Origin of the sequence: Schwartzia succinivorans DSM 10502 (assembly GCF_900129225.1) — a bacterium.
GTDB classification, from domain to species: domain Bacteria; phylum Bacillota; class Negativicutes; order Selenomonadales; family Selenomonadaceae; genus Schwartzia; species Schwartzia succinivorans.
Genome location: NZ_FQUG01000007.1, coordinates 115,344 through 198,026, shown reverse-complemented (window position 1 = coordinate 198,026; position 82,683 = coordinate 115,344). Strand labels below are relative to the sequence as shown.

The 82,683-nt window shown below is 44.0% G+C and carries 74 protein-coding genes and 1 riboswitch (1 of these 75 cut by a window edge); of the genes, 43 read left to right on the top strand and 31 right to left on the bottom strand.

Annotated elements, in window-relative coordinates:
* The coding region (locus tag BUA83_RS12845; RefSeq protein ID WP_234988314.1) for a hypothetical protein at positions 1 to 342 on the bottom strand (342 nt) is incomplete at its 3' end.
* A gap of 391 nt (positions 343 to 733) precedes the next feature.
* On the opposite strand from BUA83_RS12845, the gene cas1 reads away from it, so the two are divergent.
* From cas1 to BUA83_RS09680, 21 genes are all read left to right on the top strand, one after another.
* Positions 734 to 1,708, top strand: coding sequence for a CRISPR-associated endonuclease Cas1 (gene cas1 / locus BUA83_RS09770; RefSeq protein WP_072936065.1), 975 nt, complete (start codon positions 734 to 736; stop codon positions 1,706 to 1,708).
* The gene (cas2, locus tag BUA83_RS09765; RefSeq protein WP_072936064.1) at positions 1,705 to 1,980 is read left to right on the top strand and encodes a CRISPR-associated endonuclease Cas2; all 276 of its coding nucleotides are present in this window, start codon (positions 1,705 to 1,707) and stop codon (positions 1,978 to 1,980) included. Before cas1 ends, cas2 begins: the two co-directional genes overlap by 4 nt.
* A gap of 196 nt (positions 1,981 to 2,176) precedes the next feature.
* On the top strand, positions 2,177 to 4,042 hold the full coding sequence (locus BUA83_RS09760; protein ID WP_072936063.1) for a TM1812 family CRISPR-associated protein: 1,866 nt from the start codon (positions 2,177 to 2,179) through the stop codon (positions 4,040 to 4,042).
* Between the two features lie 24 nt (positions 4,043 to 4,066).
* Positions 4,067 to 6,409, top strand: a complete 2,343-nt coding sequence (locus tag BUA83_RS09755; protein WP_072936062.1) for a TM1812 family CRISPR-associated protein — start codon at positions 4,067 to 4,069, stop codon at positions 6,407 to 6,409.
* Between the two features lie 18 nt (positions 6,410 to 6,427).
* Complete coding sequence (locus BUA83_RS09750; protein ID WP_072936061.1) at positions 6,428 to 8,026, top strand: Cas10/Cmr2 second palm domain-containing protein; 1,599 nt, start codon at positions 6,428 to 6,430, stop codon at positions 8,024 to 8,026.
* A gap of 4 nt (positions 8,027 to 8,030) precedes the next feature.
* A complete protein-coding gene (locus BUA83_RS09745; protein ID WP_072936060.1) occupies positions 8,031 to 8,699 on the top strand; it encodes an RAMP superfamily CRISPR-associated protein in 669 nt (222 codons plus the stop codon).
* Entirely contained in the window at positions 8,696 to 10,270 is a 1,575-nt protein-coding gene (locus BUA83_RS09740; protein ID WP_072936059.1) for a hypothetical protein, read from the top strand. Before BUA83_RS09745 ends, BUA83_RS09740 begins: the two co-directional genes overlap by 4 nt.
* Positions 10,270 to 11,685 carry an RAMP superfamily CRISPR-associated protein gene (locus tag BUA83_RS09735; protein WP_159430512.1) on the top strand — a complete coding sequence of 472 codons (1,416 nt, stop codon included), beginning with the start codon at positions 10,270 to 10,272 and terminating at the stop codon, positions 11,683 to 11,685. The genes BUA83_RS09740 and BUA83_RS09735 overlap by 1 nt, the downstream gene beginning before the upstream one ends.
* 1 nt (position 11,686) lies before the next feature.
* Positions 11,687 to 12,247, top strand: a complete 561-nt coding sequence (gene csx19 / locus BUA83_RS09730) for a type III-D CRISPR-associated protein Csx19 (RefSeq protein ID WP_072936057.1) — start codon at positions 11,687 to 11,689, stop codon at positions 12,245 to 12,247.
* A 1-nt stretch (position 12,248) separates the two neighbouring features.
* On the top strand, positions 12,249 to 14,225 hold the full coding sequence (locus BUA83_RS09725; protein ID WP_072936056.1) for a TIGR03986 family type III CRISPR-associated RAMP protein: 1,977 nt from the start codon (positions 12,249 to 12,251) through the stop codon (positions 14,223 to 14,225).
* Positions 14,222 to 15,031 carry a CRISPR-associated endoribonuclease Cas6 gene (gene cas6 / locus BUA83_RS09720; protein ID WP_072936055.1) on the top strand — a complete coding sequence of 270 codons (810 nt, stop codon included), beginning with the start codon at positions 14,222 to 14,224 and terminating at the stop codon, positions 15,029 to 15,031. The genes BUA83_RS09725 and cas6 overlap by 4 nt, the downstream gene beginning before the upstream one ends.
* 302 nt (positions 15,032 to 15,333) lie before the next feature.
* On the top strand, positions 15,334 to 17,325 hold the full coding sequence (locus tag BUA83_RS09715) for an AAA family ATPase (protein WP_072936054.1): 1,992 nt from the start codon (positions 15,334 to 15,336) through the stop codon (positions 17,323 to 17,325).
* A gap of 1 nt (position 17,326) precedes the next feature.
* Positions 17,327 to 20,308, top strand: coding sequence for a nuclease domain-containing protein (locus BUA83_RS09710; RefSeq protein ID WP_072936053.1), 2,982 nt, complete (start codon positions 17,327 to 17,329; stop codon positions 20,306 to 20,308).
* A gap of 534 nt (positions 20,309 to 20,842) precedes the next feature.
* The gene (locus BUA83_RS09705; RefSeq protein WP_072936052.1) at positions 20,843 to 21,025 is read left to right on the top strand and encodes a hypothetical protein; all 183 of its coding nucleotides are present in this window, start codon (positions 20,843 to 20,845) and stop codon (positions 21,023 to 21,025) included.
* A 275-nt stretch (positions 21,026 to 21,300) separates the two neighbouring features.
* Positions 21,301 to 21,858 carry a hypothetical protein gene (locus tag BUA83_RS09700; protein ID WP_072936051.1) on the top strand — a complete coding sequence of 186 codons (558 nt, stop codon included), beginning with the start codon at positions 21,301 to 21,303 and terminating at the stop codon, positions 21,856 to 21,858.
* 14 nt (positions 21,859 to 21,872) lie between these two features.
* The gene (locus BUA83_RS09695; protein ID WP_072936050.1) at positions 21,873 to 22,448 is read left to right on the top strand and encodes a hypothetical protein; all 576 of its coding nucleotides are present in this window, start codon (positions 21,873 to 21,875) and stop codon (positions 22,446 to 22,448) included.
* A 14-nt stretch (positions 22,449 to 22,462) separates the two neighbouring features.
* The gene (locus BUA83_RS09690; protein ID WP_072936049.1) at positions 22,463 to 22,912 is read left to right on the top strand and encodes a hypothetical protein; all 450 of its coding nucleotides are present in this window, start codon (positions 22,463 to 22,465) and stop codon (positions 22,910 to 22,912) included.
* Positions 22,913 to 23,212: 300 nt separating this feature from the next.
* Complete coding sequence (locus BUA83_RS09685; RefSeq protein WP_072936048.1) at positions 23,213 to 23,656, top strand: hypothetical protein; 444 nt, start codon at positions 23,213 to 23,215, stop codon at positions 23,654 to 23,656.
* Positions 23,657 to 23,878: 222 nt separating this feature from the next.
* Positions 23,879 to 24,037, top strand: coding sequence for a hypothetical protein (locus tag BUA83_RS12695; protein ID WP_159430511.1), 159 nt, complete (start codon positions 23,879 to 23,881; stop codon positions 24,035 to 24,037).
* 2 nt (positions 24,038 to 24,039) lie between these two features.
* Complete coding sequence (locus BUA83_RS12690; RefSeq protein WP_159430510.1) at positions 24,040 to 24,180, top strand: hypothetical protein; 141 nt, start codon at positions 24,040 to 24,042, stop codon at positions 24,178 to 24,180.
* Between the two features lie 50 nt (positions 24,181 to 24,230).
* The gene (locus tag BUA83_RS09680; RefSeq protein ID WP_072936047.1) at positions 24,231 to 24,473 is read left to right on the top strand and encodes a hypothetical protein; all 243 of its coding nucleotides are present in this window, start codon (positions 24,231 to 24,233) and stop codon (positions 24,471 to 24,473) included.
* A gap of 50 nt (positions 24,474 to 24,523) precedes the next feature.
* Here the strand turns inward: BUA83_RS09680 and BUA83_RS09675 are convergent, their stop codons facing one another.
* Together BUA83_RS09675 and BUA83_RS09670 are read right to left on the bottom strand one after the other, a co-directional pair.
* The gene (locus BUA83_RS09675) at positions 24,524 to 25,513 is read right to left on the bottom strand and encodes a tyrosine-type recombinase/integrase (RefSeq protein ID WP_072936046.1); all 990 of its coding nucleotides are present in this window, start codon (positions 25,511 to 25,513) and stop codon (positions 24,524 to 24,526) included.
* Between the two features lie 1,125 nt (positions 25,514 to 26,638).
* The gene (locus BUA83_RS09670; protein ID WP_072936045.1) at positions 26,639 to 27,541 is read right to left on the bottom strand and encodes a LysR family transcriptional regulator; all 903 of its coding nucleotides are present in this window, start codon (positions 27,539 to 27,541) and stop codon (positions 26,639 to 26,641) included.
* A 176-nt stretch (positions 27,542 to 27,717) separates the two neighbouring features.
* On the opposite strand from BUA83_RS09670, the gene BUA83_RS09665 reads away from it, so the two are divergent.
* The 4 genes from BUA83_RS09665 to BUA83_RS09650 are packed head-to-tail and all read left to right on the top strand — an operon-like array spanning position 27,718 to position 32,504.
* Entirely contained in the window at positions 27,718 to 28,863 is a 1,146-nt protein-coding gene (locus BUA83_RS09665; protein ID WP_072936044.1) for a M20 family metallopeptidase, read from the top strand.
* Between the two features lie 39 nt (positions 28,864 to 28,902).
* Complete coding sequence (gene dcuC, locus BUA83_RS09660; RefSeq protein ID WP_072936042.1) at positions 28,903 to 30,261, top strand: C4-dicarboxylate transporter DcuC; 1,359 nt, start codon at positions 28,903 to 28,905, stop codon at positions 30,259 to 30,261.
* A 47-nt stretch (positions 30,262 to 30,308) separates the two neighbouring features.
* Positions 30,309 to 31,568, top strand: coding sequence for a hypothetical protein (locus tag BUA83_RS09655; RefSeq protein WP_234988313.1), 1,260 nt, complete (start codon positions 30,309 to 30,311; stop codon positions 31,566 to 31,568).
* A gap of 21 nt (positions 31,569 to 31,589) precedes the next feature.
* Positions 31,590 to 32,504 (top strand): dienelactone hydrolase family protein, encoded by a 915-nt coding sequence (locus tag BUA83_RS09650; protein ID WP_072936040.1) that lies wholly within the window; start codon positions 31,590 to 31,592, stop codon positions 32,502 to 32,504.
* Between the two features lie 409 nt (positions 32,505 to 32,913).
* Here BUA83_RS09650 and BUA83_RS09645 read toward each other — a convergent pair whose 3' ends face one another.
* The 4 genes from BUA83_RS09645 to BUA83_RS09630 form a co-directional block, all read right to left on the bottom strand.
* Positions 32,914 to 33,237 carry a 7(1) septoil knot domain-containing protein gene (locus tag BUA83_RS09645; RefSeq protein ID WP_072936039.1) on the bottom strand — a complete coding sequence of 108 codons (324 nt, stop codon included), beginning with the start codon at positions 33,235 to 33,237 and terminating at the stop codon, positions 32,914 to 32,916.
* Between the two features lie 193 nt (positions 33,238 to 33,430).
* A complete protein-coding gene (locus BUA83_RS09640; protein ID WP_234988312.1) occupies positions 33,431 to 34,633 on the bottom strand; it encodes a coenzyme F420-0:L-glutamate ligase in 1,203 nt (400 codons plus the stop codon).
* A 189-nt stretch (positions 34,634 to 34,822) separates the two neighbouring features.
* On the bottom strand, positions 34,823 to 35,695 hold the full coding sequence (fliB, locus tag BUA83_RS09635; protein ID WP_072936037.1) for a flagellin lysine-N-methylase: 873 nt from the start codon (positions 35,693 to 35,695) through the stop codon (positions 34,823 to 34,825).
* Between the two features lie 263 nt (positions 35,696 to 35,958).
* Positions 35,959 to 36,921 carry an ADP-ribosylglycohydrolase family protein gene (locus BUA83_RS09630; protein ID WP_072936036.1) on the bottom strand — a complete coding sequence of 321 codons (963 nt, stop codon included), beginning with the start codon at positions 36,919 to 36,921 and terminating at the stop codon, positions 35,959 to 35,961.
* A gap of 834 nt (positions 36,922 to 37,755) precedes the next feature.
* On the opposite strand from BUA83_RS09630, the gene BUA83_RS09625 reads away from it, so the two are divergent.
* The 4 genes from BUA83_RS09625 (at position 37,756) to BUA83_RS09610 (ending at position 40,313) form a co-directional block, all read left to right on the top strand.
* Entirely contained in the window at positions 37,756 to 38,766 is a 1,011-nt protein-coding gene (locus tag BUA83_RS09625) for a replication initiation protein (RefSeq protein WP_072936035.1), read from the top strand.
* Positions 38,763 to 39,467 carry an AzlC family ABC transporter permease gene (locus BUA83_RS09620; RefSeq protein WP_072936034.1) on the top strand — a complete coding sequence of 235 codons (705 nt, stop codon included), beginning with the start codon at positions 38,763 to 38,765 and terminating at the stop codon, positions 39,465 to 39,467. The genes BUA83_RS09625 and BUA83_RS09620 overlap by 4 nt, the downstream gene beginning before the upstream one ends.
* On the top strand, positions 39,464 to 39,793 hold the full coding sequence (locus BUA83_RS09615; protein ID WP_072936033.1) for a branched-chain amino acid transporter permease: 330 nt from the start codon (positions 39,464 to 39,466) through the stop codon (positions 39,791 to 39,793). The genes BUA83_RS09620 and BUA83_RS09615 overlap by 4 nt, the downstream gene beginning before the upstream one ends.
* 76 nt (positions 39,794 to 39,869) lie before the next feature.
* Complete coding sequence (locus BUA83_RS09610; RefSeq protein WP_072936032.1) at positions 39,870 to 40,313, top strand: hypothetical protein; 444 nt, start codon at positions 39,870 to 39,872, stop codon at positions 40,311 to 40,313.
* 63 nt (positions 40,314 to 40,376) lie between these two features.
* Here BUA83_RS09610 and BUA83_RS09605 read toward each other — a convergent pair whose 3' ends face one another.
* From BUA83_RS09605 to BUA83_RS09550, 12 genes are all read right to left on the bottom strand, one after another.
* Positions 40,377 to 40,790, bottom strand: coding sequence for a peptide deformylase (locus tag BUA83_RS09605; protein WP_072936031.1), 414 nt, complete (start codon positions 40,788 to 40,790; stop codon positions 40,377 to 40,379).
* Positions 40,787 to 42,154 carry an MATE family efflux transporter gene (locus BUA83_RS09600; protein ID WP_072936030.1) on the bottom strand — a complete coding sequence of 456 codons (1,368 nt, stop codon included), beginning with the start codon at positions 42,152 to 42,154 and terminating at the stop codon, positions 40,787 to 40,789. The genes BUA83_RS09605 and BUA83_RS09600 overlap by 4 nt, the downstream gene beginning before the upstream one ends.
* 83 nt (positions 42,155 to 42,237) lie before the next feature.
* Positions 42,238 to 42,843 (bottom strand): DUF1847 domain-containing protein, encoded by a 606-nt coding sequence (locus tag BUA83_RS09595; RefSeq protein ID WP_072936029.1) that lies wholly within the window; start codon positions 42,841 to 42,843, stop codon positions 42,238 to 42,240.
* 119 nt (positions 42,844 to 42,962) lie between these two features.
* A complete protein-coding gene (gene msrA / locus BUA83_RS09590; RefSeq protein ID WP_072936028.1) occupies positions 42,963 to 43,532 on the bottom strand; it encodes a peptide-methionine (S)-S-oxide reductase MsrA in 570 nt (189 codons plus the stop codon).
* A 15-nt stretch (positions 43,533 to 43,547) separates the two neighbouring features.
* Positions 43,548 to 44,738 (bottom strand): methylmalonyl Co-A mutase-associated GTPase MeaB, encoded by a 1,191-nt coding sequence (gene meaB / locus BUA83_RS09585; protein WP_072936027.1) that lies wholly within the window; start codon positions 44,736 to 44,738, stop codon positions 43,548 to 43,550.
* A gap of 10 nt (positions 44,739 to 44,748) precedes the next feature.
* Positions 44,749 to 46,947 carry a methylmalonyl-CoA mutase gene (gene scpA / locus BUA83_RS09580; protein WP_072936026.1) on the bottom strand — a complete coding sequence of 733 codons (2,199 nt, stop codon included), beginning with the start codon at positions 46,945 to 46,947 and terminating at the stop codon, positions 44,749 to 44,751.
* On the bottom strand, positions 46,947 to 49,130 hold the full coding sequence (locus tag BUA83_RS09575) for a methylmalonyl-CoA mutase family protein (protein ID WP_072936025.1): 2,184 nt from the start codon (positions 49,128 to 49,130) through the stop codon (positions 46,947 to 46,949). Before BUA83_RS09575 ends, scpA begins: the two co-directional genes overlap by 1 nt.
* 298 nt (positions 49,131 to 49,428) lie before the next feature.
* Positions 49,429 to 49,602, bottom strand: a riboswitch (cobalamin riboswitch).
* A gap of 135 nt (positions 49,603 to 49,737) precedes the next feature.
* Complete coding sequence (locus BUA83_RS09570) at positions 49,738 to 50,214, bottom strand: GNAT family N-acetyltransferase (protein ID WP_072936024.1); 477 nt, start codon at positions 50,212 to 50,214, stop codon at positions 49,738 to 49,740.
* A gap of 126 nt (positions 50,215 to 50,340) precedes the next feature.
* Positions 50,341 to 50,679 (bottom strand): HU family DNA-binding protein, encoded by a 339-nt coding sequence (locus BUA83_RS09565; RefSeq protein WP_094756580.1) that lies wholly within the window; start codon positions 50,677 to 50,679, stop codon positions 50,341 to 50,343.
* A 134-nt stretch (positions 50,680 to 50,813) separates the two neighbouring features.
* A complete protein-coding gene (locus BUA83_RS09560; protein ID WP_072936023.1) occupies positions 50,814 to 52,136 on the bottom strand; it encodes an AMP-binding protein in 1,323 nt (440 codons plus the stop codon).
* Positions 52,133 to 53,278, bottom strand: coding sequence for an acetyl-CoA C-acyltransferase (locus tag BUA83_RS09555; RefSeq protein WP_072936076.1), 1,146 nt, complete (start codon positions 53,276 to 53,278; stop codon positions 52,133 to 52,135). Before BUA83_RS09555 ends, BUA83_RS09560 begins: the two co-directional genes overlap by 4 nt.
* Before the next feature lie 8 nt (positions 53,279 to 53,286).
* Positions 53,287 to 53,868: a biotin transporter BioY gene (locus BUA83_RS09550; RefSeq protein ID WP_094756579.1), complete on the bottom strand. Its 582-nt coding sequence runs from the start codon at positions 53,866 to 53,868 to the stop codon at positions 53,287 to 53,289.
* A gap of 218 nt (positions 53,869 to 54,086) precedes the next feature.
* Here BUA83_RS09550 and BUA83_RS09545 point away from each other — a divergent pair, with 218 nt between their 5' ends.
* Positions 54,087 to 55,028 (top strand): ketopantoate reductase family protein, encoded by a 942-nt coding sequence (locus tag BUA83_RS09545; protein ID WP_072936022.1) that lies wholly within the window; start codon positions 54,087 to 54,089, stop codon positions 55,026 to 55,028.
* A 95-nt stretch (positions 55,029 to 55,123) separates the two neighbouring features.
* Here BUA83_RS09545 and BUA83_RS09540 read toward each other — a convergent pair whose 3' ends face one another.
* From BUA83_RS09540 to BUA83_RS09525, 5 genes are all read right to left on the bottom strand, one after another.
* Positions 55,124 to 56,827, bottom strand: coding sequence for a PocR ligand-binding domain-containing protein (locus BUA83_RS09540; RefSeq protein WP_072936021.1), 1,704 nt, complete (start codon positions 56,825 to 56,827; stop codon positions 55,124 to 55,126).
* A gap of 67 nt (positions 56,828 to 56,894) precedes the next feature.
* A complete protein-coding gene (locus BUA83_RS12560; RefSeq protein ID WP_159430509.1) occupies positions 56,895 to 57,200 on the bottom strand; it encodes a hypothetical protein in 306 nt (101 codons plus the stop codon).
* Positions 57,145 to 58,263, bottom strand: coding sequence for a ParB/RepB/Spo0J family partition protein (locus BUA83_RS09535; protein ID WP_072936020.1), 1,119 nt, complete (start codon positions 58,261 to 58,263; stop codon positions 57,145 to 57,147). The genes BUA83_RS12560 and BUA83_RS09535 overlap by 56 nt, the downstream gene beginning before the upstream one ends.
* A complete protein-coding gene (locus tag BUA83_RS09530) occupies positions 58,250 to 59,074 on the bottom strand; it encodes a ParA family protein (RefSeq protein WP_072936019.1) in 825 nt (274 codons plus the stop codon). Before BUA83_RS09530 ends, BUA83_RS09535 begins: the two co-directional genes overlap by 14 nt.
* Before the next feature lie 241 nt (positions 59,075 to 59,315).
* Positions 59,316 to 60,362: an AbrB family transcriptional regulator gene (locus tag BUA83_RS09525; RefSeq protein WP_072936018.1), complete on the bottom strand. Its 1,047-nt coding sequence runs from the start codon at positions 60,360 to 60,362 to the stop codon at positions 59,316 to 59,318.
* A 234-nt stretch (positions 60,363 to 60,596) separates the two neighbouring features.
* Between BUA83_RS09525 and BUA83_RS09520 the strand changes: the two genes are divergently transcribed.
* Together BUA83_RS09520 and BUA83_RS09515 are read left to right on the top strand one after the other, a co-directional pair.
* Entirely contained in the window at positions 60,597 to 61,964 is a 1,368-nt protein-coding gene (locus BUA83_RS09520) for a sensor domain-containing diguanylate cyclase (protein ID WP_144340530.1), read from the top strand.
* A gap of 82 nt (positions 61,965 to 62,046) precedes the next feature.
* Complete coding sequence (locus tag BUA83_RS09515; protein ID WP_072936016.1) at positions 62,047 to 62,379, top strand: hypothetical protein; 333 nt, start codon at positions 62,047 to 62,049, stop codon at positions 62,377 to 62,379.
* A gap of 51 nt (positions 62,380 to 62,430) precedes the next feature.
* Here the strand turns inward: BUA83_RS09515 and rbr are convergent, their stop codons facing one another.
* The gene (gene rbr / locus BUA83_RS09510) at positions 62,431 to 62,970 is read right to left on the bottom strand and encodes a rubrerythrin (RefSeq protein WP_072936015.1); all 540 of its coding nucleotides are present in this window, start codon (positions 62,968 to 62,970) and stop codon (positions 62,431 to 62,433) included.
* Between the two features lie 223 nt (positions 62,971 to 63,193).
* On the opposite strand from rbr, the gene BUA83_RS09505 reads away from it, so the two are divergent.
* Both BUA83_RS09505 and BUA83_RS09500 read left to right on the top strand, forming a co-directional pair.
* Positions 63,194 to 63,397: an ATP-binding protein gene (locus tag BUA83_RS09505; RefSeq protein ID WP_072936014.1), complete on the top strand. Its 204-nt coding sequence runs from the start codon at positions 63,194 to 63,196 to the stop codon at positions 63,395 to 63,397.
* The gene (locus tag BUA83_RS09500; RefSeq protein ID WP_072936013.1) at positions 63,394 to 63,987 is read left to right on the top strand and encodes a 4Fe-4S binding protein; all 594 of its coding nucleotides are present in this window, start codon (positions 63,394 to 63,396) and stop codon (positions 63,985 to 63,987) included. Before BUA83_RS09505 ends, BUA83_RS09500 begins: the two co-directional genes overlap by 4 nt.
* A 61-nt stretch (positions 63,988 to 64,048) precedes the next feature.
* Here BUA83_RS09500 and dsdA read toward each other — a convergent pair whose 3' ends face one another.
* The 3 genes from dsdA to BUA83_RS09485 all read right to left on the bottom strand — a co-directional run bounded on the left by dsdA (position 64,049) and on the right by BUA83_RS09485 (position 67,123).
* The gene (gene dsdA, locus BUA83_RS09495) at positions 64,049 to 65,362 is read right to left on the bottom strand and encodes a D-serine ammonia-lyase (RefSeq protein WP_072936074.1); all 1,314 of its coding nucleotides are present in this window, start codon (positions 65,360 to 65,362) and stop codon (positions 64,049 to 64,051) included.
* 207 nt (positions 65,363 to 65,569) lie between these two features.
* Positions 65,570 to 66,247, bottom strand: a complete 678-nt coding sequence (locus BUA83_RS09490; protein WP_072936012.1) for a hypothetical protein — start codon at positions 66,245 to 66,247, stop codon at positions 65,570 to 65,572.
* 24 nt (positions 66,248 to 66,271) lie between these two features.
* Positions 66,272 to 67,123, bottom strand: a complete 852-nt coding sequence (locus BUA83_RS09485; RefSeq protein WP_072936011.1) for a hypothetical protein — start codon at positions 67,121 to 67,123, stop codon at positions 66,272 to 66,274.
* Positions 67,124 to 67,317: 194 nt separating this feature from the next.
* Here BUA83_RS09485 and BUA83_RS09480 point away from each other — a divergent pair, with 194 nt between their 5' ends.
* Positions 67,318 to 67,506 (top strand): hypothetical protein, encoded by a 189-nt coding sequence (locus tag BUA83_RS09480; protein ID WP_072936010.1) that lies wholly within the window; start codon positions 67,318 to 67,320, stop codon positions 67,504 to 67,506.
* A gap of 168 nt (positions 67,507 to 67,674) precedes the next feature.
* Entirely contained in the window at positions 67,675 to 68,271 is a 597-nt protein-coding gene (locus BUA83_RS09475) for a hydrolase (protein WP_072936009.1), read from the top strand.
* Between the two features lie 56 nt (positions 68,272 to 68,327).
* On the opposite strand, the gene BUA83_RS12840 is transcribed toward BUA83_RS09475, so the two are convergent.
* On the bottom strand, positions 68,328 to 68,624 hold the full coding sequence (locus tag BUA83_RS12840) for a hypothetical protein (RefSeq protein ID WP_072936008.1): 297 nt from the start codon (positions 68,622 to 68,624) through the stop codon (positions 68,328 to 68,330).
* 156 nt (positions 68,625 to 68,780) lie between these two features.
* Here BUA83_RS12840 and BUA83_RS09465 point away from each other — a divergent pair, with 156 nt between their 5' ends.
* Together BUA83_RS09465 and thiW are read left to right on the top strand one after the other, a co-directional pair.
* Positions 68,781 to 68,966 (top strand): toxin-antitoxin system HicB family antitoxin, encoded by a 186-nt coding sequence (locus tag BUA83_RS09465; protein WP_072936007.1) that lies wholly within the window; start codon positions 68,781 to 68,783, stop codon positions 68,964 to 68,966.
* A gap of 173 nt (positions 68,967 to 69,139) precedes the next feature.
* Positions 69,140 to 69,655, top strand: a complete 516-nt coding sequence (thiW, locus tag BUA83_RS09460) for an energy coupling factor transporter S component ThiW (RefSeq protein ID WP_072936006.1) — start codon at positions 69,140 to 69,142, stop codon at positions 69,653 to 69,655.
* A gap of 63 nt (positions 69,656 to 69,718) precedes the next feature.
* Here the strand turns inward: thiW and BUA83_RS09455 are convergent, their stop codons facing one another.
* Positions 69,719 to 70,765, bottom strand: coding sequence for a threonine aldolase family protein (locus BUA83_RS09455; protein WP_072936005.1), 1,047 nt, complete (start codon positions 70,763 to 70,765; stop codon positions 69,719 to 69,721).
* Between the two features lie 199 nt (positions 70,766 to 70,964).
* Here BUA83_RS09455 and BUA83_RS09450 point away from each other — a divergent pair, with 199 nt between their 5' ends.
* The 3 genes from BUA83_RS09450 to BUA83_RS09440 all read left to right on the top strand — a co-directional run bounded on the left by BUA83_RS09450 (position 70,965) and on the right by BUA83_RS09440 (position 77,600).
* Positions 70,965 to 71,834 (top strand): MetQ/NlpA family ABC transporter substrate-binding protein, encoded by an 870-nt coding sequence (locus BUA83_RS09450; RefSeq protein ID WP_072936004.1) that lies wholly within the window; start codon positions 70,965 to 70,967, stop codon positions 71,832 to 71,834.
* Between the two features lie 329 nt (positions 71,835 to 72,163).
* On the top strand, positions 72,164 to 76,669 hold the full coding sequence (locus tag BUA83_RS09445; RefSeq protein ID WP_072936003.1) for a hypothetical protein: 4,506 nt from the start codon (positions 72,164 to 72,166) through the stop codon (positions 76,667 to 76,669).
* Positions 76,670 to 76,784: 115 nt separating this feature from the next.
* A complete protein-coding gene (locus BUA83_RS09440) occupies positions 76,785 to 77,600 on the top strand; it encodes a hypothetical protein (RefSeq protein ID WP_072936002.1) in 816 nt (271 codons plus the stop codon).
* Between the two features lie 129 nt (positions 77,601 to 77,729).
* Here the strand turns inward: BUA83_RS09440 and BUA83_RS09435 are convergent, their stop codons facing one another.
* The gene (locus tag BUA83_RS09435; protein WP_072936001.1) at positions 77,730 to 79,820 is read right to left on the bottom strand and encodes a hypothetical protein; all 2,091 of its coding nucleotides are present in this window, start codon (positions 79,818 to 79,820) and stop codon (positions 77,730 to 77,732) included.
* Positions 79,821 to 80,078: 258 nt separating this feature from the next.
* On the opposite strand from BUA83_RS09435, the gene BUA83_RS09430 reads away from it, so the two are divergent.
* Positions 80,079 to 81,488 carry a serine hydrolase gene (locus BUA83_RS09430; protein ID WP_072936000.1) on the top strand — a complete coding sequence of 470 codons (1,410 nt, stop codon included), beginning with the start codon at positions 80,079 to 80,081 and terminating at the stop codon, positions 81,486 to 81,488.
* Between the two features lie 18 nt (positions 81,489 to 81,506).
* Positions 81,507 to 82,683: the beginning of a 3'-5' exonuclease gene (locus BUA83_RS09425; protein ID WP_072935999.1), read on the top strand. The gene runs 1,415 nt beyond the window's last position; 1,177 of the gene's 2,592 nt are visible here — the first part of the coding sequence; it begins with the start codon at positions 81,507 to 81,509; the stop codon falls past the right edge of the window.

Genomic DNA, 82,683 nt, shown 5'->3' with positions numbered 1-82,683 from the left:
CACTTGTTCTGGAGTTTCAATACCGCAAGCGGTATTGACATACATGTAACATTCAGTTCTTTCATCGTTAGAACTTTCATAGTAACTCGTTTCAATACCGCAAGCGGTATTGACATACATGTAACATTCAGTTCTTTCATCGTTAGAACTTTCATAGTAACTCGTTTCAATACCGCAAGCGGTAATGACATACATGTAACTTGTGGACGCCATAGATGGAGTATTAACCGATGGCACCGTTTCAATACCGCAAGCGGTAATGACATACATGTAACGAGTGCAAGATCGACTTCGAGATGTGTAAGAAGCTTGCCGTTTCAATACCGCAAGCGGTAATGACATACATGTAACCCTGTGCCCGAAGTCCCACGTCACCAGTGGCTCCGAAAAGCAGTTTTGGAAAACCTATGGTTAAAACCACAAAAATCACCAAAACCGAACATGGACATCAATCTCAAAATACAATCAAAATCCATGTTTTTCCGTGGCACACAGGGATTTTTCATGTCCACGGAATGGCTTTAAAACCTCTCGTTATATTGACAGTAAAACAGGTTTTCACCAAGAGAGAGTATATCATTCACTTTTTTGTGTGTCAATTGGAACTAAACAAATTACGTATTTTTCTGATTAAGTATTTAACTTCCCATAAAAATTGGATCTGTCCGCGTTGCGGAGAAACTTATACTGAATGCAGAAAGATTTTTGATTTATTTGAAAAGGGGCTGATTTTATGTGTGTGTTGTATCTGGTGTCTGAGGGAACAAAGCTGCGTAAGAACGGCGGACGATTCTTAATCGAGAATGATGGAAAGAGGATTCAAAGTGTTCCAATAAATGAGGTTGAGAGTGTGGTCGTGCGGCGCTGCGCGGAGATTTCTACTCCGGCACTGTATGAGCTCTTTGAAAAAAATGCAGGTGTTTTTTATGTGGACGGAAGAGGACGTTTGATGGGCCAGATGGAAGTGCCGTCAGGTTCTCTTTTGAGGTTTGAAAAGCAGCGGGAGAATTTTTTTGATGATGAAAAGTCCGTCTGCATGATTCGAAGCACCATCGGTGAAAAGCTGTCGGGACAGATAGAGCTGCTCAGGTACTATGCAAGGCAGAAAAAAGAGGTGGCTATCGCTCAGTGCGTGAAAGAGATTCGACGTATTGCGGAGAAGCTTCGCATTGTGAGAGATAAAGAGGAGCTTCGCGGTCTTGAGGGGCTGGCGTCACGCACTTATTTTGCAGCATTTCCTTATTTACTGGATACATCGGTATGGGTTTGGAACGGCCGCAACCGCAGGCCTCCACAGGACCCGGTGAATGCGCTTTTGAGTTATGGATATGCTTTTCTTGAGCGTGAGGTTCGTATGGCTGTTATCGGAGCCGGGCTTGACGGACGAATGGGATTTTTTCACAGCAACAACGGAAGAAAAGACAGCCTTGTTTTTGATTTGATGGAGCCCTTTAGGCAGAGAATTACTGACCGATTTGTTTTGAAGCTGCTTAACAGGAAGCAGTTCAAGCCGGAGGATTTTTCCTATATACAGGATGGAGGCTGCTGTCTCCGCGATGAGGCACGTCATCGCTGGATTGAGTGCTACGAGTCATACATGATACGCCCGACGAATGAATACGGTGGGGCAGCACCGCGCCAATGGATCAGGGATTGGGTGAATAATTTCGCACGCGGAATTTTCCGTGAGCAGGAGGAAGCGGTATGAAGTATATAATTTGCTACGATATAGCCGAGCAAAAGCTTCGTACCAAGGTTGCAAAGCTGCTTGAGGCAAAGGCACATCGTCAGCAGTACAGTGTTTTTGTGGGGGATTTCAGCGAAAAAGAAATCCGCCGTCTGCGTGCGGAGATGCTTTTGATAACGGAGGATTCGGAGCACAGTCTATTGTTTGTTGCTCCTGTTTGTTCGTTCTGTGCGTCAAAAATATGGTCGGTAGGAGAGCCTTTGGAAGAAGAATGCTGCTGCATAATAGCATAAATTAAAATATATTTAAGATTTAATGGAATTTAGCTGTATATTGGGTATCAAATGAATATATTTTTGTGGTAAACTTAAAAACAGTACTTTTGATTCATTGTATTAAAATTTTGAAAACAATGTTATATGAGAAAATTGTATCTGTTTGCCCAATGCTTTTTGATTTTCAAATACGTATCGAAAGAGGGTATTGAGTTTGAGCCGCATAAATATCGCTATGTTGTTTTTCAGCATGATGAAAGTGGAAAAGGATGGCTGTATTTACGTAAAAGATGAAGCCTATGAGCTGGAGGATACGAAGGAAAGCGAGAAAGGTTTTCAGACAAATGAGGCTCCTCTGGCAGATATTCTTTTGTTTTTGGATAAAAAGGGGCATGGAAAACTAGACAGGCTTTACTGCCTCGTGACCAAGGAAACTGTATCGGAAAAAATCGGAGGAACGGATAAAGGGATTAAAGTCGTGGAGGACGGTGCAGAAAAGTCTTACACAAGTCAGTTCGATTTTTGGAGTGAGAGAATAAGGCGTCGTTTTCCTGCTCTTGGCGATACGGATATCGTGTCGTGGCCTCTGAAGTATGATGAAAATGTCAATCTTGTTTCGACTATACAGGGACAGGTAGCAGCGCTTGCGGACCAGATAAAAAGCGATTATAAGGAAAGACTTGATAAAGATGAATTTCATCTTTATGCGGATATAACAGGCGGCCCACGTCATGCGAATATGCTGCTGACTTCGGTTATCCGTTTTTTGCAGTACGATAATATGCAGCTTGAAAAGATGGTTTACTCGGATAAAAACATTTTTTCAAATGTCAATAAGGTCTTTGATGTATTGGCGGTAGAAAAGCTTTATACGTTGATTGCGGGAGCTGATGCTTTTATTAAGTACGGAAGCTCTGCCGCTATTGAGGAATATTTCGGCTATGATGCCGAACGTGAAATGATTCCTGATACGTCGGAGAGTCAGAAGCTTGCGGCAGTACTGAGAGATATGAGACAGTTTTCTGATGCGATTCAGATATGCCAGACTGCAAAAATCCCACAGGCATTGGGAGCCCTTAAAGAGTCATTGGAGCAGTTCCGGAATATTCCTGCGGGAGAGCGCACACCGGAGGATAAGATGTTTGCACAGCTCATGGACACGATTTGGGACGGGTATAAGGAAATTTTCCCGCATGATGGGAAGGATAAATGCGACCAGTACCTTTCAATCATTAAATGGTGCAAGAGCAAAGGCCTTTTGCAACAGGCTATGACACTCTGCACGGAATGGATTCCTGTGTACATGGTGGACAAGGGGATTTGCGCGCCTGGTGATCAGGAGATTGCCGAGAAGAGTATTGATAATCTCCATCCCGGTTGGAAGCAAAATTTTATCATCAATCCCGAAATGTATTTCCGTTCTGTGAAAAGTTCGCTTAAAGAGTATAGAAAAGCATGTTGTGATGCTATAGATAATGCACTTGATGGGAAAGTTGTTGTATCTATTTTGCCCAATTTGTTAAATAGTAATGAGAATAGAAAGCTTTTGGAGGCCGTAGCCAAAATAAAGCCATGTCTTTCTGCTTTTGCTAAAGCACACGGTAATGAAGATGAAAGGCTGAAAAAAGCATTTGGAAAAAACAAAGAGACTCGTAAAATCGTCAACAGTGTATTAAAACGACTGAAAAAGGGAGATGACTCAATTAGTGACTTAGAGTCTCTGCTAAAAAATTCCAATAGAGATAATCTCATAAGAATGCAGCTTAAAAAGACTAAAGGTGATTCAATTCTTATCCAGCTCATTGGGCTAAAAGGATTCAACATAGATGAGAGGGATGAAGGTATAAATAAAGGCTGGGAGAGTCAAGAAGGTATTTGGCGTCAGATGATGGGACCTCTAAGACTTGCAGATTATTCCGGGGACGGGATACACACGCTGAAGTGCTTGAAAGCGTATTATCTGCTCAGAAGCGAGCGTAATCAAATCAATCATGCAACAGAGCACAATATTTTGAATCGCAGTGATGTGGAAAAATTGATTTCGGGCTGCCTGGATGTACTGAGTGAAAGAATAAAGTAAAACCATATTCATGGGGGAATAAAAATGCGGCATCATATTATGCTGTTGTTTTTGAGTACTGTTCATTGGAATAAGGATAATACTCCGTCTATAGCAAAATATAGAGGTATTGACGGTACGGAGCCTGAGCCCGTTGATACGCATACGACAAATGAGTCTGCGGTTAGATGGCTTCTGACACGATTGGGAGAGCAAGGGGAAACAGCCCCACAATTTTTCGTGTATGCTTCTGAAAGTGTACAAAAGGAAGCAGCGACCGGCAGACCGTCTGATTTGGCTTATTTTAAGGAGCGTATAGCTCCGCTCGTTGATGATATCAACGCTCTTGTAACAGTTGAAAATTTTTATGAAGAGAAAAATGTAGATGCCGCGCTGAACCAGATTGTAGCTATGGCAGAGAAGATTAGGGAATATTGCGATGGAATCCGAAAAAATGATCCGAATGCTGAGATAGTCCTTCATGCGGATTTTACAGGAGGACTGCGCCATGCAAATCTTATGATGCTGATTCTGACACGGCTGCTGCAGTATCAGGAGCTGGAGATAGGTCACATTCTTTATTCGAATTACAGCCGTGACCGTACTGTAAACTGGGTGGATGATGTGACGGATGTATACCGCCTTTTTGATTTGATTGCGGGGACTGCAGAGTTTGCACGCTTTGGAAGTGCGGATATTCTCACCAGGTATTACGAGGATATGGCAGAGAAAACAGGGGCAGATAATTATTCCGATGAACTTCGTCAATTGATACAGGCCATGAAAGGGTTTGCGGACCAGACTAAGCTTTGTCATTACGGCGATATGAAAAATGCAATCGAAGGTCTTAACAGTGGATTGTCAGAATTCGAAAAGCATATTGCTTCAGTTGACAAGAAAGCCGGGGAAGATAGGAGTAAAGCTGAAACGAACGATGCGCTGATGGGTGTAATGAAGGACGAGATAAAGCGCATGTACAGTCCCTTGTTTGAAAAAACAGGCAACAGGGAAATAGATGATATCAAAATGATCCGCTGGTGTGTTGAGCGCGGTTATCTGCAGCAGGCGCTGACCTTCTATACGGAGCGGATTCCCGAGCTTCTTTGCTGCTGCGATATTGGCGCAGACGGAGCTGAGGAAAATGCTTTTGTTGTTCCGACGGCCAGGGGGGCTGCTGAATTGAAGAAGCAGTTCGATTCGAATGGCCCTGTTTCGAAGGAGTATTATTTGTTTACAACAATGAAAAATGAGGCGTTTGAGGCAGAAATTGCTCCGCAGAGGTCGGTGGCAAAAGCTGAATTTATCAAGGTATTGAAAAAAGATTTTTTTTCTAAAATGCAAAAGCCATATAGCAAAACTCCGGAAAAAGACCGTCCTTTGCCTGCGAAAGAGTTTATCACTGCTTTTTTTGATAGGCCTGAATGCAGATGGAGTGCGCTGACAGATAAAGAAAATACTGTGAGCATACTTGAAAAGATATGTACTCTTTGGGAGCAGCCTCAGGCTTTAAAAGAAGGGAAAGATCCTTTTGCCCGGGAGCTGATCAGCGTATGCTACGAGATTACGAAGGACAGCGCGGATTACAAAAATTCGCGTGATGAATGGGATAAAGAATATAATGCATTGCAGTTCGGTATGAAGAAGTTTACGTATCTTATGAAGTGTCTTGGAAATGTAAATGCAAACAACGCAAGACAGGTAGGCGTGCTGCTTGATTTCATAGGAGATTTTACATATAGATATTCCGCGCAAATTTACGGACTGTTTGAGGGGAATTTCATAAAGACGCGGATTCCGGAGGATGAGCTTTGCAGGATTGTCGATACCTATGGAAAGCTTAAAGCCGAACGGAACAACAGCAATCATGCGCATGACAGACGGAGCAAAACTACTGAGGACAGTTTGGAGAAAATGCTTCTAAATGGAATCAATGAGATAGAGCGTGTGAGGAAGGAGTACAAGACCTGCGCTTACATAGAGACAGAGGCAAAAACAGAGGAAGAGGAGCCCCGGAAGAAGGTATTTGTTAACTACACGAATCATCCGTCTGAAAAATGGAGCAGGGAGCAAATTACAGCCGCACGGGAGTACGGCGAGATAATAGATGAGGCGTTCCCTGATATTTCTCCGGAGGCTTCAGAGAAAGATATAGCGGCCATGGCAGAAAAGGCATGCAAAAAGCTTTTGAAGCTTTCGCCGTCAGCAGTTCTTTGCCAGGGTGAATTTTCTTATGTGTATCAAATTGTAAAACGCCTGACAAGAAAGGGAATTCCTGTGCTCGCTGCATGCAGTGAGCGGGTTGTAGCAGAGACTACAGATGAAAAAGGGGTAACACACCGTGCTTCGGAATTTAAGTTCGTGCAGTTCCGGCGGTATGAAAATATATAAAAACGGGAGGATACGTTAATGGAGTACAGAGCAATACTTTTTGATACGAGGTCGATACAAAGATATATCTACTCGGGTAATCGTTTGAAGACTAATATCGGAGCCTCATACCTTGTAAAGCATGTATTTACGGACATCGTGATTCCAAAGCTGGAGGAAAAGCTGGGAGAGGGAAGTGTAGATGTCGACAGCTGGGGGAAAGAGCCGGATATGGATTTCCTTGCAGTTCCGGGGCATTGTGCTGTGGTTTACTGCGGCGGAGGCAAGCTGCTTTTAGTTGTTTCTTTTGAGGAGAATGGGGTTGAGGAATGCAGGATGCTTATCCGCGATATCAGCACAGAGCTTTTGGTTGCCTGCCCGGGGCTTCATATCGGAGCAGCTTTTACTGCTGTTCATCCGAATCAGCCTGATGAATTTCAGAAGGAAATTGATTCTGTTTACAGTTTGTCGAAACAGATGCAGAACCGCGTATTACCTGCAGTCAATGTGCCCTACCCGGGGCTTACGATGAACTGCGCGGTCAGCGGAGAGACGGCCAGCTATTATGATGCTGGGCGTGAGGTACAGACGGACGGAGAGGCGCGGTTCTATTCTCAGGAAATCTACGTCAAGGCAAAATATGCGGAAAAAGCGAATGCCGAGCTTAAAAAACAGTTCGCTGACATCATAGGGGATTATAGGTTCCCGTTTCAGTTTGATGAGCTGGGACAGCGTGCTACTGAGAATTATATTGCCGTGGTACATATTGACGGCAACAATATGGGCACGAAATTCCGTAATTGCAAGTCGCAAACTGAGTATCGCAGAATGTCTGAGGACATCAATACAAAAACAGTGGGCTGCTTTGGAAAGCTGCTTGAGAAAATCGTAAATGAATATGAGTCTTATCAGGATTTTCTTACGTTGAAGGACAACATTCTTCCGATTCGTCCGCTGATTCTGGGCGGTGATGATGTTACCTTTATCTGCCCGGCGAAGCTTGCTGTGCGGTTTGCTAAGTACTTCATGGAGCTGATGGCTGACTCTGCGTCTGTTCCAGGGATTAAAAGTGAAGCAGCAAAGGTTATAGACAGCTGCGGAGGTATAGGCATATTCAAGACAAGCTATCCTTTTTTCCGTGGGTATCAGCTCAGCGAGCAGCTTTGTGATGCGGCCAAGGTGCGTATGCGCAGCGAGGAAGCGGCAGAGGGGTCGAGCTGGCTTGATTTCGCTATTCTTCATGGAGAACAGGCTCCGACGCTTGAGCAGATTCGCGCACAGGAGTACGCAGGTGCGCGCGGCAGCATGCATTTCGGGCCGTACCAGGTAGGACATTCAGATGGAAAGCTGCCTAAGAGTCACCGTTTTGATATCGAAAATCTTTTGGACTGTGTTGCGCAGTTCCACAGCGGCAAGTGCATGGCTAAAAATAAAATCAAGGAAATGCGCTCAGTACTCCAGCACGGTGAGTTTGAGGCTGTGAGCTTTGCAGATCAGCTGCGCCATCAGAATCAGCATGTGCCCAAGGTAAAAAACTGGGAGGTCTATGAGCAGGAGGAAAACTCTTATTGGAGCGGTGGACGTACTCCGTATGTAGATGCGATTGAAATGATGGATTTTATTCCGAAGGGAGAGTAAGGGAATGACAGTGATTGATGTTGAAATCAAAGTAATGTCTCCGATACATCTGGCCTCCGGACAGGCAGATGTCAACGTGGATGCGGAGGTAATTCATGAAGCATGCGGGCTTCCGTATTTCCCAGCAAAACGGTTTAAGGGGCTTTTGTATGAGAGTGCTCTTGAGGTTGCTGAGATGGGAGAACGCTGCGGAGAGAGTCTCATTGATCGGGATACGCTGGAGAAGCTTTTTCATCATGTGTCAGACAGCGATATGCAGCTTGTCGTTTCGGATTTTTATATCGCAAAAGCAGATGAGCATGAAAAGATGGTACGTGCTCTTGAGGTGCTGGAGAAGAAATATGCGGGGCTTTTGACCGCGGAGGATGTTCTGGAGGAATACACCTCCGTCCGCTATCAGACAAAGCTTGAGGACGGGGTTGCCGCTGATACGAGTCTGCATAATATGCGGGTGGTTGATGCAGAGAATCTGGTGTTTTACGGAACTATGGAGCTGTGGGGTGAGGCCTCAGAGGAAGTCCTTTCCGTTATAGCGCTTGCTGCAAAAAATATGTCGCGTGCCGGTGCAAAACGTAACCGTGGATTCGGACGCATTTCCTGTTCTGTGCGTGTGGCTGGAGGAGAAAACGGAGATGCAATAGTGAAGTCGGCTTTGAAGGGGGCGGGAAAATGAATATGAAGAAAATAAACGTATCCGTTAAGCTTCTGTCTCCGGTTGTCCTGTCCAGGCTCAACAATACAACGGTTATGACGGAGACTCATGACAATATCAGCGGATCAATCCTGCGGGGAGTTCTTGTTTCACAGTATATTGATGCAAAGAAGCTCGGAAAAGAAGCTCATAACGATGCTGATTTTTGCAGCTTGTTCTTTGACAAGCTCCGTTTTACTGATGCAAATCCTGTGGAGAGAAACACGGGAGAACGTTCCTTTGTGCTGCCGCTGTCTTTGATGGCTTTAAAGGCGGGCATGAAGCCTGAGAACGCAGATGACCCTGTAGTACAGGATATGCTCATTGATACAACCCCTCGTAAAAATTACAAGGCGAAAAGAGGGTATGCTTCTGTTAAGGAGGGAGCTATTTACAAAGCTTCCGTGAAGAAGGATATTCGTCTTCATATGAGTCGCGGAGAATCAGAGGAGCGCCTTTTGGGAAGCAGCCTCAATGGCGGTGTTTATAATTACGAAGCTCTTTCGGCCGGGCAGAGATTTGAGGCGGCTATATATGGAGATAGTGATTCCCTGCAGAAGCTGATGAATACGGTGCAGCTTACAGGGAAAACGGTTACGGCGCATATAGGGCGTTCAAAATACACGCAGTATGGTAAATGCAGTCTGACGTTTTCCGATATAGAGGAGGTGCAGCTTCCGGCTGTTTCGGGAGAGGAAATTTGTCTGCGCCTTGACAGTCCGCTTATTCCATTTGATGCTGAATGGACGGATGCAGCGAAGGTGTTTGAGGATATATTCGGTGAATATGGACTTCATGTGGAAGCGGTATTTGCGTCTTCGGCAGAAATCGAAAATTTTGTCGGAATATGGCATATGAACCGTCCGAAGGAGACTGCTCTGGCCACAGGAAGCGTAGTCAGACTGTCGGGAATCCGTGATGAGCAGACAATAGAGAAGCTGACGGAGCTTTGCTTTAACGGGGCCGGACGCCGTACAGAAGAGGGCTTTGGGCAGCTTCGCGTATGGGAACCGTCAGATGCCTATACTATAGGAGATGCGGAAACAGGCGAGGATATGGATGCCTTGAAGAGTATTCCTCAGGCAGTCAAGGATATTGCCGGGGCTGTTGCAGAGAGAAAGATTGAGGAGCGCCTTAAGCATATTGCAGGGCGTGATGCCGGTAGTATTCGCGGCCGTATCAATGGGAAGACACATTTCTTTGCAGAGCTTCTGCAGATGCTCGATGCGGCGAAGACAGAGTCGGCAAAGGAAACTGCTCTGATAAAGCGGTTTGAAGAACTGCTGAAAAATCAGCCGCAGTATGCAAATGGTCGTCCTTTCAAGAGTCATCTCGATTCGGTTGATGTAAACGGAAAGCGTCTTGAGGATGCCATGTTTGACGAACAGTTTTATGTGCAGCATGTCCGGCTACAAAGTGACGAGCTGCGTTCCTTTATGGACTGCATCGGAGAAAAGCTTGAGCTTGCAAAAGACGCGTATTACTATGCGTATTGGCATCAGTTCTTCCGCAGCGCACGAAAAGCTGCTGCAACGAAAAAGGGGGATGAATGATGGGACAGGAAGCTGTAGTAGGTAAAATCATACTTGAAGGAAATCTTTGCCTGGCATCCTCTCTTTTGATCGGTGCAGGACAGGGAAGTGATGCCGGGAATGATAAGGACATACATGTATTAAAAAATAAAAAAGGAACTCCTATAATACCGGGAACATCTGCAGCCGGTGTTCTCAGGAGCATGATAAGAGATAGTATTCCTCAGTATGAAGCTGATCTGTTCGGAGAGATAAAGGAAGGCAATCAGAAAAGCGGCGCTTCGAATGGGATTCAAAGTTCTGTAAATATTGATGACATCGTGTTGAAGAACGGAAAGATTGCGTTTCGTGACGGTGTCAGCATTGATTCGTACACGGGATCGGCAATTCAGGGCGCTAAATTCGATTATGAAGTTGTAGACAGCGGTGCAACAGGTAAATTTTATCTGGAAATGACACTGCGCGGCTGGCACCTTGAGGACAAAAATGATATCAAGAGCCCTATACGTCATGACATCATTCAGGTGGTGCAGTACCTTCGCGACCGTATGAAAAAAGGCATTCAACTGGGAGCGTTGACGAGCAAAGGTTTTGGATGCGCTGTTTTGACGGAGGATGCTCTCGGGCTGTTTGATTTCGGGAAAAAGCAAGATGTCCTTGCATGGCTTGGCAATGAAGAGCACCACGCGAAGCAGGCTTCGGTACAGCTGACGGCGCCTTCGGATATTACGGCAGAAGAAAAGAATCTTTTGACAGTAGAGGCGGATTTTGCGATTTGCGGTTCCCTGATTATTCGGGATTATGATACCGATGAGAAGACAAAAGACGGAAAACCGATTGCTGCTGTCATGTTGAAGCGTCATGGAAGGTACGTTATTCCGGGAACGACTTTGAAGGGTGTTTTGAGGCATAGAACAGAGGATATTCTTCGTCAGTTTTCCTGTGAAACGGTCGGGCTTGAAAATCTGATGGGAAGTGCCAAGTCAGATAATGAAGATGAGAAAAAGGTAAAAAGCCGGTTCTTTGTTCGAGAAGCAGAGTTTTCAGGTGAGGACGGCTCTGTTGCAGGCGCTGTACAACAGAGAAACCGTATAGACCGTTTTACGGGCGGGACAATTGATGCTGCGCTTTTTGCGACGAAACCTGTATGGCAGATGAAAAATGGACAGAAGGCTTTGCACCTGAGTTTCGGGATAAGGAAGGCTTCGGAGGCTGAGGCAGGTCTGGCACTTTTCCTGCTCCGTGACCTGTGGCGTGGAAACATTGCCATAGGCGGCGAAAAGGGAATCGGACGAGGAAGACTCTTAGGACTTCATGCGACCATCCGTTACAGAGATGATGTTTGGGAGTTGGGTGAAAAAGGTAAAGTAATGTCCGGGGATATGAAGAAATTAAATTCATTTGCAGAACAATTTATGGATAAGGAGGCGCACTGAAATGGGAATGGAACTGACTATGTCGGAGCTTAGTCTTGTGCATGGCACATCAGAGACGAAACCTTTGAATGTTTCATCGGATCTCGCGTCGGTGCAGAAGCTTCTTCAGGATACGATGCAGGCAGACGGGATTGCTGTTATGTGGAAACGTTCGGCAATCGTGTGGGGAAGATATGTAAATGGAAGGCTTGAACTCTCCGCCGCAGATGGGGATAAGTCCTGCGAAGAGCTTCGTGTTTTTAACGGGCAGGAGGAAGTACATCTTCGTAAAAAAGGCAGCGGTCTTTCGGGGCGTTACCGTAAAGACGGGAGTGGAGACGAAGCTGTATATGTAGACAGCTTTTCACGTTTTTGGGGAGAAAAAGCAGGTGAAGGTGATGGATATATCCTTCTGAGGGATAAGCAGAGAAAGCTCTCCATGAATATTCCCGCACCCGGAGATGGTAAAAGCGAAAAATACGGTCTTACGACACGTAATTATATAACGGCAGACAATCCGGTAGGGCTTGCCGGCTATACGGATTATAGATTTGTAGAGATTTCTGCTGCGGAGGTGAAATGATATGGCTGGACTTGAAGATTTAGGAGCACTGTGGGAGGATAAATATGGAAAGGAGATAGAAGAAGCAAAGCCTGAGGCAACTGCTACAGCCCCGTATAACTTTATCCCTCTTCCAAACAGTATTCTTCCTGCGGAACTTGATGATTATCGTAAGAAAATTTTCTCGGGAAATAAAGAGGAGCGGGCAGCCTTTAAGGAGTTTATTCTCAATAAGGGAAAGAACAGCGGGTATCTTAAGCTGGATTTTGAAACGAAGACCCCTCTCTTTATAGGCGGAAATGAAACGAATGGTGAGGAAAGTTTTGCTGTGGGAGATGATACGATTCTCCCTGGAAGCTCCATTCGCGGAATGGTAAAAAATGTGTTCAAGATTTTGACATGTGGAGCTATGCGGCCAAAGGAAGATATCACACCGCGCCATCTATATTACCGTTGTTTAATGGCTAATGATGCACCTTGTAATGTTGGACTGTGCAACCATTATAAGGAGAAAATGACATCAACGGATTCTGAGGGTTCCGTAAGGAAAAACGCAAAGCCTGGATTTCTGGTGAAGCTGCGTGGCGATTATTTTATTTATCCGATGCGGGAGGGGAAAATTCATTCCATCCTGATAAAGGATTATCAGGATGAATATTCATCGACTATCCGCAAATCTCACGTTGAGTGGGACAATGATAAGGCAATCTGTGTAACGGCAGTTCTTGATGAGGAGGGCTTGAAAACAAAAGAAGAAATTGATGCTTTTATTGAGGAAACTCCCGCGGATGAGCGTTCTGCTCTGGGAAAACAGTATTTTAAATATTTTATTTTCAGTGAAATCGACAAGTCAGAAGCACACCGTATACAGGTACCTGATGAAGTTATTGAAGAATATAAAGGTGATAAAAATAGACGCGGTGTCAATTTGTTGAGTGACAAAAAGGCTGACACTAATATAAAGCGCAAACGGGATGCAAGAAAAGTGCTTGATGTTGAAGGGATTGAATCAATCGTTCCGTGTTTTTATATCGAGAATAACGGACGGGTATCGGCATTTGGACATGGGCAGTCATTCCGTATTGCATATGACTCTTCTGTCACTGATGCTGTTCCCCGGCAGCTGCAGGAAAGCACAATTGATTTTGCCGACGCAGTGTTTGGACTCAGCGACGAAAAAGCAAGCTGGGCATCTCGTGTTCATTTTGATGATGCGGTTCCTGAAGGAGATGTGAAGAAGTCGGATGAGGCGGATTATTCGCATGTTTTAGTGCAGCCGAATCCGACATCTTTTCAGCTATATCTGAAACAGGATGATGACAAACAGCTCATGCATTGGGATTCGGAGGGCGCGACTATTCGTGGGTATAAGTTCTACTGGCATACAAAGAATGGTGACGGTACGAGTTGGAAGGCAAATGAGTATGAGCAAAAGTTGGGTGGTAAGGTCCTTCATAAAATACGTCCTATTCTTGCAGGCAATCGTTTTACTGGGAAGATCCATTTCCACAATCTCAGTGATGTAGAGCTCGGTGCTCTTTTAAGGGTATTTTCCTTGGCATCGGATAAAAATAAGGAGGACATAGCCTTCAAGCTTGGACAGGGGAAATCCATTGGACTTGGAAGCATCCATGTTGATGCAACAAAACTCTACCTTGAAGATAAAAAGGTGGCCAAGGTGCTGTTTGATGAACATGGCTGGGTTAATTCAAGCGCGGAAAAGGATATGGGTCCTTTTATCAAGAGCTTTGAATCGTATGTGAGGGAGAAAAAACTCACGGCTTCCTACGAAGCGGTACTTAACGGACTTCGCATGGCGATGGATTATGCTGCTACAGAGCTGCCAGACATGAAAGCGGCAACAGAGCTTCTTAAGAGTACTTATAAGCTTAGAAGGAATGGTAGGATTTCAGTTTCTCCAAATGGTAAGTTCAAAAATAGAAATATTCTGCCTGATATGAAGACCGTACTCAGCAGAGCAGGGAAGAGAAATCGATGATAGGCGCGGTAGTATATCTCCTGCGGGCAGAAAACGCGGCCGGTCTGATTGCCTTTCACGGAAGGTTGATGCATGGCGCAGCGTTTTCTCTCCTGGAGCAATGCTCGGAGGAGCTGTCGGCTGCCGTACATGATACCATGACCAGCAAACCTTTTACCGTGTCACTTTTAAAGCGTGTTACGGAACGGAAGGAAAAGGGGCGTAATTTTACGGTCAAAAAGGGAGAGCTTTTTTGGTGGCGGGTAACGGCTACTCATGAAGCTCTTCTGCGGGCCTTTCTTGAGGTTCCTAAAGGAACGAAGATTGCGGTAGGACACGCGCGAATGATTGTGGAGGATGTTATTGCCGATGGCTCGAAGGAATCAGGAGTAGCTTCTGAGGCCGATATGATTGCATGGGCATTGTCTCAGAATCGTGTTGACTCAGTAACCTTTAGGTTTATTTCTCCTGTGTCCTTTAGAAATTTCGACAGAGATTATCCTTTTCCTTTGGCGGAATTTGTTTTTGCTTCGCTGGCGGATAAATGGAATCAGGCAGGAATGCCTGCGGCGATTGACCGTGCGTCCGTCAAGGATGCGGCAAAAGCAGTTCGGCTTTTGGATTGGAAGGGAGAAAGCAGAAAGGTGTACTTTTCTCCTGATAGGGGAATGCTTGCTTTTCAAGGGATATTTACTTACGAATTGAATGTACTTCCGGTAGAAATGCAGCAGATATTTCTCCTCCTTGCGCAGTTCGCGGAATTTTCAGGAGTAGGCCGCCTGACAGGGCAGGGATTCGGCGCGACGAGGGTAGAATTTAAGCATTAAAACGGTTCTTTGCCTAAAGGTATAACTCGGCAAAAGATGTCCCCCACTTCTGTAAGTGGGGGCTGGGGCAAATAACAGGCGGCGAGCATATCTCCCGCCTCGCGCGACGCGCAGCTAGTCCCATCCGGGAAAACGCTGATAGAGGAAGTTTTGCCTACGGCAAAACTGGAACGAAGGCGTTATAAACTATGTGTAGGAGAGACGGAATTTATACAGGAAGTTCTTGATAGGTGAGAAGGTAAAGAAGATAATCTCTTATAGAATTTTTACACGCATATTTGAAATAACAGGAGCGATTACAAATGGCAATTGATTGGAGTATTTCAAAAGAGAAATATCATAATAGTTCATCTCCTGAAGAATGGATTAAAATATTTATGGATGATGTTAAATTATGCAATGAGGAAATATGGAAAGCAGATATCGATGGTGAAGATCGGAAATGGAATATTTTTAGGGGTAAAATTGAATTAAATGATGAAGAAACGCTTCCTGTTATAAAAGAAATAAAAACAATTTTTTCTCGTGAAGTAATGAATCCATATTTAGATATTCCTCTAAAGGTTAGTATTCTAAAGGAGTTTATAGCACACAATAACTTTATTGATGGACAGGAGGTTATTTTTACAGTAAAAGCACGAAAAATGGATAATCCCACCGAATTATTATTTTGTGAGAAAATCAAGCCTTTAAAGGGATTACAACTTCGATCATATAGTCCTTATGGAATTTTACAAAGAATTAAAAATTTTGACTACTTTTTGCCAATAAAAAATTTTGATTCTAGATCTGTAAGTGATGATGAAAATGACGAAATAGGTGAATATATCTGCAAGTGTATCGCTAAAAAAAAATGGTCAAAGTATCTCGAAAAATGTCCTAACTTGGAAATGTTGGAAAAAGAGATTGAAGAAAAAAATACCGAAATCATAAAGTTGAAAAAAAGAAAAAATGATTTTGAAGATGAAGCAAGAATAATAGATGAAAATATTCTTAAAGCGAAGGGACAATTGGTTGAAGTGCAACTGGAAATAGAAAAACAGCAAGATAAGCTGGCCTTTCTTAAAGCATTTGATGTTCAGATTGATACATTATTTCAATCAATATCGGAAGATGCTGAATACCATGAAAATGGATATAAAATGAATAATTTTCAAGAAGCCATAAGCTATCTTCAAAGTAGGTTACATAATGAATACCAATTGGATTATTCCGTGGATATCCTGCGTGATATTTACCTTGGGCTTGAAACTGGGAAATTGTTGCTTTTGGTGGGAAGACCTGGAACGGGAAAAACAAGTTTGGTACGTTATCTTGCAAAATCCTTTGGATTCGCCGATGCTGCCATTATTCCTGTTCAGTCAAATTGGGCAGATAAAGGAGATCTGATTGGATATTATAATCCTATGGATAAAACCTATTATGCTACGCAGTTTTTAGATAAGCTGTTGGAATTTTGTCAGGCGGCGCAGCATCATCCTGACAAATTATATTTCATTTGTTTGGATGAAATGAATTTAGCGCATGTGGAGCATTATTTTGCTGAATTCCTAAGTATTCTTCAGGAACGGAATCCGGAAAAAAGAATGCTTAGACTCTATAGTAGCACATTGCGTTCTGATATCGTAAGGGAATTAAAGATGAACGTATTTTGGGACGAGAATGATCAACGTACAGTCATATGCGATAAGGATAGATTCAAGGAAAGCACCGTCAGTGAACGAAAATATTATCTGGAGCTATGCCGCCAAGCCATGATGTTTAGTCGTTACCCGGAAACATTAACAATTCCTGGCAATATAAAGTTTTTTGGTACGTTGAATCAAGATGAAACGACACTTGATCTTAGCCCTAAAGTACTTGATAGAGCTTATGTGATACGATTAGAAAATCAGCCAAGGATTGATGATAGTGACGTTGACACTGGCTTGCCACTGATATACCAAACATTGATGAATTACGAGTCCGATATTAGTGACGATTTTTCCATGTCGACAGAAGATATATTGGAAAAAATAAAAAAGGTATTAGATGGTGGGTTGAGTCGTCGTGGAACGGCTTTTATGGAATCTGGCAGTATTCGTGAATGGGAAAAGGCTTTGGGTAGAAGGGCGGTTTGGGACTGCTTGGTGGCATCACTTGTCCTGCCCAAAATGAGATACGACAGTAGGACAGATACAAATTGGAATGGACGTATTGGAGCCATTAGGATGTTGTGTAGTAATTTCCCGATGAGTGAGAAACTTCTAGAGTCCATTTTATCTGAAGACGAAATAGATTTTTGGAGGGCATGATATGCGCCTCAGGATGTGTATGGTTTATTTCCCACCTGAACAAGTTAGAGCCGGAAATATAACAAGTGTCAAAATGATAGACAAGTCATTCTATGATGAAAAGTTGCCACTAAGATATAAAGAGTTTTATAAACCAGGCGAACTGTTAGAAACAAAAACCCACTATCGCTGGGGGGAAAATATTTCTCCTGGGTTGTTTGCGGTGCCGGCATTTCAGTTTTATCCGAATGGTGATGAGTTGCTTGAGGGTTGCCATTTCGGCTATTCCACCAGTGAGGATAGTGAAAAATTTCATGAATTTAATGGCCCCGATGAAAATGGGCTGTACTACGATATGCCGAAACTGGAAAAAAAGAATGGCGTATTTCGCTTGAAAAACACTCTGGAAGGTTCTTCCCTTGGTTCGGTTCAACCCGGGAATACAAAACTGTTGCTCAAGGACAGTAATTTCAGAGTTATTTTTTCATGGAATTTGACGATATGGCCTTCTTCGTTGAGCAAAGAGGAATTTCGCTTTATGATAAACGAAATTCTTTGTATTGATCGTCGATTACTGCAATTTCAGTCTAGCGAAGGTAAGAGTAATTCAAACAATGTGGGACTGAATTTTAAGAGAATGACCATAACTGAACTTTGGGAGCAGACATTACAGGATATGGAGCATGATGTGGCAACATTAGGCAGATTGTTTCAGCGTATGGAAAAATCCCCACATTTTTCTTTGATGGCGAAGCCATGCAAATGCAACCTTCAGAATGTAAAACGGATTGATCAAGATATCTTGCGTCAATACGCACAGATGCCATCCAGGAAATATTTTCGTACTCGTAAAGCTTACAAGAGTCGAGATATATATGAGCACAGATTCCTAAAGCAGACACTCAAGCAATTGTACGCTTTTTTGGAGCATCATCAGAAAAGTTTACCTTTTGTATCTTATAACATCAAAGAAAAAGAAATGACACTTATGGACAAGATGTGTCAAATATTAGGAAATGTAACTTATAATCAGATTGAGGCAAAGTGGAAGCAGTATGTTACAGAAACGATTAAACTTAAGGATGAATTGGATGCTCTGAAGGAGAAATATTTTGATGAATTTGTAAAATCCTACAAAAAAAGTCAGTGTTATTCTATAAACCGCGCTCGTAGGAAAATTTCGTTTCGAGTGGCGAAATTATCAACCAAGGATATCCTATGCAAAGCAGAAGAACTTCAGTGGGAATACGAGCTTCAGTGGCAAAAAAAAAGTTACGATTCTGAACACAGTTGGAAGGGGGTTATTATATCTGATGAAAAAAAGTTCCTCGAAAAAATAACTGTTCAAACGTGGGATATTGGCAGTCAATATGCATTTTATCGTGCGTTAATTGAGGAACGTGATGATGAGGGAACTTCTGACGGAATCAAAATAGATGTAGTAGGTGATTTTAGACAAACCGAGAGTAAACGCAATGGATGTATATATGTTGAAATAACATTTTTTAAATTATATGAACTGTGTGTAGATGGCAGATCTGTTCCAATCAGTCGCATCAAAACTGATGAATGGGAAAAGCAAGTTGTTGATATAGGAAATGCATATGCTAAACACTTAGAGAATAAGGATAAGAAGGCTGAAAAGGTTTTACTGGATTACGGTATAATGAATAGCATTGAATCGCAAAGGAAAGCTTTGGAGAATATGAGAAACGAATTTCACTTGCATGAGACGGATGGTTATTCTCGTATTGATTTAATAAAGCAGAAATTAGCAGTTTTGCAGAAATCAGTTCTATTTGTTGATTTGCCGGCAGAATTGAATATGTCCATACCATGGAAGATGACACAAATTTTTTCCAACGATAAGAATTACAGTGCGGCCTATAAGCTTTTGCCTGACATGAATAAAAGGTATGATTTCACATTTGAAATAACGGATGAACATATCATACATGAAAAATTAGACAGGATTTACGAATATTGGATTTTTGCAAAAATTTTGGAATATTTGGTTTTAACTCAGGGATGGTATGCTAAAAATTTATCTCCAGCAAAGGTTTTAAGTGATTTTCTTCAGCAAGGTGCTGTAACAAAGCCGAACTGTATTCACCTAAATCATAAGGAAAATCAAAATTTTCAGCTTGATATTTTTTTTGATACACCAATGAGAGATTCTATTGGAATCAAGACGAGTGAAAAATATTCATATGAATTAAGACCGGATTTCCTTTTCAGGCTTTCGCAGACAAACCACAAAAATGAGCCACCGCTGTATTTTATACTTGATGTTAAATACAGAGATTATGCTATGATGGATGGCCTTTTGGCAAATGAAAAAAAGGATGGAAAGGGTTATAACCACTGGATAAAAAAGGATCTGGCCGAAGTTTGCTTTGACAAATATTACAAATGCTTACAAAATTTCGGAATAAATATTTCTGCTGCTTTCATTGTACATAGTGACAGAACATTAACGGGCGGTGTGGGTAAATATGTCACTTACGATGCGTATAATGATAAACGGTGTGAGAATATATTCTATATGAAACCTTCCAAAAGTAAAAAAGATAAATGTCGAATTGGATCGTTTTATATGGTCCCTCACGATAATAATGTCGAACTTAATCAATCGCTAGAAAATTTACAATCATTTTTTCAATTGCTTTGCGAGGATTACGCAAGAGAATGGAAACAGTGTTGGTGTTGTGGATCTCGGGATATCTCGTACGAAGTTTTATATACAGAAAAGGGTTACAAGAAATATCATCTCTGGTGCAATTCATGTCATGCTTTTTGGGTTAAAACCCATTGTTACGATTGTGGAAATAATTTAGTCAAACATGTTTTCAACCATTATGTAGAGAAAAATCCCGGGTATCATTGGATGGTAATTTGTCCTGTTTGTATGCCTAAAGAAAAGGATTCTAATTGTAACGAATATGATGGTATAAATGAATTCTATCAAAAGCTTGAAACTGACTTGGCTTCCGGGCGTCTATAAATAAACTTCTTAATGGTTAAAGTTATAAGGCCTTCTATGATAAAACCTAATTATAGGAGGTCTTTTATTGTGTCAATTTAGGATTATTAATTGTACGATGATAAGGAAGGGATTTAAACTAATGAATAATCAACAGGGGCAGATTGGCGGATTGCGCGGACTGTTTTGTGGATAAAGAAATTGTTAGTCTACGTGGACGCAAAAACTGTCCTGAGCGTCATCGAATAACACCAAGACTTAAAATTTAGGCATTACACTCATATAACTCGGCAAAAGATGTCCCCCACTTCTGGGAAAACGCCGACAGAGGAAGTTTTGCCTGCGGCAAATCTGGAACAAAGGCGTTATAAAACTGCCTATCGGAGACTTGTGGCATAAGAAAAGCTGTAAGATGTTTATTATTGGATAATTTCCATGATATAGGATGCGAAAAAGTGCTGGTTAACGTGTTCTCTCGAGCACGGAGATTATATTCTGGAGCTAAAGATAGCATAGTTTTAAAAAATAAAACTCAAAACGAGGAGGCGATATATTATGGCGAAAGTGACTATGACGCTTAAGGAAATTATGGCAATTCCTGAAGAGGAATTGCGAGCAGAGGAAGAATCCATAAAAAGAACTTCTTGCGACTACGATCCAGACTGCCCACCAAGAACAATGGAGCAGCTCAAAGCAATGGGGTGGCGCCGCGCCAGCAGAGCTAAGAAGGAAACTTAGTAAGGAAGACAGCAGTGCAAAACTTCCGCGATTTATAACTGCATACTCTCGTGCAGGAACGTCTGCTGAAGCTACTAATTTCAGATACTTAAAAATGGAGATAAATTTCTAAACAACAGCTAGGCATAGCTGTGTAAAAGTGGTATAATCATTGAGACAACTGAATATATTTTATACGGCTAGTATATATGGTTATTTATTTGATGAAGCATATGTACTGGTCTTTTTGTCTTTTTTGCCGGTGCATATGAAAATTCTCAAAAGGAGGAGTTATTATGTATCGGCGTTTTTATTTGCTTGAAATGCCACTGCATCTGGCACTTCGTATTTCGAAGATGACTTGTAAGGAGCTGGTAGAAGTCGATGAAAAGGGGCATTACTGGGTATCCCATTCGCGGTGTGGCGCTTTCTATTTTCCGCGTTGGGGGGAGTTGGTTTATACCTTTTCTGCGATTTCCTATGCAGATGCAGAAACACAGGAGGCTTTCCTGTCCGCTGTAGAGTGCGTCAGCCATCCGTTTTTTTCAAAGGAAGAGACGCAGCTACGCTTTAGTACAGCAGCTCCGCGTATGATAGGACCTGCTGCGATTCAGGCTGCGATGGATTTTTATCTGCAGGAGGTGGAGCGAATGTACAGCGCATTTTCTTTCGACGAGTACGTGGCGCATTTGAAAAAGCGCTATGCGCAATGGAAAGGGGAACGTATCCTTAATCTGAATATGTCGGTGGATTCTCTTGTGCGGAGTTCCGGACCGGAGTATGAATATGTCGATTTAGTGCGTCTTATGCAAACGGATTGGAATAAAAAAGCCCTTGTCTTTTGCAGAGAATGAAGGAGTGAAAAACAATGTATTTTGGTGAACCGAAGTATTATCTTTTCAAGATGAAAAAAGGAATAGCGGATCAATGTACGCGTCTGCCGTGGCCTGCTCTGTGTAGTCATGTTAAAAAATTTTTGCCGCAGGCGTGGATACCGGAGCTTGAGGAAATATCGTTTTTCCGGCTTGGAGAGGTTGAGGAGATTTTCGCTTTCCGGGGCGGTCGTTTGGAAGGGATGGAGGAGTGGGAGTCATCCCTGAGCCCATTATTCTCTCAGCCCGGGACACAGTGTCATTTTGAGTCTCTGTATTTGAGACGGGTTACGGAAGATGATTTGCTCCACCTGATGTCAGCGCTGCAGGGGCAGGTTGCTGACAGGTATAAGGCAGCGATAGATGAGGCGTACCTGAAGCGAAGATTCAGAAAGGCGCCCTATCATCTGCCGAAGGAGTTTGATTTGAGGGAGAATTTCGCTGCTGATCCTGATTTTCCGCGCTTAACACTTTATTTTTTACAGTTGTCACAGTTTCAGGTGTTTGATCTTCTGCGGATTTGCAAGCGGATGGATTGGACGAGGGATATTTTGGTTCATGTTTATGGTTGAGGGAGGTATGAATAATGGGTCATTGGTATAGATTGACGCCGATATCGGTTGAGTTTGCACGAGAAGTGGAAAATTTGACGCCGAAGGAACTGGACGCGTATGTATTGGGGAATTTGATTAAGGTGGACGAGGAAAATTCGTTTGGGTGGTATCTTTGCCGTGTGCCGCATATATTTTTTGGCAGGGAGATACCAACAGAGGCGTTCCAGTATGGAAAGCCTCTGTTCAATCGTCCGGAGACGCAAAATAAATTCTATAGACTTTCCCCGTATGTTGTCAATCGCATGAGCATAGGGGTACTAATTGCTTGGGGGGATGCGTACCTGCAGGAGGAAAAGGCTGTCCTGCAATATAAGAAAAAGAGCCGGGAATGTGAGGAAAATATCAAATGGATACGTGAACGCCTGCGTCTTCTTCGTATTTTGGAGAGGCGATATTCGCTCTTTATTTTGTATGGCTGGTAAAAGAAACGGTCTGTATTTGCATCATAATATGAGGTCTTCTGTGATGGAAGACCTCATATTATGACGACTAAACTTCCTATGAAAGCTGTCATTTTTTTATCTCTGATTATTATATGATGACACTGTGAGGTCACATGAGTAGGTGAGTAATTACGAAGGATTCGAGATATTATCTGAAGCTGCCGTATAAAATTGTTCTCGAACATGAGCCGGACAAGTGGGCATAAGAGATTTTGCCAATAGGTGATAATATTTGAAATCATGTGTGCCTGAAAAATTTTGTTATAGGGGTGTGGGATAATGGCTTTGAAGATTTACATGGGGATCTGGTTTCTTTTTACCATTTTTGGGATGTTGACAAGGTTAGGATCAAAGGCAGAGCGAAATGAAAGGATTATTGCATTGTGCGGGAATTTGAATAAAACATTTGAGAAATCAAGAGTAAATCTCTATGAAGCGGCAATGCTTGCGCATACTTTTCTTGTAATATTGTGTGCAGGCGGTTATTATTTGGCATTTACGGTGTGTTCTGAGTGGAGAGTAATTCCTATGGCAGTCACGGGAATCCTTGTTGTTGCCGGGTATTTTATGCAATTTAAGCAAATCACCAGAAATAAAAACTTTTTGACTGCAGGGGACAGGGAGCTTTATATAGAAAGCTCCAAGCACGAAGATTTTTTGCAAATGTGCCTGCTCTTAAATGAATTTTTGATACCGGTATTGTTCATGCGTGGGAGATTATGAAAAAAGAAAATGGAGTGGGGGACATCTTTTGCCGAGTTATACTTACTGCGATGCGGAGGAATAGTCCTTACATTGAAACTTCCTATGGTATTTGGTCTTATCAGTATCGGGGATTTTTGTATGATAGTCGCAGAGCGGATTTCATATTGAAAATTAAGGAGTGATGGATTTGAAGTTTCCGCACATAAGACAATCTAAAAATGACAATTGGGAGAGAATAAAATGAGCAGAAGTAATGATAAAAGTATAGGAGCATATATTGGTTTTCTTATTAAGCATGGAGTGCCGTTTCTTATTTGCCTCGGTTTGATGTCTATACATCATCTTTTGGGAATTGCTGCAGCCGCAATCTGGTATGGTATTGTTAACAAGGAGAAGTAAAAATGAGCGACAAAGAACTTGGTACAAATATTTTGGCTTTTTTTGTTTTTCTGATCGGCTGTGTTCTTATTGCAGAACTGGGACCAATTGGAATGGCTATTGATGCATTCGTGTTCTATTTTATCTGGAAAGAGACGGACTGAACTTTTTATTGAAAGAATGAAAAAATAAGTGTCAAAGGAGAAAAACATATATGAAAAGGATAAACAAAATCAATGAAGCTGAAAGAATGAGGAGAAGCTTTCAGATTTTGGATGAGCTGATATATCTTACAGAAAAAATTAGAGACCTGTATGTTGAAGATGGAGAATTAAGGGGCAAGAAAGGAAAGAAAATAGATATTATGCTTGATGTTTTGCGCAATGTGAGAAAGCTCGAGGATGATAGAAGTCCTGAGAAAATCGCCAAAGTAAAGGAAATGGTCAAAAAGATTTAAAAGAAGCAATCGTTTTAGGCAGTATGAATACTGGCTGAAATGATTGCTTCTTATTTGAGCGGGTGCGGGAAAATCTTTTCAGTGACGCGTTTGGCCATGCGTTCCTGTATATGGGCGTAGCGGGCCGTGGTTTTGGGATCGCGGTGGCCGAGGGTTTCCTGAACCAGGCGCAAATCCTTGGTTGCGGCATAGAGATTTGTCCCTGTACTGTGGCGAAAGACATGGCAGCTGATGCCGGGCTTTTTATAGCCTGTTTTTTCCAGTGCCTTGTTCATGATGAAACGAATGCCGTTTCTTGATATGCGTTTTCTGCCGTTTCTGTTGCAGTCGCAGATGAACATCGGGGTGAATGGCTCGCCTGTTTTGTCGGGCGTGGGGCAGTATTCCAGGTAATCCGACAAAAATTTCATTGTGGAAGCACATGGGAAGATGTAGCGGCTGTGTCCTTTGCCACGGATGAAGATACTGCCGTTTTCCCAGTTGATATCCTGTCGGTTCATGCGGTGAATTTCCACGTTCCGAAGTCCTTCGGCACCCATAAGGCACAGTATGCTGGTGTCTCGGCATCGAAGGAAATCATTTTTTTCGTCATCGAACGCTCGGCAGATTTCATAGAGCTGGTCAGGGGTAAAGAAAAAGATTCTTTCCTCCGGCTGTGCATTGGGGATGTGGATGTCCCGGCATGGGTTTTCTTTTATGAGTCCGATTTTGACTGCTGCAATAAAAAAGCAGCGCACATGAACCATTTTTATGGCCATGGAGCTCTTTTTATACCCTTTTTTGAAAAGCCACGAGAAATAATATCTCATCTGATAGTCGTGGAAGGAGAGGGGACTGCGTTTATTGTCGCGGCACCATTCCAAAAACTGGTCGATGGAGGAGGCGTAGCTTTTAAGCGTGTCCCGTGATGGCTGACCGCTTGCTATGTACATAGGAACAAATTCCATATAGTGACTGATGAAATACTCAGGAGTGATTGTATTCTGGTCGAGGAGCAGGGCATTGCTGCTGTCTGCTTTTATTAAATCTTTCTCTGCCAAAGTCAATCACTCCTTTTTATGTATATTTCATGGATGCGATTTGTTCCAAAATGTTATGTGCGAAGTTCTGATTTTTGTGTGTTCATAAAGTAGAGGTTTAGGAACGCTCTATTCCCTTATTATATCAGCAATTCAAGCCTTCGGCATTAGATTTTATATGTATTATTCTAATAATACATATAAAATTTTCCTAAACCTCCACATCTTCCTACGAATAAACATATCCCAACTCAAACTAACCAAACAAAGAACGCGGGGATGTAGATTGCCTGTTCATGGAAAGGCAGCAGCATGTGATCTGATATTTACATATAAATAAAGGAATTTTGCAATCCGGAGGAAATCGCTGCGGAGGAATTTTACAGATCCAACGCGACTTACCCTATGCTAACAGATGCTTAGATGCCAACCTCTAAAATGGGAGCCAAGCACCAATAAAACCCTGAATAAGTTTTACTTTAGTACATCAAAAATTTGGCTTTTGGAAAAACGGTCTCTCAGAATCGCCTGTATTAGCCAAATGATTCTTTACGCATATCAATAGGTGCGTTTTGTAATTATTTTGCGCTACGGTGCAATATGAGCGTCTCATAGGAAATCACCTAAAAATCCCTCTTGCAAAATTATATAATCAATGTTATAATTAAGACAAAGAAAGAGGAGTATTTAAAATAAATACCGTATCGTCAATAGGTTCCCGTGTCCGCGCTTGGATATAGATGTACAGTTACCAATCGTTATTCCGCGTTAACTTTCTCGAGTCAGTGGTATTTCAGTCAAGAAAGAATTGTGGAGGGACTTTCCCCTATTATCGGTGTATCAGAACATCTCCTTTCAACGAAATTCGCGCGGACACAAAAAAGGTCCTGGCCAACCGGTCAGGACCTTTTCATTTGCTTATGCAGCGCTCACACATATAAGCTTATTATTTCGTTGAAGGCAGCTTCACAAATTATTTTCCAATTTTACATAAGTCTTCCAATAGGGATTCGTATTACTTCCGATAGCTATAAATTATCGGAATCTATTTTTATCCCCAATACTTAAAGTATGTTCTAATATTATTAATTAAAATTCAGTACATATACTGTGATTACTTTATCCAAAACTCCAACTGAATAAGTTTCACTTTATTATCTCGCCTGAAGCAAACTGCTGAACATAATTCCAGAACGCGCAAAGCGCAGGGAATTTGTGTACACCTTTTTTACGCGCCACTACAATATTTTTATAAAACGGTTTTTTAAGCGGCAATGCAGCAATCTTTTGGTTTTTAAGATAATAAGAAAGACCGCTCTTGGATATCAGCGCGATGCCGAGACCGGCTTCTACCATATCTATCCGACGGCCGGGATCGTTTGCAAAGCTTGCAATATTTGGCTCAAATCCGGCTGCCTTGCATTCTTCCATAAAAACATCCAGCGAAACGTTCGGTTTTGTCGGAAATATAAATCTTTCCTTTGACGCCTTGACAAGGTCAAACACCTTGTTTTTAGCCATTGGATGTCCTGCTGGCAGGATTACTACAAATGGATCCTGCTGCAACGGGATGATGTTGAAATTATATTTTTCTATATCCCGCGGTGCGGCAATAATGGCAAGATCAATAGTCCCATCCTCAAGCTGCTCGCACAATGCTTTGCTGAGCTGCGTTGCAAGCGTAAGCTTTATATCACTGTGCTCCGTGTTAAATTTCGCCAAAATATCTGCAAGCGGAAGATTGCCTAATCCTGTGATCATTCCTATATGCAGAGTTGACCGTCCTGTGGACTGCCAGGTCTGCATGTGCTCCTGCAGATTTTCCACGGCGGTTAATACATCGGCTCCGTATTTAGCAAACTCCTCCCCGGCTTTTGTCAATTCTATAGGATGTGACAGACGGTTGATGAGTGTGACTCCCATATCATTTTCCAGCTTCGTTATCTGCTGTGACAGAGCTGACTGCGATACATACATTTGTTCACTTGCTCTTGTGAAGTGGCGGGTCTGTGCGACAGCCATAAAGTACTGTATCTGTTTCAATAGCATAGAATCCCCTCCATTTTACCTATATTTCTATAATAATATGATACATTTACTTTCGTTTTTCCGCAATTCGATTTTGTAATAACGTTAGAAGCAGTTTGAATTGTAATATAAGCCAAACTCCCGTAAGGTATAATTATAAAAATCGAGCTCGAAAAAAAAGAAGGAAGGAGCCTACTATGAGTTTCTCTATCGACCAATATATGAAAGATCTGGAACACCTCGTCAATATCGACAGTGTTTCCTCTGAGCCTGATGGAGCTCGCCGGATTGCAGCGTTTTTCCAGGAAAGATATGAAGCGTTGGGCTGGAATGTAAAGGCACATGAATTCGATCCATCAATCGGACCATGCCTTGAAATATCAAACCGGCCGCTTGGTGAAGACGCATCCTTCGATGTACTTCTCTTGGCACACATGGATACCGTTTTCCCCGTGGGAACAGCTGCCGAGAGGCCTTTTTCCACACAGGGAGACCGTGCATTCGGCCCCGGTGTAATCGATTGCAAAGCAGGACTTTTAAGCGGTCTTTATGCTTTGACCGAGCTTCAGGAAAAAAATGCACTCAATGATGCACGCATATGTGTCTTTCTTAACAGCGACCATGAGGGTATAAGCTCACGATATTCACATGAATATTCTGTTTCGCTTGCAAAGAAAAGCCGCAATGTGCTGGTACTTGAGGGTGCCCGGGCAAATGGAAACCTTGTGCACCAGCGCAAAGGAATTGCACGCTATCATCTCACGGTAAAAGGCATCGGCGCTCATGCCGGTGTTGATTACGCAAAAGGCAGAAGCGCTGTGGAAGAGCTTGCCCACTGGATTATAGCACTTCAGAGCGCGACAAATCTCGGAAAAGAGACCACTGTAAATGTCGGAATCATTGATGGAGGAACCTCCATCAATGCAATCCCATCCGAAGCATCCGCTGATGTTGATGTCAGGTATTACGATGCTCAGGAGGTAGAGCGCATTGAAAAGCTGATGAAAACAATGGCAGCTCATCCGCATGTTCCGGATACGCAGATCACAATCGACGGCGGTATCACCCGCCCGCCTATGCTCCCTTCAGACAAAACGAAACATCTCTGCGCTGCAATTGATGCAATTGGCACAGATCTTAATATTCGTTTTGGATGGACGGCCAGCGGCGGCGGCTCTGATGGAAGCTTTTCTGCTTTCGCCGGAGTTCCGACGATTGACGGTCTTGGTCCCGTCGGCGGCGGTGCTCACAGTGTCGGAGAATACATGGAAATCCCAACGGTTGAACCACGCCTCAAGCTTCTTGAGCACGTAATAACGTATATTATCAATTCTCCTGCTTAACCGCAGTAAAGAGTTTCATTAGAACAGGAGGAATAAACGATGTTAAGTTTAATGCTTGCCTTCATCGTTACTGTTATCGTTGCCACTTTGATACTGAAACAATATAAAGCACAAACAGTTCTTTTCGTCGGAGGTCTTGTGCTTATGGGAGCAGCGGTTCTCATGGGCTATCCTTTGCTCGACGCGAAAAAAACAACCGGCTTTGTATGGTTCGATCTCTTTAAGTTTATTGAACTCACCTTCAGCACACGCGCTGCAGGTATTGGTCTTATGATTATGACGGTAAGCGGCTTCGCAAAATATATGTCGCATATAGGTGCCAGCCGTGTCCTCGTACATCTTACCTCGCGTCCCCTCAGTCTCCTTAAGTCTCCTTATCTGCTGCTTTCAGTAGCGTATATTGTTGGACAGCTTCTGAATATCGTCATACCAAGTGCCGCAGGTCTCTGCGTTCTTCTCATGGCGACGATGTATCCGGTACTTGTCAGTCTTGGTGTCAGCCGCCTTTCCGCTGTTGCGGTCATCGCGACTACCCCATGCCTGGACCTCGGTCCGGCTTCCGGAACAGCAGTTTTTGCAGCAAAGACAACAGGAATGGATGTTGCTGATTACTTTATTGCAGAACAGCTTCCAGTTGCAGTTATTACAATGGTTCTCATTGCAGTAACACATTTCATCGTACAGCGTTATTTCGACCGTAAAGAAGGCACGGAAATCAAAGTAATGAAGCTTTCGGAAAGTACAGAGAAGCTCTCTGACCTTCCTCCGAGCATATACGCAATTCTTCCTCTCGTACCGATTGCGCTGGTACTCGTTTTCAGCAAACTCACAATAGCGACAATCAAGATGCCTGTTGTCACGGCCATGATTATAAGCATCGCGCTCGCTATGCTGTTTGAATTCATCCGTACACGCGACCTAAAGGCTGTTTTCAAAAGCATTCAGGTCTTCTTTGACGGAATGGGAGAGATTTTCGCTACGGTTGTTACTCTCATTGTTGCCGGTGAAACCTTTGCATACGGGCTTACAAAGATCGGTGCTATTGACCTTATCATCGAAGGCGCTCGTGACTCCGGTTTTGGAGCAGTAGGTATCACGCTTGTTATGACTCTTATTGTTGCAATATCAGCTGTAATTATGGGTTCAGGCAATGCCCCCTTCTACTCCTTTGGCGCTCTTGTCCCGGATATCGCTACAAAGCTTTCTATGCTTCCGGCAGTAATGATTACGCCAATGCAGATGGCATCCAGCATTGCACGCAGCGCATCGCCTATCACGGCAGCTATCATTGCCGTTGCGGGTATTGCAGATGTTTCCCCGGTTGATATCGTAAAAAGAACGGCTATCCCGATGATGGTTGCTCTTGTTTCGTCCTTCGTATTTAGTATTATCCTCTAACCTTACTCAACTCGTTTCCCCAAAACTAACGAAAAGAAGGTATTGTTGTGAATAAAAAAGCTAGAGTTTTAACCTGCGCCGCTTTACTTACGGCTATGAGCACCACTGCTTTCGCAGCAGAAGCTACAGATACTTCCGCAGAACTGAACGACCTCAAAGCACGCCTTGCGGCACTTGAGCAGCGCATAGATGCACAGGATAAAGCATTAAAGGCCTCCGAAGAGGAGCTTGCAAAATACAGAAAAAATACCGCTGCGGCCCCTGCAAAAAGCAAAAATGATGACTGGAAATTCTACGGTGACGCGCGTATCCGCGCCATTCAGTCTGACGGAGATGACAGCTTTCATTTCCAGCAGCGTGTCCGTCTCAACCTGGAAAAACGCATCGGAAAAAATGCTACATTCCGTGTAAGAGATATACTTGTCAATGAAAACACCATGGGCGACAGCGGCTCCTATTCCTACGCTGACGGTACTAAGCTGACCACCAGTGATGGAAAGGATACCACAAATAAGATTGATAACGCCTATGTACAATTTGACAGTCTTGGCAGCGATCCAATCCTGAAGAATACGATGTTAAAAATTGGACGCTTCGGTCACGATTTCGGTACTACTGGCTACTGGGCATCAAAAGGCAGCCTCGGCATGTACGATGGTGTTGAATTTGAAACCCGTCTTAACAAGTTCACGATAGGCGGCGGCTTCGGCGACTGGGGAGGCGGCAAGGCACACAGTAACGATTATATTTCTGTAACCAGCGCCGGAAAGGCCTCCATAAAACAGGGATCCGATTCCAAGGGAACGACGACAAATAAGCTTGAAAAGAACTATTTTGTAAAGCTTGGCTACACTCCAAGCTCCGCGACACGTTTCCAGCTCTGGCATATCCACGAGCTGAGGGGTAAATACAGCCCTACGGATTACAGCGTAACCGGTCTCGGTCTTGTACAGAAATTAGGTGATAACTTCACCCTTGCTGCCGACTACAGCAAAAATATGGCAGTGTCGGGAAATCCTCAGGGTACGGTTGCAGTTCTCACATATAAGGGTGCATCCTACAACAAACCGCATTCCTACGGTGTTTCCCTCTACTATATTGACGTCGACAAGTTCAACGTTGCCAACACACTTACGAAGAGCGTAAACATCCCGACCAATGACAACCGCGGTATCGGTCTTGGCTTCAGTTATATTCTCTCAAAGGATATCCGTGCGGACTTCCTGACGGAATTTGATATGGAGAAAAAGAGTACGGGAGAAAAAATCGGAAACTACTATCGTGCACAGCTGTCGCTGAGATTCTAATACATTAGGAGGTTGATTTAAATGAAAAAAATCGTTACAAAAACATTTAATAATTATTTCTTACCATTTGTTTTTGCCTTCTGCTTAATGTTTGCTGCATCAGCACAGGCAGCCTCCCTGCCGGTTGGCGAAGGAAGCTTTCTCATTGATGAACCTACAGGAGCCAACGCTTCTCCCATGACCGCGTACTATTACCGTCCGCAGGCCTGGGAAGACGGCCGCCCCATTGTGCTTGTGTTCCATGGCCTTAAACGCAACGCTCAGGAATACTGCCAGGGCTGGGCTCAGTACGCCGAAGAGCATAATCTGCTTGTAATCTGCCCTGAATTTTCTGCTGAAAAATATCCCGGAGTCCGTTACTACAATTTTGCAAACGTTTTGGATTCCGAAGAACCCGGCGGAAAAATTCAGCCACAGAAAGACTGGGTGTTCCCGGCTATTGACCGTCTTGTTTCTGCTGCAAAGGAAAAAGCCGAAGCCAAGGACAGCAAGGTTGTTCTTTACGCACACTCCGCAGGCGCACAGCTCATACACCGTTATGTGCTTTTAAGCGGTCCATCAAAAGCTGACCTCATAATCGCAGCCAACTCCGGCTGGTACACTCTGCCTGACAAAGACGTTGCTTTCTCTTACGGCCTCGGAAAAATCCCTGAAGCTGCTTATGACCTTAAGACAGCCTTTGCAAAGCCGGTTGTCATCCTTCTCGGTGAAGAGGATGTCATCCGTTCCAAGGTTCTCCGCAAGACGCCTGAAGCTGATGCACAGGGTCAGAACCGTCTGGAGCGCGGCATGAATTTCTTTAATGTATGCGAAGCCAAAGCTGCAGAGCTGAATACGGACTTTACATGGATTCTCCGTACAGTTCCCGGCGTAGGCCATGACGGCACAGGAATGGCACAGGGTGCTGTTCCTCTTATCGAAGAGCTTGCACGTTAATTTGATAATTACTATTTTTTGGTAACTTCCCCTAAAAAAGGAGGGCGCAATCAGCACTGCGCCCTCCTTCTTTTTTATCCGATGCTAACAGTTGCCTGGAACTCCCCAGAATAAGTTTCACTCTATATGCTTACCATACAAAATAAAAGACACGCTATGTTTTTCACAGAGCGTGCCATTTAAACAATATGCATTATTTTCCGTACCAGCAGCCCTGCTGACGAATCATTTCCTCATCAACCATATTCCAGGTATATCTCAGAATCGGAATCAGCAAAAGACATTCAACTGTTTCCAGCATCGCATTTCCTCCTATATATTTATTGATAGCTCAATTATACATATAGGGGTATATGTTGTCAACATAAAGATGAACCCGATTCACAATCGCTGTCTCGCAGTATTTCTTTCATGGAAGTCCCGGGAATGCCTCAACGAACTGCACCTTAATATCGGGGAATGCCTCTACAAACTGAATAGTGAAATCAGGGAAGCTGTCAACAAACTGCCATTCACCAATCTCATCCGGAAACGAGGTAACGCTCTTCACCTTTATGTCAGGAAAAGCCGTTACAACCTGCACTTTAATGTCTCCGAAATTCTCAACGATTTTCACCTTTCCGGCAAGACGTATATTTTTATAATATCCGTCCTTATTTATGGCACCGGCAGCAAAAACATTCGTACTCATCGTAATAAACATCATAAGACAAAGAATAGCTATTTTTTTCATTTTTCATCACCTCATAGTCATTACATTGAAAATTTCCTTCTACTCTGCTTAAGATTCTCGAAAAGTTTTTGAATTCCTGCTTTTTAAATTTCATCACCGCAGTAAATCCATTTTTCGGATATTAGTCCAAGCGTTGGACTGAAGCATAAAAAAAGGACTCCGCCGAAAATGGCAGAGTCCTGATAGGTTTTCCTTATTCTACGGTGAAATTATCGAAATATCCCTGAACAAGAACCACCGGTGTTCCTTTATCACCGGAGCCGCTTGTGAGATCACAGAGCGAACCGATAAGATCCGTAAGCTGACGCGGTGTCGTCCCCTGAGAAGCCATATTGCCGACGAGATTGCCATCCTTCTCCCGAATGCTCTTTGAGATTGCCTCTTTAAGCGCTTCGCCGGAAAGGTCCTTGAAATCATTGTCAGCAAGATATTTAAGCTTGAGTTCATTCGGCGTACCGATAAGCCCGTCAGTAAATGCAGGGGAAACAACCGGGTCAGCGAGCTCCCAAATTTTTCCCTGGGGATCCTTGAAGGCGCCGTCGCCGTAAACCATGACCTCTACATGCTTTCCTGTTTCCTTTAGAATGCGTCCCTGTATGTCGAGCACCAGCGATTTGCACTCCCTTGGGAAAAGCTTTACCGTATCTTCTGTAGATTTATTTGAACCGAGAAGTCCGTATTTTTCGTTGCATCCGCTGCCATTTACCGGTGCATTCATTATATCGTCAAGCCCATACACACGCTCCGCTCCTGCATCTTTAAGAATTCTTTTCATGCGTTCGCGGGTATGTATACTTGCAACGAGAACATTCTTTGTGTATTTAAGAACTGCTTCAGCATGGTTGGCAAAGACAATCTCAACATCCGCTCCGCAGGAACGAATAAGCTCTTCATAATACGCCACATAGTCCACACCTGTAAACTCATGCTTGTTTTCTCCAAACAGCTCCCGGTATTTTGCAAGTGAAAGAACATCACTGTACGGATTTACTCCGGCCCCGTCCACCTGGTCCAGCGTCAAAAGATGGTTTCCCACCTCATCTGAAGGATAGCTCAGCATCAAAACAATCTTTTTTGCTCCCTTTGCTATTCCCCGCAGACAGATAGCAAAACGGTTACGGGAAAGAATCGGGAAAATAACTCCGATAGTTTCTCCTCCAAGCTTTGTCCGCACATCCTCTGCAATCGCGTCCACAGAAGCGTAGTTTCCCTGGGAACGCGCAACAATTGACTCCGTCACAGAGATAACATCACGGTCGCGGATTTCAAAACCGTCGCTTTTTGCAGCCTCCAGCACGCTTGTTGTAACAATCTCTGCCAGATCATCTCCCTGACGAATAATAGGGCACCTTATACCCCTTGATACTGTACCTGTTCTTCTCTCATTCTTTTCCAAATTAAATCCCATCCTTTTTTGAGGAATTCTGCATATTCCTCAGATTTCTCTTTCAGATGCCATTTCTTTTTGAAAATTCTAACAACAGATTTATTTTATCTCACGCGGACGACTTTGTACAGTATCCAGTAAAAAATACGCCACAATCTTTTTCTATGTAAAGAACATGGCGCAAAGCTTAACAATTTATTATTTTGCCTTCAAAAATTTCAGCAAAAACTCTACATTATCAGTATCGTACTCTATCTGTTCCGACCAGGAGCGCAGCGACTCTGCTAAATTTTCGGTTCTTATGCACTCATATAATATAAATTCCGTATTAAGACCTGCAAAATCAGTTAACTCATTAAATGAATACACATCTGCTTTTTCAATCTGGCGGTATAAAATCATTTCATAAATTTTTTGAAATTTCATCGTCGTATCATAAAAAAATCCGCCGCATACTTTTTCTGAAATCATTCGCTCCGATTCTTCCAGACATGCTAACTTCTCAGTCCATTCCTTATTTATTGGTTCTGTTTTCTTCATTATATCCAATACATACCTGAAAAAAAGCCCTGAACCTGACGGCTTCCATTTCAAATTTGATGATTCCACTGAAAATCCCAATATTTCTAAAAGCCCGGAAAACGTAAACGGTGCGTCTTCTGCTTCCGTATCAAAAAGAAGCACATCATCAGAACCCAAAAGAAGTTCACAGGATTTTTCACAGCACAGACCAACTCCTGCCAGTTCAAAATCCTCATAATATGTAAAAAAGCGTGGATGCATAGAGCATATCTCGCAAAGCTCTTCCTCTCCCCTCTCCAGAATTATATGGCAAAGGCCATCCTCTCGAAGAAAGGGGCATCGTTCATCCTCAGTGAGCCTGAAGCTGACACCATCCGCATTCCTTTGGATATTTGCCCTCAGCTTTTCCCCGAATGGAGATTCATCTGAAAAATACCGCTTTGCAGTTTCATCATCAATATCAATTTCCCATCCCCTGCAGCAGGAGTAACGGCAGTCGCCTGCCTTGCAGAAAAAATCTTTATAAAATGTCGGAAAAATTGTTTTCATGCATAATATCCTTTTTATTCAAGCTAATTATCGTTACATTAAACAATAACGCTATTCCAAATGTCACAAAAAGTAAGTATACTTTTCAGAAGCATTTTTTCACTTCCTGCCTCTGAAAAATTTATCCGCAGATATTCATCAGCTTACTTTTTGTGACATTTAATCAATTTACTTACTTTTTGGTGTCATAAAGAACAACTTGGCCAATAATCATAAACAGAAGCAGGATTATATCTGACACAACGATACAATCCTGCTAAAAATCAATTCCCTATATTGAATTTATCTGCAAATCTCTCACAGACACCGTCTATAAAATCAGTCCGCAGGAGTTTTTTCTTCCAGTCATCCTGGATATCGTACCAGCCGTAAGCCAGTCCCGCAAGACCACCGGCAATCGCAGCGACAGTATCCGTATCCTCTCCAAGATTAACGGCCTTAAGAACACAGGCCCGATAGCTCTTTGTTGTCATGAAGCACCATAATGAGGCCTCTAAAGTATCAATGACGTATCCGCTGCTTCTTATATCAGCTTCCTGCAGTGCTTTGAAACGGCGAAGATTCCATACACGGTCGTACATTTCCTTTTCAAGCATAAATTCGCTATGCTCGGAATAGTATTCTTCGGCTGATGTTATACCATCTGTTATGGCGTCCGTTACACCCTTGCCCTTCAGAAGTCCGAAGGCAATATGGGTATATATGCCGCAGGCTATAAGACTTCTGGGATGCGCATGAGTTAATGATGAAACCTTGTGCACAAGCTCCATTGCCTCGTCATCCAGCTTATCTTTTGTAAGCGCCAGAAAGAGCGGTACAGGACTGATTCTCATGAGAGAGCCATTTCCGTTGTCACGCTCGGAGCGGCCTCCACTCTCAAGCGGTTTCGCTCCTTTTTTGTAACGCATAAGTGCCTTCATTGTGCCGTGGCCTATATCAAATACCTTACCGGTTGGTGTATATTCTGAATCCAGCCAGCGCATGAAATGCTGCATTATATTTTCATAATCAATACTTCCTTTTTCCGACAAACTGTCAAGAACACAGAGCGTCATACTGGTATCATCAGACCAGGAACCTGCAGGCATATTGTAGGTTCCCCCTCCCTGCATATCCTCAATCGGATTTCTTGACAGCTGCTCTCTTGTCTGAAATTCTACAGGAACGCCAAGCGCGTCGCCGATGGCGTGTCCATAGACCATAGCTTTTATTTGATCACGTTTCATGGGCTTTCCCCCTATCTGTATGTATTCAGTATACCACAATACAGCAAAGAAAAAATCTCTCATTCACGGCAGAAGAATAATTTATCGGGAAGAATTAAAGGGATACGGATAAAAGAAAAAGATAAAAAATTATATTTTAATTCTTTATAAGAACTTTAAATACTTTAGGAATCATGAAACCTTGAAAAATCAATGGTTTCCGAGATTTTATGTCTACATATTGTAAGCGATGTGTACACGAAAAGTAAGAATAGAAACCACTAAAAGTAAGCGATATATCCGCAAAATGTAAGAAAATGATACCAAAAGGTAAGTATATATCACAAAAAGTAAGCAGGCGGAAAATACAGTATTCACAGGGATATGTCACAAAAAGTAAGTCTGAAAAAGTTTCCGGAGGTAAAATATCACAGTTTAGCAGAGAAGACAAGCGGCCACATGTTATCAAAGGGAAAAAAGTGATCTGTTAAAACAAGTGAAAAGCTTTGATGGATTTTATTAATGTCACAAAAAGTAAGCAGTACATGTAGTATTTTTCATTGTACCTAACACAGTATCGTGTAATATCACAAAAAGTAAGTGAAAAAATTTAAAAAATTTTTTTCATTAAATAAGGCATATATGACACCGGATTGTAAGCTCGAAATGACACCAAATTGTAAGTGAAGATTCTTCCCAAAGCCGAATTTTTCATTTTATATAACACCAAATTGTAAGTGTAAAATGTAAATGTCACAAAAAGTAAGCCCTAAATGACACCAAATTGTAAGTGTCACGCAGGCGTTGATGTATGTGATACTTAATGATATACTACATCTTGAGGTGAAATAAGTTATGGAACGCAAGGAAGATGAAAAAGAGACATATGAAGAATGCGGCAGCTTCGAGCTTGCTCCTTTCCGTGACAGTATATATCAGGCAAATCCGCTGATTAATGTCAGAAAAGGAATGGATACTCTGCAGCTGCGTCTTTTTGCGCTGGCGCTTCAGGCTGTGGACCCATGGAATGAGACTGAATTCAAGCAGATTAAAATTAAACCTGCTGCTCTTGCAGCGGCGCTGGGCAATGATAAGTATCTTAACGTTGTCCCGTCCATTGCGAAGAAAATGCTTTCCCATACCGTAAAGCTTCCTCCTCAAAATCCTAAAAATCCAAAGGATAAGGGCGGCGAGTCGGTTATTTTCCAGTCGTTCCGCTATATTGGAGATGAAGGCCTCATAATGAAGTTCGGTGATGATATGAAGCCGTATCTCCTGCAGCTTTTGGATAAGGACTATGGCTACACGCGTATTACCATGAGGCAGATTTTTCCCCTCAGCTCTTCCTACGCATGGCGTCTTGTTGAGCTTTTGATTCAGTACAGGGGCTTTGCCCGTAAGAACGGTACGGGAATAATCGAGCGAAAGTTTACCGTAGAAGAGCTTAGAAATGTGCTTGATGTTCCTGACGGTGCCTACGACCGCATTGCTCATTTCAGAAGCCGTGTCCTTGACGGACCAATCCGTGAAATCAACAAAAAGACAAACTATATAATGAGCTATGAATCCATCAAGGAGGGACGGCGTATAGTTGCATTCCTCATTCGGATGGATATTTCTAATGTTCCTGAGGATATGACGGACGATACAAAGACGTATGAAGCATCTGAGAAGGATTATACCTACGTAAAATATCCATCTCAGAAAAAAAGAACAGAGGAAAAGCCGATTATGCGTCCGGAGCCGGTTCAGCATGTTCCTTCAGACGGAAGCCTGAGAAGAGAGCTTGAGAGACAAGGCTATCATTCTCCGCATATGGAAAACCTTTTCGGAAGTAAGTCAGAAAAGAGCGCAGCTGCTGAATGAATAATACACGGATAAATGCCTTCAGGGCAGCTCTTCCAAATACGATTCCGATTCTTGCGGGGTTTCTTTTTCTTGGTATGGCCTACGGAGTGTACATGAATGTATCGGGATTTTCTTTTTGGTATCCCATGATCATGTCGGCGGTGATATTCGGAGGTTCTTTGGAATTTGTTGCGGTGTCTATGCTGTTGTCTCCCTTTGCGCCGGCAGAGGTGTTTCTTCTTGCGTTAATGATACAGGCAAGGCATCTTTTTTATGGAATTGCTATGCTTGACCGGTTCAAGGGACTTGGCTGGAAACGCTGGTATTTGATATACGGACTCTGTGATGAATCCTTTTCAATAAATTTTACAGCCAGGATTCCTGAGGGGATAGACCGTGGATGGTTTATGTTCTGGGTGACACTTCTTAATCAATTATATTGGGTGGGCGGCGCAACGCTCGGCGGACTTTTGGGTTCGTTGCTGACCTTTGATACAAGAGGTCTTGATTTTGTCATGACCGCGATGTTTGTCGTGATTTTTCTTGAGCAGCTGCTTCACGAAAGGAAGCACTATACTGCATGTATTGGAATGCTCTCTGCGGTAGTGTGTCTCAACGTATTTGGGGCTGATTCCTTCATGGTTCCGACAATGGGCATGATTCTTGTAATACTTGTTTTTGGACGCAGATACTTGGAAAAGACGGTGAACCCATCATGACATTTTATGAAGAGGTTGTTACAGTAATGCTTTGCGGATTGGCAAGCGTTACCACAAGAGCCCTTCCGTTTATACTTTTTTCGTCGAAAAAACCGACGCCGCCTATGGTAAGATACCTTGGAAATGCTCTTCCCTCTGCAATATTTGCCATGCTCATCGTTTACTGCCTCAAAAATACATCTTTTCTTACGGGAGCACATGGCATTCCTGAAATTATCGCAATTATTTTCACTGTAGGACTTCATCTGTGGCTCAGGCAGATGCTTATTTCCGTCATGGGAGGAACGTCCGTCTATATGCTTTTAGTCCAATTTTATCTTCCTTAAAGTCCTATTATTTTTCGATTTATAGTTAAGAACCCATCTCCTTGTGTCGATATATAGATATAAGGAGGTGAGAATCATGGCAGAGTTTATTTCATCCAGACATACAGGTCTTTTTATGCAGCCGGTATCGGCAACGTCGTCGTCGACCGATAAGAAACAGCAAAATAAGGCGCAGCAGCAGGATTTTAAGTCTTTATTCCGTCGTTTCGTGGAAGAGCGTGGGGATACACTTGAAGAAACGCTTGAAAAGAAGGATGAGGTAAGAAAAGAGCTTGAGGCACTGCAGGCACAGCGTCAGGTTACGGAGATTATACGCCGTATACTGCCGGATGGAACGATTATGGTGACGCACTACGAACAAGGCAATATCGTTGACCGATATTTCAAGCGCCCGCACTATAAGGAGGTTCCGGATCCGTCAGCGGATATTCCGCGCGCGTCCGATGGTACGCGATTAACAGCACAGCAGAAAATGAAATTTGTTCCGAAACAGGCTCTGCTCGATGATTTATTCGGATGAGCGGAGCACATAAAAAGAACGAAATCGCAGGGTTAGCGGTTTCGTTCTTTTTGCGTGTTTAAATCAAATCAGGATTCCATTGCAGTGGTCTATCTCATGCTGAACAATTTGAGCGGGAAAACCTGAAAATTTCTGTTTCTGCTTGTTCCAATCCATGTCACGATATTTCACCTCAACTGATTCGAACCGCTCTGTTTCGCGTTCACCGTTAAGAGAAAGGCATCCTTCCTCTGTTTTATACCGTTTGGCTGAGGTCTTTACGATTTCCGGATTAAGCATTGCGATGGTTTCAGTTCCTGTATTTATAACGATTATATTTTTTAGAACGCCTATCATATTTGCGGCCATACCGACACAATGCTCTTTATGAAAAGCAAGCGTATCAATCAAATCCCATGCTGTCGGGATATCCTCCTTTGTGGCAGGAGCAGACGGTTGTTTAAGAAAATCTTCATCATGGATAATATTTTTTATCAAGGCGATTCCTCCTTTACCTTTGGAAATCCCGGAAGCTTTTCAGGATGTCGTTTCATCCATCTGATGATAAAGAGGCAGATGATGATTGAGAGAAGGGACCCAATGGGAGCAGCCGCGCCCATTGGCATGAGGGTTTCAGGCCAGAGTATGACGGCAAGGTATGCCCCCGGAACTCGTACAGTGACACTTGAAACGGCGTTGTGTATAAAGGCCGCGATGGAAATACCGTATGCGCAGAAATAGCCGCTGTAGCAGAACTGTATGCCACCAAGGGTGACATCCCATATATAAGCTCCCATATAATCGCATCCCATGGCGATTACAGCCGTATCTGTGGTGAATTTTGAGAGTACATGGGGGGAAAAGAACTGCATCAGAACGCCTACTGCAAGACCGTATGTTATTACAATGCCCAACGCGTAATTAAGCGTGCCTCGGGCGCGGTCGGGCTTTCCTGCGCCAAGATTCTGAGCTGCAAGCGCCGAAACCGCTGAAAGCATTGAAGATGGCACAAGGAAGAAAAAGCCCAGAAGCTTTTCAACTATGCCGACTGCGGCAGCCTGTTCAAGGCCGCGGCTGTTGGCGATAATGGTGAGTATGATAAATGTAATCTGAATGAAGGCATCCTGCATGCAGATAGGAACGCCTACACGAAGCAGCTCACGGAAAACCGCGTGGTTCGGGCGAAGACAGGAAAGCTTCAGGGTTATGCCGGTATCGCGCAGGTGTACATAAATAAGCGAGAAGAGAACACTGGAAGCCTGGGCAAGGACCGTAGCATAGGCGGCACCTTTAGCACCGAGCCCCATTCCGCCTATGAAAAAATAATCAAGGGCAATGTTCAATATGCATGCTACTGCAACGAAATAAAGGGGGCTTTTGGTGTCGCCAAGCCCACGGAACATTGCGCTGATGACGTTATAGGCTGTGATAAATGGAATGCCGAGAAAACAGATAAAAAGATATGAGGTCGTTCCGGGAACGGCAGCTGCGGGTGTGGCCATGAGGGAAACGATTGAATCCAGAAACAGCAGTGTAAGAATGGTAGCCGCGAGGGAGACCCCGAAAAAGAGTATCGACGTATTGCCTACTGCCTGAGCGATGCGCTCCTTGTCCCCTGCTCCTACCGCCCGTGCTATGCATACCGTTGTTCCCATGGCGAGACCTACAAGCATGACAGTTGCCATGTGCATAATCTGACTGCCCACAGCAACGGCGGTGATTTCATCGACACCGTTGTACTGTCCTACGATAAAAAGGTCAGCCATGCCGTAAAACATCTGAAGAAAATATGTAATTAGATATGGTACAGAAAAAACGAGGACAGCCTTTCCTATGCTGCCTGTGGTTAGATTACGTTCCATACAGGAGGTCCTTTCAAAATGAATAAAAGCCACTTTCCAGTATATCACGGGAAAGCGGCTTTTTTATCAATTTTATTATTTTTTTAGACTTCTCCGTCTCCTAATATGCCGAGCTTGCGTTTCCAGTAGCGGGAATATACCGCACCCAGCGGATTATGTGCCAGTACACGGTCTTTTGCTACAAGAGTGGTGACAGGTCCCGGGCAGTTCTTGTTGAATATGGTATCATGTCCTACGCAGAGACCGCAGGATATGTAGAGCTCTACGCCCTTTTCGGCAAGAAACTCAGCCTGCATTTTAGGATTGCACATGGCTTCGTGGTCAAGCTCAGGCTTGACCTGTTTCAGACCGAGGTCTTTTTTGGGAACACTGCAGTTCTTGCAGCAGACACTGTAAAATGTGAACCCCTGCTTCGTATAATAGCGTGCGATTGTTTTTGCTTCTGAGTTGAGCCCTATGCAAAAGGCCATGCCGAGAGTCTTGTAGCCCATGGCCTTGGCAAATTCAGCAGTCTCCTCAAGGCGTGTGATGTTGCTGTAGAAGGTGCCCTCTACGTAAGCCGCGGCCTCCATGATTTTCCGTTCTTCCTCTGTGTAGCGGGCCTTTACATCCTCAAGATCTGCTCCCGTGCAGTTTATGCCCTTTGTGTAGCAGGCATGGGTAGGACAGTTCGCGCAGTCACATTTCATAATACTCCCTCCGTTCAGTTGCGTGTTGTGTTTATTATATCATGATAATTACAGTCAGGCATTTAGTATGGTAAACAAAAAACACGGAGCCTTGTCTTTCGACATGGCTCCGTGCTGTTTTACCGGATGATATGCAGTTCCTTCAGTAGTGCGAAGTCAATGTGTGTATTGACTTCGGGGTGTTTTTTCAGGTAATTCTGGTGTTCCTCCGCTGCGGGTGTGAAATTTTTCAGCCGCTTTGCTTCTGCGTAGCATTGGCGGGCTCCCGCAGGATCGCTGTTTGGATCGTTTACCGTTATGGAGTCATCTGTCGCGGCAGGGATTTTTTTCCGGTTACGGATGAAGTTCATGTGATACTCCACCATCGGTTCATCTTCTGCCGAGGTATAGTAGACTCCGCTTCGGTACATGGGCCCGAAACAGTCGCCTTGTCTGTCCTTGCTGTAGGGGTTGATGACGGCAAACAGGATATCCATGAGGGATGAAAGGTCGATCTTTTTGGGATCGAAGGAGAGCTCCACTCCCATGGCTGCGCCTGTTCTGCCCGTCAGTACCTCCTCATGCGTGGGATTTTGCGTTTCGGAGTTGATGTAGCCTGTAGTTACCCCGATAACACCCTCGATGCGAGCAAACACTTCCTGAAGCTCGTAGAAGCTGCCTCCGGCGAAGTATATTTTCTTCGTGTACATAGAGGCGTCCTCCCGTTATTTCTGATTCTCCGGATGAAAAAGGTCGACATGGCGCTGCGTTGCTCTTTGCACATCAAATATGTGGATGAGCTCGGCGACTGCCTGTGTCGGTGATATGACACCCTTGAGCACAGCTTCCCGGATTTCGGGCATTCGTCCAAGCACTACCGGATCGTCGAAGAAGAGGTTGTGCAAATGCTCGTCGATCATGCTGTGCACCCAATCCAAGAGCTGGCTGTCGCGGCGGCGCTTGAAGACTCCGGATTCATGGGTGACCTTTTCAAAGGCACGAATGACATCCCAGAGCTCCTTAAGCCCCGTTTTTTTGTACGCTGATGCCAGGTAGGCGTGGGTTCGCCAGCCTTCTGTGGCCGGCCGGATGAACTCTATCATGCGCTCGTATTCCGCGCGCGCAACCTTTGCCTTGAGGAGATTGTCTCCGTCGGCTTTGTTGACGACGATGGCGTCCGCCAGCTCCATGATGCCTTTTTTGATGCCCTGGAGTTCGTCACCGGCGCCTGTCAGGACGATGAGCATGAAAAAGTCTACCATTGAGCGGACGGTCGTCTCGGATTGCCCGACGCCGACTGTCTCGACAAGGATGATATCATAACCCGCCGCTTCGCAAAGCAGCATCGTTTCGCGGCTTTTGCGGGCGACACCACCGAGAGTCCCTCCTGCCGGGGACGGTCTGATGAATGCTTCCTCACGCCGTGAAAGGGTTCCCATGCGGGTTTTATCACCGAGAATGGAGCCGCGGGTAACTGAGCTGGTCGGATCTACCGCGAGCACCGCTACACGATGTCCCATGTCGCAGAGCATGTTGCCAAAGGCTTCAATGGTCGTGCTCTTTCCTGCGCCCGGCACACCTGTAATACCGATGCGCAGTGCTTTTCCGGTCTTCGGCAAAAGTCCCTGCAGAACCTGCTGCGCTTTTCTGAAGTGTTTGGGGTTATTGCTTTCAATAAGCGTGATGGCCCGGGCGAGAGTGACGCGGTCGCCTGAGCTGACTCCCTTTATGTAGTCGTCTACGCTCAGAACCATCTTGCGCTTCGGCTTCATTGTTCCGTTTTTCAGTGCCGGATTCAGGTTGCCGACTGTGGTGTCGGTGATGCCGTCAATTCCGCTCATCACACCGCAGGCGAATTTGTTTTCATCGTCTTTTTCCGGTGCCCATTCCGGTTTAGAAGTCGTGTACTCTGCCATAATGTGCCTCTCAGCCGTTGTCTGCCGCTTCTGCCTTTGCTCTTTCGATGAGCAGATTCAGAAGCTTGATGCCCGCTTCAGGGATGTTCGTGCCCGGTGCGAAGATAGCGACTGCACCGCCTTCGTAGAGGTGGTCGTAATCCTGAACCGGGATGACGCCGCCGATGGCAACCATGATGTCGTCGCGGCCGCGTTTTTTGAGTTCCTGAACGAGCTCCGGAAGGAGTGTGTTGTGACCGGCAGCCAGCGAGCTGAAGCCGACCATGTGAACATCGTTATCCACAGCATCCTGTGCTGTTTCTTCCGGTGTCTGGAAGAGCGGTCCTACGTCGACGTCCCAGCCCATATCTGCGAAGGACGAAGCGATAACCTTCTGGCCACGGTCGTGACCATCCTGGCCCATCTTCGCTACGAAGATACGCGGACGGCGGCCGCTGATGTTTTCGAATTCATCAGCAAGCGCGCGGGCTTTGTCCAGAGCTGTCTTGTCCGTGAATTCCGAGGAGTAAACGCCGGAAATCGTGTGGATGACAGCCTGATAACGGCCGGAGACCTTCTCGACTGCGTCGGAGATTTCGCCGAGGGAGCAGCGTACGCGTGCGGCTTCGACAGCGCACTCCAGCAGGTTGCCGTTTTCGCGGCTTTCTGCTGCTTTCGTGATAGCCTCGAGAGCGTTGCGTACATCGTCTTCGTTACGCTCAGCACGCAGTTTTTCGAGACGCTCCACCTGCGCGTTGCGGACGGCAGTGTTGTCGATTGCGAGGATTTCCAGCGGATCCTCTTTGTCGAGGCGGTAGCGGTTCAGGCCGACAATAGACTCGTTGTTGGAGTCGATACGTGCCTGACGGCGTGCAGCAGCTTCCTCGATACGCATCTTCGGAAGACCTGTCGGGATAGCCTTTGCCATACCGCCGAGGGATTCGACCTCCTGGATGTGAGCCCATGCACGGCGGATAATCTCGTTGGTGAGGGCTTCGACATAGTAGGAGCCGCCCCACGGATCGATGATTTTGCAGACGCTGGTCTCGTCCTGGATGTAGAGCTGCGTGTTGCGGGCAATACGGGCCGAGAAGTCTGTCGGCAGTGCGATAGCCTCGTCGAGAGCGTTGGTGTGCAGGGACTGTGTATGTCCGAGTGCAGCACCCATAGCCTCCATACATGTACGGGATACGTTGTTGAACGGATCCTGAGCTGTAAGAGACCAGCCGGATGTCTGGCTGTGTGTACGCAGAGCCATGGATTTGTCGTTCGTCGCACCGAAGGATTTGACGATTTTTGCCCAGAGCACGCGGGCTGCGCGCATCTTTGCAATCTCCATGAAGTAGTTTTTGCCGATTGCCCAGAAGAAGGACAGACGTTTTGCGAAGGCATCGACCGGGAGGCCTGCCTTGATACCTGTGCGGATGTATTCGAGACCGTCAGCCAGTGTATAGCCGAGCTCGATATCTGCCGGTGCGCCTGCTTCCTGCATGTGGTAGCCGGAAATGGAGATGCTGTTGAATTTCGGCATGTATTTTGTGGTGTATTCGAAAATATCACCGATGATACGCATGGACATATCAGGCGGATAGATGTAAGTGTTACGAACCATGAATTCCTTCAGGATATCGTTCTGAATCGTACCTGCCATGATAGCCTTGTCGACGCCCTGCTCAACACCCGACTGGATGAAGAAGGAGAGAATCGGAAGAACGGCGCCGTTCATTGTCATTGAAACGGACATCTGGTCGAGAGGGATTCCCGAGAACAGGATGTTCATATCAAGCATGGAGCAGACGGAAACGCCGGCTTTACCGACATCACCGAATACACGCGGGTTATCGGCGTCGTAGCCGCGGTGTGTCGGAAGGTCGAACGCGATGGAAAGACCTTTCTGACCTGCGGCGAGGTTTCTGCGGTAGAAGGCGTTGGATTCTTCTGCCGTGGAGAAGCCTGCGTACTGACGAACCGTCCACGGACGGAAGACGTACATCGTGGAGTATGGTCCGCGCAGGCATGGGGGAATGCCGCTGGCGAAATCCAGATGCGTCATGTGGTCGTATTCGTCATGGTTGTAAAAGGAACGCACCTTGACATGCTCCATCGTCGTATTGACGATGTCATCATAGTTTTTATGCGTTTCCTCCTGGAGGCGTTTTTTCCACTCTGCTTCGCTTTGAGCCGGTGCTGTCTCCAGTTCCAGTTTAGTAAAATCAGGATTCAATGCCATCAATCAATCATCCCTTTCTTCTTCTGCAGGAACCGCAGAATTTCATAGCAGTTGGCTTTGACGGAAATGAAGTCGTCAACTCCGGCTTCGCGATAGACCGGTTCAAGGTCCTTCGGTGCAGCGCCTGCAAGATAAATCGTTGCATTCGGCAGAGCAGCGCGGAGTTTCGGTGCGAGATCCGGAACAATCTCCGGATACGTTTTATCCGTCGAGCAGATGACAGCGACATCGGCGCCGGATTCTTTTGCAGCGGCAGCAGCTTCATCAGTGGTCTTGAAGCCGTTGTTGAGCTCAACGTCGAATTCACCGACCTGCAGGAAGCTGGTGGAGAAGTCAGCGCGTGCTTTATGCTGTGGAATCGGACCCATGTTTGCAAGGAATACCTTGACGTTATCTCCGTTGTGTGCTTTCTTGAATGCTTCCGTAGTCATGCGGAGGTCTTCAAAGCGTTCGCTCCAGCGGTGCGGTGCGATGGCTTTCAGCGTCTCGGATGCACCGCCTTTGTTGAGGGCTGCACGGATTTCGCCGATAGTTGCGCCTGCCTGGAATGCTTTGAGAGCTGCATCTACGGTTGCAGAATCTTTGAGAGCCTTGAGGCACTCTGCTTTATGTGTATCGTCCATGTCGGAGAGGTATGCATCAATATCAGCCTGACGCTGTTTTTTGAGTGCAGCCTGGTCTTCTTCGCGCTTGTCGAGAAGCTCCTCTGTCATGTTCGGATACATGTTGCTGCCGACGATGCGGTCTTTGCGGAACTCCAGTGCCTTGAAGCGGTCAGCCAGCGTTTTTGCGATTGTCTCCTGAGGATAGCCTTCCTCGAGAGCCTTGACGATGCCGCCTTTTCCTTCGATAGCCTGGAACTCTGCCCAGATTTTTTCTTTGATCTGCTTCGTGAGCGTTTCAACAGCCCAGGATCCGCCGGACGGGTCAATCGGCTGAAGAAGACCGAACTCTTCCTGAAGCATAACCTGTACGTTGCGGGCGATACGGCGGGAGAATACATCACCCTTGCGGATCGGCTCATCGAACGGCTCGTTCTCATAGGAATCGAGACCGCCGACAACGCCGGAGAAGATTTCCGTCGTGTTGCGGAGCATGTTAACGTACGGGTCAAATACGGTTTTGAAGAAGAGAGCCGGACGGCCGTGTACATGCATAGCCATGTCCTCTTCGTCGCCGCCGAAGGCTTTGATGATATTTGCCCAGATTGGACGGGATGCACGCAGTTTTGCAATCTGCATGAAGAAGTTTGCGCCCATGGAGATTCCAAAGAAAATCTGGCTTGCTGCCTCTTTGATGGTGAGGCCGCGTTTCATGAGCTGACGGATATACTCCACTGCGATGGCGAGTACATATGCCGTATCCTGTACATCGCTTGCACCGCCGCGGGAGAATACATCGTCGCGAACCATGATCGTGCGGAGGCTCGGTGCGTTTTTGATGGCCCATTTTGCCGTTTCCGCCATCTCATCGTAGAGCTGATCCAGAGATGCATAGTTCTGTCCGTTTTCTACCAGCTGCCCAATCGGGTCTGCGCCGACGAAACCGGTGAGTTTTGCGAGTTTTTTGCCGCAGGCATTGAATTTTGCCGCGACGCCTGCCAGCATCGGGAGAGCCGATGCGCCGGCATAAATATAGAGAGGATATTCATCAAGCTTCAATCCATCGAGAAGTGTATGAATATCATCAAGCGTTGTTACGCTGCAGCCGTCGTCCCCGACTTTTTCCGCATCCTTGACGTCCTTGTTGAGAAGCGTTGCTTTATCAAGACGGACGTTGTATACGGTGGAGCCCTTCTCAACCTCAAATTTGAGAAGCTCGTTGTTCTCCTTCGGCAGCGTTTCATCGCAGGACTGTGCGATGCCCCAGGGTTTGCCTACATATCCGCTGACATTCGTGCCGCGGAGGTAGTCACCCATGCCCGGATACGAAGCCTTTGGCAGGATGTCCTCTGTATGCTTGCGCGTATACATCGGATCAAACGTGATTCCCTCGTAGGTCTTCGTAAACATGACCTTTTCAAAGGGTGCGCCCTTGAGCAGCGCCTCGCACGCTACTTTCCATTCTTCATCAGTCGGCGGAGTGAACTCGTCGAAAGTCACTTCCGGGAAGTCTGTCTTGCTCTCTGCCTGCTTTAAGATTGCCTGCAGATCAAGCTCTTCTTCCTTCTTTTCCTCTTCCATTAGAACCCTCCTTCTGAAATTTAACCTTGCGGACATCAGAGCTGTCCGCGTGCCCTTGCCGGGAATCCGTGAAAAGCCCTCCCTCGCTAAAGGCCCTCGCTGATTCCAAAACAAAACGGTCCGCGCGATGAGGCGCAGACCGATAAATTTGCATTGGGGCTCATTTTCAGGCCAATAAATAAACCGGCTTAAATAACTTAAGCCGGAGACTTATACCATGCCAAAATGCTCGCCCATACACAGCATCGAATCTCCTCCCCATCTATCGCGGGTGCAAGCACTCAACGGTGAGTGCTAACGGTGATTGTTGAGAAAGGCAGGTATCCTGGCTTAGGCTCATCGCCTCTCACCGCCTTCCCGAAAGCTGTATTCAGTGGCATGCTGGTGAGGGCTCCCCATTACAGTGGCGGGACCGCTCCGGATTTCCGGATTCCCTATTGTGCCGTTCGGCACCTTTCCCCACGCTATTCCGTTGTCAGATTCATAGTAGTCTGTTCTGAATTTTTTGTCAATAGATAATTTATATAGCGCTATAAATGTACTTAATCCCATACGGGTATAACAGTTGTATATGAATACTACTCGGTTTTGGCAAATTTTTTGGTTTTTATGTGAGTTTTTTGCAAAAAAAGTAATCCATCGTTGTATGGGGACTGTTCCCAAGGGGTTTTTCAAGGCGTTTGTACCCAAATTTTTCATAAATTTGGACAGCTTTCATCAAATTGTGATGTGTTTCAAGGTAAAGCGTATGGTAGCCATCTGCTTTTGCGGATGCTTCAATTTCCTTTATAAGTATTGTACTGATTCCTTTTCCGCGGCAGGCCGGAATAAGGTACAGTTTTTGCATTTCTGCTGTTTGACTGCTGCCGAATTCTGCGTAGCCGCATCCACCGATGACGGTGCCGCTTTCGTCTGCACATATCAAATAACGGCGTCCGTTGCGCGCGTAATAGTCACTCAGGCTGTCAAGCTCCGGGTCGTAGTATGCAGTACCCGGAATATCAAGCTGAAATTCCTTCAGTGTGTTTCTGATAATCAGGGCGATTGCTGCGTTGTCACTCTCACTGATGTCACGTATGTTCATTAAATCCGTCCTTTTTGTATTATGACACCAAAATGTAAGTACTTACTTTTTGGTGTTGTATGCCGATGCTTTAGTAAACCCGGGTAACAAAAAAGCCGCCCCGAAGGACGGCCGTTTTGTCTGTTATTAGAATTTGATGCTGGATTTGAATGTGAAAGCATCCGAAGCAGCAATCTGAATTGCAGCGCCGGTCTGCGGGTTGCGGCCCGTGCGAGCTGCGCGGTGGGACTGTTTGAATGTGCCGAAGCCAACGAGACGAACCTCGCCGCCTTTGCGGACGGATTCAACAACCGTCGTGAGAAGCGCATCGAGTACAGCCTTTGTATCCTTCTTGGAAACTGCACCCTCAAGTTTCTCTGCGACTGCGTCAACGAGCATGCCCTTGTTAACGACCTCTTTTGCGCCCTTTGCAGCTGCCTTCGGAGCTGCTTTTACTGCTGCGACTTTTTTTGCTTTCTTTGCCATACGTGAAACGCCTCCTAAAAAATGTAGGTTTCTATGGTAGTTGGATTTCCATTGCCTATATTATACGCCAAAATCCGCGAAAATCCTGCAAAAAAATAAAAAAAAATCAAAAATTTTGCAATTTTTTCTTGATTTTATAGGGGTTTCGAGGCAAAAAGGGACTTTTTGTCTACTTTTCCGCGGTCGTTTAAGGGTATTTCTGCGACGAAACAGAGCCTCCCGGGAACTTCAACCGGCTTCAAAATCCGCTTTACCTCCGTGCGTATGACTGATTCGCTTGCATTTTTTTCGGAAACAATGAACGCGGCAGCGTCCATTCCCCGAACTTCGTCCTCATAGGGAAGCACAGCACAGGCAGCAACGCCTTCTATGGTGCGCAGCAGGTTTTCTATGCGCTGGGTGCTGATTTTTACGCCGCCCTTGTTTATCCATGCGTCGCGGCGTCCCTCGAAGATAAGCTCTCCTTTTTCGTTAAGTGAGCCTGTGTCCTTGACGGAAAAAGGTATTTCTATACCGCTTACGTGGTACTTTGTGTCAACGTAGACAAGACCGTCCGCTACGGTTATTTTTATGCCCGGGAAGGGTTTCCCAAGGTTTCTCGGGTCGCGGTCAGGATTATCGCATACGGCGTAGGTTATGTAGTTCAGTTCGCTTGCGCCATAGTAGAGTATCAGCTCTGCATTTGAGCACAGAGCTTTTAAATCGCGGATATTCTGCGCTGAAAGGAGCTGAGAGCCGGTGAATATGTGGCGCACCTCAGGCAGCGTTTCTTTTACTGATTCTGTCAGAAGGTGGAGCTTTGATGGAACGAGATACAGGATGTCTGCATGCTCTTCCTCCATGAGCTTTGCCCAGTGACGGCAGCGGAAGTGCTCGCTGGTAATGACTGTACCGCCTTCGAAAAGTACGGAAAGCAGGGAATTCATGTTTCCTGTGAAGCTGAGGCTTCCGTGCAGAAACATGCGTGAAGCTCCGTTCACTCCGAATATGGGATTCTGCTTGGGAAAGTAACCTGCCCAGCTGTCGAAGGTGCGGTACATTACCTTAGGAGTCCCTGTAGAGCCTGAACTCAGAACCCCCAGTATATCAGGTTCATTATGCGGACATACTGCTTCATCGGAAGGAGTAAAGGACAGCACATCATCTTTCAGGCGTATAATTCCCTGAAGATGATTTTCTTTTATAATGGAAGAAATTTCTTCCTCCTTCATGCCGTGGTGCAGAAGAATAGGAATAATTCCATTCTTCTGAAGGGCAGTAAAGGCCGTGAGCTGGGCTGCAAATGTATCAGCCAGCACCAGAAGACTTCCTGTACAGTCTTCCGGGAGCTTTTCTGCGAGTCTGTCACACGCCGCCTTAAGCTCTTTATAGGTCCAACGCGATGAATCAACAGTCAGGCATATTTTATCGGGATGTCTTTCGGCCATAGCTGAAAGCATATCGTAGTAATTTTTCATAGCATTTCCACTCCTATTGCTTCTCCCATACCGCCCGCTCCGGCGATGGAAAGAATACCTTTGCCGCCGCCTGCGGAGGAAAGAGCCTTCAAAAGGTGCAGCATGAGGATGGCACCCGAGGCGCCGTAGGGATGCCCGTAGGCAAGCGCGCCGCCGAAGGTATTGTAGATGCCTCTGAGAGAAGGGTGGCTTCTTTCGAAAAGAACGTCGATTACAGCAAATGCTTCATTAAATTCAATTGCGGACAAATCCTCGTATCCAAGACCGAGCTTCGACAGGAGTGTATCGGCAGTACGCATTGCCCCCCGGGGGCTTTCATCAGGGACACCTCCCATGGAGGCTGTTCCAAGTATGCGCGCAGCGGGTTTGATTTTATGTTCGGCCAGGTATTTCTCTGAAACGAGAATAACAAAAGCTGCGCCATCATTTATGAGACAGGAGTTTCCCGCATTTGTCAGAGAGCCTTTGCCAAAAATGAGCGGAAGACGGTCAAGAAGCCGCTGGTTCATGCGGGGACGTATTCCGTCATCCCTTTCGCAGCCGTTTACAGGAACAATGATGTCAGAAAGTACTCCTGCAGTCTGCGCATCTGAAGCACGGCGATGGCTTTCAAGCACCCACGCATCCAGCTCTTCTTTTGTGATATTTTCTGCCTGTGCCGTTTTTTCAGCTCCGCGAAGCATTGCATCGGGATTGAGGTCACCCGGGGAGAACTGTGCTGTCTTGTAAGCTCCGTCATGCATAGGGGTTTTATCGTATCGGTCATCACCTTTAGCATATACCCGTATAGGTTGAAGCGATGAACTCTCAAGACCGCCTGCTATGAAAACATCCCCCTGCCCTGCTGCTATTTTTGCGTAAGCAACAGATATAGCTGCGGCTGCGGAAGCACACTGCATGTCAACGGTCATGGCAGGAACTCTTTCGTCAATTCCTGCTGTAAGTGTCATGAGACGTGTGATGTTTCCTCCTGTTCCCACAGCGTTGCCGGCAATAACTCCGGAAATATCCGTAAGAGCGTATTTCTTTATCAGTGCTTTCAGCACTTCAGCACCGAAGCATTCTGGCTTTATGTTTTTGAACTGTCCGTTTTTAACAACAATGGGGGTCCTAAGACCCCCAAGAACGTATACCTTTTCCATTGTGAGCATCACCGATTTGCAAGAACTTTATTGACCTTTACTCCGACAAACGCGGCCGCAACAGCCTTCATGATATCTCCGGGGATAAACGGGAAGACTGCCATTACAAGACCTTGCCAAAGTCCGACATCCATTACGAGCATCATGGATATGAGTCCGCCGACGTATGTGAGAGGTACTCCGAAGAGGATATTAACAAGCGCATACCGCTTCATGTTTATTTCCTTACCCTTGAAACAGCTGACGATAGTGTAGACCAGCGGCCAGACCAGATAAAAACCTCCTGTAGGACCAAGAAGACGGCCAAGTCCTCCCATTCCACCCGGGAAAACCGGAAGTCCGATTCCACCCATGAGAACATAGAGCGTTACTGTTATAAAGGTTTGCTTCGGAGTAAGAACGAAGGCTGTGACACCGAGAGCCATAGTCAGAGCGGTTACAAGACCCGGAGTAAAGGGAAGCGGAAATGAGATAAAGGCAGACACGCAGCATAAGGCAATGCAGAGTGCCATCTTGGTCATTGTCTGCACCTGAGTTTCCTTTGGCTGAGCTGCCTCGTTTAAATTTATTGTTGAATCCTGATTGATCATGGAAATTCCTCCTGTATCGGCTTTTGGGTGAGCGCAGAATGATGGCACTCACTCAACACCATTATTATAGCATTCCGACGGTTAACGTCAACTCTATAAATATATTAAGTTAACATTACCCCGGTACATTATATATCTGAATTGCTGACAGTAGTATCAAATGGTAGAATAGGAAGGTAAAGGATATGGGTTTCAGGACGTGCAAAGGGGGATTTTTTATGACACAGCCGAAAATATGTGTCGCAGGTGTCGGAGCAATCGGGACGCTTTTAGCTGCTATGCTTGGAAAGAAATATTCTGAATCACTGAGCGTTATTGCGCGTGGAAAACGTGCGGATTCATTCCGTGAGAGAGGACTTGTTCTTCACAGCGACTTCTACGGAGAGGTTGTTTCACGACCTTCAAAGGTTGCAGCGGACGGGGCTGAGCTTGGAATACAGGATTATATTATTGTGTGCGTAAAAAATTATTCTCTTGATGATATAGCTGAAAAGATAGCACCCTGCATAGGCCCGGATACAGTTATTCTTCCTGTTATGAATGGAATAGAGCCGGGGGACCGTCTTAGGAAATGTTTCCCTGAGGCAAAGGTGCTTGACAGTGTGATATACACAATAACCGGTGCGCAGGAGGATTACTCTGCAAAACAGTCCGGGACTTATACATATATGTTTCTTGGAACTAAGGACAAATCTTCGGAAGCTTCTGCGGTTGCGCATAATATTTATGATATTTTCAAGTCTGTAGATTTCGACTGCCGCTTTGCAGAGGATATCGAAGCAGAGATATGGAGAAAGTATATTTTGAACTGTGCCTTTAACACGATAACGGCACGCTATAAGACAAGTATTGGTCCTATTCGTGAGGATAAGGAAAAACTCAAGGATATACGCGGGCTTTTTGAGGAAGCATATGCCGTCAGCAAGGCAAAGGGGATAAAGCTCCCGGAGGATCTGATAGAGAAGCAGTTCACTTTTATGACTACAAAGCAGTCGCCGAAGGCCACAAGCTCAATGGAGCGTGATGTATCTGCAGGGCGTCCGACTGAGCTTGATGCGTTTTTGGGTTCGCTTATCCGCACCGCGAAGGAATATAATGTCGAGGTACCTGTATGTACGAGATATTACAATGAACTTAAGGAAATATGCGTTGTACCATAAGGATATATGGCAAATTAGTAAGCCCGTCTGCGTTATCCGCAGACGGGCTTACTTTATCCGAAGCACTTATACAGCCCTGAATAAGTTTCACTTTATCAGGCTTTTTTCATATGAGTTGAAAGTGTCGTGTACAAAGAGGCTCTGTCCATGGGTTTTAAAAGAAGTCCGTTAAAACCGTATTCATCAAGCTTGTCGTTCAAATCCGAATAGGCATCGGCGGTCAGTGCATATACCGGGATTGTACAGGCATCCTCACGGGATAGCTTTCTGATTGCTTTTACGGCGTCGATTCCGTTCATCACCGGCATCTGGATATCCATGAGAATTGCATCATAAAAACCGAGAGGAGAATGATTGAACCTTGATACGCCGTCCTTGCCGTTGCTTTCGCAGTCAGTGGCAATACCTATATCCTCTAAAAGACGGTCTGCAATCATGCGGTTAATTTCATTGTCTTCCACAATAAGCACGCGCCCACTCAGTTTTCCAGTTTCAGCCGGAGTCTTTTGTTCAGCGCTTTCTGCACCCTTTGCTACGGCCTCAATATGGTGAGGAAGTACAGCTTCCCAGGTAACTGTTGTCCCCTTTCCCACTTCACTGTCGATGGTTATTTTTCCGTTCATGAGGTCGATGAGCTTTGCTACGATGGACATACCGAGCCCTGTGCTGACTGTTGCCTCATCGCGGAGCGGATTGTCAAGCTCCTGCGAATATGGTGAAAAAATTTTCTTCAGAAATTCCTGACTCATGCCTATACCGGTGTCCTTTACAGTGACTCTGAGGCGTGCCTGTGTATCGGATAACAGTACTGCGTCGTTGATGTATGTTATCGTGCCTCCCGGAGGAGTATACTTTACTGCATTTGACAGGAGATTCATGCCAATCTGGTTAAAGCGTATTTTATCCACATAAATCGGGTCGACAACATGCTCGGACTCGATTTTGAAGGTTATCCCCTTTTCATCACACATACTCTGAATGAGTGTTCCCAGATACTGCATAAAGTCTTTAAATGTATAAGGCTCCGGATGCAGTTCAATTTTTCCGCTTTCAATTTTTGAAAGGTCCAGGACATCGTTTATAAGACTCAAAAGATATTTAGTGGCGGAGCGGATTTTCATCAGATCATCCTGCACCTTTGCCTTGTTGTCTATATCCTCAAGGGCAAAATCCGTCATATTGTTTATGATACCGATTGGTGTTCTTATATCGTGACTGAGCCGTGAGATAAAGCCGAGTTTTGCATTGCTTATCCGTTCAGCCTCCTGCAGACGATCTTCGGCATTGAGTTTCCCACTGGCTTTTTCGGAAAGCATGTTGGCTGTGACGGATAAAAGCTCTGCCGCGCCTTCAATGCGCTTCCGGGGAATAATCGGGATTTCACGGGCGGCCTCAATATACCTGTCTTCAGGAATGTCCAGTTCCTTTGCCTGCTCTTTTATTTTTTCAATATCCGGCTGACAGTCAAAAACCTGCCCACCCATGATTGCACCTACATAGTCACCGTTGACAAAAATCGGAGCTGTGAAATTTACAAGCCCTGCGTGGCATCTGGAAATATGCATCCGCTTTGAGCCGGCAGCCTTCCGTATGTCGTCGTGTTCACACTGCTTGCAACGGCTGCAGCCTTTTTCGGACAAACGGGTAAATATGCAAAAGTCTGCAATGTAATTGGACTTTATCAGTTCTCCGTTTAAATCCTCGGAAACACAGCCCATGCCTGTAGCACCCGCAAACTTGTCTTGCAGGCTCTTTAATTCGTCTATGTCAATTAAATCAGTAAGCTTCTTAGGTTTCATGTTGGTCACCTTCAAAAATATCGTATATGTATACAATTCGATAAATATTTAAAATCTCCTCTATTTTTTATAACGCCTTCGTTCCAGTTTTGCCGTAGGCAAAACTTCCTCTATCAGCGTTTTGCTCAAGAGCACTAGCTTCGCGTCGCGCGAGGCGGGAGATATGCTCGCCGCCTGCTATTTGTCCAATTCCCCACTTACAGAAGTGGGGGACATTTTTTGCCGAGTTATAATAAAAAAGAATCCATTTTTCGGAGATAAGTCCAACGCTGGACAATTCTCTAAAAATTGGATTCTTTTCTTTGCTTTTCTGCAAATTAATTTGAGAACTGAGTTTTAAGCATTTGCTTTGTTTCTTCGGATATGTCGGCATTCGACAAGGCCTTCAAAACAATCTCGCGGCACTTTGCCAGATCCTTTTTAGATACGCAGATGCCAAGTATTTCAGAGTCCTTTGGTTTTGCAAAGGAAAGCTGCATATTATACGTGTGACGTTCAGGGGAGCTTTCACTGAAAATGCGGTCGATATCTGCTTTTGTCATGCCTTCCTTGAACTGGCGTGCGTACGCAATTGTCAGCCGGGCGATATATCCGGAATCTATCATGTGCTGCTGTACTTCTGTGGAAAGACGGCAAAGATAATCTGCTACCGTTCGGCTCATGAGGTGGTCGCTGAACCGGTCGGCAAGAACCGGCAGCAGGAATTTTGCGACGCGCTGATAGAAAAATACCGAGGAACGTTTTATACCCCAGCGTTCTGCTATGCGCTGAGTTACTTTATCATTGGCATCACCGTAACGGTGCTGGCGCCGGCCTATTTCAGCAAGGCGGCCTATGCAGCGTACGCGCAGGCGGACAGATTCTTTTGCACGCTGGCACATATTGGCCTCAATTATAATCTGCTGCGCGGTATCCTCCTTGATTTCATCCTCTTCATAAATTTTTGCCGGAATCTCTTCCCAATCCTTTTTCTTATCTTCATCAGAAGCATCGCGGCACGCCTGGAAAACAGAAGCGCGTGTGTGCCCTGAAAGTATCATGTAACGGCCGTTGGGGCGCTTCCAAAGCGTTACAGGGTTCAGAAGACCGTGACATATGATGGAGTCGATGAGAAGCTCATACTGCTCTTTGTCGGGACGGCCAAAAAAATTCCAGTCGTTCGGCGCCGGGTCCAAAAGTGACAACGGGACCTTTTTTTCGATGGACGGTTCCGGGAAAAGATATTTAAAGGCTTCCGTTGCGCCAACATCCTCGCCCTGATACTGCGTAGGAGTTTTTTTGCTGAGCTCGTCCTTATGCTGGAGCTTGCTCTGGATTGTCTTTGACATCTTGATGGTTTCCTTTTTTTCTTCCTCGGTCATACCGGAAAGAAAAGAACGGGCAATGCCTGTGTTTGTATCGCGGGTGTTAGGACTGACAAGATTAAGCTTCGACACGGGCAAGTACCTCCTCTACAAGTTTTTTGTATGCTTTGGTTGCCTTTGCAACAGGATATTTCAATGTAACAGGCTGATCATCGTTGATGGCGCCCGCAACTGCTGCCGGGTTTACCGGAATCTTTGTTTTAAGCACATCATCCTTCCAGCCTTCGCGAATCAGCGGTTCGAATTCATGAAGCGCACGGGAGCGGTCGTTTGCCTGATTGAAGAAAACTCCTGCGACACGTATATCATGCTCGCCCTCTTCGCGGATTGGTGCCAAGTATTTGAAGAGCGTATTCACGCCGTCTATGGAGTTTTTGTCCGGAAGCATCGGAGCCAGAACCCAGTCCGTGCCCATGAAGACCGCATCGGTAAAGCTGGAGAACGATGGAGATGTATCGACAACCACATAGTCATACATGTCGGCTTCCTTCATAATGCGTCTGAAAACGTTTGCGGCAACAACGGAGTTTACCGCAAAGATGACCGTATATACGGCCTTGTTCAATGGTTTTCCACCGGAAAGGACATCAATTTCAGGAACGACAGGGCTCTTCACGATATAGTTTTCAAGAGGAGCATGCTTTGCATCGCTGTTGCGGTTTACGCGGTCGAGAAGCAGCTCGCCGAGAAGACCGATATCATCTGTGGAATCAATACCAAACTGCTGCGCACAGTTCCCCTGTGGGTCGGTATCTATGAGAAGGACACGCTTTCCCTTCAAACTTAAAAGATGTGTAATAGCAGCTGCGGCTGTAGTTTTGCCGACGCCGCCTTTATTGTTGGCAATCGTCAATACGATAGGTTTCTTTTTACTTTCACTCATTTTATTCACCTCTTTATACATTCTAGTCTATTGGTTCTATAAAAACAATAAAAATCCAACAATAAAACAAAAATCCAACAAAAGGACTAGAGTCCAAGCGTTGGACTAATCTCCACAAAATGGACAAATCTTTGTGTTTGGAAAAAGCGATAAGAAAAACCGCCGAAGTATTTAATCATCTTCAGCGGTTTTACCGGGAATCCGGGCGGATTTGTTATGCCAAAAAAGTAATGAAAAGCAATCAGATGGGCTTTTTAATATGAACATGTCTGATAATAAACTTTGCTATGAAAGGAAAAATCAGCATAATAAAAAGAAGACGTGTAAGCTGATATGCGGTCATGGTTGCAGTGTCCGCATGGACAACAAGTGCTACAATGCCCATCTCGGCCAGCCCGCCGGGGGCTGTGCTCAGAAACATGGTGACAAGATTCGCATTTGTTATATTCGACAATAGAAGAGCCATCCCGGCAGAGGTAAGGAGAACAAGAATAACACCGGCGAAGAGTGCTGCTCCCATGCCTTTATATTCGCTGATTTTGCGAAGGTTTATACTCGAACCGATATAGGCGCCGACGAGAACCTGTGCGGTATTTAAAAAAGCTGTAGGCACGGCAGGTGCAGTCAAACCTGTAATAACAAGAAATGCGGCGGTGCTTAAAATAGGCCCGAGGAGTGCCGCAGTTGGCAGGTGAATGATTTTCCCTATGAACGCACCGAGCACAGCGACAGCGGCAAAGGTAATAATTCCGGTTACATCATGACCGGAGCCTGCAGCAGCTGCCGCGGCCGCATCGCCTTCGGGGAGGATGTGGATAGCAAGAAAAGGAATTGTGAATACGACTGACAGCATGCGCAGTGTTTGCATTATTGTTACAGCAGTGAGGTCGGCATCAGGAATTTCATCTGCAAGAATTACCATCTGTGAAAGCCCCCCGGGGACACATCCCAATATGCAGCTTGTAAGATTTATTTTCGTGTGCCTGAACATCAGCCATGCTGCCAACAGACCGGCGCTGATTGTTGCAAGCGTAGCGAGAAGCATGAGAGGAAGATGTTCTAAAATCGCGTGTCCTGCATCTACGGTAAATGGCCGTCCCATTCCATAGCCCAAAAGAATCAGGGCTGCATTTCTAATTTTTAGTGACCAGACAAATTGTTTCCCGGTGTAATAAGCAGTAACTGACAAAAAAAGAATCGGACCGAGAGTCCAGGGAAGAGGGGCATGTATAAGCGACAGCGCAAAGCCACCGATAATTGCTAATAACAGTGTATATAAAAGCTGCATGTAATCACCTTTCAGCAGCCCTGAGTTGATATAGGTAAATAGGGCTAGGAAAATTCTAGATGAATATATTGAAAAAATCAAGAAGACAGTAATTAATAGAGGAATTTTATGGTGGGTTTTACGATACCGATAATATTGTAGGAAGGAATTTTCATAAAAATGTAGAAAGTAATAGTAGTGATTTTGTTTTGCACGTTATTAATAAAAAGAGAAAGAATTGATACAGGTGCTGTTATGGATAGAAAAAAATTCAGATATACAAAAATCATTCTGTTTGCTCTGGTGGTAGCGGTGATTTCCGGTACAATAATCTATGGGCTGGATCAGTCAATCAAAAAAACAAGAAGAGAAATTGTTGCTGCACGCATACAGAATGTCGCGGATTATCAGATTCAGAATCTGATAAGAATGTACGAAAATTATACTGCTTCATGGGGCCATTTGATACGTCAGAATCACGGAGAGGTTTCGAATTTTCCTGAGCTGGCGCGAAAAATGTATACGGAGTGGAACAATCCCGCTATTATAAGCATCCGCCTTGCGCCGGACGGAATTGTGAATCAATACATTTATCCAAAAGGTGAAGAAGTCTATATAAATCTGTTTGAGGAAGCGGATCGCAGGAAGGAAGCTGAATACGCGCGGGATACCGGGGAAATGACGGTATCGGAGCCAATCAGGTACTATCCGAGAGATGACAGGGAAATTGTTATTCGAAATCCGATTTTCCTCAACAGCGGAAGAAAGAGCCGCGGTGAGTTTTGGGGGTTTTCTATTCTTATTTTGGATCATGAAAAGATGCTCAAATACACAGAGTTGTCTTCGCCTAATATTTTGTACGATTACAAGGTACAGAGCAGAATTGATGATGAGGACGGTCCTCACACGATTACAGAATCCGATACGGCTCCATTGGAGGATCCTGTCGACTATGAATTCCCGGTCGCAAATACTATGTGGAGGGTACAGGGAACCTGGCATGGCGGATGGATTACGCAGGACGAGCAAAGACTCGAGTGGCTTGTGTGGTTTATGACTGTGCTTATATCCACGTTCCTGTATGGATTTGCGGAGCGGCACAGACGTCTTATGACGGTTTCTTACACCGACGGACTTACTCAGGTTATGAATCGAAGCGCATTGCGAATCGCTTTTGAAGGTTTTTTTAAGAAGAAAAAGCGTATAAATGTAATGCTCTTTGATTTGGATTTTTTCAAGCAGATAAATGATACTTACGGTCATGAGGCAGGGGATTTTGTTCTCCAAAAAACAGGAGATATCCTATCGTCCATTTTTAGACAGGAAACCTGTTACCGCTACGGTGGCGATGAATTTTTGGTAATTGATGAATCCGACGCGAAAACAATGCAGGAAAAGATTGCGCGGCTCAGGAGCGGGCTCAGTGAGCTGAAGTATAAAGATACTGCGCTCAAGCTTACAATAAGCGGAGGCTGTGTGTCGGGAGTACCCAAAAACAAGGAAAATATGCGTGACATGCTTCATCGGGCGGATGAAAAACTTTACGATTCCAAGAAGGCAGGGAAAAATTCTGTGCAGTATGATGTCATGGAGTGCTTCCCGGAAAAGGAAATTGGGGAATAATAAAGCTCCATGCGTTTGCCCAAAAAGCAGCCTGAGTGTATTCTAAGGAGTGTTCAGATGAATCAGAAGGGAAGGGTGATTTATGCTTGAAATAATTGGGGCAGTTGTGGTTGCAGCTGTTGTAGCGGCACTTGCTATAACAGGTGTTGCTGTTGGAACCCTTGCAGCAATTGCGGTGGTCCTGGTGGTTATCGGGATTGTATGCGCGATGCTCGGTATTGCGTTTATATTCGTCGTGAAGGTTGCGGCGGCTATCATTATCGCAATGGTGCTGCAGAAGCTTTTGCCGATTTGCTTCGCGAGAATAGGGGAAACATTCCGGATTCCTGCGCTGCAGGACATGGGAACAATCGGGAAGCTGTCGTCGTTCCTGTCATGGATATGCGCAGTGTATCTTTGCTTTGTAAAATGGTAAAAAATCCGGTCACTCCTTAGCGGAGCGGCCGGATTTTTTGGTAGCTGTATCTCAGTAATTTTCAGCGTTGATTTCGAAGTAGCTCTGCGGATGTGCGCATACAGGGCATACCTGCGGTGCTTTTGTACCGACAACAATATGTCCGCAGTTGCGGCACTCCCAAACCTTGACCTCGCTCTTTTCGAATACCTGCTTCATTTCGACATTTTTCAAAAGTGCGCGGTAGCGCTCCTCGTGATGCTTCTCGATAGCTGCGACCATACGGAATTTCGCTGCGAGTGCGGTAAAGCCTTCTTCCTCGGCGGTCTTTGCAAAACCTTCGTACATATCCGTCCACTCGTAGTTTTCTCCGTCAGCAGCGTCCTTGAGATTGGCTGCGGTATCACCGATACCCTCGAGTTCCTTAAACCACATTTTTGCATGCTCTTTTTCGTTATCTGCGGTTTTGAGGAAAAGTGCAGCAATCTGTTCAAATCCGTCTTTCTTTGCTTTGGAAGCAAAATAAGTGTACTTGTTGCGTGCCTGGCTCTCTCCTGCGAAAGCAGCCTGAAGATTCTTTTCTGTCTGTGTTCCTGCGTACTTGTTGGCCATTTTGTTTTCCTCCTACTTGTCATAAATAACATAGATTGTTTTTTGAAAAATCTATTTATTATGAATATTATACATACTTCCCAATTAAAATACAATATAAGAAGTATGATATTATTCTAAAGCAGAAGTTATTGTTCTGTATGTAACAAAGTCACAGTAATGAATTTTTATGTGTGCGATACTTTATTCACTAAACAAGCAGAAAGAGGAAGGAAAATGTATTATGGGGAATGTAAAACGGCGGCATGCGGCCGTCGAGAGAGGTGTATGTGTTGCCTGCGGCAGCTGTGAGGATGTCTGTCCGCGCGGTGTAGTGAAGGTGATGAAGGGAAGCTATGCAGCGGTGGATATAAGCCTTTGTATCGGCTGTGGAAGATGTGAAATGGTCTGTCCTGCCGGAGCAGTGACTATGGAGGTGGCAGAATGAAGCCTATACAGCCCATTAAGAAGCGCTGGTACCATTACCTCTGGATATGGTCTGTGTTTTATTTTGCTATGGGATTTTTCAATATTATATTTGCCTGGCTGGGGCTAATAAGCTTTTTTCTGCCGTTTGTTTTTGCAATCGGCTTCGGCACAAAGGATTTCTGCAATAAATATTGTGACAGAGGCCAGCTTCTGCGCGTCATAGGAGGGCAGACAGGCTTTTCAACCGGAAAGCTGATGCCTTCGTGGCTCAGGAGTTCGTGGTTTCGCTATGGCTTTCTCACATTCTTCATGAGCATGTTCGGACAGATGCTTTATACGACTTATCTTGTGTCAGCAGGGGCGAAAGAGCTTTCCGAGGCAGTAACTCTTTTTTGGAGTATAAGAGTGCCGTGGGAATGGGCCTACACCGCGGGCAGTGTTGAACCTTGGCAGGCGCAGTTTGCCTTTGGACTTTATAGTCTTATGCTGACATCTGCGATTATAGGGATTTTACTTATGCTTTTGTTCAAGCCGAGGTCCTGGTGTGCTGTGTGTCCGATGGGAACGATGACGCAGATGATTTGTAAGGTTCGTAACAATAATGAATGATTTAATATATTAAAAAAGCCTTAGAATAGTCCAATTATTGGACTATTCTAAGGCTTTAACATTATTTGCTAAGATATTCCTGCCATACTTTCTCAGGTACGAGATTTCCTCCTGTTGCCCAACAGAGCTGTGTTGCGTTCTTCATCAGTGATGGAGTGAGGTCGTGTGCTTTCAGATAAGAAAGACCGTTCCGGGCATTCATGAGAGAGTGAGGCCCGATAAATGCGGCGCAGCTTGAAGGCTCGATGCGCACATCTTCCGTTTCCATGAGCATACGCATGAAGGTATACAGTTTTTCATCCTGTATCGTGAAATCTCCTGAAAGAAGGTTTCGGTCAATGCGCGTGACAAAACCCGAAGGGCTGGCACAGGCAAGACCGTCAGCCTCTGAAATGCCGTGTATATCAAAATCTGCGACATTTGCTTTTTCATATAAATCTGAAGCCATCCCGATAAGCACGGAGGGGAAGAGTACAGGTTCACAGAAGAATACGTGAACATTATCCCCAAAAATCCGTTTCAGCCCGTAAAGAATACCGCCCGGAGCCCCTCCGACGCCGCAGGGGATATATACGATAAGCGGATGCTCAGCATCAACAGTGATGTCCATTTCATCAAGCTGATGCTTCAGGCGTTTCGCGGCAACGGCATAGCCTAGGAAAAGGGCGACAGAATATTCATCATCAACAAAATAACTCATGGGATCCTCATCAGAAAGGCGGCGTCCCTCTGCTACAGCCTTGGAGTAGTCATCATTATATTCGATAACCTCTACCCCTTTTGAGCGCAGGAGGTCTTTTTTCCACTGCTTCGCATCAGCCGACATATGAACCTTGACGCGAAAGCCTAAGGCAGCGCTCATGATACCTATTGAAAGCCCCAGATTTCCCGTAGAGCCGACCTGTACTGTATAGCGGCTGAAGAAATCCTTATATTTCTTTTCTGCAAGCTGTTCATAATTGTCGGAATAGCTTAGAATACCGGCTTCTACAGCCAGAGCTTCCGCGTGCTTCAATACTTCATATATGCCACCGCGGGCCTTTACAGAGCCTGCTATTGGAAGGTGGCTGTCCATTTTGAGAAAAAGGCGTCCGGGGATGCTTATATCAAACTCTTTTTCCATGCGCCTTTGCATGGCTTTTATGTCTTTAAGGGGAGATTCAATGATTCCGCGGCTGTTCACCGTTTCGGGAAAGCATTTCATTATGTAAGGTGCAAATCTGTGCAGCCTTTTTTCCGCGTCTTCGATATCACTATCTGAGACTATGAGCTGACAAAGGGCATCAACCATGTCATATGGAAGATACTTGTCATTAAGCCATAGTGTTTCACGCTTTTCAGCGATATCCCTGAATACAGAGTCTCTTTTTATCATTTCTGATGCATATGCTTTCATAGTACAGAAATCACTTCGCTTTCGTATAAGTTTTGGAAGTCTTTATTTGTGCAGATGAAACGAGCAATCTCAATTTATCGTATCACTAAATTAGAATACATCAAACGTTTTTTCATAATTTCTTATCTTAGAAAATAAAAATACCCCGAACTAAAATAGAGCGGGGCATTTGGTAAATGATGGATATTACAATGAAATATTGAATGTGTTTTCAATATAATCACGGGCATCTGTTCCGTTGGCCTTAGATTCGTTATGAACCTTAGATTTATTTTCAAGAACAGCGTGATATATTATTTCTTCGATGCTTCCAGGTACAAGACGTTCCCATTGACGCGGGTCATAGCGTTTCTCATCAATATCGTTGCGCGGACGTCCGGTGACTTCCATTTCGCAAAGGAACTGAACCTGTTTATATTTTATACGAAGAAGATAATGTTCGAGGTAATATTTAGGCGCATAGGAGTAATCATCACGTCCCGAAGTATATTCTACAGGTGTGAGCTTTATCCAAACATCAATCATCTTTTCATCAATTGTCTGAGGCACTCGCGTATAATGAGCGGTTTTTCTGTCCATACTGTAGATGTAGGTTTCGTCACGATATATTTCGAAGTAACGGTCCTTTTTCTTTTTTTCAGCCTCGTCCTCGCCTGTTTCGCCCTTTTCTTCATCGGAGCCGTAGTTGCCCCTTTTTGAAGAGTTGGTAAACCAATCGTCAGCGTGAATGTCAGATTCATATTCGCTATCTTCTTCGATTTCCTCTGAACCACCTTCAAATGTGTTGTTTTTTGCATCCAAACTCGTGGTGAATAAAAGCATTGTTACTGTCATCACAATCGTAATCCATTTTCTATAGTGCACAGCTACCACTCCAAGTTCTAAGTTTTAGTAAGTTACGGCAATATCATCCATGACTTCTTTCATAGCTTCACGGACACCTTGCGAATATATGCGGGCACGACCGCGGTGACCGCCAGTTTCGCCATAGGCGGCTACATCACGGCGGTATAGATAATTTCCGCTCGCCATGTCAACAAAGCGAACACGAAGCCATACGGATTTTTTGCGAGTTACGCTTTGGTAGATGATAAAGTTATGTGTCTCTGCATAAGACGAGTCACCGTGAGAAATTGTTACTGCGAAAATATAATCATAATCACATGCACGTCCTGCGCGAACAAAGTCTTCGCGTGAAACATAAGAAATGTTGTTTGGTTGCCTTCCAGGCAATGGTAGACCATCTTTATCTAATGCGCGGGCGCCTCTGTTAATATTTTTCCCGCTATCTCCATTATCGTTGCTCCATTCCGTAGTTGAAGCAGACCACTCCTCATAACCCTTGTCTTCTTCGAATTGTAGGAGTTTCGTTACTACATCTGTTCCTTTCATAACAGCAAATTCTTCACGTGGGAATTTATTACGGATTTGTTTGTATATTTCATCTTTTACTTGGTCCTCAACGAGCAAATCTTCTGAACCGTCAATAACAACTGCAATTCGTATGCGTCCTTCCGGCCCGCTTGGCGGGTTCATGCCGTATATGATGCGTCGTGCGCGCTCATAGATAGCGCCACCACCCTGATAATCACGGCTTTTTTTCATTTCACGTTCTGCAACGCGTACTTCAGCGCGCGCTTCGGCAGTTTGTTCATAATAGCCTAGAAATAGAGCGCAGCAAAATATGCATAATGAAGCTGTAGTTACGAGTCCTTTCCATACGTTTGATCTCCGTTCCATGGCAAACGCCTTCCCTTCCTGCGGTGTATTGTCCGACAATCATTAAATCTAATATATAAATAATTCTATCATTATGCATTTACGTTTACAAGTGTGATTTACACTTATAAATATATGTGTAAATTAGCGTTTGTTTTTAACGTGTGCATTTTGCGTGAATATTTACATACAATGGTTCAAGAAGGAGGGTTCTTATGTTTTATGTAAAGAAGCCGGAAATGGTTAATAAAACATTTCGGTTGCCCGAAGATCTTATTAATCAATTGAGTGTAGTTGCTCAACAGCGGGGCGTGTCCATGAATAATCTTGTAGCTCAGTGCTGTTCCTATGCCCTGGCCCATCTGGCTGACTCGCCGAAGGAAGAGGTCGAGAAAAAAGTGTGATTTTTCATATTTAAAAAATAAAACGTCCGATGATATCGAAAGATACACGGGCGCATTTTTGCTTATCGTAAGATTTTTAGGGATGTAACTGGCAATAATACATGTATATTGACATGGTTAGCAGAGAAATATACCATGTATCTTAATATGAGAAAGGGAGTGGGATTCATGGAAGCAATATCGAGAGAAGATGCGCTGGCACTGCTGAAGAAATACAATAAGGATCCGTTTCACCTGCAGCACGCATTCACCGTCGAAGCTGTTATGAAATGGTTCGCAAAGGAAATGGGCTATGGAGACGATGCGGATTACTGGGGTATTGTCGGGCTTTTGCATGACATTGACTTTGAGCTGTATCCCACAGAGCACTGCATAAAAGCACCTGAGCTTTTGCGTGAGGGCGGGGTAGGGGAGGACATCATTCATGCGGTTGTATCTCACGGTTATGGGATTACAATCGGGAATGGAACAACCCTTGATACCAAGCCGGAGCATACAATGGAAAAGGTGCTGTTTGCAGTAGATGAGCTTACAGGGCTTATCGGAGCGGCAGCGCTTATGCGTCCTTCCAAGAGTACAAAGGATATGGAGCTTAAATCGCTCAAGAAGAAATATAAAAGCAAGGGGTTTGCCGCAGGATGTTCACGTGAAGTTATAGAACGCGGAGCAGAGCAGCTGGGATGGGAGCTTGATAAGCTTTTAACGCTCACACTGCAGGCTATGGCAGCTACGGAGGATGAGCTTCGCAGGGAAATTGAAAATTGACATGGAAAAGACCGAATCACCGTGAATTTTCACTGTGGTTCGGCCTTTTTTGCGTGTCAGAACAATTCTTTGAGTACTTCAATCAGCTTTTGGGTGTTTTCCTCCGTTGTGGCCCAGCTGGTGGCAAATCGTATTACGGTGTGGGTTTCATCATATTTTTCCCAGAAGCCGTAGTTGCCCTTTTTTGAAGAGTTGGTAAACCCATCGTCAGCGTGAATGTCAGATTCATATTTGCTATCTTCTTCGATTTCCTCTGAACCACCTTCAAATGTGTTGTTTTTTGCATCCAAACTCGTTGTGAATAAAAGCATTGTTACTGTCATCACAATCGTAATCCATTTTCTATAGTGCACAGCTACCACTCCAAGTTCTAAATTTTAGTAAGTTACGGCAATATCATCCATGACTTCTTTCATAGCTTCACGGACACCTTGCGAATATACATTTGTTTTTAGTGTGTGCATTTTGCGTGAATATTTACATACAATGGTTCAAGAAGGAGGGTTCTTATGTTTTATGTAAAGAAGCCGGAAATGGTTAATAAAACATTTCGGTTGCCCGAAGATCTTGTTAATCAATTGAGTGCGGTCGCACAGCAGCAGGGTGTATCAATGAATAATCTCGTTGCCCAGTGCTGCGCTTATGTGCTGGCACATCTTGCCGAACAGCCGGAAAAGGAAGCAACAGAAAAATAGCATTTTACCGGCCCGGATCAATAAATTTAGTTTCTCCGTTCTTTTTCATTGCAATATCCGGATGAAATCGGATGCAAAGCAGGGTTCGATGAAATCTTCAGTACATCTTGATTGATTAACTTAGTGGAAGTAGAATGTGTATGCAGTTTGCAGAATAGGGAAGGGGTAAATAAATGAGCCACAAACACCACAGAAAAATTGTCGTAAGCGGGATGCTTATGGCTGTTATCATTGCACTGTCAGGATTCTATATACCTGTCGGAGCTTCGAAATGCTTTCCCATTCAGCACATGGTCAATGTGCTTGCGGCGGTGCTGCTTGGACCATGGTGGGGAGTTGCGATTGCTTTTTGCGCTTCGCTTTTGAGAAATTTGATGGGAACAGGAACGCTTTTGGCATTCCCAGGAAGTATGGCAGGTGCTCTTTTATGCGGGATTATGTATCACTATACCGGAAGGCTGAGCCTTACATGCGCCGCGGAGGTTGTGGGAACAGGTATTGTCGGAGGTCTTCTTGCTTATCCTGTGGCGGTATTTCTGCTTGGAAGAGAGGCGGCTCTGTTTGCTTTCGTGATGCCGTTTCTTATAAGCACAGCGGGTGGATCGCTTGCGGCAGCTTTTTTGGTGAAAGGACTTGAGCGTTCGCGTGTCCTTTCGTATATGAGGGAAAGAATTTTAAATAGGCGGTAGACACGAAAAAAGACCGAATCGCGGCGATTTTCAGCCTTTGATGCGGTCTTTTTTCTTTGTGGGTTAAAATAATCCTTTTAGAACTGCAATCAGCTTTTGGGTGTTTTCTTCTGTAGTGGCCCAGCTGGTGGCAAATCGTATTACGGTGTGGGTTTCATCATATTTTTCCCAGAAGCCGTAGTTGACCTTTTCCTTTAAGGCAGGGAGCTTTTCGTTGGGGAAAATCACAAATGTCTGATTTGAAGGAGTATCAAAGAAAAGCGGAAGTCCAAGCTTTCCAAGCGCAGCACGTATGGTTTGCGCGTTTTTTATTGCGGAAGCTCCTATGTGTTCGTAGAGTCCGTCATGGAAAAGTACATGGAACTGCGCACCAAGCAGCCATCCCTTGGCCAGCAGTGCACCGTGCTGCTTTATTGATGTGAAGAAAAAAGGAATGTATCCGCGTTTCGGGATTACGACGGCTTCGCCGATAAGTGCGCCGCATTTTGTTCCACCGATGTAGAACACATCACACAGAGAGGCCAGGTCTCTGAGGGTGATATCGTTCTCCGGAGATGCAAGAGCGTAAGCAAGCCGGGCACCGTCGAGATAAAGAGGGATATTGTATTCGCGGCAGATATCCGAAAGGGCTCTTAGCTCCGATTTTGTGTAAAGGGTACCGTATTCTGTAGGATTGGATATGTATACCATGCCGGGCTGTACCATGTGTGTGCAGTTATCATCGGCGTAAAAATCCTTCAAATATTTTTTTACATCCGAGGCATTAAGTTTTCCGAGCTTGTGAGGGAGCTGGATAACCTTATGGCCTGTAAACTCTATTGCGCCGGCTTCGTGAAGGCTGATGTGTCCTGTGTCGGCGGCAATGACTCCTTCGACACCGCGCAGAACTGAGTCGATGACAACCGCATTCGTCTGAGTTCCTCCGGAAAGGAAAAACACCTCACCCTCCGGACAGCCGCAGGCGGCAAGGATCTCCTCTTTTGCATCTGCACAAACAGAATCTGTACCATAGCCGGTCATTGGAGTAAGATTGTTTTTTTCAAGACAGCGGAGTATTTCAGGGTGCGCGCCCTCCATGTAGTCTGACGCGAATGGCAATAAATTGTTCATGAGAAGCCTCCCGTAGTGATTAGTACCGTTCGTAAGGTGTTCTGTGTGAGCAGCCGCTATCCTGGATTTTAACAAAAATAAGGAGGAAGCACAAATAGACAAGCTTTAGGAAATTCATACTAAATCTATATGTATATATTGACATTCTTTTAATAGGTAAATATCATATACACATAATATGAATTAGGGGGAATGAATTATGAAGCTGAAAAGATTCGGGATTCTGGTTATAGGGCTGGTTTCTCTTATGATGCTGATTTTGACAGGCTGCGGCGGAACAGAGCAGAAGGAGACAAAGCCTGCGGCTGCGGAAGCTCAGGGAGAGAAGCCTGCCTGTTGCAGCGGTGAGATGAAAGAGATAAAAATAGGTGCGACGGCGGGGCCTCATGCTGAGGTTGCAGAAGCAGTGGCAAAGGAAGCCGCACAGCACGGATTAATGGTGAAGGTTATTGAGTTTTCAGATTACATAACGCCGGATAAGGCACTGGCGGATGGAGAGATTGATTTAAACAGTTATCAGCATGAGCCGTTTTTGAAGAATTTCGCGGCGCAGAATAATGCGGAGCTTTCACCTATTGGAACAACAATCCTGATGCGGATGGGCATTTACAGCGATAAGGTGAAGAATGTCACGGAGCTGCCGGATGGCGCGAAGGTTGCTATTCCAAATGATCCGACGAACGGCGGACGTGCGCTGATGCTGCTGGCAAAGGCCGGAGTCATAACTCTGCCGGAAAACAGTTTTAAGGCAACGGTGCAGGACATTCAATCGAATCCGAAAAATCTGAAGTTCATTGAACTTGAGGCGGCACAGCTTCCGAGAAGCCTCAGTGATGTGGATGCGGCGGTTATCACGATGAACTATGTCATGAGCGGCGGCCTTGATGTAGAAAAGCAGGGGATATTCCTTGAGGATAAATCCGAGCCATTGGCTGTGATGGTGCTGGCGGCACGCACGAAGGACAAGGATAATGCCGAGTATAAGAAAATCGCGGAGATTTTCCACTCTGAGGCGGTGCGTAAGTTTATCGCAGAGAAGTATAAGGGTACGATTGTACCGGCAGAATAAGGGCAGTAGAAAAAATACACTTTGACGAAATGCGGAAGCATTTTATCAAAGTGTATTTTTCTTTTTGAATCTAATCAAATAATAGTTCTATCTTGAATTATTTGTATAAGCACACAGTCATTGCTTGGAATGATATTAAAGCGCTTTTAGGCGTGAGTTCACCTACAGCAATTCGAATCATATCCGCAATGGTTGCAAACAAGACCGTGGGCCGAAGCGAGAGGGGAAAACATTAAATATATGAAGATAACTAATAGGTAAAAGCTGTGTTATACTGAACTGGAACATTAAAATTTTTATATGCCTTTGCGGAAAGGAATGAAAAGCCGATGGAAAATAATCAACAGAACCAACAGAGTGAGAAAATGAAAAAAAGATTACAGGCGATTGGAGAGGATGACAAGTTTTGGAACGCAAAGGTATTATCTGATTTTCCTACTGTTATTGCGGTTGAGTATGTCGAATTGCGAAAATTATTTCAGCAGAAAAATACTTATGGCGCAATGCTCAAGATTAAAGATATTTACGAGTTGATGCTTAGATATCCGCTGGTGCTTGCTTTGTCTTATCTGGATTCAAGTGCAGATGGAAATATAGCTGCAGATGATGTGTATATAAAGGCAATGCGGGATTTGTTTGATGGGAAAAATGGGCTTACTTTAGGTAGTTGGGTAAAGTTTACGCGTGATCACTTTTTAAAAAATGAACAATTGCCGGAGTGCCTTAAGAATGTTTTGAAGACTACTGTTGAAACACTATATAAACAAACGAATAAGCATGATTTTGTGAATTGGCGGAATGAGAAGATTGGTCACGGGGCATTGAAAGCAGAATATGACCTCGAGTTTTGTAACGAAATAATATTTTATGCAGAAAAAATTAATAATGGAAAATTTGTAGACGGTTTAAGCGAACAATATAAAAATGCCAAGCTGTATATAGATAATACATTGATGCGGGGTGTAGAAAAGCTTGATAAATTAGAAAATGGAGGGGAATTGAAGCTAGAACTGACAGAGTCTGATTATTTTAAAAAAGATGATGAAATAAGATACATTTATATACGGGACAGGCATTTATTTTTGTTTGATCATTTTTTGCGTAAGGACGCGCATAAGGAACAAAGGATAAAATGTCTTGATTATTTGCATGCTGATTATCATGATGAGAAGTCAGAATATTTTGAGAGATTGCGCAACCAAATTGCAGATAGGAATGAAAAAATACGGTATACGCAAGTTTCTATGGGTGATGAAATTCCTCAAAACAGAGAATTAAGTGATCTTGTAAACAATTTTAACAAAGAAATGGAAAAAGATTATGTAGAACCTGAGTATATAAATAATTGGGTTAAGTCATGGTTTGTTGGGGACTCGGTTAAAAGTGGCTGTTTTGCATTAATTATGGAACGTGGTATGGGTAAAAGCGCGTTTTCAGCTAAACTGGATCAAAGGTATTCTGACAGTGTCCGGTTGGATAAGGATTGTTCACTGGATAATTATGTTATCAGGACTTATCATTGTTCGAGGCAAAATCTGTTTACGGCAGATGATTTTATTATTCAGATTAATGAAATGTTTCGTGAGCAAAAGCAGGCAAAAGATGATTCATATTTAAAAGACGTATACGATTATTTGTTGTGCTCCGAAGACATTGAAATGGGAGAGAAAAATAAAATTGCAGAGTTGTTAAGATATTACCAAGAGGAATATGCGAAAAGAGATAAAGATAAACTACTGCTGATAATTGATGGACTGGATGAAATAAAGGATTTTCGTATTTTTGATGTTTTTCCGACAGAGGAAGAATTATCAGATGGAGTATACGTACTCTATACTGCCAGAACAAAAGAAGAAATTCCCGCTTTATGGGATTATATTGGCCCGCTGCTGCCAAAAGACGAAAATAGAATAAAGTGTGTCCATACCAGTAACGAGGAACATGTTAACTGTATTAAAAAATTTCTAAAAAAAGCTGCAGGTGTGGATTTAGAACCGCTGGCAATGCAATGCCAAAACTTTCTTGTTGCGAAGTTTTATTTAGTGTCCTCCATAGATGTATCAGGAACTGATAATTTAAGAGAGTTGTTTTTGAGATACATTGATGCTTTGGAAAAATCTTATGGGAAATGGGAATTTGACAAAAAAATAGTTCCGTATTTGATTTTGTTTGCAATATTTAAAGACGGAATAAGTTTTAAAGATGTATGCGTAATAGAGGAGGTAAGTAACGGGGATAGATTAAGCTTTTTAGGAGTGTTATATGATTTAGAACCTATTTTATCAAAAGATACGCAAGCTGGATCGGGAGCAATATATCGCCTGGCAAATATAGCCTATTTTGATTTCCTTGAAGAAAAATATGGGGAAAATATTAAAGAAAAAAAAGACAGGCTGTTGGAAGAATTCAAAGAAATAGTAGGATTTAAGGAAATAGAGGGTTTAGAGACAATAAGCGACGCAGCTGCTTCGGATGATAATTGTTTAAAGTCGATATACGAATTGAAGATTGGATATGGGGAATTTTGGAGAAAAAAAGGATTCGAATACGAAAAATTTCGGTGTATAAATGATCAATTACAAAATATAGCTGCGGAGAAATCCGATGCTCTTTTTTGGGCGAAATACCTCATTACACTTTTCCGAATTTATGAATCAAATGATTTTATTTCTTATAATGTTACAAGACAAGAAGTATTTGCATATTTAGAGACTCTGGAAGTTGGTAATGATGCTAGGCAAGGAGTGCTTGCATATTTAAATAGTCTTGAGCATGAAAAGAAACATCTGTGGACAGTATATGATTTATATGCGCTTTTGATTATAGGGGAGAAGTACAGGAAAATCATACCTGAAGAAAAGAAGGAGCAGCTTTTTTCACTGTTTATGACTGCAGTAGTGGAGTTTTTGTCCTGTAGTGAGAAAAATAATTATTACCAGATATTTTGTTTGTTAACGGAAAATATCGAAGCGTTTATGTTCTCGGGTAGAGTAGGTGGGGTATGTTATCTTTTGGGAAGTGAAATGACACAGGAAGATGAAAAGAAAGTTCAGCAAATATATTTTTCTTACAACAAAATTTTAAGTATGGCTGACCAGAAAAATGACAGTTTTGAATGGTTGTTTAAATGGTTAGAAAAAAGACCGATTATTCTGATTGATAGATGGATGTTGCGTTTAATTAAGAACTTTGCTGCCTATAAGATGCGTTTCTCTGATGATGGCAAATATCGAAAAATAGTTGAAAATATTGAACAGCTTCAGAGGGAACGACCTATAGACTTTTTTTCAGATATACGGGAATATATGAAAGATATTTTTTATTTATTCCCTAAATCTGACAGAGATAATAGGTTAAAAGAATACGATAGGGAAGAGCGCATAAAAGATTACATACGGCACGCAGAGTATCATATGAAAATTGATGATCCGGAATTATCTCCGATGGAAATTTTTTTAGAAAGCCCAGTAAACTGTTCCAGTTTATTTTGGCCTTTTGAAGGTACATATTTAAAATATTTAAACCCTTTGGGTTATATTCAGGCGAGACAGTATAGGAAAGAACGGGAAAAATTTTTGGAAGGATTTAGAACGAACAAGCGCTTTTCAGAAGCTGTTAATGACAATACTATCATTTTGTTTTTTGCTGTGGCCATAGGGTTGGTACTCCAATATGAGCAAGAAGGAAAGCTGAATAAGGTCAAAAAGATATTTGATTTGAGCTGGCAATATATGGATATTGGTTATATGAATATTGAAGAACTGGGATTTGAAATTGAAGATTATTTCGATGAAAAGGCGGTTTTGGTATTATATTTTTATGCAGCTGCTGTAACTTGGCTTGCAGGATATGCTTATAAAATGGGGGACAAGGATAAGGCTGCTGAGTACGCAGAGGAGGTTTTAAGATTTTGTCATGAAAACAAAGAATATATAAAAGCAGCAGAAAAATATAATGAGGATTTTTGGCATGAATTGCAAATAAAATATACACAATGTTGGTTAATTCGGTTTAATGGGTCAGGAGTCAGGTACAATTCATATGTTTTTGTGGATGATGTGTTAAAAAATCTTTTACATAAAGAAGATATATCCAGTCTTCGCTATGCGGTGGACCTTTTGTTTTTCAAATTTATACTGGCAGATTTAATGCAGGATTATGGGGAAACTAAGGCTATTTTACATCAAATTAGAGTGATAGCTGATAAAATTAAACATAAGGAAGATTCAGAAGGAGATCTATTGATAATTAAAATTATTGAGAGATTTGTTAACCTGGTAGCATATTTTCGCAATTGCACGCAAAAAAAGTATTTGCCGTTTGGTGCAGCCTGTCGGATTTTTTTCGAAAAAGGAATGCATAAAACTGATTTTTATCACACTATACAATCAACTGATTTTTATGGCAGTATAAAATTAAACATCAATAGGTTAATGAACAACAGAAAGTACCTGTATTTTGATGAGAATGATTATTTTTGCAATGAGGTAACACAAATAGGGGAAATGATATTTGCTATGATGCGTTTTGACAATAAAATTGTTAGTGCTTATTTGGACTTTGTCAGTGATGAACTGTTGACACCTGAGATTCGCAAGTATGTATTAGAGTATTCAGATAGAGAATTGATTAATGAGCGCGATAAGAAAAATAATGTTTTAAAAATAGACAATATAGGGAAGGGTGCTATGAATTTTCCTGTGTATTTTTACTTAAAGAAAAAGATAACTATCCATTTTTGGGAGAACATCTTTCATGAAAATGAATATGGAGAATTGGATGATATACTTAAGCAGCACCAAGAGTATAGGAATCAGTTGTTTGATGAGGAATAAAAAGAGAGAAAATAATTTAAAAAAAATATCGTGGTTTGAATTAGTGCTGAAAAATTGTGGCGCGGATAATCTAAACAATTAAAACCGAGCTTTTCAAAAAAAGGAGGAAAACGAAGTGACAGGAATGTTAAGGTATGTTGCTGGGGGTTCACTGATAATTTGGGTTATAGCAAATTTAGTGCTAGTACTTAATATATACGTTTGTTTGTTGATTAGAGGTGTATGTGTTTTTTCCCTTGTATGCGCGTTAATTCTTTTTTTCTTGAGATTTGGGCGAGAAAATAGGTCAGGGCTATCCCATACTATATGGATGGCGGTTCTTACCTTGTTCATGGGTTTTATGGTTGCGTGTCTGTGGGCTGTCCTCTTTTTGGATAATACTGCTTGTGGCGCTTACAAGAATTTAGTCGAGAACATCGAGAAAATTGATTACGAGGTGAGAACAATTTTGTCGGAAGAGGCTGATATGGAAACGAAAATACAAAAAATACAAAATAAATTTGATTTAAGTACGGGAAATACAGGAGTAACGATATATTCAGGGGATGAAGTATTATTTGATGGATTTCAACAAGCTCAATTGTCAGGGGAATTGTATACGCGCGCTGCGTTAAGTACAAATGAACTTGATAGGGGGGAATACGTAATCGTAATTGGCGTTAAGGTAAATACAATTAGAGAAGAAATCAAAGAATTATATCACTTTTGTACTGAATATGCTGGTGGAAGTTTATTATTAATTTATTATTTTATCGGTTTCATTTACATATGGTTACTGGCAACGATTATTTGTATCTTTTTTGTAGTACAGGAGCTTATGGGATGGGGGCATAACGATTGGTATTATGATGTGTTGAGGAATGAACGAAATAGAAGGATAGAAGCGGAGGCCTTGCTGGATGCATTAAAGGGGAAATTTCCTGAAGGTTAATATATAAATTGAATAAAATATTTTTTCATGCAAAAACAATTAAGCTCTATAGAAAGGGTTATATACCAATTTCTATAGAGCTTAGTTGCTTTGCGTATGTGCAGTTCGTAAATAATGTGGCAATGATCTTTATAAAACGGGGATATATTCTATTTGCCAGAGTTTAGCCTGTTTATCGGGGATGGGAGCACCACAGTCCAACTGATTTACAAATTCAGTAAACGGACGGAAGTAGCGTCGCATTGATTCAGGAGTTTCAGGCTTCATGAAGGCAGAAAAGTCAGCTTTTAATCTTGTTATATTTTCTTTTGAGTTTGTTCCAAGCAGTATAATGCGTTCAAGCTCCATGACAAGTCCTGCGGCACGGGAGGTGTATCGTTCCGGGAATTTCATTGATGCATCAATCGCTTTCTGATACCAGTCTTTAGCCTGGCTTTTTTTAGTCAAGGCTCCACAGGTTGCCATTCGCCAAAAAATAATGTTATTTGGATATCCGTCTTCGATACGGATATCTTTGCTTGATTGATCAAATACTTTCGCCAATTCTTTCCCCAGCGGAACGTCAGAAAGCATAGATAATGCCATGATATTTGAATAATGCATCATTGCGAATAGTTTTGAGGCACCTTTCTGCTCAAGTATACTATGCATAAGTTCATTTAGATTTGAATTATCTTCCAGGCCTACAGATTTTGCTAATGCACGTACAGCAGCGTCATATTTCCGATCCCTATACTCGACTTGAGCTAAGTATAGGGCATCCCTTTGTATGTCACTTGAGGATGTGAACTGTTTACATGCCAGCGTGTAATCACCGCGTGCATATTCATATTCTGAGGGATTATTTGCCCCTAAAAAGCATCTTGTTGTTATAGATGATCCGTATACAGAACCAAGTGTTTGGGATTTGATGTCTGATGAATAATCTTTTAACTCATCAACCAGTTTCAAAAGTTCAACAACGGATGTTAATATTTTTTTGAGTTTATTTAATTCCGTCAGCGCTTCTTCAAATGCAAAAATGTTTTTTAAGTGTTCGATCTCACGTAATTTATAACGTAATAAAGTATTTAGCTTGTCTGTGGAAGGTGGAATTTCCTTTAGGGCACAGAGGCATTTTTCTTTTTCGGATATCTCGGTTAGGGTATCTCCGGCATGTGTTGCAGTTGTCAGCCGGAAAAAATGCAAGTCGAAATAATATTCATATACATCAATGCCCAATTCTTTCAGAAATGGAATGAATTCGTTATCAATGGCTTCCATATAACGATTTGCCACGTCATACTGCCTTTTGGTAACTAAATCATGCAAGTATTGCGATAGAACGGATGTGACTATTTTTCTTTCGGATGCATCGGAATTTAAGAAAAAGTTTCTTACCCATCTCTTGAAATCATCTGTGTAACTTACCAACTCCTGCTTCAGTCCGCCATACCAGAGGAAAATTCCTTCTGCATAGTGGTTTTGCAAAAAGCAGTCTTGCACTCTAGTCCATGCATCTTTTTCAGGTACAGAGTAATGCAAACATGGTAAAGCTCTTACGATAGTTAACTCCGGGGCTTTAAAGCTGCTCTTGCCTCCCCTAAGTGCGAAACAACATGCATCTGCAAGCATCAATAAGTAATTTTTTTCAGCATTTCCTGTTTGATATGAAATTGGTTTAATACGTTTTTGCTCAAAGCTTGGCAGTTTTGCGATTAGCAGAGCTACACGCTCTTTGATTCTTTGTATGTATTCTGGTTCGGGAATACGTATCTTTTGCGCTGTTACCTCACGAAGTTTATCCTGCTGTCGATGTGCATAAACAATATTTAACGCAATGTTGTCTGAGGGATGTTTTTTCAGTAATTCCTTTAAAAGAGCCAGAACACCTTCCGCAAAAATGTTCAAGTATGTTGTGTCACTATCGACTATGATATTGCCCTTTTGATTTCGAAAATCTACAAGTACTGCACCGCTTTTACAAAGAGTTTGCAGTAAATATGAAATATAGGCAGGAATCTCTGAATCTTTGGAGTGCATTGCATGAAATGGATTAGTCTTTATATTTGAATATTTTGGGTTGCTTTTTTTGACTTCTAAAAATAATGCTTGTGCATCATTTTCGCCGATATTTTGCGTGGGGATGAGATACCCTCCAACCATGGAAGGTTTTGCTTTAGAGTACTGCTCTTTGAAGTTGCCACTTTCATCTAGCACTAACGAGAATTTAAGGTTCATTTTAAGCCTCCTTTATGGTATAAAAACAGTCAACCATATTATAAAACATTTAGATAACAAATTGAATCTATAAAAGATTTCAGCACCTGTCTGTTCAAAGAAGATTCTTGTGGCATTATGGGCTTTGAGTTTGATTAACATAAGTGTGAGAATATCGTTTGATTTATAATCATAAGTAGGAGTCAAGTAGAAAAATTATGTTATACTGAATTTGATGATGGCAGGATTCATTAAGACTTTGGAAGAAGGTGCTTGAACATGAACGTAATTAGAGACCGTTTTTTCATTTTTTTTATGGCCTTTTTGACGTTATATGCTTCTGCCGGAGAGGCTTCGAATCGTTTTTTGGCGCTTGATGGCTCAGGACTGTCAGAAGGGGTATTTAGAAGGATTGAGGAACAGATAGAGTCGGATATTGCTGACGGATTTACGTCGGCACAGCTTGTTGTAAGGCGGCACGGCAGGCTTGTGTATCAAAATGCCTGGGGCAGGGTAAACTCGTACGCGAAGAATGGTGAGAGGATTGCTTCTGCGCCTGCTGTGACTAATGATACGCTTTATGATTTGGCTTCAAATACGAAGATGTACGCGGTGAATTATGCGCTGCAGTATCTTGTCTCTCATGAGGGCTTTGATCTGGACACAAGGATATCAGATATACTGGGCAGGGAATTTTCCGATGATGTAACTTACATTGCCTATAAAGAAGGGGATAATGTTCCTCTTTTGCAGCAGAGACGATGGAAGGCCGGACTCACTGTGCGGAATCTTTTGGAGCATCAGGGGGGATTCCCTGCAGGCCCTGCTTACCATAAGTTGAAGTATGACCAGGAAACTCAGGAGTGGCAGACAGACAGGGAGAATGTGCTTTACGCAGGGGCAGGGGCGGACAGTGCAACAAAGGAACGCACCTGGAAGCGGATATGTCAAACGCCTCTCCTTTATGAACCGGGAACAAAAACATTGTACTCGGATGTGGATTATATGGTGCTTGGCCTTGTCGTTGAAAAATTAACGGGAAAGGGGCTTCAGGAGTATTTGTCTGAGATTTTCTGGAGACCTATGGGGTTAAAGCATATCACTTACCGCCCACTGGACAACGGATATGAAAAGCATGACTGCGCGGCAACTGAGCTGAACGGCAATACCCGTGATGGTGCGGTGTATTTCCCGGGGGTGCGTACGGGAACGCTTCAGGGAGAGGCGCATGATGAGCTTTGCTGGTACTGTATGGCTGGAATATCGGGGCACGCGGGGCTTTTTGCAAATGCAGGAGATCTTGCACGGCTTGCAGAGCTTATGCTCACCGGTAAATACGGCGGCGAGGAGTATTTTTCACCTGAGGTGATTGCTGAGTTTACTGAGAACAGCGGAACCGGCTACGGTCTTGGCTGGTGGGTGCAGGGAGACCATGAGTGGGACAGCTTTTTCGGGGAGAATGCACCGGCCACGGTTTTCGGGCATCAGGGCTGGACAGGGACATTGACCGTTATAGACCCGGAGCATGATATGGTGATTGTATATCTCACCAATAAAATAAACACACCCATTGAAGATCCCGCGGCTGACGCCAACGGCTTTTCCGGAGGCAGGTATGTTTCCGGCAGGCTGGGCTTTGTTCCACGGTGGATTTATGGGGATTTGCTGAGCAGGGAAAAATCACGGTAGGGGAGCAGGGAAAGCAGATTGGAAAATAAGGACGTTTTTGAACAGGTTAATGAAAAGCAGAGACAGGTAATAGACACCCTTGACCGCAATGTTTTGCTTTTGGCATCGGCAGGAACAGGGAAAACGGGGACTCTGGCGCGGCGAATCGCGAAGATACTTGATAAAAAGCTGGCAGAGCCTGAGGAAATACTTTGTCTTACCTTCACCAACAAAGCATGTCAGGAGATGAAGGAACGTATCGTAAAATACGTTGGCTCACCGGGGCATAAGGTAGTGGTGCGTACGATACACAGCTTCTGCTTTGATGTGATTCGGCAGGAGGCAAAAAGAAAGACGGATTTCTTTACGGATTTTATGATTTTTGATGAGGAGGACTGCGCGGAACTGATTGCGCAGATAAATCCGAACCGTCTGCCTGTTGGGACACTGCAGAATTTTATCAATACGGTAAAGGTAAAGCGGACGGAGTACGGTATTTTTTCCGGGGATGCAAGAGACGATTACAGGGATACTGTCCGCAGGCTGTTTGATGAGCTGGGAGATGAGGGCGTATATAACTTTTTCATGGACAGCAAATTCGAATTTCGTGCGGAGATGGCTTCAGAGATGGCAGCGCGCGGGGAAGAATATGTGCTGCTCTATAATCGCCTTATGCATGATGAGCACGGACTGGATTTCAATGATTTGATTTTGGGCACATATGACCTTTTCAGGCAGGAGGAGGTCTGTATGCGCTGGCGTGAAAAATTCCGCTTTATAAATATAGATGAGGTGCAGGATACCAACGAGCTTGAGTATGATATCCTTTCGAAGCTGTTTGGCGATAATCATATCCTGCTCAGCGGAGACTACTATCAGACTATTTATGAATGGCGGGGTTCCAGACCGTCACGGATTTTTGAACGGTTTGAAAGGGAATGCAGTCCTGTTCGCATAATTCTCGAGGAAAATTATCGTGCCACAAGGACATTGGTGCAGGCTTCATACGCGTGTCTTGATTCTTTTTTCGGCGGCAGGGCAGCTGAATGGGAAGGGAAAATAAGGGCGGCTTCACCTGAAAAGGGGAAGCCTATAATGCTTAAAGCCTGTATGTCAATGAATGAGGAAGCGGAGTGGATTTATCACTGCATAGAAAATCTTCCCTGTGACGACCCTTCGAAGGTCTGTATTCTTACACGGAGCAACGCATACAACA

What these genes read in the sequence shown, in the direction of transcription:
- cas1 (WP_072936065.1), top strand. Translation starts at nt 734, where the DNA reads ATGTGTGTGTTGTATCTGGTGTCTGAGGGAACAAAGCTGCGTAAGAAC.
- cas2 (WP_072936064.1), top strand. Translation starts at nt 1,705, where the DNA reads ATGAAGTATATAATTTGCTACGATATAGCCGAGCAAAAGCTTCGTACC.
- BUA83_RS09755 (WP_072936062.1), top strand. Translation starts at nt 4,067, where the DNA reads ATGCGGCATCATATTATGCTGTTGTTTTTGAGTACTGTTCATTGGAAT.
- BUA83_RS09750 (WP_072936061.1), top strand. Translation starts at nt 6,428, where the DNA reads ATGGAGTACAGAGCAATACTTTTTGATACGAGGTCGATACAAAGATAT.
- BUA83_RS09745 (WP_072936060.1), top strand. Translation starts at nt 8,031, where the DNA reads ATGACAGTGATTGATGTTGAAATCAAAGTAATGTCTCCGATACATCTG.
- BUA83_RS09740 (WP_072936059.1), top strand. Translation starts at nt 8,696, where the DNA reads ATGAATATGAAGAAAATAAACGTATCCGTTAAGCTTCTGTCTCCGGTT.
- BUA83_RS09735 (WP_159430512.1), top strand. Translation starts at nt 10,270, where the DNA reads ATGGGACAGGAAGCTGTAGTAGGTAAAATCATACTTGAAGGAAATCTT.
- csx19 (WP_072936057.1), top strand. Translation starts at nt 11,687, where the DNA reads ATGGGAATGGAACTGACTATGTCGGAGCTTAGTCTTGTGCATGGCACA.
- BUA83_RS09725 (WP_072936056.1), top strand. Translation starts at nt 12,249, where the DNA reads ATGGCTGGACTTGAAGATTTAGGAGCACTGTGGGAGGATAAATATGGA.
- cas6 (WP_072936055.1), top strand. Translation starts at nt 14,222, where the DNA reads ATGATAGGCGCGGTAGTATATCTCCTGCGGGCAGAAAACGCGGCCGGT.
- BUA83_RS09715 (WP_072936054.1), top strand. Translation starts at nt 15,334, where the DNA reads ATGGCAATTGATTGGAGTATTTCAAAAGAGAAATATCATAATAGTTCA.
- BUA83_RS09710 (WP_072936053.1), top strand. Translation starts at nt 17,327, where the DNA reads ATGCGCCTCAGGATGTGTATGGTTTATTTCCCACCTGAACAAGTTAGA.
- BUA83_RS09705 (WP_072936052.1), top strand. Translation starts at nt 20,843, where the DNA reads ATGGCGAAAGTGACTATGACGCTTAAGGAAATTATGGCAATTCCTGAA.
- BUA83_RS09700 (WP_072936051.1), top strand. Translation starts at nt 21,301, where the DNA reads ATGTATCGGCGTTTTTATTTGCTTGAAATGCCACTGCATCTGGCACTT.
- BUA83_RS09695 (WP_072936050.1), top strand. Translation starts at nt 21,873, where the DNA reads ATGTATTTTGGTGAACCGAAGTATTATCTTTTCAAGATGAAAAAAGGA.
- BUA83_RS09690 (WP_072936049.1), top strand. Translation starts at nt 22,463, where the DNA reads ATGGGTCATTGGTATAGATTGACGCCGATATCGGTTGAGTTTGCACGA.
- BUA83_RS09685 (WP_072936048.1), top strand. Translation starts at nt 23,213, where the DNA reads ATGGCTTTGAAGATTTACATGGGGATCTGGTTTCTTTTTACCATTTTT.
- BUA83_RS12695 (WP_159430511.1), top strand. Translation starts at nt 23,879, where the DNA reads ATGAGCAGAAGTAATGATAAAAGTATAGGAGCATATATTGGTTTTCTT.
- BUA83_RS12690 (WP_159430510.1), top strand. Translation starts at nt 24,040, where the DNA reads ATGAGCGACAAAGAACTTGGTACAAATATTTTGGCTTTTTTTGTTTTT.
- BUA83_RS09680 (WP_072936047.1), top strand. Translation starts at nt 24,231, where the DNA reads ATGAAAAGGATAAACAAAATCAATGAAGCTGAAAGAATGAGGAGAAGC.
- BUA83_RS09670 (WP_072936045.1), bottom strand. Translation starts at nt 27,541, where the DNA reads ATGCTATTGAAACAGATACAGTACTTTATGGCTGTCGCACAGACCCGC.
- BUA83_RS09665 (WP_072936044.1), top strand. Translation starts at nt 27,718, where the DNA reads ATGAGTTTCTCTATCGACCAATATATGAAAGATCTGGAACACCTCGTC.
- dcuC (WP_072936042.1), top strand. Translation starts at nt 28,903, where the DNA reads ATGTTAAGTTTAATGCTTGCCTTCATCGTTACTGTTATCGTTGCCACT.
- BUA83_RS09650 (WP_072936040.1), top strand. Translation starts at nt 31,590, where the DNA reads ATGAAAAAAATCGTTACAAAAACATTTAATAATTATTTCTTACCATTT.
- BUA83_RS09645 (WP_072936039.1), bottom strand. Translation starts at nt 33,237, where the DNA reads ATGAAAAAAATAGCTATTCTTTGTCTTATGATGTTTATTACGATGAGT.
- fliB (WP_072936037.1), bottom strand. Translation starts at nt 35,695, where the DNA reads ATGAAAACAATTTTTCCGACATTTTATAAAGATTTTTTCTGCAAGGCA.
- BUA83_RS09630 (WP_072936036.1), bottom strand. Translation starts at nt 36,921, where the DNA reads ATGAAACGTGATCAAATAAAAGCTATGGTCTATGGACACGCCATCGGC.
- BUA83_RS09625 (WP_072936035.1), top strand. Translation starts at nt 37,756, where the DNA reads ATGGAACGCAAGGAAGATGAAAAAGAGACATATGAAGAATGCGGCAGC.
- BUA83_RS09620 (WP_072936034.1), top strand. Translation starts at nt 38,763, where the DNA reads ATGAATAATACACGGATAAATGCCTTCAGGGCAGCTCTTCCAAATACG.
- BUA83_RS09615 (WP_072936033.1), top strand. Translation starts at nt 39,464, where the DNA reads ATGACATTTTATGAAGAGGTTGTTACAGTAATGCTTTGCGGATTGGCA.
- BUA83_RS09610 (WP_072936032.1), top strand. Translation starts at nt 39,870, where the DNA reads ATGGCAGAGTTTATTTCATCCAGACATACAGGTCTTTTTATGCAGCCG.
- BUA83_RS09600 (WP_072936030.1), bottom strand. Translation starts at nt 42,154, where the DNA reads ATGGAACGTAATCTAACCACAGGCAGCATAGGAAAGGCTGTCCTCGTT.
- BUA83_RS09595 (WP_072936029.1), bottom strand. Translation starts at nt 42,843, where the DNA reads ATGAAATGTGACTGCGCGAACTGTCCTACCCATGCCTGCTACACAAAG.
- msrA (WP_072936028.1), bottom strand. Translation starts at nt 43,532, where the DNA reads ATGTACACGAAGAAAATATACTTCGCCGGAGGCAGCTTCTACGAGCTT.
- meaB (WP_072936027.1), bottom strand. Translation starts at nt 44,738, where the DNA reads ATGGCAGAGTACACGACTTCTAAACCGGAATGGGCACCGGAAAAAGAC.
- scpA (WP_072936026.1), bottom strand. Translation starts at nt 46,947, where the DNA reads ATGGCATTGAATCCTGATTTTACTAAACTGGAACTGGAGACAGCACCG.
- BUA83_RS09575 (WP_072936025.1), bottom strand. Translation starts at nt 49,130, where the DNA reads ATGGAAGAGGAAAAGAAGGAAGAAGAGCTTGATCTGCAGGCAATCTTA.
- BUA83_RS09570 (WP_072936024.1), bottom strand. Translation starts at nt 50,214, where the DNA reads ATGAACATACGTGACATCAGTGAGAGTGACAACGCAGCAATCGCCCTG.
- BUA83_RS09565 (WP_094756580.1), bottom strand. Translation starts at nt 50,679, where the DNA reads ATGGCAAAGAAAGCAAAAAAAGTCGCAGCAGTAAAAGCAGCTCCGAAG.
- BUA83_RS09560 (WP_072936023.1), bottom strand. Translation starts at nt 52,136, where the DNA reads ATGAAAAATTACTACGATATGCTTTCAGCTATGGCCGAAAGACATCCC.
- BUA83_RS09555 (WP_072936076.1), bottom strand. Translation starts at nt 53,278, where the DNA reads ATGGAAAAGGTATACGTTCTTGGGGGTCTTAGGACCCCCATTGTTGTT.
- BUA83_RS09550 (WP_094756579.1), bottom strand. Translation starts at nt 53,868, where the DNA reads ATGATCAATCAGGATTCAACAATAAATTTAAACGAGGCAGCTCAGCCA.
- BUA83_RS09545 (WP_072936022.1), top strand. Translation starts at nt 54,087, where the DNA reads ATGACACAGCCGAAAATATGTGTCGCAGGTGTCGGAGCAATCGGGACG.
- BUA83_RS09540 (WP_072936021.1), bottom strand. Translation starts at nt 56,827, where the DNA reads ATGAAACCTAAGAAGCTTACTGATTTAATTGACATAGACGAATTAAAG.
- BUA83_RS12560 (WP_159430509.1), bottom strand. Translation starts at nt 57,200, where the DNA reads ATGCCGACATATCCGAAGAAACAAAGCAAATGCTTAAAACTCAGTTCT.
- BUA83_RS09530 (WP_072936019.1), bottom strand. Translation starts at nt 59,074, where the DNA reads ATGAGTGAAAGTAAAAAGAAACCTATCGTATTGACGATTGCCAACAAT.
- BUA83_RS09525 (WP_072936018.1), bottom strand. Translation starts at nt 60,362, where the DNA reads ATGCAGCTTTTATATACACTGTTATTAGCAATTATCGGTGGCTTTGCG.
- BUA83_RS09520 (WP_144340530.1), top strand. Translation starts at nt 60,597, where the DNA reads ATGGATAGAAAAAAATTCAGATATACAAAAATCATTCTGTTTGCTCTG.
- BUA83_RS09515 (WP_072936016.1), top strand. Translation starts at nt 62,047, where the DNA reads ATGCTTGAAATAATTGGGGCAGTTGTGGTTGCAGCTGTTGTAGCGGCA.
- rbr (WP_072936015.1), bottom strand. Translation starts at nt 62,970, where the DNA reads ATGGCCAACAAGTACGCAGGAACACAGACAGAAAAGAATCTTCAGGCT.
- BUA83_RS09505 (WP_072936014.1), top strand. Translation starts at nt 63,194, where the DNA reads ATGGGGAATGTAAAACGGCGGCATGCGGCCGTCGAGAGAGGTGTATGT.
- BUA83_RS09500 (WP_072936013.1), top strand. Translation starts at nt 63,394, where the DNA reads ATGAAGCCTATACAGCCCATTAAGAAGCGCTGGTACCATTACCTCTGG.
- dsdA (WP_072936074.1), bottom strand. Translation starts at nt 65,362, where the DNA reads ATGATAAAAAGAGACTCTGTATTCAGGGATATCGCTGAAAAGCGTGAA.
- BUA83_RS09485 (WP_072936011.1), bottom strand. Translation starts at nt 67,123, where the DNA reads ATGGAACGGAGATCAAACGTATGGAAAGGACTCGTAACTACAGCTTCA.
- BUA83_RS09480 (WP_072936010.1), top strand. Translation starts at nt 67,318, where the DNA reads ATGTTTTATGTAAAGAAGCCGGAAATGGTTAATAAAACATTTCGGTTG.
- BUA83_RS09475 (WP_072936009.1), top strand. Translation starts at nt 67,675, where the DNA reads ATGGAAGCAATATCGAGAGAAGATGCGCTGGCACTGCTGAAGAAATAC.
- BUA83_RS09465 (WP_072936007.1), top strand. Translation starts at nt 68,781, where the DNA reads ATGTTTTATGTAAAGAAGCCGGAAATGGTTAATAAAACATTTCGGTTG.
- thiW (WP_072936006.1), top strand. Translation starts at nt 69,140, where the DNA reads ATGAGCCACAAACACCACAGAAAAATTGTCGTAAGCGGGATGCTTATG.
- BUA83_RS09455 (WP_072936005.1), bottom strand. Translation starts at nt 70,765, where the DNA reads ATGAACAATTTATTGCCATTCGCGTCAGACTACATGGAGGGCGCGCAC.
- BUA83_RS09450 (WP_072936004.1), top strand. Translation starts at nt 70,965, where the DNA reads ATGAAGCTGAAAAGATTCGGGATTCTGGTTATAGGGCTGGTTTCTCTT.
- BUA83_RS09445 (WP_072936003.1), top strand. Translation starts at nt 72,164, where the DNA reads ATGGAAAATAATCAACAGAACCAACAGAGTGAGAAAATGAAAAAAAGA.
- BUA83_RS09435 (WP_072936001.1), bottom strand. Translation starts at nt 79,820, where the DNA reads ATGAACCTTAAATTCTCGTTAGTGCTAGATGAAAGTGGCAACTTCAAA.
- BUA83_RS09430 (WP_072936000.1), top strand. Translation starts at nt 80,079, where the DNA reads ATGAACGTAATTAGAGACCGTTTTTTCATTTTTTTTATGGCCTTTTTG.